The 113,816-nt window shown below is 57.8% G+C and carries 101 protein-coding genes, 1 tRNA gene, 1 other RNA gene and 1 riboswitch (2 of these 104 running past the window's edge); of the genes, 66 read left to right on the top strand and 37 right to left on the bottom strand.

Features of this window, described 5'->3' with window-relative positions:
* Positions 1-520, bottom strand: partial view of a response regulator gene (locus MARLIPOL_RS04780; protein ID WP_036190739.1) — the 5' portion only. Its footprint begins 158 nt before the window's first position; the window shows 520 of its 678 coding nt (coding positions 1-520); the start codon lies at positions 518-520; its stop codon lies off the left edge, out of view.
* 340 nt (positions 521-860) lie between these two features.
* Between MARLIPOL_RS04780 and MARLIPOL_RS04775 the strand changes: the two genes are divergently transcribed.
* From MARLIPOL_RS04775 to MARLIPOL_RS04765, 3 genes are read left to right on the top strand one after another with little or no spacing between them, the layout of a single operon-like run.
* Positions 861-1,814: an ABC transporter substrate-binding protein gene (locus MARLIPOL_RS04775; RefSeq protein WP_012136958.1), complete on the top strand. Its 954-nt coding sequence runs from the start codon at positions 861-863 to the stop codon at positions 1,812-1,814.
* Positions 1,811-2,602: an ABC transporter permease gene (locus MARLIPOL_RS04770; RefSeq protein ID WP_051123085.1), complete on the top strand. Its 792-nt coding sequence runs from the start codon at positions 1,811-1,813 to the stop codon at positions 2,600-2,602. The genes MARLIPOL_RS04775 and MARLIPOL_RS04770 overlap by 4 nt, the downstream gene beginning before the upstream one ends.
* Positions 2,595-3,266: an ATP-binding cassette domain-containing protein gene (locus tag MARLIPOL_RS04765; RefSeq protein WP_012136956.1), complete on the top strand. Its 672-nt coding sequence runs from the start codon at positions 2,595-2,597 to the stop codon at positions 3,264-3,266. Before MARLIPOL_RS04770 ends, MARLIPOL_RS04765 begins: the two co-directional genes overlap by 8 nt.
* Positions 3,267-3,502: 236 nt before the next feature.
* On the opposite strand, the gene MARLIPOL_RS04760 is transcribed toward MARLIPOL_RS04765, so the two are convergent.
* The 4 genes from MARLIPOL_RS04760 to MARLIPOL_RS04745 are packed head-to-tail and all read right to left on the bottom strand — an operon-like array spanning position 3,503 to position 7,236.
* Positions 3,503-4,309, bottom strand: coding sequence for an ABC transporter permease (locus MARLIPOL_RS04760; protein ID WP_012136955.1), 807 nt, complete (start codon positions 4,307-4,309; stop codon positions 3,503-3,505).
* Positions 4,306-5,034 (bottom strand): ABC transporter ATP-binding protein, encoded by a 729-nt coding sequence (locus MARLIPOL_RS04755; protein ID WP_012136954.1) that lies wholly within the window; start codon positions 5,032-5,034, stop codon positions 4,306-4,308. Before MARLIPOL_RS04755 ends, MARLIPOL_RS04760 begins: the two co-directional genes overlap by 4 nt.
* Positions 5,035-5,041: 7 nt before the next feature.
* Positions 5,042-6,016 (bottom strand): YVTN family beta-propeller repeat protein, encoded by a 975-nt coding sequence (locus MARLIPOL_RS04750; RefSeq protein ID WP_012136953.1) that lies wholly within the window; start codon positions 6,014-6,016, stop codon positions 5,042-5,044.
* Between the two features lie 44 nt (positions 6,017-6,060).
* Positions 6,061-7,236 (bottom strand): ABC transporter substrate-binding protein, encoded by a 1,176-nt coding sequence (locus MARLIPOL_RS04745; RefSeq protein WP_012136952.1) that lies wholly within the window; start codon positions 7,234-7,236, stop codon positions 6,061-6,063.
* Between the two features lie 262 nt (positions 7,237-7,498).
* Between MARLIPOL_RS04745 and pedF the strand changes: the two genes are divergently transcribed.
* The 3 genes from pedF (at position 7,499) to MARLIPOL_RS04730 (ending at position 10,943) form a co-directional block, all read left to right on the top strand.
* Complete coding sequence (gene pedF / locus MARLIPOL_RS04740; RefSeq protein ID WP_012136951.1) at positions 7,499-7,927, top strand: cytochrome c-550 PedF; 429 nt, start codon at positions 7,499-7,501, stop codon at positions 7,925-7,927.
* A gap of 75 nt (positions 7,928-8,002) precedes the next feature.
* A complete protein-coding gene (locus tag MARLIPOL_RS04735) occupies positions 8,003-8,959 on the top strand; it encodes a substrate-binding periplasmic protein (protein ID WP_012136950.1) in 957 nt (318 codons plus the stop codon).
* Positions 8,960-9,167: 208 nt separating this feature from the next.
* Positions 9,168-10,943 carry a PQQ-dependent methanol/ethanol family dehydrogenase gene (locus MARLIPOL_RS04730; RefSeq protein WP_012136949.1) on the top strand — a complete coding sequence of 592 codons (1,776 nt, stop codon included), beginning with the start codon at positions 9,168-9,170 and terminating at the stop codon, positions 10,941-10,943.
* A 64-nt stretch (positions 10,944-11,007) separates the two neighbouring features.
* Here MARLIPOL_RS04730 and MARLIPOL_RS04725 read toward each other — a convergent pair whose 3' ends face one another.
* The 6 genes from MARLIPOL_RS04725 to MARLIPOL_RS04700 form a co-directional block, all read right to left on the bottom strand.
* Entirely contained in the window at positions 11,008-11,793 is a 786-nt protein-coding gene (locus MARLIPOL_RS04725) for an ABC transporter ATP-binding protein (protein ID WP_012136948.1), read from the bottom strand.
* Positions 11,793-12,608: an ABC transporter permease gene (locus MARLIPOL_RS04720; RefSeq protein WP_012136947.1), complete on the bottom strand. Its 816-nt coding sequence runs from the start codon at positions 12,606-12,608 to the stop codon at positions 11,793-11,795. The genes MARLIPOL_RS04725 and MARLIPOL_RS04720 overlap by 1 nt, the downstream gene beginning before the upstream one ends.
* Positions 12,609-12,660: 52 nt before the next feature.
* Positions 12,661-13,728, bottom strand: coding sequence for a putative urea ABC transporter substrate-binding protein (locus tag MARLIPOL_RS04715; RefSeq protein WP_012136946.1), 1,068 nt, complete (start codon positions 13,726-13,728; stop codon positions 12,661-12,663).
* 67 nt (positions 13,729-13,795) lie between these two features.
* Positions 13,796-17,431 carry an urea carboxylase gene (gene uca / locus MARLIPOL_RS04710; protein WP_012136945.1) on the bottom strand — a complete coding sequence of 1,212 codons (3,636 nt, stop codon included), beginning with the start codon at positions 17,429-17,431 and terminating at the stop codon, positions 13,796-13,798.
* Positions 17,422-18,060: an urea amidolyase associated protein UAAP2 gene (locus tag MARLIPOL_RS04705; RefSeq protein WP_012136944.1), complete on the bottom strand. Its 639-nt coding sequence runs from the start codon at positions 18,058-18,060 to the stop codon at positions 17,422-17,424. The genes uca and MARLIPOL_RS04705 overlap by 10 nt, the downstream gene beginning before the upstream one ends.
* Before the next feature lie 12 nt (positions 18,061-18,072).
* A complete protein-coding gene (locus MARLIPOL_RS04700) occupies positions 18,073-18,807 on the bottom strand; it encodes an urea amidolyase associated protein UAAP1 (protein WP_012136943.1) in 735 nt (244 codons plus the stop codon).
* 57 nt (positions 18,808-18,864) lie between these two features.
* Positions 18,865-18,989, bottom strand: a riboswitch (guanidine-I (ykkC/yxkD leader).
* 376 nt (positions 18,990-19,365) lie between these two features.
* Between MARLIPOL_RS04700 and exaC the strand changes: the two genes are divergently transcribed.
* Positions 19,366-20,886 (top strand): acetaldehyde dehydrogenase ExaC, encoded by a 1,521-nt coding sequence (exaC, locus tag MARLIPOL_RS04695; protein ID WP_012136942.1) that lies wholly within the window; start codon positions 19,366-19,368, stop codon positions 20,884-20,886.
* 205 nt (positions 20,887-21,091) lie between these two features.
* On the opposite strand, the gene MARLIPOL_RS04690 is transcribed toward exaC, so the two are convergent.
* Together MARLIPOL_RS04690 and MARLIPOL_RS04685 are read right to left on the bottom strand one after the other, a co-directional pair.
* Positions 21,092-23,494 carry a VTT domain-containing protein gene (locus MARLIPOL_RS04690; protein WP_012136941.1) on the bottom strand — a complete coding sequence of 801 codons (2,403 nt, stop codon included), beginning with the start codon at positions 23,492-23,494 and terminating at the stop codon, positions 21,092-21,094.
* Between the two features lies 1 nt (position 23,495).
* Complete coding sequence (locus MARLIPOL_RS04685) at positions 23,496-24,242, bottom strand: glycosyltransferase family 2 protein (protein WP_012136940.1); 747 nt, start codon at positions 24,240-24,242, stop codon at positions 23,496-23,498.
* 350 nt (positions 24,243-24,592) lie between these two features.
* On the opposite strand from MARLIPOL_RS04685, the gene pqqA reads away from it, so the two are divergent.
* The 6 genes from pqqA to MARLIPOL_RS04655 are packed head-to-tail and all read left to right on the top strand — an operon-like array spanning position 24,593 to position 29,697.
* Positions 24,593-24,664: a pyrroloquinoline quinone precursor peptide PqqA gene (gene pqqA / locus MARLIPOL_RS04680; RefSeq protein WP_007153157.1), complete on the top strand. Its 72-nt coding sequence runs from the start codon at positions 24,593-24,595 to the stop codon at positions 24,662-24,664.
* Positions 24,665-24,719: 55 nt separating this feature from the next.
* Positions 24,720-25,649 (top strand): pyrroloquinoline quinone biosynthesis protein PqqB, encoded by a 930-nt coding sequence (gene pqqB / locus MARLIPOL_RS04675; RefSeq protein ID WP_012136939.1) that lies wholly within the window; start codon positions 24,720-24,722, stop codon positions 25,647-25,649.
* A complete protein-coding gene (pqqC, locus tag MARLIPOL_RS04670) occupies positions 25,646-26,404 on the top strand; it encodes a pyrroloquinoline-quinone synthase PqqC (protein ID WP_012136938.1) in 759 nt (252 codons plus the stop codon). The genes pqqB and pqqC overlap by 4 nt, the downstream gene beginning before the upstream one ends.
* Positions 26,405-26,412: 8 nt before the next feature.
* Positions 26,413-26,676 (top strand): pyrroloquinoline quinone biosynthesis peptide chaperone PqqD, encoded by a 264-nt coding sequence (pqqD, locus tag MARLIPOL_RS04665; RefSeq protein WP_036190732.1) that lies wholly within the window; start codon positions 26,413-26,415, stop codon positions 26,674-26,676.
* The gene (pqqE, locus tag MARLIPOL_RS04660) at positions 26,673-27,830 is read left to right on the top strand and encodes a pyrroloquinoline quinone biosynthesis protein PqqE (protein ID WP_012136936.1); all 1,158 of its coding nucleotides are present in this window, start codon (positions 26,673-26,675) and stop codon (positions 27,828-27,830) included. Before pqqD ends, pqqE begins: the two co-directional genes overlap by 4 nt.
* The gene (locus MARLIPOL_RS04655) at positions 27,796-29,697 is read left to right on the top strand and encodes an alpha/beta hydrolase family protein (RefSeq protein ID WP_012136935.1); all 1,902 of its coding nucleotides are present in this window, start codon (positions 27,796-27,798) and stop codon (positions 29,695-29,697) included. Before pqqE ends, MARLIPOL_RS04655 begins: the two co-directional genes overlap by 35 nt.
* On the opposite strand, the gene MARLIPOL_RS04650 is transcribed toward MARLIPOL_RS04655, so the two are convergent.
* Positions 29,676-30,590, bottom strand: coding sequence for an AraC family transcriptional regulator (locus MARLIPOL_RS04650; protein WP_012136934.1), 915 nt, complete (start codon positions 30,588-30,590; stop codon positions 29,676-29,678). The two genes, MARLIPOL_RS04655 and MARLIPOL_RS04650, sit on opposite strands and share 22 nt — an antisense overlap.
* A gap of 166 nt (positions 30,591-30,756) precedes the next feature.
* On the opposite strand from MARLIPOL_RS04650, the gene MARLIPOL_RS04645 reads away from it, so the two are divergent.
* The 6 genes from MARLIPOL_RS04645 (at position 30,757) to MARLIPOL_RS04620 (ending at position 36,998) form a co-directional block, all read left to right on the top strand.
* On the top strand, positions 30,757-31,641 hold the full coding sequence (locus tag MARLIPOL_RS04645) for a YncE family protein (RefSeq protein ID WP_012136933.1): 885 nt from the start codon (positions 30,757-30,759) through the stop codon (positions 31,639-31,641).
* Between the two features lie 187 nt (positions 31,642-31,828).
* Entirely contained in the window at positions 31,829-32,992 is a 1,164-nt protein-coding gene (ercA, locus tag MARLIPOL_RS04640; RefSeq protein WP_012136932.1) for an alcohol dehydrogenase-like regulatory protein ErcA, read from the top strand.
* Positions 32,976-34,733, top strand: coding sequence for a PAS domain-containing hybrid sensor histidine kinase/response regulator (locus tag MARLIPOL_RS04635; RefSeq protein WP_012136931.1), 1,758 nt, complete (start codon positions 32,976-32,978; stop codon positions 34,731-34,733). The genes ercA and MARLIPOL_RS04635 overlap by 17 nt, the downstream gene beginning before the upstream one ends.
* Positions 34,734-34,804: 71 nt before the next feature.
* The gene (locus MARLIPOL_RS18965; RefSeq protein WP_012136930.1) at positions 34,805-35,089 is read left to right on the top strand and encodes a hypothetical protein; all 285 of its coding nucleotides are present in this window, start codon (positions 34,805-34,807) and stop codon (positions 35,087-35,089) included.
* A gap of 32 nt (positions 35,090-35,121) precedes the next feature.
* Complete coding sequence (locus MARLIPOL_RS04625) at positions 35,122-36,498, top strand: class II fumarate hydratase (RefSeq protein WP_012136929.1); 1,377 nt, start codon at positions 35,122-35,124, stop codon at positions 36,496-36,498.
* 17 nt (positions 36,499-36,515) lie between these two features.
* Entirely contained in the window at positions 36,516-36,998 is a 483-nt protein-coding gene (locus tag MARLIPOL_RS04620) for a CDP-archaeol synthase (RefSeq protein ID WP_012136928.1), read from the top strand.
* A gap of 3 nt (positions 36,999-37,001) precedes the next feature.
* Here MARLIPOL_RS04620 and MARLIPOL_RS04615 read toward each other — a convergent pair whose 3' ends face one another.
* A complete protein-coding gene (locus tag MARLIPOL_RS04615; protein WP_012136927.1) occupies positions 37,002-37,976 on the bottom strand; it encodes a metallophosphoesterase in 975 nt (324 codons plus the stop codon).
* Between the two features lie 115 nt (positions 37,977-38,091).
* Here MARLIPOL_RS04615 and msrA point away from each other — a divergent pair, with 115 nt between their 5' ends.
* The 3 genes from msrA to MARLIPOL_RS04600 are packed head-to-tail and all read left to right on the top strand — an operon-like array spanning position 38,092 to position 39,943.
* Entirely contained in the window at positions 38,092-38,736 is a 645-nt protein-coding gene (msrA, locus tag MARLIPOL_RS04610) for a peptide-methionine (S)-S-oxide reductase MsrA (RefSeq protein ID WP_012136926.1), read from the top strand.
* A 10-nt stretch (positions 38,737-38,746) separates the two neighbouring features.
* Positions 38,747-39,169, top strand: a complete 423-nt coding sequence (gene msrB, locus MARLIPOL_RS04605; RefSeq protein ID WP_012136925.1) for a peptide-methionine (R)-S-oxide reductase MsrB — start codon at positions 38,747-38,749, stop codon at positions 39,167-39,169.
* A 9-nt stretch (positions 39,170-39,178) separates the two neighbouring features.
* A complete protein-coding gene (locus MARLIPOL_RS04600; protein WP_012136924.1) occupies positions 39,179-39,943 on the top strand; it encodes a lysophospholipid acyltransferase family protein in 765 nt (254 codons plus the stop codon).
* A gap of 24 nt (positions 39,944-39,967) precedes the next feature.
* Here the strand turns inward: MARLIPOL_RS04600 and MARLIPOL_RS04595 are convergent, their stop codons facing one another.
* Together MARLIPOL_RS04595 and nhaD are read right to left on the bottom strand one after the other, a co-directional pair.
* Complete coding sequence (locus MARLIPOL_RS04595; RefSeq protein ID WP_012136923.1) at positions 39,968-40,939, bottom strand: calcium/sodium antiporter; 972 nt, start codon at positions 40,937-40,939, stop codon at positions 39,968-39,970.
* Between the two features lie 9 nt (positions 40,940-40,948).
* Complete coding sequence (gene nhaD / locus MARLIPOL_RS04590; RefSeq protein WP_012136922.1) at positions 40,949-42,199, bottom strand: sodium:proton antiporter NhaD; 1,251 nt, start codon at positions 42,197-42,199, stop codon at positions 40,949-40,951.
* Between the two features lie 297 nt (positions 42,200-42,496).
* On the opposite strand from nhaD, the gene mqo reads away from it, so the two are divergent.
* The 5 genes from mqo to MARLIPOL_RS04565 all read left to right on the top strand — a co-directional run bounded on the left by mqo (position 42,497) and on the right by MARLIPOL_RS04565 (position 50,094).
* Positions 42,497-43,978: a malate dehydrogenase (quinone) gene (mqo, locus tag MARLIPOL_RS04585; protein ID WP_012136921.1), complete on the top strand. Its 1,482-nt coding sequence runs from the start codon at positions 42,497-42,499 to the stop codon at positions 43,976-43,978.
* 156 nt (positions 43,979-44,134) lie between these two features.
* The gene (locus MARLIPOL_RS04580; protein ID WP_012136920.1) at positions 44,135-45,367 is read left to right on the top strand and encodes an ATP-grasp domain-containing protein; all 1,233 of its coding nucleotides are present in this window, start codon (positions 44,135-44,137) and stop codon (positions 45,365-45,367) included.
* A 53-nt stretch (positions 45,368-45,420) separates the two neighbouring features.
* Positions 45,421-47,448, top strand: coding sequence for a hypothetical protein (locus MARLIPOL_RS04575; protein WP_012136919.1), 2,028 nt, complete (start codon positions 45,421-45,423; stop codon positions 47,446-47,448).
* Between the two features lie 38 nt (positions 47,449-47,486).
* A complete protein-coding gene (locus tag MARLIPOL_RS04570) occupies positions 47,487-49,157 on the top strand; it encodes an acetolactate synthase large subunit (RefSeq protein ID WP_012136918.1) in 1,671 nt (556 codons plus the stop codon).
* 46 nt (positions 49,158-49,203) lie between these two features.
* Complete coding sequence (locus MARLIPOL_RS04565; protein ID WP_012136917.1) at positions 49,204-50,094, top strand: hypothetical protein; 891 nt, start codon at positions 49,204-49,206, stop codon at positions 50,092-50,094.
* A gap of 29 nt (positions 50,095-50,123) precedes the next feature.
* On the opposite strand, the gene MARLIPOL_RS04560 is transcribed toward MARLIPOL_RS04565, so the two are convergent.
* Positions 50,124-50,822, bottom strand: a complete 699-nt coding sequence (locus tag MARLIPOL_RS04560; RefSeq protein ID WP_012136916.1) for an outer membrane beta-barrel domain-containing protein — start codon at positions 50,820-50,822, stop codon at positions 50,124-50,126.
* Complete coding sequence (locus MARLIPOL_RS04555; RefSeq protein ID WP_012136915.1) at positions 50,792-51,523, bottom strand: SH3 domain-containing protein; 732 nt, start codon at positions 51,521-51,523, stop codon at positions 50,792-50,794. Before MARLIPOL_RS04555 ends, MARLIPOL_RS04560 begins: the two co-directional genes overlap by 31 nt.
* A 441-nt stretch (positions 51,524-51,964) precedes the next feature.
* On the opposite strand from MARLIPOL_RS04555, the gene MARLIPOL_RS04550 reads away from it, so the two are divergent.
* The 11 genes from MARLIPOL_RS04550 to MARLIPOL_RS04500 are packed head-to-tail and all read left to right on the top strand — an operon-like array spanning position 51,965 to position 64,791.
* On the top strand, positions 51,965-52,621 hold the full coding sequence (locus tag MARLIPOL_RS04550; protein ID WP_012136914.1) for a hypothetical protein: 657 nt from the start codon (positions 51,965-51,967) through the stop codon (positions 52,619-52,621).
* 4 nt (positions 52,622-52,625) lie between these two features.
* Entirely contained in the window at positions 52,626-54,416 is a 1,791-nt protein-coding gene (locus tag MARLIPOL_RS04545; protein ID WP_145768731.1) for a tetratricopeptide repeat protein, read from the top strand.
* Positions 54,406-57,252 (top strand): tetratricopeptide repeat protein, encoded by a 2,847-nt coding sequence (locus tag MARLIPOL_RS04540; protein ID WP_012136912.1) that lies wholly within the window; start codon positions 54,406-54,408, stop codon positions 57,250-57,252. Before MARLIPOL_RS04545 ends, MARLIPOL_RS04540 begins: the two co-directional genes overlap by 11 nt.
* On the top strand, positions 57,233-58,081 hold the full coding sequence (locus MARLIPOL_RS04535; protein WP_012136911.1) for a tetratricopeptide repeat protein: 849 nt from the start codon (positions 57,233-57,235) through the stop codon (positions 58,079-58,081). Before MARLIPOL_RS04540 ends, MARLIPOL_RS04535 begins: the two co-directional genes overlap by 20 nt.
* 9 nt (positions 58,082-58,090) lie before the next feature.
* Complete coding sequence (locus tag MARLIPOL_RS04530) at positions 58,091-58,405, top strand: hypothetical protein (protein ID WP_012136910.1); 315 nt, start codon at positions 58,091-58,093, stop codon at positions 58,403-58,405.
* A 55-nt stretch (positions 58,406-58,460) separates the two neighbouring features.
* Positions 58,461-59,126, top strand: coding sequence for a MotA/TolQ/ExbB proton channel family protein (locus tag MARLIPOL_RS04525; RefSeq protein WP_012136909.1), 666 nt, complete (start codon positions 58,461-58,463; stop codon positions 59,124-59,126).
* Positions 59,127-59,145: 19 nt separating this feature from the next.
* A complete protein-coding gene (locus MARLIPOL_RS04520; protein ID WP_012136908.1) occupies positions 59,146-59,673 on the top strand; it encodes an ExbD/TolR family protein in 528 nt (175 codons plus the stop codon).
* Positions 59,670-60,176, top strand: coding sequence for an ExbD/TolR family protein (locus MARLIPOL_RS04515; RefSeq protein ID WP_012136907.1), 507 nt, complete (start codon positions 59,670-59,672; stop codon positions 60,174-60,176). The genes MARLIPOL_RS04520 and MARLIPOL_RS04515 overlap by 4 nt, the downstream gene beginning before the upstream one ends.
* A gap of 14 nt (positions 60,177-60,190) precedes the next feature.
* The gene (locus MARLIPOL_RS04510) at positions 60,191-61,144 is read left to right on the top strand and encodes an AgmX/PglI C-terminal domain-containing protein (RefSeq protein ID WP_012136906.1); all 954 of its coding nucleotides are present in this window, start codon (positions 60,191-60,193) and stop codon (positions 61,142-61,144) included.
* Between the two features lie 35 nt (positions 61,145-61,179).
* Complete coding sequence (locus MARLIPOL_RS04505) at positions 61,180-64,098, top strand: hypothetical protein (RefSeq protein WP_012136905.1); 2,919 nt, start codon at positions 61,180-61,182, stop codon at positions 64,096-64,098.
* 15 nt (positions 64,099-64,113) lie between these two features.
* Positions 64,114-64,791, top strand: coding sequence for a hypothetical protein (locus tag MARLIPOL_RS04500; RefSeq protein ID WP_012136904.1), 678 nt, complete (start codon positions 64,114-64,116; stop codon positions 64,789-64,791).
* A gap of 81 nt (positions 64,792-64,872) precedes the next feature.
* On the opposite strand, the gene MARLIPOL_RS04495 is transcribed toward MARLIPOL_RS04500, so the two are convergent.
* Genes MARLIPOL_RS04495 through MARLIPOL_RS04485 form a run of 3 tightly spaced genes read right to left on the bottom strand, consistent with a single transcriptional unit; the run spans position 64,873 to position 68,790 of the window.
* Positions 64,873-65,535, bottom strand: coding sequence for a carbonic anhydrase (locus MARLIPOL_RS04495; protein ID WP_012136903.1), 663 nt, complete (start codon positions 65,533-65,535; stop codon positions 64,873-64,875).
* 14 nt (positions 65,536-65,549) lie between these two features.
* Positions 65,550-67,355: a sodium-extruding oxaloacetate decarboxylase subunit alpha gene (gene oadA / locus MARLIPOL_RS04490; protein ID WP_012136902.1), complete on the bottom strand. Its 1,806-nt coding sequence runs from the start codon at positions 67,353-67,355 to the stop codon at positions 65,550-65,552.
* Positions 67,356-67,374: 19 nt separating this feature from the next.
* Positions 67,375-68,790, bottom strand: a complete 1,416-nt coding sequence (locus MARLIPOL_RS04485) for an acetyl-CoA carboxylase biotin carboxylase subunit (protein ID WP_012136901.1) — start codon at positions 68,788-68,790, stop codon at positions 67,375-67,377.
* 133 nt (positions 68,791-68,923) lie between these two features.
* Here MARLIPOL_RS04485 and MARLIPOL_RS04480 point away from each other — a divergent pair, with 133 nt between their 5' ends.
* Entirely contained in the window at positions 68,924-69,883 is a 960-nt protein-coding gene (locus tag MARLIPOL_RS04480) for a LysR family transcriptional regulator (RefSeq protein ID WP_012136900.1), read from the top strand.
* Between the two features lie 38 nt (positions 69,884-69,921).
* Here the strand turns inward: MARLIPOL_RS04480 and MARLIPOL_RS04475 are convergent, their stop codons facing one another.
* Positions 69,922-70,518: an exopolysaccharide biosynthesis protein gene (locus MARLIPOL_RS04475; RefSeq protein ID WP_012136899.1), complete on the bottom strand. Its 597-nt coding sequence runs from the start codon at positions 70,516-70,518 to the stop codon at positions 69,922-69,924.
* Positions 70,519-70,668: 150 nt separating this feature from the next.
* On the opposite strand from MARLIPOL_RS04475, the gene MARLIPOL_RS04470 reads away from it, so the two are divergent.
* Positions 70,669-71,346 carry an SOS response-associated peptidase gene (locus tag MARLIPOL_RS04470; RefSeq protein WP_012136898.1) on the top strand — a complete coding sequence of 226 codons (678 nt, stop codon included), beginning with the start codon at positions 70,669-70,671 and terminating at the stop codon, positions 71,344-71,346.
* A gap of 86 nt (positions 71,347-71,432) precedes the next feature.
* Here the strand turns inward: MARLIPOL_RS04470 and ssrA are convergent.
* The 3 genes from ssrA to smpB form a co-directional block, all read right to left on the bottom strand.
* Positions 71,433-71,797: a transfer-messenger RNA gene (ssrA, locus tag MARLIPOL_RS18250) on the bottom strand.
* An 88-nt stretch (positions 71,798-71,885) separates the two neighbouring features.
* Positions 71,886-73,307, bottom strand: coding sequence for a wax ester/triacylglycerol synthase family O-acyltransferase (locus tag MARLIPOL_RS04465; RefSeq protein WP_012136897.1), 1,422 nt, complete (start codon positions 73,305-73,307; stop codon positions 71,886-71,888).
* A 151-nt stretch (positions 73,308-73,458) separates the two neighbouring features.
* A complete protein-coding gene (gene smpB / locus MARLIPOL_RS04460; RefSeq protein ID WP_012136896.1) occupies positions 73,459-73,938 on the bottom strand; it encodes an SsrA-binding protein SmpB in 480 nt (159 codons plus the stop codon).
* 180 nt (positions 73,939-74,118) lie between these two features.
* Between smpB and MARLIPOL_RS04455 the strand changes: the two genes are divergently transcribed.
* Genes MARLIPOL_RS04455 through MARLIPOL_RS04445 form a run of 3 tightly spaced genes read left to right on the top strand, consistent with a single transcriptional unit; the run spans position 74,119 to position 76,487 of the window.
* Positions 74,119-75,738 (top strand): sodium-dependent transporter, encoded by a 1,620-nt coding sequence (locus tag MARLIPOL_RS04455; RefSeq protein WP_012136895.1) that lies wholly within the window; start codon positions 74,119-74,121, stop codon positions 75,736-75,738.
* A 24-nt stretch (positions 75,739-75,762) separates the two neighbouring features.
* On the top strand, positions 75,763-76,209 hold the full coding sequence (locus MARLIPOL_RS04450; RefSeq protein WP_012136894.1) for a type II toxin-antitoxin system RatA family toxin: 447 nt from the start codon (positions 75,763-75,765) through the stop codon (positions 76,207-76,209).
* A complete protein-coding gene (locus MARLIPOL_RS04445) occupies positions 76,206-76,487 on the top strand; it encodes an RnfH family protein (RefSeq protein WP_012136893.1) in 282 nt (93 codons plus the stop codon). Before MARLIPOL_RS04450 ends, MARLIPOL_RS04445 begins: the two co-directional genes overlap by 4 nt.
* A gap of 8 nt (positions 76,488-76,495) precedes the next feature.
* Here the strand turns inward: MARLIPOL_RS04445 and MARLIPOL_RS04440 are convergent, their stop codons facing one another.
* Positions 76,496-76,822 (bottom strand): outer membrane protein assembly factor BamE, encoded by a 327-nt coding sequence (locus MARLIPOL_RS04440; protein ID WP_012136892.1) that lies wholly within the window; start codon positions 76,820-76,822, stop codon positions 76,496-76,498.
* Between the two features lie 122 nt (positions 76,823-76,944).
* On the opposite strand from MARLIPOL_RS04440, the gene fur reads away from it, so the two are divergent.
* The gene (fur, locus tag MARLIPOL_RS04435) at positions 76,945-77,355 is read left to right on the top strand and encodes a ferric iron uptake transcriptional regulator (protein ID WP_012136891.1); all 411 of its coding nucleotides are present in this window, start codon (positions 76,945-76,947) and stop codon (positions 77,353-77,355) included.
* 97 nt (positions 77,356-77,452) lie between these two features.
* Here fur and recN read toward each other — a convergent pair whose 3' ends face one another.
* Entirely contained in the window at positions 77,453-79,129 is a 1,677-nt protein-coding gene (gene recN / locus MARLIPOL_RS04430) for a DNA repair protein RecN (protein ID WP_036190711.1), read from the bottom strand.
* A gap of 243 nt (positions 79,130-79,372) precedes the next feature.
* Between recN and grpE the strand changes: the two genes are divergently transcribed.
* The 7 genes from grpE (at position 79,373) to greA (ending at position 89,197) form a co-directional block, all read left to right on the top strand.
* On the top strand, positions 79,373-79,966 hold the full coding sequence (gene grpE / locus MARLIPOL_RS04425; protein WP_012136889.1) for a nucleotide exchange factor GrpE: 594 nt from the start codon (positions 79,373-79,375) through the stop codon (positions 79,964-79,966).
* Between the two features lie 146 nt (positions 79,967-80,112).
* A complete protein-coding gene (gene dnaK / locus MARLIPOL_RS04420) occupies positions 80,113-82,038 on the top strand; it encodes a molecular chaperone DnaK (RefSeq protein ID WP_012136888.1) in 1,926 nt (641 codons plus the stop codon).
* Between the two features lie 79 nt (positions 82,039-82,117).
* Positions 82,118-83,245, top strand: coding sequence for a molecular chaperone DnaJ (dnaJ, locus tag MARLIPOL_RS04415; RefSeq protein WP_012136887.1), 1,128 nt, complete (start codon positions 82,118-82,120; stop codon positions 83,243-83,245).
* A gap of 11 nt (positions 83,246-83,256) precedes the next feature.
* Positions 83,257-84,057 (top strand): 4-hydroxy-tetrahydrodipicolinate reductase, encoded by an 801-nt coding sequence (gene dapB / locus MARLIPOL_RS04410; protein ID WP_012136886.1) that lies wholly within the window; start codon positions 83,257-83,259, stop codon positions 84,055-84,057.
* A 219-nt stretch (positions 84,058-84,276) separates the two neighbouring features.
* Complete coding sequence (carA, locus tag MARLIPOL_RS04405; RefSeq protein WP_012136885.1) at positions 84,277-85,401, top strand: glutamine-hydrolyzing carbamoyl-phosphate synthase small subunit; 1,125 nt, start codon at positions 84,277-84,279, stop codon at positions 85,399-85,401.
* A 96-nt stretch (positions 85,402-85,497) separates the two neighbouring features.
* Positions 85,498-88,713 carry a carbamoyl-phosphate synthase large subunit gene (gene carB / locus MARLIPOL_RS04400; RefSeq protein WP_012136884.1) on the top strand — a complete coding sequence of 1,072 codons (3,216 nt, stop codon included), beginning with the start codon at positions 85,498-85,500 and terminating at the stop codon, positions 88,711-88,713.
* Positions 88,714-88,717: 4 nt separating this feature from the next.
* Positions 88,718-89,197, top strand: a complete 480-nt coding sequence (greA, locus tag MARLIPOL_RS04395; RefSeq protein ID WP_082446039.1) for a transcription elongation factor GreA — start codon at positions 88,718-88,720, stop codon at positions 89,195-89,197.
* Between the two features lie 67 nt (positions 89,198-89,264).
* Here the strand turns inward: greA and yhbY are convergent, their stop codons facing one another.
* The gene (gene yhbY / locus MARLIPOL_RS04390; RefSeq protein WP_012136882.1) at positions 89,265-89,576 is read right to left on the bottom strand and encodes a ribosome assembly RNA-binding protein YhbY; all 312 of its coding nucleotides are present in this window, start codon (positions 89,574-89,576) and stop codon (positions 89,265-89,267) included.
* A 168-nt stretch (positions 89,577-89,744) separates the two neighbouring features.
* On the opposite strand from yhbY, the gene rlmE reads away from it, so the two are divergent.
* The 14 genes from rlmE (at position 89,745) to pnp (ending at position 105,203) form a co-directional block, all read left to right on the top strand.
* Positions 89,745-90,365 carry a 23S rRNA (uridine(2552)-2'-O)-methyltransferase RlmE gene (rlmE, locus tag MARLIPOL_RS04385; protein ID WP_012136881.1) on the top strand — a complete coding sequence of 207 codons (621 nt, stop codon included), beginning with the start codon at positions 89,745-89,747 and terminating at the stop codon, positions 90,363-90,365.
* A gap of 149 nt (positions 90,366-90,514) precedes the next feature.
* On the top strand, positions 90,515-92,458 hold the full coding sequence (gene ftsH / locus MARLIPOL_RS04380) for an ATP-dependent zinc metalloprotease FtsH (RefSeq protein WP_222102447.1): 1,944 nt from the start codon (positions 90,515-90,517) through the stop codon (positions 92,456-92,458).
* 91 nt (positions 92,459-92,549) lie between these two features.
* Complete coding sequence (gene folP / locus MARLIPOL_RS04375) at positions 92,550-93,383, top strand: dihydropteroate synthase (protein WP_012136879.1); 834 nt, start codon at positions 92,550-92,552, stop codon at positions 93,381-93,383.
* A complete protein-coding gene (glmM, locus tag MARLIPOL_RS04370) occupies positions 93,380-94,723 on the top strand; it encodes a phosphoglucosamine mutase (RefSeq protein ID WP_012136878.1) in 1,344 nt (447 codons plus the stop codon). Before folP ends, glmM begins: the two co-directional genes overlap by 4 nt.
* A 74-nt stretch (positions 94,724-94,797) precedes the next feature.
* On the top strand, positions 94,798-95,562 hold the full coding sequence (gene tpiA, locus MARLIPOL_RS04365; protein WP_082446037.1) for a triose-phosphate isomerase: 765 nt from the start codon (positions 94,798-94,800) through the stop codon (positions 95,560-95,562).
* Positions 95,563-95,604: 42 nt separating this feature from the next.
* Positions 95,605-95,979, top strand: coding sequence for a preprotein translocase subunit SecG (gene secG / locus MARLIPOL_RS04360; protein WP_012136876.1), 375 nt, complete (start codon positions 95,605-95,607; stop codon positions 95,977-95,979).
* A gap of 7 nt (positions 95,980-95,986) precedes the next feature.
* Positions 95,987-96,071, top strand: a tRNA-Leu gene (locus MARLIPOL_RS04355).
* Between the two features lie 361 nt (positions 96,072-96,432).
* Positions 96,433-96,894: a ribosome maturation factor RimP gene (rimP, locus tag MARLIPOL_RS04350; RefSeq protein WP_012136875.1), complete on the top strand. Its 462-nt coding sequence runs from the start codon at positions 96,433-96,435 to the stop codon at positions 96,892-96,894.
* A 42-nt stretch (positions 96,895-96,936) separates the two neighbouring features.
* Positions 96,937-98,430: a transcription termination factor NusA gene (gene nusA / locus MARLIPOL_RS04345; protein ID WP_012136874.1), complete on the top strand. Its 1,494-nt coding sequence runs from the start codon at positions 96,937-96,939 to the stop codon at positions 98,428-98,430.
* Positions 98,431-98,448: 18 nt separating this feature from the next.
* Positions 98,449-101,013, top strand: coding sequence for a translation initiation factor IF-2 (infB, locus tag MARLIPOL_RS04340; RefSeq protein WP_012136873.1), 2,565 nt, complete (start codon positions 98,449-98,451; stop codon positions 101,011-101,013).
* A complete protein-coding gene (gene rbfA / locus MARLIPOL_RS04335) occupies positions 101,013-101,435 on the top strand; it encodes a 30S ribosome-binding factor RbfA (RefSeq protein WP_012136872.1) in 423 nt (140 codons plus the stop codon). The genes infB and rbfA overlap by 1 nt, the downstream gene beginning before the upstream one ends.
* The gene (gene truB / locus MARLIPOL_RS04330) at positions 101,432-102,352 is read left to right on the top strand and encodes a tRNA pseudouridine(55) synthase TruB (protein ID WP_012136871.1); all 921 of its coding nucleotides are present in this window, start codon (positions 101,432-101,434) and stop codon (positions 102,350-102,352) included. Before rbfA ends, truB begins: the two co-directional genes overlap by 4 nt.
* 91 nt (positions 102,353-102,443) lie before the next feature.
* Positions 102,444-102,713 carry a 30S ribosomal protein S15 gene (gene rpsO / locus MARLIPOL_RS04325; protein ID WP_012136870.1) on the top strand — a complete coding sequence of 90 codons (270 nt, stop codon included), beginning with the start codon at positions 102,444-102,446 and terminating at the stop codon, positions 102,711-102,713.
* Positions 102,714-103,088: 375 nt separating this feature from the next.
* Positions 103,089-105,203, top strand: coding sequence for a polyribonucleotide nucleotidyltransferase (gene pnp / locus MARLIPOL_RS04320; RefSeq protein ID WP_186008471.1), 2,115 nt, complete (start codon positions 103,089-103,091; stop codon positions 105,201-105,203).
* Positions 105,204-105,398: 195 nt separating this feature from the next.
* Here the strand turns inward: pnp and MARLIPOL_RS04315 are convergent, their stop codons facing one another.
* The 3 genes from MARLIPOL_RS04315 to MARLIPOL_RS04305 form a co-directional block, all read right to left on the bottom strand.
* Positions 105,399-106,268, bottom strand: a complete 870-nt coding sequence (locus MARLIPOL_RS04315) for an alpha/beta hydrolase (protein WP_012136868.1) — start codon at positions 106,266-106,268, stop codon at positions 105,399-105,401.
* Complete coding sequence (locus tag MARLIPOL_RS04310; RefSeq protein WP_012136867.1) at positions 106,238-108,106, bottom strand: Lnb N-terminal periplasmic domain-containing protein; 1,869 nt, start codon at positions 108,104-108,106, stop codon at positions 106,238-106,240. Before MARLIPOL_RS04310 ends, MARLIPOL_RS04315 begins: the two co-directional genes overlap by 31 nt.
* 87 nt (positions 108,107-108,193) lie before the next feature.
* On the bottom strand, positions 108,194-108,658 hold the full coding sequence (locus tag MARLIPOL_RS04305; RefSeq protein ID WP_012136866.1) for a DUF3015 domain-containing protein: 465 nt from the start codon (positions 108,656-108,658) through the stop codon (positions 108,194-108,196).
* A gap of 320 nt (positions 108,659-108,978) precedes the next feature.
* On the opposite strand from MARLIPOL_RS04305, the gene MARLIPOL_RS04300 reads away from it, so the two are divergent.
* On the top strand, positions 108,979-109,413 hold the full coding sequence (locus MARLIPOL_RS04300) for a hypothetical protein (RefSeq protein ID WP_012136865.1): 435 nt from the start codon (positions 108,979-108,981) through the stop codon (positions 109,411-109,413).
* Between the two features lie 95 nt (positions 109,414-109,508).
* Here MARLIPOL_RS04300 and MARLIPOL_RS04295 read toward each other — a convergent pair whose 3' ends face one another.
* The 5 genes from MARLIPOL_RS04295 to MARLIPOL_RS04275 form a co-directional block, all read right to left on the bottom strand.
* Positions 109,509-110,210, bottom strand: a complete 702-nt coding sequence (locus MARLIPOL_RS04295; RefSeq protein WP_012136864.1) for an ABC transporter ATP-binding protein — start codon at positions 110,208-110,210, stop codon at positions 109,509-109,511.
* A 9-nt stretch (positions 110,211-110,219) separates the two neighbouring features.
* Positions 110,220-110,975 carry a high-affinity branched-chain amino acid ABC transporter ATP-binding protein LivG gene (gene livG, locus MARLIPOL_RS04290; RefSeq protein ID WP_012136863.1) on the bottom strand — a complete coding sequence of 252 codons (756 nt, stop codon included), beginning with the start codon at positions 110,973-110,975 and terminating at the stop codon, positions 110,220-110,222.
* Between the two features lie 6 nt (positions 110,976-110,981).
* Entirely contained in the window at positions 110,982-112,253 is a 1,272-nt protein-coding gene (locus tag MARLIPOL_RS04285; RefSeq protein ID WP_012136862.1) for a high-affinity branched-chain amino acid ABC transporter permease LivM, read from the bottom strand.
* Entirely contained in the window at positions 112,253-113,176 is a 924-nt protein-coding gene (gene livH / locus MARLIPOL_RS04280; protein WP_012136861.1) for a high-affinity branched-chain amino acid ABC transporter permease LivH, read from the bottom strand. The genes MARLIPOL_RS04285 and livH overlap by 1 nt, the downstream gene beginning before the upstream one ends.
* A gap of 162 nt (positions 113,177-113,338) precedes the next feature.
* On the bottom strand, positions 113,339-113,816 hold the 3' end of the coding sequence (locus MARLIPOL_RS04275) for a branched-chain amino acid ABC transporter substrate-binding protein (RefSeq protein WP_012136860.1). Its footprint extends 635 nt past the window's final position; 478 of the gene's 1,113 nt are visible here — the last part of the coding sequence; its start codon lies off the right edge, out of view; its stop codon occupies positions 113,339-113,341.

Raw genomic sequence — 113,816 nt, 5'->3', positions numbered from 1 at the left:
CTTTGGACATGCGCTCGAGCACCAGTAGCTGGCGCCGCGTCAGCGAGTTCAGCAGCTCCGGTGATATCGGATTGTCTTCATGGCGACTGCGGCGGCTGCTGCTTTCCTTAGCGGTACGGATAATGTCCGACGGCAGGTAGACGTTGCCGTTGAGTATCTGCTGGATGGCTTCGGTCATCTGGGCCCGAGGGGATGACTTGGTAATAAAACCGACGGCGCCATAGGTGATGGCCTGCAGCACGACCTGCTTGTCTTCTTCCGCCGAGACAATCACCACCGGGATGGTAGGCGCTTCGTTGCGCAGGGTGATCAGACCGTTCAGCCCGTGCATGCCGGGCATGTTCAGATCCAGCAGGATCAGGTCCAGATCATCGTTCTCGCGGGTAATTTCCAGGGCACTGTCGAGATCATCGGTTTCAATGATCTCGCTACCTTCGAATCCGGACGCGATCACGCTGCTGATGGCCTCACGGAATAACGGGTGGTCGTCGGCGATCAGTATTTTGTAAGCCGGCTCCATGGGTGGTTCCACCTGTTTGTTTTCATTAGGTTGGGTTGCTTCTGACTCATGATAGCGCTTTTCGGAAGAAAGTGCGGCATCGAGCTCGTTAAGCATGGCGGCCTCCTGTGCAGAGAAGCTCCGAAATCGGAGCAGATCCTCTGTTTATTATTGTGATGATTTCATTACACGCCATCTGAGTCTCAGGTTGAATGCGACCATCGCACCAAAAAACAGGCACCAAAGTACTATTCTTGCCCGGCTTTCCGCTTCGTATCGTGGAGAGATGAGCCCGCAGCCTTTAATAGAACGACATTTCAGATCATCCGGAACCCATTGGTGCGCCCGTCGGCTGGCCGTGATGATGCTGATGCTTCTGGTGGCCTTACCGGCACTGGCGCCCGATGCCCGTGCTGCTGAATCGGGCGACCTGCCAGTGCTGTCGATCAGCGTATTGCAGTTTGGCACCGCGCACTGGGAGCTCGACCACCTTCTTCATCAGGGGCTGGACCGGAAGCAAGGCTACCGGCTGGAGTTGACACCGGTGGCCAATCTGCCGGCTTCCCGCCTTGCCGTCACCAGCGGTTCGGTGAATGGCGCCGTAGCGGACCTGCTATGGGCACAAGCCCGATACCAGTCGGGCACCCCTTACCTGTACCTGCCGTTTTCCAGCCAGATTGGTGATATCGTGGTGGCCGACAGTTCCGCCATCCAGTCCGTGGCGGATCTCGCCGGCAAGCGAATTGGCGTCGCCGGTGGACCGGATAGCAAGGGCTGGATACTGCTGCAGAAAGTCGCCGCCCAGCAGGGACTGAACCTGTCAGATTCCGCAGATGTTCAGTTCGCGGCACCACCATTGCTCAACCAGGCCCTCAAGCGGGGGCAGCTGGATGTGATTGTCACCTACTGGCATTTTGCTGCTCGTCTCAAGGGGGAGGGCGGTTGGCGCTCGGCGTTCCGCATGGCCGACCTGCTGGCCGCCCTGAATCTGGATACCAACCTTCCTGTTCTGGGCTATGTCTTTCCGGCAAGTTGGGCGCGGGAGCATCGATCTCTGCTCCGGCGCTTTGCCGGCTCACTGCGTGAGGCGAAAGCTGAACTGGCAGATGATGCCGGCTACTGGGAGCGACTCCGGCCACTGATGGGTAATCCGGGAGAAGGTATTTTCGGGGCGCTTCGCGATGGATTTGTTGCCGGTACACCGGCACCGCAAACTGATCAGCGAACAGCCGACCTGCAGCGTTTACTGGTGCTCACCGGAGCGGCTGCAGATAACCTGATGCCAGCCTCACTCTTCTATCGGAGTGAACCATGACTAACCCCGGAAGTCTTGCTGCAAAAGGGCGACCCCCCTTCTGGTGTTATTGGGTGGTGCTTCCGGCCTTCGTGCTCATCTGGGCGCTGATCGCCTGGTTGGTTCAGTCACCGCTGTTGCCAACACCGCTTCAGGTGCTGGATACACTGATACGAGAGTCTGCGTCCGGAGAACTCTGGCATCACCTGGGCGCTACCTTCGGCCGTGTGGCGGTGGCCTTTGTCCTGGCCATGTCCCTGGGAACCGTCATTGGTGTCGGCATGGGCCGATCCGCCACCACCAACGCCCTGTTCGATCCGCTGCTGGTGCTGCTGCTTAACCTGCCCGCACTGGTCACCATCATCCTGATGTACGTCTGGTTCGGTCTGGTGGAGGTGGCGGCCGTCATGGCCGTTGTCATCAACAAAGTACCCAATGTTGCCGTTACGGTCCGCGAAGGTGCTCGTAGCCTCGATTACCGGCTGGAGGAAATGGCCACCGTTTACGAATTCACCCGCTGGCAGCGATTTCGCGAGGTCTGGGTGCCACAACTGTTTCCTTACCTGATGGCCGCCACCCGCGGCGGCCTGGCGTTGATCTGGAAAATCGTCCTGGTGGTGGAACTGCTGGGCCGCTCCAGCGGCGTTGGCTTCCAGCTCCACCTGGCCTTCCAGGTCTTCGACGTTGCCACCATCCTGGCCTACAGCCTGGCGTTCATTGCCGTGGTCCAACTGATTGAACTGACCATCCTGCAGCCCCTGGAACGCCGCTCCAGCCGCTGGCGTCAGCCGGAGGCCGCGAATGCTTGAACTGCGGATTGCCGGCCGCGACTTCGGCCAGCCTGTGCTGGGAGAGATATTCGCCACCGTGGAGAAGGGCGACCGCATCTGCCTGCTTGGGCCCTCCGGCATTGGCAAAACAACTCTGCTGAACGCCATCGCTGGTCTGGACAAAACAATTCCGCAAGAAGCCGTCATCGGCCGTGACAAACTTCGGGTCGGCTATCTGTTTCAGGAACATCGTCTGTTACCCTGGCGAACCTTGAGCGCCAATCTCCAGCTGGCGGGCGCAACTCCGCAGGAAGCAGAAAACCACCTCGCCAGTGTGGGTCTGAAAGGATATGGCCACTATCTGCCGGATCAGCTTTCCCTTGGTATGGCTCGAAGAGCGGCGCTTGCCCGTTGTCTTGCGGTGAAGCCCGACCTGTTGTTACTGGATGAACCCTTTGCATCACTCGATCCGGTGATGGCCGGTGAGCTGAAAACACTGATTGCCGGCATTCTGGATGCCAATCCGAGCATGGCGATGATTTGTGTGACCCATGATGGTGGTGACGCCGAGATACTGGCAAATCGACTGTGGTATCTGGATGGCAAGCCGGCGCGGCTGCAGTGGGATGATGTGGTTGGTGAGGCAGGTTTGATTGATGGGTTGTTGGGGAGGCTACGAAGGCTTGAGCTGGCGGACTCCTAGTCCTCGTTTATGGGAGTTTGCCTGTTTGTCGGATTACGGCTTCGCCTAATCCGACCTACGGCTAATCCGACCTATGGCGAGTGGTGTTTGGCTTCTAGCGCGAGGTATGGGTGGGCTGTGGGGAATAGGTTTCCAAAACTGTGCGGAGCCATGGATGGCGGAGCCCAAGCGTCACATGGATGTGCCGCAAGGAGCGTGTTTTGGAAACCTATTCCCCACAGCCCACTATCACCCAATCAGGCAGGCTTGGAAGTGCCAAGAATCTTCGTCCGCTGAGGTCTGAACCCGGCAGTGGCGAGCAGAGACAGAACGACCGTCACGCCCGCGGTGATGCCAAAGGCCATAGGATTCCATTCCAGGTACAGCGAAAACCGGATCGCCTCTACCGCATGAGTGAAGGGGTTGAATTGACAGATCCAGTACAGCCAGGGACTGGCCTCATTCATACGCCACAGGGGGTAAAGCGCCGAGGACATGAAGAACATCGGAAAGATGACAAAGTTCATCACCCCGGCAAAGTTCTCCAGCTGTTTGATCCAGGTGGCAATCAGCAGGCCGAGAGCGCCGAGCATCAGGCTGGCCAGGATCAGGGCGGGAAGTACCGCCAGGTAGCCCCACAATGGCGGCTCCACATCCACCAGCAACGCCAGCAGCAGGAACACGTACACCTGCCCCACCGACACCACCCCCATGGCCAGCAACTTCGTCACCAGAAGAAACGGCCGAGGCAACGGACTCATCAACAACACCCGCATACTCCCCAGTTCCCGGTCGTACACCATGGACAGTGCACCCTGCATGCTGTTGAACAGGATGATCATGCCGCACAGCCCGGGGGCGATGTAAGTCTCATAGGTAATGTAGGTCTGGTAGGGCGGAATAATGGAAATTCCCAGCACCGCCCGGAAACCGGCGGCAAACACCACCAGCCACAGTAGGGGCCGCACAAGGGCACTGGCAAAGCGGGTGCGCTGCTGCCAGAACCGCAGCCACTCCCGTGTCTGAATACCAACGAAACAATGCCAGTAATGCGCAGCTTTCATGGATATCCGGCTCCGGTCAGGGTGTGGAAGGTTTCCGCCAGGTCGCGGGTGCCCTCAGCCTCACAAATGGCCTGGCCGGAACCGTCGGCCAGTAGTTGCCCCTGGTGCAGGATCAGCACCCGGTCCTCCTGGCGGACCTCCTCGATCAGGTGCGTGGCCCACAGCACCGTCAGGCCCGCCTCGTCACACAGGGTGCGGACGTGATCATTCAGAGCCCTGCGGCTGGCAACATCCAGCCCCACGGTAGGTTCGTCAAGCAGTAGAAGCGAAGGCTCATGGAGCAGGGCGCGGGCAATTTCCACCCGCCGGCGGTGGCCACCGTTGAGCTTCCGCACCGGGTCGTTGGCCCGCTCCAACAACTCGAAACGCGCCAGTTCCCGGTCACCCCGCGTGCGGGCTTCCTTGCGGGAAAGGCCATGGAGCGCTGCGTGGTAGAGCAGGTTCTGGCGTACGGTCAGGTCCAGATCCAGGGCGTTCTGCTGGAACACCACGCCAATCTGTCGCATGGCCTCGGACGGTTGTTTTTTCAACGATTGACTGGCGAGCAGGAGCTCGCCCTGCTGCAGCGCCAGCAGCCGGGTTAACAAGCCGAACAATGTCGATTTGCCAGCACCGTTGGGGCCCAACAGAGCATGAAAACGGCCAGAGGTCAGCGCAAAGCTGACCTCTTTGAGCACTGGCTTGTCGCCGTAGCGAAAGCTGATGTTTCTGGCTTCAATGGTCATGCTGGTGTTATGAAGAGGGATCAATGACCACGCCCCAGGGGTAGCGGCCTACCTTGATGGATTTGATCACCTTCAGGTCCTCCACGTCGATGACCGACACATCGCCGGACACACCGTTAGTGGTATAGAGGTGTTTTTCGTCCTTGTCGAGATCCAGCTGCCAGACCCGACTGCCCACGAGCAGGTAGTCGAGCACCTCGTAGGTCTGGGCATCCACCACAGCTACATGGTTGGAGGGGCCGAGGGCCACGAAGGCGAATTTGCCGTCGGAGGTCAGCTCGATGCCTACTGGCTGCACGCGATCCTGGTTGACGCCCGGGACCTTGAAGGACATCTCGTGGATCTGCTCCAGATTGTCGACATCGATGATGTGCACGGTGCCGCCGATTTCCGCAGAGGCCCAGGCGATCTTGCTGTCCTTGCTGAACTCCACATGGCGCGGGCGCTGACCGATGACGATGTTCTTTTCAATCTCAAACGTGTCGGTGTTGATCCAGTGCAGCATGCTGGTGGTTTCGGAGGTGTTGACCGCCCATTTGCCATCGGGGCTGACGGCCATGCCTTCCGGCTCGATGCCGACATCAATCTGCGCCAGTACCTCCTTGGTGCCCACGTCCACTACCGTGACGATGGCGTCGTCCTCGTTAGAGATGTACAGGTGCTTGTTGTTCGGGTGCAGGGCGAACTGCTCGGGGTCCTCGCCGGAGGGCAGGGTGTCGACGATCTTGCGGGTAGCAAGATCCAGCACCTGTACGGTGTCGTCGTCACTGGCGCAGATGTACAGCTTGGTATGGTCCATGGAAAGCAGGATGCCCCGGGGCCGTTGGCCTACACTAATGGTTTCGACAACTTCCCGGGACTCGGTATTGATAATCGAGAGGGTATTGTCTTTTTCGTTGGATACATACGCCAGACTGGCCAGCGCCGGTGTCGACAGGACGATCATCGCAGCCAGAGCGGTTTGCTTGAACATGGACTTCATTGTGTAACTCCTTCTTGTTGGGGAGGGGGCGGCCCTGGAAGCGGTCAGTTATTAATTCGACACTCACTCTCAGGCTTGTCGAAGCCGAGGGTGTCCATTTCGGTATTGGGATGCAGAAAGCCTTCAAAGGGCGCACGGGCCACCAGACCTCGTGGGTGAACCAGCGGGATGGGCTGCCGGAGCTGGCCGTTCCAGTCGCGATAAGTTTGCTTGCGGCCCTTGAACGCTGCCAACTGGAACTTGTCGCTGAACAGGTAGCTGCGGATCTCGTTGGGGGCCGCATTGCCGAGTGCCGTCACAGCGGTGCCAATTGAACGAATCGCGGCCCAGGCCGCATAGTCCTCACTGTTCATGTCGCGGTCGGCGAGGTCGCGAAAGCGATTCTGCAACTGCGCCGCGCCCCAGCTTTCCACCACCCGGTGCCAGGTCACCGGCGACATGCCCTGGGTGCCGACGACGGGACGTGGCAACCAGGTGTTGAATGGTACGTACTCACCGAAATCGCCCCGCACATCGGCCACCACCACGGCATCGTAATCACTGGCCTGGGTAAACAGTGGCAATTCCTTCGAGGCGGTGCGCCGCAGGTCGGCTTCAAAAGTCCACGGTTTGTCCTCGACAATCTCCAGGCCGAAGCGTTTGGCGGAGCGACGGAAGGCATCGGCCCAGCCTTTGTCGGCCTCAGTGGGACCGGTAATCAGAAACACCTCATTCCAGCGCCGCTGGTTCAGCCACTGACCGAGAGCATCGGTTAGCATGGCGTAGCTGGGCATGGTGTGTAGCAGGTTGGAGTGGCACTGTCCGGTACGCAGGGTGGCGTCCTTGGTACCGGCGTTGAAAACCAGGGTGTTGTCACCGGCCTTATCCATGATGATTTTCAGGGTCTGTGCGGGAGCGTTCACGACGAACAGCTCCATACCGTTCTGGTGCATAGCCTCGAAAGCGGCAACAGCAGCTTCTTCGGAATCCGCAACTTTGCTCTGCAGCGAATAGGTCTGCCCCAGAAACTTGCCGGTGGTGCTGTTATCGGCAATGGCGAGTTCGGCGCCCCGCAGTCCGGCGTCTTCCGGCTCCGGAATCACATTTGACAGCACCGGCCCCTGGTCCGGAACCCATTGAACGTGGCCAATTCTCACCTTGAGTGGCTCCGCAAGGACGCTGGTAGACAGCAGGGCGAAGGCGATCAGGCTGATAAAGCCCTTGGCGCTGCAACGTGGCATGAATGCTCTCCATTCTTATTGTCTTCACCCGAGCATAAAGAAGCGCTATACCAGCTGAAATATTCAGAAAGTAGCAATCTGACGGTACTAAAGGATGAGATTTTCACCGCAACACCTGACACCTACTACCAAGGAACTAAGCCAAATCCCCCAAAGTGGCATTCGGATTCGATGTCGGGATTCCTAGACTGGTAGTCAGCAAGTTGGCACCTGATAACACCAATAGCCAACGCACGGGGAATCAAAACAAGAGGTAGCAACAATGGCAACTTCCTTTTCACTCAATGCACTTCTGGCGGCCACTCTGATGGGGGTTGCTGGTCTGGTGATGGCCCACGGAAACGTAACACCTCAGGAGGTGGATACTGGTAATTTGCCCGAACTGGGGGATGAGGTGCGGACGGAAAACCCCTTCCGCGAGGGTAATGAGCATGGTGACTACAATGCCCAAGCGGTAGAAGTGGGGGAGAGCGCCTACGCCGGTAACTGTGCCGGATGCCATGGCATCCGTGCCATGTCCGGGGGGTTGACTCCGGACCTTCGGGAATTAACCGAATGGGATGACGAGTACTACGTCAACCGCGTGCTTAACGGCACTGATCGTGGCATGCCTTCCTGGAAGAAAACTCTGGACCAGAACGCCATATGGGCCATACGGACCTATGTGGAGTCACTGCCCAAGCCGGAATAATGGTCGCGCCCATTCCGTATTGAAGCCTGTTTCCGGGCCGGCCTTGTGCCGGCCTGACGTCGTTGGGGGAAAACAATGAAAATACTGTCTCGTATTCTCGCATTGTTGCTGCTTTGCCAGCTGGGGTTTGCCCAGGAAGTCGATGACGGTGACCCGTTACTGAACCGGCCGGCGGACCGGACCTACGACATTATTCTAGAGTCCGGTTACCTCAAGGTCGGGGTCTATGAAAACTTCCCGCCCTATTCATACCAGGTGGACGGTGAACCCCGGGGCATCGACGTTGAGATTGGAAAGCGGATTGCCGAGGAAATGGGGGTGGAGTTCAGGGTGCACTGGATTGTCCCCGATGAAAACCTGGGCGATGACTTGCGGAACAATGTCTGGAAGGGGCACTACCTGGCCAAGCGTCGTTTGGCCGACGTGATGATGCGCGTTCCTTACGACAAGAAGTACGCCTACATGCAGGACTCCACGGGGGAATACATCAATGAGCAGGTGGTGTTGTTCGGGCCTTACCAGCAGGAAACCTGGCAGATTGCATTCAATCCGGAAAAGCTGGATGCCGTCGATACCGTGGCGGTGTTCCAGTATCACCCCATTGGCGTGGAAATCGATACCTTGCCGGATTTTTACCTGAGCTCGGGGCTGCAGGGACGATTACGAAGTCAGGTCCGCCATTACACCAACGTGCGAGAGGCGTTTGCGGCGATGCGTAACGGGGAAGTGAGTGCGGTTATGGGGATGCGTGCGGAGATCGATCATGAGATGAGTCGGCCGGAGAACGGGGATTTCCAGCCCGCCAGCAATGGCTTCCCTGCCATTGGCAAACAGGTCTGGGATGTGGGCATGGCCATCAAACATACCCACCGGCAGTTGGGCTATGCCCTGGAAGCGATCATCGGTGATCTGGTCAAGTCCGGTGATCTGCAGTCCCTGTTTGCCCAACTGGATCTTCGCTACAGCGTGCCACAGTACTATCGGGAGTTCCTGAGTGAGGAAGCATTGGCAAAGGCCGCAGGCGAACTTTGAGCTCCACATTGTAGTGAGAAGCCCGCGACATCCTCGCGGGCTTTTTTTTGGGAAGTAGTAGTACGAAGTGATGAGAAAACCTGTTCCGGGGGGTAATTGTCGGTTTTTCCCGCAAAGCGAAGAATCACTTCAGAGGCGGGAAAAGTTCCCGGTTCGTCCTGAAACGGAAACCAGAGAACCGAAAACAAGAGAATTGGAGAGCGCAACCATGAGAACGAACAAGTTCGGGATTCGCATTGCTACCAGTGCCCTGGCGCTGGCGGTGTCGTACGGCGCCCATGCAGTAACCGACAAAGACATCATGAATGACCATAAGACCCCTGAGGATGTCGTCAGTTACGGCATGGGAACCCAGGGGCAGCGTTACAGCATCCTGGAAGACCTTAACACCAGCAACGTTCAGCATCTGCAGCCAGCCTGGGCGTTCTCTTTCGGCAGCGAGAAAATGCGCGGTCAGGAGTCCCAGCCGCTGATCAAGGACGGGGTGATGTATGTCACGGCGTCCTATTCCCGTGTTTACGCTATCGATGCGCGCACCGGCGAGGAAATCTGGCAATACGACGCCCGCCTGCCGGATGGCATCATGCCCTGCTGTGACGTGGTGAACCGGGGTGTCGCCCTGTATGACGACAAGGTGATCTTCGGTACTCTCGACGCCAAGCTGGTTGCCCTGAACAAGGACACCGGCAAGCCGATGTGGATCAAGAAGGTGGCCGATTATCAGGCAGGCTACGCGATTACTGCGGCACCGATTGTGGTCAAGGGCAAGGTAATCACAGGGGTGTCTGGCGGCGAATTCGGTATCGTTGGCAAGGTCGAAGCCTATGACGCCAATACCGGTGACGTAGTGTGGACCCGTCCCACGGTGGAAGGCCACATGGGCTACGTCTACAAGGACGGCAAGAAAGTCGAAAACGGCATTTCCGGTGGCAAAGCCGGCGTGACCTGGCCCGGCGACATGTGGAAAAACGGCGGTGCGGCGACCTGGCTGGGTGGCACCTACGATCCGGACACCGACTCGTTGTTCTTCGGTACCGGTAACCCTGCGCCGTGGAACTCGCACCTGCGCCCGGGAGATAACCTGTTTTCTTCCTCGCGTCTGGCTATCGACCCGGACGACGGTAGCATCAAGTGGCACTTCCAGACCACACCGCACGATGGCTGGGATTACGATGGCGTTAACGAGCTGATCTCCTTCGATCTGAACGAGAATGGCAAGACGATCAAGGCCGCCGCCACCGCCGACCGTAACGGCTTCTTCTACGTCCTGAACCGGGAAAATGGTGATTTTATCCGTGGCTTCCCGTTCGTCGACAAGATCACCTGGGCCGAGGGTCTGGATCCCAAGACCGGTCGCCCCATCTACACCAAGGGCGGACGTCCGGGTGATCCTGCGGCAATGGAGGGAAGCAAGGGTGAAGTGGTTGTAGCCCAGCCGGCCTTCCTGGGCGGCAAGAACTGGATGCCCATGGCCTACAGTCAGGATACCGAGTTGTTCTATGTGCCATCCAATGAATGGTCCATGGATATCTGGAATGAGCCGGTTTCCTACAAGAAAGGCGCAGCCTTCCTGGGCGCGGGCTTTACCATCAAACCAGCTAACGACGACTACATCGGTGTGCTGCGTGCGATGGACCCGAAAACTGGCAAGGAAGTCTGGCGTTATGAAAACACCGCGCCGCTGTGGGGTGGTGTGATGACCACTGCAGGCAACCTGGTATTTACCGGAACGCCTGAGGGCTACCTGAAGGCTTTTGATGCCAAGACTGGCGAAGAGCTCTACCGCTTCAATACCGGTTCCGGTGTGGTCGGTACGCCGGTGACCTGGACCATGGACGGTGAGCAGTACGTCTCCGTCGCGTCTGGCTGGGGTGGTGCGGTGCCACTCTGGGGCGGTGAAGTGGCCAAGGTGGTCAAGGACTTCAACCAGGGTGGTACGGTCTGGACCTTCAAGTTGCCGAAGGATCGTGTAGCAAGTAAGTAATCCGCAAAAGAGCCGGTGTTCTTCCGGCTTGAAAGGGGCTGCTTCCGGGCAGCCCCTTTTGCGTTCAGGCCGCCTGATGCCTTGCCGTCTGGTTGACTGAGTTGTTTATATCGTCAAATAGATTCTCATTGGTCTGAGTGATCGGAAGGTCATAGGTAATCGTGGCGCCGAATGCCTGAGGATCGTGGGGATCGTTACGAACTTTGTCGAAAACCAGCAAGCGGGTGCCCAGGTAAAAACCTTCTTTCAGGTCATGGGTGACCATGAAGATGGTGGTGCCTGTTTCTTGCCACAGTTTTAGCAACAGGTCGTGCATGTCGCTGCGAATACCGGGGTCCAATGCGCCAAAGGGTTCGTCCAGCAGTAGCACCCGCGGGCGCATGATCAGGGACTGGGCAATGGCCAGCCTTTGCTGCATGCCGCCGGACAGTTCGTGGGGCCATTTGTCGGCTGAGTGGCCAAGTCCTACAGATTCGAGCATGGCGTCCACTTTATCCAGCGCCTCACGTCGCGCAGCTCCGAACAGTTTGCCGAGCCAGGGTTTCTGCTCCAGCTCCAGGCCCATCAGCACATTCTGGCGCACCGTCAGGTGTGGGAATACCGAGTAGCGCTGGAACACGATGCCCCGGTTTCGGTCTGGCTCTTCCGGAAAGGCTTCGCCTTCCAGCAACAATTCGCCCCGGCTGGCAGATTCCTGACCCAACAGCATTTTCAGGAAGGTGGATTTCCCGCAGCCGGAAGCACCCACCAGAGTACAGAACTCTCCCTGTTTCACGTTCAGGTTCAGGTTTTCGAGCACCACCTGATCACCATACTCTTTCCAGAGATTTCGGACGGTAATAAAACTCATCAGTGACCTCCTGCGTTGTACCAAGGGAACAGCCTGCGATTGGTAAAGCGCAGACATTGGTCGATGACAATGGCGAGAATAGTGATCCAGATGACGTAGGGCAGAATTACATCCATGGCAAGATACCGCCGTACCAGAAAGATCCGGTAACCCAGACCTTCGGTGGACGCGATGGCTTCCGCGGCAATCAGGAACAACCAGGCGGGGCCAAGGCTCAGGCGCACGGCATCAATCAGGCGTGGCAACACCTGGGGCAGAGCCATGCGGGTAATCACTTGCCAGGAATTGGCGCCAAGGGTCTGAATCTTGATCAGTTGTTCGCCCGGAAGCTCCCGGACCCGCTGTGCCACATCCCGCATCATAATCGGCGCGGTGCCAATGACAATCAGCATGACCTTTGAGAGCTCACCCAGTCCGAACACGATAAACAGTATGGGCAGTATCGCCAGGGGCGGAACCATGGAAAGTGCCGAGACCAGCGGTGCCAGATTGGACCTGATCAGCGGCAGAACCCCATTGAGTATGCCCACCACTAAAGCCAGCAGAGCGGCAATGCCAATGCCCAGGCCGAGACGTTCCAGGCTGGCGGTAGTGTCCTGCCACATCAGATAATCACCGCTGCGGCGATCCTCCTGGAATGCCATGCGATCCACTGCCGCGGTCATCTGTTCCAGGCCGGGCAGGAGTTTGTCGTTGGGGTTGTCCGCCAAGCGCTCCTGGGAGGCCAGGCTGTATATCAGCATGATCAACAGGAAGGGAAGCAGGCCAAGCAGGGTGGCTGAGACTCGCCCGGGATGACGGTTGATCATTCGCATACGTTGTCTCCTCTGGTCACAAAATACGGCAAAGTCATCGCGGGCAACGGCCTCAGATCTCCCCGTCCGCCGCCATTTGCATGTAGTCGTCGTTAAACCGAAGCTTCACATTACCCTCGTCTCCCATGACTGAGCCGTTCGGGAACTCGATGCCGACGAAGTCGGGGCTCATGGCACTCTGGCCGAGCAGACCCTTGTCGAAGGAGAACTGACGGACACTGTCCATCGCCTCGTGCGCTTCCTCACTGTTGATGAAGTCCACCGAGCTTTGAGGTTCCCAAAACATCTTCATGCCGGCCAGTTGTGCTTCATACCCTGCCTGATCAGTACCGGACAGCTCGCCCAGGAAGGTACGGGCCTCCTGGCCCTCTTCGCTGTCGGACGCCAGAATGCTCATGGTTTCATACCACGCGCCTACAAGCGCCTTGCCCAGCGCCGGATTGTCGGCCAGCGTTTCGGTGTTCACCAGCGCCAGATCCTTGATGTGGCCCGGAATCTGGCTGGAATCGAACAGTTTTGTGGCACCCGGATAGGTTTCGATCTCCGAAAGCAGCGGATTCCAGGTGGCAACATGGCGCACATCATCGGTCTGGAAAGCAGACACCAGATCGGCATCGGAAATGTTGACCACGCTGATATCCCGCTCTTCCAGCCCAACGGTATTGAGGGCGCGGACCAGCAGGTAGTGGGAAACGGACAACTCAACCAGGTGGACGGTCTCACCTTCCAGTTCGGCAATGGACTTCGCATCTTTGGACACCAGACCATCATTGGCGTTGGAGTAATCCCCGACGATCAGTGCGGTAGTATCGACGCCAGAGGCAGCCGGAATCGACAGGCCGTCCATGCTGGTGGCAACCACACCATCAAACTGGCCGGCGGTGTACTGGTTGATGGACTCGATGTAGTCGTTGACCTGCACAATATCCACCTCGATATCGTACTTGTCCGCCCACTTCTTAATGATTCCGTAGTCTTCGGCATACTGCCAGGGCACCCAGCCGGCGTAGATGGTCCAGGCGATGCTGAAGGATTTCTTTTCCTCGGCAAAAGCCCCGATGGACAGGGAGGCGGTCAGCAGGCCGGCCGCCAGGCGCTTGCTCAGGTCAGATGTTTTCATGGTCTCTCTCCTCGGGCAGTGCCCGCGTTGGTCGATCTGGTTTTATTGGTATCAGGATTGTTGGCATTCATTGGCTGAACTCTTCCACGATTACCACCGGCGTTCCCGGCGAGACCGCCTGTCCCGCCTCCCGGCGCACGTTCACCACGCGTCCGGCAACCGGGCTGAGAAGCTCGATTTCCATCTTCATGGACTCTATTACCGCCACCGGGCGCTGGGCCTCGATGGTGTCGCCGGGCTTGACCAGGCACTCCCACAGGTTGCCGGCCACATGGCTTTCCACCGCGTGCTGGCCCGCCGGCAGGTTGGCGATGTCGTCCTCGCCGGTATCTTCAATGGGCGCCTCGGAACTGAAATTGATCTGGCCGGATTCGATCCAGCGCTGCAGTTCTTCATCGAAGGCCTGTTTGCGCTTGTCGGTGAAGGTCTGGATCTCGTCGTTGTTGTCGGCGAGGAACTGTTCGTAGTCCTTCAGGTTGAAGCGGGTGTCCTCGACGCGGATCGGGTAGTCGCCATTGGGGAAGTCCCGGCGAATCTGTTGCAGTTCCTCCGCGCTGACTTCGTAGAAGCGCACCTGGTCGAAGAACCTCAGCAGCCAGGGCTTGCCGGGCTCGAAGACGTCGGTGGTGCGGTAGCGGTTCCACATCTGCAGGGTGCGGCCGACAAACTGGTAGCCGCCGGGGCCTTCCATGCCGTAGATGCACAGATAGGCGCCGCCGATGCCCACGGAGTTTTCCGCCGTCCAGGTGCGGGCCGGGTTGTATTTGGTGGTCACCAGCCGGTGGCGCGGGTCCAGCGGCGTGGCCACCGGCGCGCCCAGGTAAACGTCGCCCAGTCCCATCACCAGGTAGCTCGCCTCAAAGAGCGTCTTTTTCACCTGGTCGATGCTGTCCAGCCCATTGATGCGGCGGATAAACTCCAGGTTGCTGGGGCACCAGGGGGCGTCCTTGCGTACTGACTGCATGTATTTGGCGATGGCGGTTTGGCAGGCTTCGTCATCCCAGGACAGGGGCAGGTGCACGATACGGGCGGGCACATCCCAGTCCGGCTGCTTTTCCAGTTCCTTTTCGGCGCTGATCAGCAGGTCCAGCAGGGTGCGCTGGTTCAGTTTGCGGCTGTCGTAGTGCACCTGCAGGGAGCGGATGCCGGGTGTCAGTTCCAGGATGGCGTTGTGGTTCAGCTCCCGCAGCCACAGCATTAGCGCGTGGGCGCGGAAGCGCAGGCGAATGTCCAGCTCCATGGGGCCGTATTCCACCAGCACGTAATTGTCACCGGCAGCCCGGTACACCACGCCGGTTTCATGGTCGCTGGTGCCCAGCGAATCCAGGATCGGTGTTTCCGGCTTGATGGGCGTGATGTGAGTGGTGGCCGCCGTCAACGTGGCCACGGAATCGTCCAGGGCTTCACGCAGGGCGACAGCCTGATCCTGGCTCACCGGTACAAACTGAACCTTGTCGCCGGCCTTGAGCTGGCCCAGTTTCCAGAGGTCGGCGCTGATCACCGTGACCGGGCAGACGAAACCGCCCAGGCTGGGACCATCGGGCCCAAGGATGACTGGCATGTCCCCGGTGAAGTCCACGGTACCCACGGCGTAGGCGTTGTCGTGGATGTTGGAGGGGTGCATGCCGGCTTCGCCGCCGTCGCTGCGGGCCCATTCCGGTTTGGGGCCAATCAGGCGCACGCCAGTGCGGCTGGAGTTGTAGTGAATCTCCCATTCGCTGGCGAAGAAGGTGTCTATGTCCTGGCCGGTGAAATAGTCTGGCGCACCATGGGGACCGTAGGTCACATAGAGTTTCCAGGTCTTGCCGATGGTCGGTTTCAGTTCGTTGGGGAGTGTGTTGGCAGCCACGGGTTCGGCGCCGCTCAAGGCCAGTACATCCCCGGCCCTCAGGGCGCGGCCGCAGTGTCCGCCAAACTGGCCAAGGGTGAACGTGCTGCAGGAAGTGAGGTATTCCGGGCACTCCAGGCCGCCCCGGAACAGCACGTAGGCCCGTGCGCCGTCGCCGGTGGTGGCGCCCAGTTTCAGGGTGGCGCCTGCTGGCACGTCAATCACTTGCCAGAAATCCACCGGCTCGTCGTTCAGCGATGCCTCCAGAGTAGCCCCGGTGAGGGCAATCTGTGTGGCGCGATTGAAGCTGAGCACCGGCCCCTTGAGGGTGATCTCCAGCCCCGGGGTTTCCTCCGGGTTGCCCAGCAGGCGATTCCCCAGGCGGAAGGAATAGCTGTCGAACGGGCCGGAGGGCGGCACGCCGATTTCCCAGTAGCCGATGCGGCCCGGGTAGTCCTGAATCGTGGTCAGGGTGCCGCCGCTGAGTACGTCCACCGTGGCTGGCTGATAGTCAAATTCGTTGAGGGTGCGGGTAAACAGGCGGCCTTCCACGAAACGCGGATCTTCCAGCACCTGGCGAACGTACCTGAGGTTGGTTTCGATGCCGTAGAGCTGGCTGTCATCCAGAGCCTGCATCAATCGTCGGCGTGCCGCTTTCCGGTCCGGCTCATGGACGATCACCTTGGCCAGCATCGGGTCGAACAGGGGTGAGACTTCCGTGCCCGGCTGGATCCAGGTGTCGATGCGCAGACCGTCGTCATCCGGCCAGGCCACGTTGGTCAGCAACCCCGCGCCGGGCTGGAAATCCTTGTTGGGGTCCTCGGCGTAGATCCGCGCCTGTATGGCGTGGCCGGAGGCGATGAGGTTATGGCTCAGTTCCTTCAGGTCCGGCAGGGCACCGGCCCCCAGTTCCACCATCCAGCGCACCAGATCCACACCGTAAACCTGCTCGGTTACGCCGTGCTCCACCTGTAAGCGGGTATTCACTTCCAGGAAATAGAACTCGGTGGTATCCGGGTCGTAGATGAATTCCACGGTGCCGGCACTGCGGTAGGTAATGCTTTCACCCAGCAGGCGGGCGGTGGCGTGCATGCGGTTACGGATGTCGTCGGTCAGGCCAGGTGCGGGTGCTTCCTCGATCACCTTCTGGTTGCGGCGTTGGGCGGAACAGTCACGTTCGCCCAGAGCCAGTACCTGGCCCCTGCCATCGCCAAACAGTTGCACCTCAATGTGGCGGGCGTGTTCCACGAATTTTTCCAGGAACACACCGCTGTTGCTGAAGTTGTTCTGGCTCAGGCGCTGTACGGATTCAAAGCTTTTACTCAGATCCTCGGCGCTGTAGCAGCGGGACATACCAATGCCGCCTCCGCCGGCGGTACTTTTCAGCATCACCGGGTAGCCGATGCTCCCGGCCGCCTCCAGGGCTTCATCCAGGCCGGTCAGTAATCCCGTACCGGGCAGCATTGGTACGCCGGCGTTTTTTGCCAGGGCCCGGGCGGTATGCTTGAGGCCGAACTGTTCCATCTGTTCCGGGGTAGGGCCAAGGAACACCACGCCCTCGGCATCACAGCGCCGGGCAAAATCGGCGTTCTCGCTCAGGAACCCATAACCCGGGTGAATGGCGCCGGCCCCGCTTTTGCGGATCACCTCGAACAGCTTATCCTGGTCCAGATAGGTGGCTGCGGCCGGGCCTTCGCCCAGGGACCAGGCTTCGTCTGCCTGGCGCACGTGCAGGGAATCCGCATCCGCTTCGTTGTAGACCGCCACCGAGGTGAGGCCCATGTCCCGCAGGGTGCGGATCACCCGGCAGGCAATGGCGCCCCGGTTGGCAATCAGGACTTTGTTGAATGTGTTGAAGGTGCTGCTCAGCTCCATACCAGCACCTCAATCGGTGTCGGGTTCCACCCGTTGCAGGGGTTGTTCAGCTGCGGGCAGTTGGAAATCATCACCAGCACGTCCATTGCCGCCTTCAACTCCACGTATTTGCCAGCGTCGGATATGCCGTCCTCAAAGCTCAGGCCGCCATCGGCGGTAACCGGCACGTTCATGAAGAAGTTGATGTTATGGGTGATGTCCCGTTTGGTCATGCCCAACTCCTCGTGCTCGGCAACCGCCACCAGCCAGCTGTCGCGGCAGGCGTGCATGCACTTCTTCTCAAGGGCGTAGCGGGTGGTGTTGCTCTCCGCCGCGCAGGCGCCGCCGAGGGTGTCGTGGCGGCCGCAGGTGTCGGCGGTGATCTCCAGCATCACGTTGTTTTCCGAGGACATCAGCTTCGAGCCGGCGGTCAGGTACACGTTGCCCTGCTCACGGATGGTGTCCACGGCGCTGTAGCGCTCGGTCGGATTATGGGCGTTGTAGAACAGGGTGTCGGCGGCCTGGTTGCCTTCCAGGTCCAGGATGCGAACGGTCTCGCCGGCCTTCACCACTTTCAGGAAATACTCGCCCGCCGGTACGGTTTCACGGAAGGCGGCGTTTTCGGGGTCTAATGCGCTTTGCTTGATCATGTCCGGCCTCCGTTACTGGAACAGGTGGTAAAGGGCGTTGTTGGCGAAGGCGCGGGTGGCCTCCGGCGACGAGATCCTGCAGGGATCGGCATCGGTCACCGGTGCCGCCCTGAAGAGCTGGTAGCGCACGGGGTGGCTGGGATACTCGCTGGCCGGATTCATCGGGTGGGGGCAGGTGTGCAGCACCACGATGGTGTCCATCTCGAAACGCAGGTCCACGGTGGCGCTGGCATGGGAGTGGTTGGCGGCAAAGGTCATGTTGCCCTCGTCGTCGGTCTTTACCTTGCTGAACCAGTTCAGGTTGGCGGTCAGGTCTTTCTTGCCCAGGCCATACTTGGCCAGTTCATTGAGGAAGCTGGTGAAGCCGTTGCGGTGGTAATGGTTGTGGGCCTGCTGGTAGGTCTTCCTGCCCCAGCGTTGCTCCACCAGATCGGCGTTGCAGGTGCCGCTGACGGTATCGTGCCAGCCCAGGTCGTCTCGAATAATGGAGGCAAATACTCGCCCCATATCGGAAAGCAGAACATGGCCTTTGGTCAGCAGGAAGGTGTGCTGGTTTTTCAGGGTGTCCGGCATGTTGTACCGCTCGAGCGGGTTCTCGGGGTTGTACATCAACATGCCGACGTTGGCACCGCCGGTTTCATCAATCAGGCGCAGCACGTGGCCACGGCGCATGATAAAAGACCAGTGGGATCCGCCGGGAATCAGATCGTCGTAGAGGGGGGCTGCGCTATTGAGCGAGTCGAGCATTGCCTTTTCCTTCTGGTACGGGGTTCAAAAAAACGAGAGACGTCAGTCACTGAACGATCCTCCCGGGCTTTTGTCCCGCCGTGTAACCTTGGAAAAGGTCGTCAACTCTCGGACCAGTCGCCTGTGTTGCCTCGCATTTGCATCACTGCGAGCAACAGGCCGGAACCCTAGTTGAACTATTTGTCAGATTGTCGCGCTTTGATGGTGGTTTCAGTAACCGACTCTTCGCTGCGTACCAGAAGCAGAGCATAGTCTGTGCCAATTAGTTAACTGATTGTTCCTTGGGTGTTTTTCTGTTTTCACCCGAAAAATGCTGCTCCGAGATAGGGCGCTTGCACTATTTTTTGGCGAGGGCTGCGGTAGAGGAAGTGCAAACTTTAATAATTCGGCCGATGGGCGCCAGCGCACGGTGCCGTGGACTTCCTGTCACCTACTACCAAGGGATGAGTTTTTCCCCTCCATCGAATCATTCACCTAACCGGTTTGGAGGTCTACATTGAACAGGTAAACGCGAAAGGCCGCGTTGCCAAGCGACAAACACAACAAGAGGTCGACACCATGATCTACGCACAACCAGGAAAGGAAGGCTCCGTCGTCTCCTTCAAACCCCGTTACGAGAACTTCATCGGCGGCGAGTGGGTCGCCCCGGTGAAAGGTCAGTATTTCGAGAACATCACGCCGGTGACTGGTGACGTCATCTGTGAAATTCCCCGCTCCACCGCGGAAGACATCGAACTGGCACTGGACGCCGCCCACAAGGCTGCACCTGCCTGGGGCAAGACCTCTGCTCAGGAACGTTCCAACATCCTGCTGAAAATTGCGGATCGAATTGAAGCCAACCTGGAACGGCTCGCGGTTGCCGAAACCTGGGATAATGGTAAAGCCGTTCGTGAAACCCTGAATGCCGATATTCCGCTGGCAGCGGATCATTTCCGTTATTTTGCCGGCTGCATCCGTGCCCAGGAAGGTCATATGGGCGAGATCGACCAGAATACCGTGGCGTACCATTTCCATGAGCCGCTGGGTGTTGTGGGTCAGATCATTCCCTGGAACTTCCCGCTGCTGATGGCGGCCTGGAAACTGGGCCCGTGTCTGGCCGCCGGTAACTGCACCGTGCTCAAGCCTGCGGAGCAGACGCCAGCCAGCATTCTGGTGCTGATGGAAATCATTGGTGACCTGCTGCCGCCGGGCGTGCTGAACGTTGTCAACGGCTACGGCATCGAGGCCGGTCAGGCCCTGGCCACCAGCAAGCGCATCGCCAAAATTGCCTTCACTGGCTCCACCCCGGTTGGCTCGCACATCCTCAAGTGTGCCGCTGAAAACATCATTCCGTCGACGGTCGAGCTGGGTGGCAAGTCGCCGAACATCTATTTCTCCGATGTGATGAAGGCCGAGCCCGAGTTTGTCGACAAATGCGTCGAGGGTCTGGTGTTGGCGTTCTTCAACCAGGGCGAAGTCTGCACCTGTCCGTCCCGTGCTCTGGTGCAGGAAGACATGTACGACGAGTTCATGGCCAAGGTCGTTGAGCGTACCAAGGCCATCAAGCGTGGCAACCCGCTGGATACCGATGTTCAGGTGGGCGCGCAGGCGAGTAAGGAACAGTTCGATAAGATCATGTCCTACCTCGCCATCGGTAAGGAAGAAGGGGCTGAGGTTCTGACCGGCGGTGATCGCGAAGATCTCGGTGTTGAGTTCAACAATGGCTTCTACATCCAGCCGACCCTGTTCAAGGGCGACAACAAGATGCGCGTGTTCCAGGAAGAAATCTTCGGGCCGGTGGTGGGTGTAACCACCTTCAAGACCGAGGAAGAAGCCCTGGCGATCGCCAATGACACCGAGTTTGGGCTGGGTGCCGGCGTCTGGACCCGCGACACCAACCGTGCGTACCGCATGGGCCGCGCCATCCAGGCTGGTCGGGTATGGATGAACTGCTACCACGCTTACCCGGCACACGCTGCCTTCGGTGGCTACAAGAAGTCCGGTGTTGGTCGTGAAACCCACAAGATGGCGTTGGATCATTACCAGCAAACCAAGAACATGCTGGTGAGCTATGACACCAACCCGCTGGGATTCTTCTGATCGGAAAGCGACGGGCGGGCCCTCCCACACGGGCCCGCGCATGGGCCAGCACAATGGACGTGCGTTTTCATACCCCGGCGACTGCCCGGGGGGCTCTCGGGAGAGAGCCGGGTTTTTCTTTGTCACTCTCTTTAGGCCCCTGTAGGGGCCTTTTTTTATGAGTAGTGACGCCGGCAAGCCTGCGGGTCTTCAGCGCTAGGCGTTTTTACTCCAGCCAGCGCCCTGGGTTGGGAGTGAGATAGCGTTGCGAGGTCTGTGGTGGATCGCACGCCCTGGCCTGCTGTTCCGGACCCATCAGTAGCCACCGTTCGCGGTGGGCGACGCCGAGATTGATGGCGGTAGCAGGGTTAAAACAACGGAATTCCAGGTCTTTCGCCGCCAGTACATAGCGATGCCCGGCCTCGTTCATCCATTGCCAGGCGTTGCGTTCCTGCTCCTGGATGCTGGTGAAATAACTAAAGTGGACAACGTCCAGCTTCGAGAACAGGATCAGCTGTTCACTGAAGTCAATGATACCGATCGTGGCATCGGAAGGCAGTCTGGTTTCAGCTGCGGAGAGTATGTTTCTGGGTGTCCGCAATGGCTCCATCAAGGTATAGCCCCAGGTGGAGTAGAGTAGCCAGGTCACCATAAGGGCAGTAAAGAATCGCATAATTGCAGCTCGTCGCCACAGGCCAGCCAACAGAAACAACCAGGTCAGACCAAGGGTGAGCATGAAGCTGCCTGCCGTGTGCAGATCTGTGGGGTTCCGGCTATAGTCGGCAATCTTGTCAACCAGGGGTGGGTGATCTTGCCAGGCCAGGACGCCGAGCACGATCAGGGCCAGTGACAGCGCTCCCTGAAGTCCCGTGAGAAATAGTCCAAGCCAGCGTGCCTGCGCTTTTCCGGCGGTGATCGCCGCAACGGCGATGGCGAAGATTGGCAGCGCCGGTAGTATGTAGACTCCACGTTTGCCGGGGCTGAAGCTGAAGAAGCCCACGACCACCAGCACCCAAACCAGCAGCACGACAATCACTGGTTGGTGCTTCAGAGCATCCCTCAATGGCCGCAGGCAAGCCAGCAGTAACAGTGGCAAGGGGAACCAAAGCACGGGGATCACGGTGGTCAGGAAGTAATGCCAGGGCTTCAGGTGTCCCCAGGAATTGGCGTAGCGCTCCCCGGTTTGCCTGAACAGGATGTTGTCCCGATACGCCAGGGCTTCAGTGGTATTGATCGCATCCACATACAGCACCATAGGGATCAGCCAGAGTCCTGCCACTGCCAGCATTACCAAGGGGCCGAAAACGGCACGGTAGTGCATGCGTTCAGCGAACAGTGTCCGGTCGCGCCAGTGCAGGATCAGCAGCGGAATCATCATCATCAACGCTGGAAGAAATCCGACTCCCTTGGTGATGATGCCCAGCCCCATGAATCCCCACGCAGTGAAATACCAACCCCAGGCCGGGCCGCAGAAAAAGTGGCGCAGCAGACCATAGCAGGCCAGAGTAATCCAGCAGACAACCATGCCATCTATCTGGGCCGATTTGGCCTGCATCAGGAACTGGGGTGCGAGCAGTAAGAGCAACACAGCCACCGCCGCGATATGCCGGTTCCACAGGCGTATAGCAAGGTCGTAGACAGCGATCACAGTGATCATGCCACACAGGGCGTTAGGGAGCAGAAAGGCGAGCTTAAGGTTGCCCGTGAGCCAGTAAAAGAATGCAATGGACCACATGAACACCGGGGGCTTGTCCGGGTAAAACTCGCCGCCGCGCATGGGAATGAGCCACTGTCCTGAATCCACCATTTCGCGGGCAACCTCGGCGAACCTCGGTTCATCAGCGGGCCAGGGCGAACGTAGCCCCATACCACTGAAAATCATCACGCCGGTAAAGGCCAGCAACAATAGGAGCAGCCGATCGCGAGACAGCGCCAGAAGTTGCTCGTACATATCTTGAGAAAGACTTCGGGAGAACATGGGGTAGGTCAGGGAATGGTTGCGTTGTTGGTGGTATAGATAACCACCCATCAGCGACGCGAGTATGAACAGGGCCAGGCTAATGCCGAACCGATAGTGGTCGGCGTTCCCTATGCCGGCGCCGGCGAGTGCGAAAACCAGCATTTGTGGCAGGTAGCCCAGGCTACTGCCGGCGATAAAGGGTAAAAAGCGGATGCTGGCGCAACCAGCGATCAGGTTGGTCAGCAGGTTGCTGCCCACCGGTAGTAAACGCACCATCAGGATCTTGCTCGCGGTCTGGTGCTCGAACAGACTGTCAAACTGAGCCATCCGACGGCCAAAGCGCCGGATCAGGCTATGCCGGAACACTAGCCGGGCTGTCCCGAAGCACATCGTGGCACCTATCAAAGTCGCTACAGTGGATAATATCGTGCCGTAGATAGAGTCCAGTGCGAATCCCAGCACGAACGCCAGCATTTGCCGTGGTCCGCCCACGGCGGTAAATACACTACCGGCGGCGGTCACCGCCAACCATCCGGCGAGACCATGGGATGACAGGTAGACAGCTACCCGGTTTTCGTCCGACAGGAATGCCAGCCAGCCCTGCTCGACTGCTAGCAGACTTAGGCTTCCGATGATGGCGAACAGAAGCCAGCGATACCATCGCATCATGTTAGCCTGGCTCCGTTTCCGGGAGTTCCGCGATCTGTGCAACCCGTGTGCGGTGCAACAGCCACATCACCCCGGCCAAGTCGAGCAGACCCGCCCAGCCACGGTTCCAGGCGTTGTACTTGGAGTTACCTTGCAGGCGATTTCGGTGATTGACTTCCACCACATCGATCTCGCCACCGATGCCGCGCACCAACGCCGGAATAAAACGATGGCCGTGATTGAACCAGGGCAGCTTCAGGAATGTTGTTTTGGGAAACAATTTCAGGCCACAGCCGGTATCCGGTACGCCATCGTGCAGCAAGGCAGCACGAACACGGTTGGCGACTCTGGACTGGAACCGCTTCCAGGCAGTGTCTTTGCGGTTGCGGCGGTAGCCGGCAATACAAAAGTCCTGACCCTGATGAGCCGATGCCCGGTCCAGTAGAAGGGGAATGTCCGAAGGATCGTTCTGTCCATCGCCGTCCATGGTGATGATGAGATCGCCACGAGCCTGACGAATCCCCGTCTGCAGAGCCATGCTTTGCCCCACGCTGGTGGCGTGACGAACTACCTGAATCGGGCAGCCCAGATCGTGGGCGGTGGACGCGGCGGTTCTTAGTGTGCAGCCGCTACTGCCGTCATCCACTATCACCACTTCGAAGTGGTCGTAGTTGCTCAGCACATAATAGATTTCGGCGATCAAGCGACTGATATTTTCCTGCTCGTCCTTGGCTGGAATAACGACGGACAAAAAATGGTTTGATTCCATGTCATCGGACCTGTTTTGCTAGGAAACCCTCGGATCGAACCCCTGGTTCGTCGGGAGACTGGCCGGGAAGGCGTCACATCAGTTGCAAAAGTATCCGCTAAAATCCTTAAGTGAACCTTAATCAGCCTCTGGATTTCAGTTGGTAATTCCAGTTTGGTGCAGAGGTGGCTTTGGCGGGAAGGTGCGTTGATTGCTGCAGCATTAGCCTTGAACTTAGGGAGGTCTGAAAACAGTGCCAAAGTACCATATGGCTCTTTTGCCACCACCGCTAGGATGAGACATGAGTTATCGGCACAGCCGCTGATTCACCCCTGAATGCGCTAACAATCATGACAATAGAGGTAAGCATTATGTGGACCAAACCAGCCTACGAAGATCTGCGCATCGGTTTCGAAGTCACCATGTACTTCGCCAACCGCTGAAAGCTGAAACGGCCAGCCTTTTGCCGCTGGCCGTTTTGCTTCCGGAGTCTTACTCATGCACATCCACGTACTTGGTTCTGCAGCGGGGGGTGGTTTTCCCCAGTGGAACTGTAATTGCTCCAACTGTGACGGCTTCCGCAAAGGCACACTGAATGCCCGGGCGCGAACCCAGTCCTCCATTGCTGTCAGCGAAGATGGCGAACACTGGATCCTGTTTAACGCCTCACCGGATATTCGTGCCCAGCTGGCCTCTTTCGCGGCCATGCAGCCCGCCAGGGCTTTACGGGACACCGGCATCAGCGCTGTGCTTTTGATTGATAGCCAGGTAGATCACACCACCGGCCTGCTGACCCTGCGCGAGGGTCTGCCGCTGGATGTCTGGTGCACGGAGCAGGTCCATGAAGACCTGAGTGGCGGTTTTCCGCTGTTCCGGATGCTGGAACACTGGAACGGGGGGCTGAACTGGCGGGAAATACCCGCCACTGACAACGAGTCTTTCACGATTCCCCGCGCGCCGTCCCTGAGGCTCACTGCGATTCCGCTGCTGAGTAACGCACCGCCTTATTCACCGCGTCGGGACAATCCGCACCCGGGCGATAATATCGGCGTCTTTGTGGAAGACACCCGCACCGGGCAGACGGTGCTTTATGCGCCCGGGCTGGGGGAGCCGGACGCACGAATCCTGGCCTGGATGCGCAAGGCCGATGTACTGATGGTGGATGGCACCGTCTGGCATGATGACGAAATGATCCGCCAGGAGGTCGGCACCAAAACTGGTCAGGCCATGGGCCATCTGGCCCAGAGCGGCCCCGGAGGCATGATGGAAGTGCTCGGCACCATGCCGGCGAAGCGCAAGATTCTGATTCATATCAATAACACCAACCCGATCCTGAACGAGGACTCCCCGGAACGTGCGGAACTGACGCGCCATGGGATTGAGGTGTCCTGGGATGGAATGCATATTGACCTGTCGGGGCAGCCATGAACGCCAAAGCCAACTCCGCCATGAACCGTACGGACTTTGAACAGGCTCTGCGGGACAAGGGACAGTATTACCACATCCACCACCCGTACCATAAAGCCATGTACGGCGGGCAATGCACGCCAGAACAGATTCGTGGCTGGGTGGCCAACCGGTATTACTACCAGATCAATATCCCCCAGAAAGACGCTGCAATCATGGCCAATTGCCCGGACGCCAGCGTGCGCCGGATGTGGTTGCAACGGATACTGGACCACGATGGTCACGAAGGTGATGCCGGTGGCATCGAAGCCTGGTTGTGCCTGGCGGAAGCGGTGGGGTTGAGTCGGGAAGAAGTCATCGACCAGCGTCATGTGCTGCCCGGAGTGCGCTTTGCCGTGGATGCCTACCTGAACTTTGCCCGCCGGGCGACCTGGCAGGAAGCGGCCTGCTCCTCCCTGACCGAACTGTTCGCCCCGGAGATCCACCAGTCCCGGCTGGACAGCTGGCCGCAACATTACCCGTGGATCGAAGAGAGCGGCTACCACTATTTCCGCAAACGGCTTTCGGAAGCCCGGCGGGATGTGGAGCACGGCCTGACGATCACCCTGGACAGTTTCACCACGGCTGCCTCACAGGCCCGTGCCCTGGAAATCCTCCAATTCAAGCTGGATATCTTATGGTCTATGTTGGATGCCCTGACTATGGCTTACCTGCACCGGACGCCACCGTACCACACCGTAACCGATCAACCGGTCTGGCACCGGGGGCTGTGGTGACCGACAGCATGGCAAGGGTGCCCCGCCTGCGCCCGGGCTTCCGCTTCCAGTGGGAGCCGGTGCAGGACTGTTATGTACTGTTATACCCGGAAGGCATGGTGAAGCTGAATGGTAGCGCCGGTGCTATCCTGAACGAAGTGGATGGCCAGCGCAGTGTGGCCGATATTGTCGCCACCCTCGAACAGCAGTTTCCGGATGCCGGTGCCCTGGAAGGGGATGTGAACGACTTTCTCCGGGATGCCTGCCAGCAACATTGGATCGAGATGTCATGACCAGTTCCGAGGCAGCCAAAACGGTCAGTAACCCGCATCAGGCGGGGCCACCACTCTGGTTGCTGGCGGAGTTGACCTATCGGTGTCCGCTGCAGTGTCCCTACTGTTCCAATCCCCTGGATTTCGCCAGCACCGAGCAGGAACTGACCACGGACGAATGGGTGAGCGTGTTGCGCCAGGGTCGTGCCATGGGGGCCGCGCAACTGGGGTTTTCCGGCGGGGAGCCCCTGGTTCGTCAGGATCTGCCGGATCTGATCGCTGAAGCGCGCCATCTTGGCTATTACAGCAACCTGATTACGTCTGGCCTGGGGCTCAGCGAAGCGAAGGTGAACGCTTTCCGGGATGCCGGCCTGGATCATATCCAGGTCAGCTTCCAGGCGTCTGACCCGGAGCTCAACAATGCGGTGGCGGGTTCCCGTAAGGCCTTCGACCAGAAGCTGGCCATGGCCCGCGCGGTGAAGGAAGCCGGCTACCCGATGGTGCTTAATTTCGTGATCCACCGTCACAACATCCATCAGATGAATGACATCATGGCGCTGTGCGAGCGCCTGGGCGCCGATTACGTCGAGCTGGCCACCTGTCAGTATTACGGCTGGGCGTTCAAGAATCGCGAGGGGCTGATGCCGTCCCGGGCGCAACTGGAAAAGGCGGAAGCTGAAGTTCAGGCCTATCGACAACAGTTGGCCGTCAGTGGCTCGGCGATGAAGCTCATCTTCGTCACCCCGGACTACTACGAGGAACGCCCCAAGGCCTGTATGAATGGCTGGGGCAGCCTGTTCCTGACTGTGGCCCCGGACGGTACGGCCTTGCCGTGTCACAGCGCAAAATTGCTGCCCATTGATTTCCCGAGTGTGCGGGAGATGGAGCTCAAGACCATCTGGTATGACAGCCCCGGTTTCAATCATTACCGGGGCGATAGCTGGATGCCCGAGCCCTGTCGGTCCTGTGATGAAAAAGGCAAAGACTTCGGCGGCTGTCGCTGTCAGGCGTACCTGTTGACCGGCAACGCCGTCAACGCCGATCCGGTGTGCAGTAAATCCTCGCACCATGACCGAATCCTGGCGGCGAGGAGAGCCGCCGACCACGCCACGGCGGGCATTGACGAGCTGACCTATCGCAATGCGGATAACTCCAGACTGTTCTTCAGGGGCTGATGTTTCCTGCGCCCCTACCTGCGATTCAGACCCCGGCAGGCAGCCTGTCCTGCTGAGCGCCGAGGACGCCTGTGCCTCCTACATCCAGCGCGGGGCACTGTCGGTTTCGCGGGCCGGCGTGTTCTGGCTTCAAACTGAACCGGCCCTTGGCATAACGGCGCTGTGGCACCTGACAGACCAGGGCCCGGCACGGCTGGGGCCACAAGGTTTGAGTATTCGCAGTCGGGTCAATGGGTATGGCGGGGGAGCGCTGGCCGCGTCGGATCTCGGTGTGTTTGTGGTGAGCGAGGATCAACAGATTCACTTCATTGATCGGATGGATGGCCACTGCCAGCAACTGACCGAAGAGCGGGGAGTTGCCTATGGTGGGCTGGTGGCAGATCCGACGCGACACAGAGTGCTCGCGGTAAGGGAGAGGGACGGTCAGCAGCAGTTGGTGGCTGTGGGCCCGGAACAGGGCATCCAGATCCTGCATTGTGGCCAGGATTTTTATGGAGCACCGGCACTTTCCGATGACGGATGCCATATTGCCTGGGTCAGTTGGCAGTTGCCGGATATGCCCTGGCTCCGGTCCGAGCTCTGGACAGCGGTGGTGACGGAGAGTGGTTGGCTCCGCGGCTGCGAAACCTGGCCGACGCCATCGGAAGCGTCGGTACAGCAACCGGTGTTTGCCGGCGACACCCTGCGGATACTGTCAGATCACGGCGGCTGGTGGCAGCCGTGGCGCCTGGACCCGGACGGCATTAACGGTGACTGGGTAACGTGCGATGTGCCGCACCTGGATCATGCCAATGCGCCCTGGCAACTGGGGGAGTCTCACCATGTATCCCTGGTGGGTGGTGGCTGGGCCAGGGTTCGCTATTGCAACGGGACCGGTGAACTCTGGCTGCTCGACCAGGACGGTCGTCAGGGCCGGAGGCTGGCCCCCACATTCAGTGATTTTCGTGATCTGTGTTCAGTAGGGGCGGAGTTGTATTGTATTGCCCGATCCTCCAGGCGGCTGGATGCGGTGCTGGCAATCAACCCCGGCACCGATCAGGTGCGAGTTGTCGCGGGTGGCGAAGAGGCCATGAAGGGGAACTCACCGGCCTTGCCGCAGAACTTTGTGGTGCCGGCTGGAAGCGCCTCCGAGCCGGGTATTCAGGGCTTTTTCTACAGCCCCACCTCAGCGGAGCCGGAGAATCCGCCGCCCCTGATCCTGGTAGCCCACGGTGGCCCGACCTCGGCAGCCTATCCGGTCTTCAACCCTCACATACAGTTCTGGTGCCAGCGCGGATTTGCCGTGGCTGAAGTTAACTATCGTGGCAGCTCCGGTTTTGGCAGACAGTTCCGGTTAGCGCTCGCGGGTCGCTGGGGCGAAGCCGATGTCGAGGACATGGAGCGGGCGGCCGATTATCTGGCCGAGTGCGGCCTCGTTGACGGCCGTCGCCTGTTTATACAGGGCCGAAGTTCCGGAGGGTACACGGTATTGATGACATTGATCGCCAGTCGCCGCTTTGCCGCCGGCGCAAGCATGTATGGTGTGACCGATCCGTTACGCCTGCGGGCGGCAACCCATCGATTTGAGTCCGGATACCTGGATTGGCTGCTGGGCTCTCCACACCAACATCCGGAGCGCTGGCACGCACGGACGCCGCTGCACCAGGCCGGCCGCATCCGGACACCGATGATTTTCTTCCAGGGTGGTCAGGACCAGGTGGTGGTTCCCGAGCAGACCAGGGCCATGATTGCCATGATGCAAGCCGCCGGCTTATCGCCGGAGCTGCACTGGTTTGACGACGAGGGCCATGGTTTCCGGCAGCGGACCAGCCAGATTACCCTTCTGGAACGGCTGCTGGACTTTTATCAGCGAGCGTCTTTCTCGTAGGCCCTTTTGTTGCGGTAAGCCGAGGGCGAACTTTTGAACTCCTTGCGGAACATTCTGGAAAAATGGCTGCCGTCGACAAAACCCAGTTCCATGGCGATATCGGTGAGCGATTCATGGCCGCACAGCAGCCTCTGCCGCGCTGATTTCAGTCGCCTCTTATTTATCCAGCGCTTTGGGGACATGCCTAGTGAACTATTGCATTCACGTTTGAAGGTACTGACACTCAGGCCGAACTTTTCCGCAAATTGTTCCACACTCCATGGCTGCATGTAGTGGGATTCAAGAAACTGCCGAAGTCGGGCATTACGGCCCCCGGCCGATGTGAATTTCATGTGGCTCAGCAACTGGTGACAACAGCTTGTATCGAGCAGATAGAACAGGATTTCCCGAACCTTTTCTTCCAGGAACAGGCTGTTCACCCTCTCCGGATAATCGAAGAATGCCCGCAAAGAGAGCATGGAAGTATCCAAAAACGGGGTTTTCTCGAAACTGACCCATGGCTTCAGCATTGAGGGTTCCGGTCTTGGTTCTCGCTCGGGGATGGGCAGCCGGATCGCCTGATCACTGAAAAAACTGCCCAGGAATTCATCTTCAATCAGCACCATCAAGGACTCGAATCCGTTCGGACACTGATGGTCCGCCACCTCCGTCATGATGTAAGAGCCTTTTGGGATGAAGGCCCCCTGGTGGTCCGAGAGAATCGCTTCCTCATCGGAAACCTTGAGGCGTTTGCCCCCTTTGTTGACAAACAACAGTAAGGACTTGTTGAGGACGACCTCATTCACCACCTCCTGTTTTCGATGCTGATAGCGGATGATCTCTAGGTGTTCTGTCCTGAAGTGTGCAAACGGAGTGGCGTTTTCAAAGAGGTGGTCGGGAACCGTGATAGTCATGGTCGCAGATGTCCTTTCAAGAATGTGACGAGCTTCCGGATGCTCGGCCAGACAATCAGGTCACCGGTAAAACAGAGCTGTAAGCACAAATGAGTGACCCGAATGTAAAAGCTTTACGGCAAAACGGATCTTACTATACGCGCCGACTGAATACGGAGAAAAACCTATGGACTTTTTGAACATGTTCAAGCAAAGGATGGCTTGGGTCCTGTTAGCGGCTGCAATGCCTGCAGCGGGACAAGCGGAAACAGTGGACGGCTTCAGTTCGCCGGAGTCCGTTTTGGCCATGGGCGACCAGTACCTGGTTGCCAACGTCGGTAAGAAGCTTGATCCCACGGGTAAGGATGGCGATGGCTATATAAGCCTTGTTGGCCCTGGAGCGGAGCGCAAAAGGGACATGTTCGACGGCAATGTCCGACTGGATGCGCCAAAGGGCATGGGCATATACCAAAGGGTCCTCTATGTGGCTGATATTGATCGCCTGGTTGGTATCGACCTGGAGACGGGAATCCAGGTCCAGGAACTGTCCTTTGCTTCTAAGGGAGTTGGCTTCCTCAATGATGTGGCGATCAGCGAAGCCGGAACCCTGTATGTCAGCGCTACCGATACCGGTGCGATCTTCCAGGTCAACCTCAATTCGGGTGAGTTGGTTGGGCAACCTCTGCCGATTGCCCCCCTTCCCGGGCCCAATGGCCTGTATGTCGATGAATCGCGTCAGCGGCTGATCGTCGCCAGCTTCGGGACAGATGAGCTTCCAGGGGAGCTCGGTGTGCTGTCGTTGGAAACTGGCGAGTATCGAGGCATCGCCGGCGTTAACGGGCTGTTTGATGGTGTTGGTCTGGTGGATGAGAACACCGCCCTGGTGTCGGATTGGGGCAAGTTTGAGCCCGGTGCGGGCGAGCTGAAAACGGTGGATCTTCGCTCGGGAAAGGTAACCGTCGCTCATCGGGAGGCCAGTGGTCCCGCCGATTTTGCCCTGTTGGATGATGGCAGGTACGTCTTGCCCAACATGCTGGATGGCACTTTCACAATTGGGAGTCTCGAGCCCTGAAGTCGCTGGATCGACCGTTTGGGCATACAATAAAAGGACTGCAGCTATGAGAAATGAACCACCGGGCCACGAACTCTGAATCTGGTCATGCCACCAGGTCCATATGTTGTGGTGACGGATAGTTGATGATGTGAACTTGCGGTAAACTCTCGTAATACAGATAACAATAAAATTATCGAGAGCGGTCATGAACCACGATATATCGGCCCTACGGAAATTTGTTTCGCCCGAAATTGTCTTTGGCGCGGGCGCGCGCAAGTCCGTGGCCAATTTCGCCAGTAACTTCGGGGCAAAACACGTACTGCTGGTTTCCGATCCCGGCGTGGCGGCTGCTGGCTGGGTGAATGAGATTGTGACGCTGCTGACGGATGCCGGCATTCGCACCACGATATTTACCGGAGTGTCACCCAATCCCAAGGTGGATGAGGTGATGGCGGGCGCCGAGTTGTACAAGTCCAGCGAGTGCGATGTCATTGTCGCCATTGGTGGGGGAAGCCCCATGGATTGCGCCAAGGGTATTGGTATTGTGGCCACGCACGGCCGCAGCATTCTGGAGTTCGAGGGGGTGGATACCATTACTCATCCTTCACCTCCGCTGATATTGATACCAACCACCGCGGGTACATCGGCGGATGTCTCGCAATTTGCGATCATTTCCGATCCCCAGCGGCGTTTCAAGTTTTCCATCATCAGCAAGGCGGTGGTCCCCGATGTCTCCCTGATTGATCCGGAAGTCACGGAAACTATGGATGCCTATCTGACGGCCTGCACGGGTGTGGATGCCATGGTTCATGCGATCGAGGCGTTCGTTTCCACCGGCAGTGGGCCGTTGACCGATAGCCATGCCCTGGAAGCGATTCGGCTCATTAACCGAAACCTTGAACCGTTAGTAGAGAACACCGCTAACCCATACCTGCGTGAACAGATCATGCTGGCCTCTATGCAGGCCGGGCTGGCTTTCTCCAACGCCATCCTTGGCGCGGTTCACGCCATGTCCCACAGCCTTGGTGGCTATCTGGATCTGCCACACGGTTTGTGTAATGCGTTGTTGCTGGAACATGTTGTGGCCTATAACTACGTCTCGGCGGAGGACCGTTTCCGCCGGGTGGCGGAGGCGATGGACATCGATACCCGCGGTATGGGCAAGCCTGAAATCAAGAAGCGGTTGATGAACCGTATTGTCGAGCTCAAACGCAAGGTCGGGCTGGAGGCGCGGCTCGCCGAGTTGGGGGTTACCGTGTCCGATATTCCGTACCTGTCCGGGTTCGCCCTGCAGGACCCCTGCATACTCACGAATCCCCGCAAGTCCAGTTTGCGGGATGTCCAGGTCGTTTATGAAGAAGCCCTCTGAGGAAAAGGACAGCGGCTATGGAGTGGGCGACCTGTTGGGGCTGGGAAGCCAGTCGGTCCGCAAGAACTATTACCCCGCACTGCAGCAACGCATAGAGGAACTGGAGAAGGAGCGTAACCGCTATAAGTGGCTGTTTGAGAACGCACTTCATGGCATCTTTCAGGCCAACATGCGTGGTGGTTTTCTGGCCTGCAACCCGGCGATGGCCCGTATCTGCGGATACGCCAGCCCTGAAGACCTGAAACAACGGGTGATTCGACTGCGAGAGCAGTTGTTCTGCAGTTCCAATGAGTTTGACAAGATTCGCCAGGAGCTCCTGGACGAGGGCAGTCTGCGCGTTCGGGAGACCCGTTTGCGGCGGGTGGACAACACCCCGGTGCATGTTGCGATCTCCATATTGCGACGCCCGGACCTGGGCCCGGAAGTGGTGGAAGCGTTCGTGGCGGATATCACCGAACGGGTTCAGGCCCGGCAAAAGCTGGAACAGCTCAATGCTGATCTGGAACGACGGGTGGAAGAGCGCACCGAAGCCTTGCAGAACGCCAACTTCGGGCTGCGCTACCAGATCGAGGAGCGGGAAAAGGTTGAGCGCGAACTGGTGGTCGCCATGGAGGCGGCGCGGGAAGCCAACCGCAGCAAGGACAAATACCTGGCTGCCGCCAGCCACGACCTGATGCAGCCGCTGAATGCCGCCAGGCTGATGATTTCTGCCCTTCAGGACAGCCAGTTGCCGGACCAGGAGCAGCGCATGGTGCACCAGGTTCACCGCGCCCTTGAGGGGGCGGAAGACCTGTTGGCGGATCTGCTGGATATCTCCAAGCTGGATCAGCAGGCGATGAGGCCGGATCTGGCCTTTACTGACGTGGCGGCGCTTGCGACCGGGCTGGGAGAGGAATTTGAAGCGGTGGCGGCTAATGCCGGTTTGCAGTTCCGGATTCATACGGCGCCCGCAATGGTCAAAACCGATCAGCGTATGATGACCCGCATTATCCGCAATCTGTTAAGCAATGCCTTTCGCTACACCCGTCAAGGGGGCGTTCTGCTGGCTTTGCGCGCGCGCGGTGACTGCCTGCGCATCGAAGTCTGGGACACCGGGGTGGGCATCGAAGAGGGTAAGCTCCGTGACATCTTCAGGGAATTCCACCAATTGCTGCCCCAGGGCACCGGCGGGCGTCAGGGCGTGGGTTTGGGACTGGCCATTGTGGAACGCATGGTCAGGATTCTGGGGTACGATATTGACGTCGCCTCCCGACCGGGCAGGGGATCCCGGTTCGTATTGACTGTTCCCCTGGAGAAAAGCATGTCTGGCCAGGCAGAGGCCGGGGAAACGCATCCGCTCGAATCCTTTGCCGAAGGCTTCAACGGTGCCCGGGTACTGGTCATTGATAATGAACAGGCCGTTCTGGATTGCATGCAGGTATTGCTGGAACGCTGGGGGTGCTCGGTCATGGCCGCTCGCAGTGACATTGAGGCCTTGCAATTGCTGGCAACGGCGGAGCAGCTCCCATCAGTGATACTGGCGGATTATCATCTGGATAATAACCTGACGGGCTGTGAAGCCATCTATAGCGTCCGCCGTAAACTGGATCGTGATATTCCCGCCGCAATTATTACTGCCGACAGCAGTGACAATATCCGCAGTCTGGTGCGTGCCCAATACCTGCCGATCCTCAACAAACCCGTCAAACCCAATCGGCTGCGGGCATTGTTGACGAGTCTGCTGGGGCCATCTTCGGAATAACGAACTAACCCGTCATGGCCCGAGGGTCTACACTGATTCCTGAGATCCCATGAATTTCAGGAGAGTGCATCATGGCAATAACCGATAACGCCCTGACCAATCACGAAGTGACCATCTGCCTGGCAGGCGGTGCTGTCCTCGGCCCGTTCAATGCCACGTGGTCCCAGGACAATGGTGGAGATGTCCGTGAGCTCGTGAAGGAATACGATGCCTTTTTGCAGGGTGAGAAGCAGCACCGATTCAAGTTTCATCTCCACGATACCTACACCAATACCGTCCAGACATTAGTTGTTAACTTTGAACAGGTTACGGGAATTTGTGACCATGTGAGGCTGAAATCCCACCACGGGGGGTGACGATTCCCTGATACCGATAAGGAGAGGGTGTCATGAGTGAATTCAGAACGGAAAAAGACAGTCTCGGAGAGGTGCGTGTGCCAGCGGACGCTCTCTGGGGCGCGCAGACACAACGCGCCGTTGACAACTTCCCGGTCAGTGGTCAGCCCATGCCGTCGGCGTTCATTGCCGCTGTTGCCCGGGTCAAGCAGGCAGCGGCGGAGGCCAATGCCAGTCTTGGCTTCCTGGATAATGAAAAGCGGGATGCGATCATCGATGCATGCGAACACGTGGTGAATGGCGATTTTGCAGACCAGTTTCCGGTGGACCGCTATCAGACCGGTTCTGGCACCAGCACAAATATGAATGTCAACGAAGTGATTGCTGCGTTGGCGGCGCGTGCCGGTGTCCAGGTAAACGCCAACGATCACGTCAATATGAGCCAGAGTTCCAATGACGTGATACCGACCGCCATCCACGTCAGTGCCGTTACGGTGGTTCAGACCCAACTGTTGCCCGCGTTGTCTCACCTCTGCGGTGTCATCTACGAGCGCGAAGCGCTGTTCTCGGAACAGGTTAAAACCGGGCGGACCCACCTGATGGATGCCATGCCGGTGACTGTGGGGCAGGAACTTCGCACCTGGCGGGAGCAACTGCAGGCGACGGAAAAGCGTGTGGAAGCGGCGGCTGACGATCTGATGGCATTGCCGCAGGGCGGGACTGCGGTAGGCACCGGGATAAACGCACCGGATGAATTTCCCGCACAATTCGTCAAGTTCCTGGCGACCGACACCGGTTACCATTTTCGTTCCCTGGAGCACAAATTTGTCGGGCAAAGTGCGATCGATTCGCCGGTGGCGCTGTCTGCCCAACTCCGGGGCGTGGCAATCGTACTGACCAAGATCGCCAATGATCTGCGGTGGATGAACAGTGGGCCTATTCATGGGCTGGCAGAAATCAGTTTGCCTGCGCTGCAACCCGGCAGCAGCATTATGCCGGGGAAAGTGAATCCGGTGATTCCGGAATCGGTGGCCATGGTCAGTGCCCAGGTCATGGGGATGGATACAACGATTGCGCTGGCGGGTCAGTCCGGTAATTTCCAGCTCAATGTGATGCTACCGCTGGTGGGGGCCAATCTGTTGGATATGGTTTCATTGCTGAGTAACGCTTCCACCATGCTGGCAGAAAAAGCAATCAAGGGTCTCACGGTCAACGTGGATAACCTGAACGCCGGTGTGGGACGAAATCCGGTGCTGGTCACTGCGCTGAATCCGGAAATTGGCTACGCCCTGGCGGCGGACATCGCCAAGGAGGCCTATCGTACCGGTCGCCCGGTGATTGATGTGGCAGAGGAACGAAGTGGGCTGGACAGAGCCCGGCTGGAAACGTTGATGGATCCGCTCAAACTGACCCGTGGCGGGGTTTCCTGAACCGGAGGCTGATTGACTTGATCCTGGCACTGGAGTTGTTTGTGATGTTGGTGCTGGCTAACGGAGCCCCGGTGGTTGCCAGGAGATTGTTCGGCCATCATTGGTCGGCACCGGTGGACGGTGGCCGACTCTGGCGCGATGGTCGCCCACTGCTGGGCGAGAGTAAAACATGGCGTGGTGTGGTGGCTGGCACACTGAGTTGTGGCCTGTTTGCCATGGCAGTGGGTTTGGGACTGTTCTTTGGTTCCCTGTTCGGTTTTATGGGGTTGCTCGGCGATATGCTCAGCAGCTTCATCAAGCGTCGCCGTGGATTGGCGGCCAGCGCCAGGGCTTTATGGCTGGATCAGGTTCCGGAAGCGCTATTGCCCATGATTCTGGCATTTTTCTGGTTGCCCGTGGGGCTCTGGCAGGCTTTGGCGGTTGTGGTGCTGTTTACCCTGTCCAATATAGTGTTCTCACCCCTGCTTTACCGTTTGGGTATCCGGCACCAGCCGCACTGACCATTATTTGGGGCCCCGGGTCAGGGTGTGGATCGTCACTTCCGGTGGGCAGTTCAGGCGCACATTGATCACCGAGGTGCCTGATCCCGGCGAGGTGTAACCCTGCATGCCATTCATTCGCCAGTGCCCACGGCCGAGAGCCCTAGGGCAATCAGAATCCAGGGTGACGGGGAAGCCGCCGGGCAGGCAGATCTGACCACCGTGGGTATGGCCACACAGAAATATGTCGTATCCGGCGTGTGCGGCTTCCCGATAGATCTCCGGTGTATGGCTAAGCAAAATGCTGATGCCCGCAAGGGGAATGTTATCCCCTGCCCGATGCAGATTGTGAACCTTGTAGAAATGGGCATCATCCACCCCGGCGAGGTAGAGGATTTCTCCATTGCGATGAATCTCTGAATGTTCGTTCATCAGCAGCCGGTAGCCCATGTCTTCCAGTCCGGGAACCATCCTTATACTGTCGTGATTGCCAAGCACCGCGTAGGCATCGCCGCGAATCGCATCCCGGAGTTTTGCCATGCCATCGAGCGCTTCGTCCACGGGCCCCCAGGTCAGGCGTCGGTAATCACCGGTGAGCACGCACAGATCGTATTCCAGGGGGGTAATCTGGTCGATGACCGACTGAAGGTTGGCCTCGTCCATATCGACATGCAGGTCCGTCAGATGGAGAATGCGGAAACCTTCAAAGGATGCCGGCAGATCAGGTACATGAAACGAGTTGTTGGTGGTGGTCAGGTGTCGACTGTTGTTTTGCCCGCGCCGAAGCAGGCCGGACATTTGCAGACAGAAACGGATAAACCCAGGCGCTAATGCCCAGTTTTCAAGGTGGAATGTCTTGTGGTTCGGTCCGAATACCTTGGCTTCGGCTTCCCGTTCGATCCCCAGCCTCTGGCGGGCGTGGACCGGGCCAAGCCGGAGGCTTAAGCGGTACTCCAGTAGTTCATCCTGACTTTCTGGTGTATGGGCCCTGGCGGTCATGTTAGATCCTGCATTGCACGTATTGGCAAACCCTAACTCCATTATGGTTGGCTTGGGGAGGGTTGCAACCGCAGTGATACAATGTTCATGTTTCACCAAACAAGCGGAGGCGGTTATGACAACATCATGCAATATTCCGGGGCTGGAAGTGCCGCGCAGCCGGTTCCCTGATCCGGAGCAGGATCTCGATGACAGTGCCGGCGCTGCCCATGTGGTCCTGGCTGGCGGGTGTTTCTGGTGCGTTGAAGCGGTTTTCCTGGCGATCAACGGTGTAACATTCGTGGAGTCCGGTTATGCTGGCGGTAGTGCCGACACCGCGAATTACGAAGCCGTGTGCGGTGGCCAGACTGGCCATGCCGAAGTGGTGGATGTTCACTATGATCCATCCAAAGTCAGCTTTGGTCAGCTATTGAAAGTCTTCTTTTCCGTGGCCCACGACCCCACCCAGTTAAATCGTCAGGGGCATGATCGGGGCACCCAATACCGGTCCGCGGTGTTCTATGAAACGCTGGAGCAGAAGCGTGTGGTTGAAGCCTACATCCGTCAACTGGACGCTGCCGGGGTCTATCCGGAGCCCGTCGTTACCCGGCTGGAGCCGCTGGAGGCTTTCTATCCGGCCGAGGCATACCACCAGAACTTCGCTGCCCAGAACCCCTATCAACCCTACGTCATGGCGGTCGCCGCACCGAAGGTGGAAAAGCTGGAGAAGACCTATAGCGATTATCTGAAACCCGATTACCGCAACGACGACACAGCCTGAGGAGATTGTCATGAGTGTTTCTGCTTCCGGATACGAGCTGACCCCCCTGACCCCGTCGCAGGTTGAGGAAATGTCAGCAGACCTGTCGGCGGAAGAGCGCCGGGTGCTGCTTGACCACGGTACCGAACATCCCTTCTGCGGGACGTTGCTGGATAACAAGAAAGAGGGGGTCTACCACTGCCGGTTGTGTGACCTGCCATTGTTCAGTTCCAATTCCAAGTTTGATTCAGGAACCGGCTGGCCAAGCTTCTTCCAGCCTTATGACAAGGAGCATATCCGCTACATTGAGGACACCAGCCTGGGTATGACTCGCACCGAGATCCGGTGCCCCCGGTGCGACAGTCATCTGGGCCATGTATTTCCCGACGGACCGCCTCCCACCGGCCAGCGGTATTGCCTGAACTCTATTGCCATGGTGTTTCGGGATCAGTAAGGAACCTGCGTGATCAGACTGGATATGAGCCCGCTGACGGAGTCGGCGACCTTGCTGAGGCGGGCAGGGGTTGTTCTGGGATCGGTGGGGCTGACGGCGTTGTACTCCTTGCTGGTGCTGTTGCGGGCCCTGTTTGGCCAGCTGAATCGACCGATTGTCGACAAGTATTGCCGGGAGTGGTCGGCGGCTTTGTTGCGGTTGGTGCGGGTGAGTCTCACGGTACGGGGCGCGGTGCCTGATTTTGGCGATGGCCGGCGCTACATCATCATGTGCACCCATGCCAGCCATTACGACATCCCGGTGACCTTTGTCTCCATGCCCGGATCGGTGCGGATGCTGGCCAAGAAGGAGCTGTTCAGCATTCCGTTGCTTGGGCAGGCGATGAAGGCGGCGGAGTTTCCCTCTATTGACCGGGCCCACCGGCAGCGTGCCGTAAAGGACCTTGAAAAGGCCAGGGCGATGATGGAAAGCGGCATCGTGCTCTGGGCCGCGCCAGAAGGCACGCGCTCACCTGACGGCCACTTGCTGTCATTCAAAAAGGGCTGTTTCCACCTGGCGCTGGACACTCAGGCGGTGATCGTGCCGGTGGCCATTCGCGGCATTCACAAGGTCTTGCCGGCCAGGACATGGCGTATCAATCTGGGGCAGCCCGTGGATGTCCGGGTGGGTGCCCCGATCGATATGTCGGGTAAAGGCAAGGAAGATCTCGTGGCAGTGATGGCTGAGGTGCGCGGGCGCCTGGAAAACCTGCTGGGAGATGGTGAAGCCGCGTGATCTCCGCGGCACCACCTTTCCTGATCAGCTGATGATAGTCGACGCCAGATAGCCGGTGTAACTCACGTAAACCAGTAACAGCAGTGCGCCGTCGAAACGGCTGATCAGCTTGCGTTTTCCGGTCAGCCCTACCGTCATAAGCAGCAGTCCCAAAGTGAGCGCGGCCATAAGTGTCCAGTCACGGTAAAGGACTTCCGGATCAACGGTCAGGGGGTTTATGGTTGCCGCCAGGCCGACCACTGCGAGGGTGTTGAAAATTCCGGAACCCACAATGTTGCCGAGAATCAGGTCGTGCTCGTTTTTCTTGACTGCGGCCAATGCAGACGCCAGTTCCGGCAGAGAGGTGCCGATGGCGACGATGGTCAGGCCGATAATCAGATCGCTGACGCCCAGAGCCTGGGCGATGGTCACCGCGCCCCAGACCAGCATCCTCGAGCTGACAATCAACAACACCAGACCAACCACCAGCCATATCAGAGCGACTTTCAATGGCATTGGATGGGCGATCAGTTCCGCGTCGGTATCACCGACCAGGGTGTCTTCCTTGCCCCTGATCCCCTGGTAAATGGACCAGCCCATGACAGCGGCGAATACACCCAGCAATACCCAGCCGTCCAACCGGGTCAACTGTCCGTCCAGCAGTTGTACGCCGGCAATGGCGGTCAGCACCAGCAGTAGTGGCAGTTCCTTGCGGATCACCTGGGAGTGGACCGCGATGGGGGCGATCACCGCCGTCAGGCCTACGATCAGGGCAATGTTGGTGATATTGGAGCCGTAGCCATTACCCAATGCCAGGCCGGGGTTGCCATCGGCGGCGGCCATGGCGGAAACGGCCAGTTCCGGCGCCGAGGTGCCGAAACCAATGATCACCATACCGATCAGCAACGATGGCATGCCCAAGTGTTTGGCGGTAGCGGCGGCGCCTTCGACAAACCGGTCGGCACTCCAGACCAATAGAATAAGACCGGCAATAATGGCTCCAATTGCCAACAACATAATTAAACCTCAGTGAATGAAACGACCCAGCATGAATACCCCCGCATAGCCAAGGGTGTAAGCCAGCAAAAGGTGGCCAAGATACCGCATATAGGTAGCAAAGGTCAGCCCGGAAATCTTGCTCATAGCTACGATGCCGGCGGCCGAACCGATGACCAGCAGCGAGCCGCCAACACCGACAGCGTAGGTCAGCCCCATCCATTCCCCGGGACTCATCTCAATGCCGGACTTCAGCAAGGCAGCGGTTAGCGGCACGTTGTCGATGATGGCGGAGAAAATACCCATCAGGTAGTTGGCCGCGACCGGGGGCAGGATATCGTAGATTGCCACCAGTGACTGCAGGGCGTGGATTTCCTTGAGCATACCCACCAGCAGCAGAATTCCAAGGAAGAACAGTAAGGTTTCAAACTCGATCACGCGGATGTATTCCAGGATCGGGTCCAGGTCACTGTCCGTACTCATAAAGCGGGAAACCAGAAACATAATGGACAGACCAAACAGGAAAGTCAGTACGGGCGGAATGCTGAACAGAGCATTGCCTGAGATAGTGGCAATGATGGTTAACAGGAACAGGACACTGATCACCGCATCCACTGGGCGTACCTGATGGCTGGCGGCGTTGAGAGTAACCGTGCCGGTGAGCCCGCGGGACAGGAAAACCGCCAGGATTAACACCGTGATGGACGCGGGAATGGCGAGGGTCAGCAGGGTCAGGATTTCGACCTTGTCCGCCAGGAAAATCATCAGTGTGGTGACGTCCCCGGTGATCAGTGAGACGCCACCGGAGTTGACGGCAAAGACCACCAGGGTGATGAACTGTATGCGTTTTTTCAGCTCAAGGTCGAGCGAGAGAATCAGCGAACATGAGACTAAAGTGGCGGTGATATTGTCCGCCAAAGACGAGAAGATAAAACAGAAAAGGCCAGTCAGAAACAGCAGCTTCCGTTCGCTTACCTGTTTCGGCATGATCAGGTACACCACATTTTCGATCATACCCTTCTTGTTCAGGTACGCGACAAACGTCATGGCCGATACCAGAAATAGCCATAGCCCGGCAATTTCTGCAATGCTTTCGGCGAGTCCGGCGGAGATGGCAGACGTTTCCGTAGCGTCCTTACTGAAGACAAACAGCAGCATCCAGCTCAGCGTGCCGAAAAAAAGTGTAACCTTGGCCTTGTTGACGTGAATGACTTCTTCAAAAATAACGCCCAGCAAGGCCAGGATAGCCAGTAATACAAGAACAGGCTCGAGACTGAGCATAGGGCATCCTGAAAGCGGTTGGTTTTAGACAAGCGGCTGGATTTTAGACCTTTGACATGCTGGGGGCTACCGTTCGTAAGTAAAGACAACTGTCGGATTGCCATCTTTACAGGGGTGTAAAACGTACCCATTGACTATCGCAATTTATTCTTGGGGCAAAAACCGGGATAATTGCGCCACATATTCGGACAGGAAGCCGTTGCCGGGCCCTAGACTCCTTGCTCTGCAGGCTTCCCAAAGACCTCTTTGCTGATCGTGGAGAGGTGACAGGCTCAAAATCAAGCAGGGTGAAGACTAATGGCCGTAAGACAGGCGGATGTAGTGCTGGTCGGCGGGGGCGTCATGAGCGCTACCCTCGGCATGATGCTCAGGCAGCTGGACCCATCACTGGACATCGTCATGGTGGAGCGTCTCGATCACGTTGCCCATGAAAGCACCGATGGGTGGAACAATGCAGGCACCGGCCACGCCGGGTACTGCGAACTGAATTACACTCCCGAAACCGAGGATGGCGATGTGGCCATCGAACGGGCGCTTCAGATCAACTCCTCCTTTGAAGTGTCGCTGCAGTTCTGGTCCTATCTGGTTGAGCAGGGCATGTTGCCGGAACCGACATCGTTCATTAACCGCACACCTCACCAGAGCTTTGTCTGGGGTGAAAAGGACGTGGCGTTCCTCAAGCGCCGCTACGAAAAACTCAGCGCTCATCACCTGTTCCGGGAAATGGAGTACACCGAATCCCCGGACGACCTGGCCGAGTGGATGCCGCTGGTGGTCAAGCACCGTGATCCCAAGCAGCCGGTGGCGGCCACGCGGATCACTCATGGATCGGACGTCGATTTCGGCTCGCTCACCCGGAGTATGGTCAAGCACCTCGAAAGTACACCCAATTTTGAACTGATGCTCAGCAGCCCGGTTCACTATCTGGCGAAGCGGGACAATGGTCGCTGGAAAGTGCGGGTGAAAGACCAGAAAACCGGTGAGGTCAAGAAACTGGAAGCCGGTTTCGTGTTCCTGGGAGCTGGCGGTGGCGCCCTGCCGATGCTGCAGAAGTCCAATATCGACGAGGCACGCGGTTATGGTGGTTTCCCGGTCAGTGGCCAGTGGTTGGTCTGTCAGGAGCCAGAGGTCGTCAAGCAGCACCACTCCAAGGTCTACGGCAAGGCGCCCATCGGTGCGCCGCCGATGTCAGTGCCACACCTGGATACCCGCATCATCAACGGCGAGCCGGCATTGCTGTTCGGCCCGTTTGCCGGGTTCACCACCCGATTCCTGAAGCAGGGGTCGGTGTTCGATCTGTTCGGATCGGTGAAGCCCACCAACCTGCGTCCGATGCTTTCCGTCAGCAGGACCAACATGGATCTGACCCGGTACCTGATTGGCGAGGTGTTCCAGTCCCACGCCGAGCGTGTGGCGGCGCTGCGCAATTTTTTCCCGAATGCCAGGGAGGAAAACTGGAAACTGCAGAGCGCCGGTCAACGGGTACAGATCATCAAGCAGACCCCCGACGGTGGCGGTAAGCTTGAGTTCGGCACGGAAATTGTGGCAGCCAAAGACGGCTCGCTGGCGGCCCTACTGGGGGCATCTCCCGGTGCCTCCACCGCAGCCCATGCGATGATCGACGTCATTGAGCGCTGTTTTGCTGACAGGATCAGGACGGCCGAGTGGCAGGACCGCATGAAAGAGATGGTGCCTTCCTATGGCCAATCGCTGGTCGATGATGAGTCCCTGCTCCGGCAAGTACGGGACAGAACGCTGACAACGCTGCAATTGGGCTGATATACCCAATTAATCTAAAAACAGCGAGAGCACTACGAATACTGGCCCAGTTACCAGCGTTTGTGGTGCTTTTTGCGTTTTATCGGGGAGAGAACATTTGCCATTTGTGTTGAAACCTCTAGCTTAGTAGGTACATCCCCTGAAAGGAGTACCACTGTGAGTGAACAAAAGTTCAATCCGGAAAAAGGATACATCGCTCTGCTGGGGTGGAGTCTCAACGCCATAGAGGCAGCAGACAAATTTGACCGCCGGTATGTCGTGGTTGCCCCCGACTGGGCCGAAGCCTACTGCACGGAGCACGATATTCCTTACGTGCCCTGGAACTTCGAGCGCCTGAACGATCGTTCTTTCGAAATTGCACAGACTCTCAAGGAAATGGGAGTGAATGTGGCCATTCCGCTGTTTGAGGAAACCGTGGAATGGGCCGGTGCCATCAATTCGGTGCTGCTGGATAGCCCTCGCCTGTTTGGGCAGGCCATGTTGTTGCGTGACAAGGCGTTGATGAAACGACGTGCCCAGCTCGGCGGCATCCGTGTCGGTATTTTCGAGGAGGCCCATGATAAAGAGGATGTCGTCCGATTCCTCAAGCGGGTCAACCAGACACTGTTGAAACTTGATGGTGACCCCAACGACCCGATCCACCTGAAAGCCTTCGACAAGGCTGGCTGCCTTGGGCATCGGGTGATTCGTACCCCGGATGAAGTGGATACCATTCCGGACGAGGAATTCCCGGTGTTGATGGAGTCCCACCTGGACGGCTGGGAGTTTGCCGTGGAAGCCTGGATTCACAAGGGCAAGGTCGCATTCCTCAATATTTCGGAATACGTGACCCTGGGCTATTCGGTGTTTGTGCCGGCCACACCGGACCTGGAAAAGTATCGCCCGCAGATTACCGCGGAGATCGAGAAGTTGATCAAGACCTTCGACATCGAGTTCGGGTTTATACACCCCGAGTACTTTGTCACCAGCGACAGTACCATGTATTTTGGTGAGGTGGCCTACCGCCCACCGGGCTTCAAGGTCTTTGAGTTACTGGAGAGGGCTTACGGATTTAATGCCTATCAGGGCCTGATTCTGACGTTTGATCCGAAGACCACGGAGGAAGAGGTGAAGGCCTTTTTCCCGAAAGAAGTGGTGGACGCCAAGGGCTATGCTGGCTGTTTCGGCGTGTATCCCCGTCGTCGGGTAGTCAGCAAGCTGGAAATGCCCGAGGAAACCGAAAATCACGAGTATTTCGAGTCCCACGAGCTGACGCCGCCGATGGAGGAAACCGTCACCAAGCGGACCGCGTTTGGCACCCATTGGGGGTTGATCTACTTCTTCGGTGATGATCCCTACGTGATGCGGGATCTACTTAAACACCAGGAAGAACTGGATTTCTATGTATAATTCCGTCAGGAATTACCAACGGTGGGCCTGGTCCAGGCCCTGAGGAAGACAGTTTGAGCGACTCCGACCCTGGCAACGCTGTGCCGGCCGTCAATTTTGAAAAGCTGGTGCAGCGGCTGGATGATGCGATTGAGGCGCTGGAAGACAGTCGCCCCTTTGCCAAGCCCGCAAAGCTACCCCGGCTGTTTGATATCGTACGCCGGGTGCTGTTGCAGCCAGAAGGCTGCGCAGCCGTGGCTGCGCGCGCGGAAAGGCTGGAGAATGCCGGTGTCTTCCTGGGCACCGACTGGGCTGAGCCTTCCATTTTATTGCCGTACCTGACCACCAGCTCCCTGCAAAGCCCCCATGCCGATACCGTTGTCATTGAAGCGCTCAGTGAATTGCGGTTACTGGCGGTGGCAACCGGGGATTACTGGCATCCGTCGGTGTCCGCCGAACAAGCCCATCATTACCTGACCCAGGTGTTGGCACTGAATCTGAGCTTACTGTTCGGCGAGGGTGGCGAGGCTGAGCGCGAGCAGGGCAAACTGGCTCTGATCAGTCGTGGCGTCATAGAACACGTGGCCCGGGAGATTGGCTACGAGCATGTAATTGACCGGCTGATCGAGGAAATCTGGCGAATTCTTCAACAGCGGCCGATTCAGGTTACCAGTGTCCGCAGGATGATTACCCAGATCGCCTTATGCCGGACTGATCCGGCAATCGATCTTGGTGGTGCAGGGCAGGGCGCGGAACGCCTGATCTCCAGCCTTTATGGTCCGACCCAGGCCTGTCGCGAAGACCCGGGCATCCCGGTATACGAAGAACGTTTGCAGTCCATGGATACTGTGGCGTTGCAGAGTGAGGCGACCGGCTTTGCCCGCTCCATGCACGACACCGGACTGGTGTCTCCCTACCATGCGGCGTTTGTGCGTTATATCCTGGAAAAACAGGACGCCTTGCTGACCGAGGCACTGGGTTTGTCCAGTACCGGTCGGGATTGCCTGCTGTGTTACCGGGAGCTGGTACACGAGCTACTCAAAGAAGGTGTGTTTCCGGAAACTGCCCAGGGGTTGTATGGCCTGGCGTTAATGCTGGAGCGGGGCATCCTTTACCAGCCTCCGGTTGCGCCGGCGCTGTGGCGCCAGGTGCTGCTATCGATATGCCCTCAGGCTCGTGAGCGCATCCAGCTGGCTTACGGTTACACGCCGCAACCCAGAGCCTGGCTGATCCAGGGGGTGATGAACATGCTGGGTCAGCCCCTGGGAGTTGGTCAGGGTCATAACCCCACCTGCCAGTCGGCCCGGGCCTTGTCCATGTGGGCGTATAACGATCCCGACTACCTGCTGCAAATGGTGGCCTGGGCGGCCCGTGATAATGAAATTATCATGCATTTCGAGGGCCAGCCTGTGTCCTCCGCTCGAAGCGGGGGTGGAGTTGCCTCGGAGATCACCCTGGATCTGGATCCAGTATCCCTGGTGGTGGTGCCGCACCTGGATCGCATCTATGCGGAAATGGGACGCCTGTGTGTCGGACGGCCTGGCGATCCTCACCAGTGGGTTAATCCGGAATTCCATGGCTGGTCGGCGGGCCGCGGTTTCGCCATCAATGTGGATGTGGAGACCGGTAAGCTACTGGATCTTGAGGGTTTTCTTCGTCATTTCTACGCCAGCTACCACCCCTACTACAACGGTAACCAGCCATTGATCCATCCGCAGCCGGCCGGTATTGCCATCACTGACAGCGCCGCGCGATTTATCGGTTGGCACGCCATTACCATCCTGCGAGTGGCCCTGGATCCGGAAGACGTGATGCGGGTGTACTTCTTCAATCCCAATAATGACAGCGGCCAGAATTGGGGCGATGGCGTGGTGGTGAGCACGGCCCGCAAGGGCGAGCGGTTTGGCGAAGCCTCCCTGCCGCTTGAGCAGTTTGCGTCCAGATTGTACATCTTTCACTTTGACCCCCTGGAACGTGGTGATTCCGCAGACATTCCCCTGGACGAACTACAACGGGTGATTGAACGAGTTCACGTCAGCTGGGGGCGTGACCGGGTCCCGGCGGATATTTCCCTGCAGGCGGAGCCTCCACAGTCCGGATAGCGGGGGGCCCTGTAAGAACCAGCGAATCAGGAGACGGTATGACTGGACCGGCCAGTAGTAACGCAAATGGTGCCGAAATCTTCGTGCGTGCGCTGGAAAGTGAGGGTGTGCAGTACATCTTCGCGGTTCCTGGTGAAGAGAACCTGGAATTGCTGGAAGCGCTCCGGAAATCGGGTATTCAGTTGATTCTCAATCGCCACGAGCAGGCCGCCGGATTTATGGCGGCAACCTACGGCAGGCTTACCGGGCGCGTTGGGGTGTGCCTGTCGACCCTCGGTCCGGGGGCGACCAATCTGGTCACCGCGGCTGCTTACGCCCAATTGGGTGCCATGCCGATGATGATGATCTCCGGGCAAAAACCGATCAAATCCTCCAAGCAGGGCCTGTTCCAGATCCTTGATGTGGTGGATCTGATGCGCCCGCTGACCAAGTACACGCGGCAGATAAGCAACGCCAACACCATTCCCGCCAAAATTCGTGAAGCCTTTCGGCTGGCCTCTGAAGAACGCCCTGGTGCGGTTCATCTGGAACTGCCCGAGGACATTGCTTCCGAGATCACAGAACCGGACATTCACATTTTTCAGCCCAGCGATGCGCGCAGGCCGACGGCCAGCACCAAAAGCCTGGAAATAGCCTGTGAGATGATTCACCGTGCAAAGCACCCACTGATCATGATCGGTGCGGGTGCGAATCGTAAACGGGTTTCCCAGGCGCTGGTTCATCTGGTCAACAGCAGCAACATTCCGTTCTTTACCACTCAGATGGGTAAGGGCGTGGTGGATGAACGGCATCCCAGATACCTGGGCAACGCCGCGCTCTCCTCAGGGGACTTCGTGCATTGCGCCATTGACCACGCCGATCTGGTGATCAATGTGGGCCACGATGTGGTGGAAAAACCGCCGTTCTTTATGAAACCCGGTGGCAAGCAGGTTATTCACGTCAATTTCAGCGGTGCAGATGTTGATCCGGTGTACTTCCCTCAGCACGAAGTAGTCGGAGATATTGCGAACAGTGTGGAGTACCTCGCTGCACACTGTCCCCCCTGTGACAGCCATGACTTCAGTCGCTTTATGGAAGTAAAGGCAGCCGTGGACGAACATGTGCGCGCAGGCGAGTCTGACTCCCGCTTTCCGATCATCCCCCAGCGCATTGTCCACGACGTTCGTCAGGTCATGCCTGAGGACGGCATCATTGCCCTCGATAATGGCATGTACAAGCTGTGGTTCGCGCGCAATTATCCAGCCTACGACAATAACACGGTCCTGCTGGACAATGCCCTGGCTTCCATGGGAGCGGGCCTGCCCAGCGCCATGATGGCTGCCATGCTCTATCCCCGTCTGAAAGTGATGGCGGTGTGCGGAGATGGCGGTTTCCTGATGAACAGCCAGGAGCTGGAAACCGCCGTGCGACTGGAGCTGAACCTGGTGGTGCTGATTATCAATGACAGCGCCTACGGCATGATCAAGTGGAAACAGTCACAGGAGGGCTTTCCGGATTTTGGTCTGGACTACGACAATCCGGATTTTGTGAAGTACGCGGAAGCTTATGGTGCCACCGGACATCGGGTGACCCGTACGGAAGACCTCAGACCAATCCTGGCGTCTGCCCAGTCCGCCGGTGGTGTTCATCTGGTGGATGTGCCGGTGGATTATAGTGAGAACAAGCGAGTGTTTGATGAGGAGCTGGCGGAGCTGACCTGCAACCTGTAACCGGTGTATGATCGGCAACTCGATCAGTCTTCAGAGGAACGGTTGAATGGTTCGCTCCGTATTGAGAATGTTTGTCTGGGTGTCTCTGGTGATCCTGGTGTCCGCTTGCACCAAACCCAATACCCCGCAGGAAGTGGCCGCCGCCTTCTGGCAGGCAATGGCTGAAAACGACGCCAGCGACGTGGTTGAATTGTCCACTCTGGACAATGATAGCGCCTTCGACAGTTATGAGCGTGACTGGGCCGATGTGGTGCCCTCTTATGGACGCGTGGTGATCGATGGCACCGAAGCCTCAATCGTTACCCGGTTACCAGCGGAGAGTGCCGGTGGCAATGAACGTCGCGAAGTCATGACCTACCTGGTTGAACAGCAAGGGCAATGGCTGGTGGATTACGAACGTACCGGCGAAGCCATCATGAATCCATCCCCGTTCAGCGGCCTGATGGGTCAACTTAGCGAGATCAGTGACCGCATCGCCGCGAATTTCTCGTCTTCCTCGAGTGACATGGAGCAGCGCCTGAATGACATGGCCCGCGAACTTGAAGCCTACTCCAACGACGTAGCCCGCCGCGCAGACGAGGCCATCAAAGAGTACGGCCAGGTACTTCAGGATTATATGGAGGAGCTGGAAGAATCTGTTAACCGGGCACTGGAAGAAAATCAACAGGCACCGGAAGGCGACCGCAAAAACCTGGAGCAGGCCGCGAAGGATCTGGAAAGCGGCAGTGAACAGCTCGCCGAACCCTCACTGGAAGCTCTCGCCAGTGCGACTCGCACTCTGACCGAAACTGGCCAGCGGCTGGCGGAAGTGGGCAGTGACTCCTTCGAGCGCAACCGTGATGAGTGGGCAGCAACGCTGCAGGAGATTCGGGAGCGCTCTGAAGAGTTCTTCCAGGACCTGCGGGACAGTATGAGGGCTGAAAACGAGTCAGAGTAAGCGCCGCCCCGGCCAGGGCGGCAGCCGGATCAGAAGAACAGGGTAACCCCGGATGACAGTTCGATGTTATGAGTCAGCTGTGACTCCCGGATCAGGTCACTCTTGAACATATGGTCCCGGAAATCCACATGTACGGTCAGCCAGTCCAGCAGTACCACGCGGAACCCTGTGCCGAAGGTAGTGGTGAAATTGTTTTCACCGCCGAACTCGGTGTTGCCAACACCCCCCACCAGATAAAAAGCCGAGTTGAAGGCCAGGGTGTCGCTGAAAAAGATCTCACCCGGGAAAATATTGTAGCCCAGCAGGAAATCGTAGTAGATGAAGTCGCGATCCGAGCTGCTCAGCAGGCGGACATTGCTGCCACTAAGCTCTTCAAAGGACGTAAGGCCGGCTTCCGCCATCCCATAGTTGAACTGAATGAAGAAATCCTCGGTGGCGTGGAAGGCAGCGCTGACTCCGATCAATGGCTCGGTGCTGAAATTGTCGATGGACAGCAGCCCGGCAAAGCCGCCAACCTCAAAAAATTCGGCATCGATGTCTGCCTCCTTGATGGTTCGAGGCTGGACTTCCGGGGCAATGACCTGGACTGGCGCCGGCTTGTCATCGGCCGCGGATTCCGCAGCCAGTGCCTGCAACGGCAGGGCACCGATACCCGTGAGCATCAGCGCGGTCAACCCGTTGCGAGCGCTCTTCTGGCTCAAAAGAAAGTGTTCAATCCGATTTTCCATTCGCTTAAACCTGTGGTGTCTGAATTGGATGAAACCGAGTAGACGCGGTACTCGGCCCGGACCAGGAAATTACGGCCAATGTAGTAGCTGGCACCCCCGCCGAAGTTAACAGCGTCCGCATCACCGATCTCGCTCAACAGGATTTTCTGGCGGGCATCGAAGGAAAATCGGGATACGCCTGCCAGAGCGTAGGGTGTGATGTCCCATTGCTGGAACGGTTCGATGATGACATTGGCACTGTAGTAGTCGCTGGTGACGGACTGGTTGTAGATTTTGCCTGCCTCCACTTCCACTCCGGCCCAGCTCAGGGGGCGGTAGCCCAGGGTCAGGCTGAAGCTGGTGGAGTCCTCGAACTGTCCGGCGGTAAAACCGACCCTCCAGCTGGACTCCAGATACTCACCATGGCCCACTTCCGGCAGGTCTGCGGGAATGCCCGTCGGCGCCAGCGTACGGCCAAGCTGGGCGGCCTTGGTCCAGCCTTCCTCTCCAGCCGGGGTTCGCACCTTGTACCAGTTGGTTTTGCGTTTGAGGATTTCGACTGGCTCGCCTTTCTCGATGACGTGGAATACCGGATATCCGCGTCCCGGAGCCGTGTGCATCTCAACGAATGGATCGACAACGTACAGAACCACGCCATCGCTGTCCTGATCCGCCGCACCCGCCCAGGCAGAACAGAGCAGGCTGACAATGGCAAATGCCACATTAGACAATGACCTGTCTCTGGGAACTTTCTGCCTGCAATGCCGCTCGCCGGTACATCCTTTCATGGTTCTCTGTAGCCGCCCTGATTCATTGTTAAAAAATGTAAAAGTATGTAAACATATGTTTTTGTTGAATAAAAAATTCACTTTCCGGCGGACTTTGCACCGTCGATGTGAGCAGGGCAACTCTGTCTGTCGGGAAACATGAGGGGAATCACAGAAATGAAAAATGAGCGAAAAGGCGTAGGTGAATCGCAGAGAGCATGTGCTAGGTTATTTTACGTTATTTGACGAATGACACTTTCAGGACAATAAATCTGACCATCGGGAACCAAGGGCCAGTAAAAGAGCTCCCCGGGCAAGCGTCAGAAACCTCAAAAGCCAGTGCCCCGTTTTTCAGTCGTAGCCAGCGAATCGAATCAGAGTTGGCGGAGGAGCACCATGGCTAAGATTACTGTTCAAGGGTTTGCCAGTTGGGTCAGGCCGGTACGGCGTCGTGCGGTTATGGCGATGCTGTTGGCGGTGCTGTGCCCCATGACAGGTCAGGCGCTGGCGGCGGATGGCACCAGCAAGAGCGTTCCCGCTGCGGCGCTCGACCAGATCATCGAAACTCCGATGTCGATCCGCAAAAGCCGCCAGCAGGCGCAGCAGGCGGTCAATGAATTGTCACGGGATATCCAGGGGTTAAAGCAATCAGTGGTAGCGCTGAACAAGAACCTTCGGGTACTTGAAGAGGACCTGTTATTTCCTGCCAATACTCAACTCAGTGTTTTTCTGTCTCTGGACGTCGGCGAGTTTTTTCGTCTTGAGGGCGTCAAACTCAAAGTCGACAGTGAAACCGTCACCAGCTACCTCTACAGCGACCAGGAACGGGAAGCACTGGCCAAAGGCGGCATGCACCGCCTGCACCTGGGCAATATCAGCCCCGGCGAGCATACCGTGTCCGCATTTTTCGTTGGCGCCGGCCCCAATGGCCGCGAGTACAAGCGGGGTACTACCCACGCCATCACCAAGGGCAGTGGTCCCAAGTATGTCGAGTTGAGTATCGAAGATTCGGAAGCCCGGCAGCAGCCCGAATTCAGCATCCGGGAATGGTGAGTCTATGATGCGGACGTGGGTGAGGAAAAACGCGCAAGGAACCCGCCGGTTGTTATCGCTCTCCGTTGCCGCAGTCGTGGCGGTGGGTGGTGCTGGTCAAAGCCTGGCAACCGAGCGGGTCCAGGATCTGAAGTACGGCGCCATACTCTACGAGTTCTACCAGCAGGACTATTTCGGTGCGCTGGTTGAGTACGCCTACGCGGAAGAGAAGGGCGGTATCCACGGACATGGCACCTATCCGGAACTGCTGAAAGGTGGTGTCAGCCTGTCCTACGGGCTGGATGTCCAGGCCGAGGATATCTTCACCCGGGTGGCCGAGGGTAACGTCTCGGAACAGGCCCGTAACCGGGCGTGGTTTTACCTGGGCAAAATGCAATACCAGCGTGGGGATACCGAGCGCGCCGCACGCAATCTGTCGAATGTGCGGGGCCGGTTGCCGGAGTCACTGGACGCTGAATACCGCTACCTGGCCGCTTTGGTGAACGTCAAACTCGGTTACTTCGAAGCCAGCGACAGCATCACCGCCAGCATTGATACCGATAGCCCGTACGCTCCCTATTTTTTCTTCAACCTGGGCATTGCCTATGGCAATCAGCAGCAGCCCGGTCTCGCATACGAGGCACTGGAGCGTGTGGTGGCATATGGCGGCGACAGTGAGGAGCTGTCCCGATTGGCAGACCGCGCACGCATGGCGTTGTCTTTCCTCCACGCCCGCGAAGGGGAGTACGAACAATCTCGCCAGCAGTTCTCCCATGTCCGTACCCACGGAGCCTACTCCAATCGCGGTCTTCTGGGGGCCAGCTGGCAGTCCGTCAATGACGGCGCCTTCCGGGATGCGCTGGGGCCTCTGGAGGTGTTGGCCAATCGTTCCATAGCCTTGCCGGAGGTGCAGGAAGCATTGCTGCTCAAGCCCCACGTCTATGAGCAGATGGGGCTCGACGGCCGCGCTGCCCAAGGGTTCATTGACGCCGACAACCAGTTCGGCACGGCGCTGACCTGGCTGGACCAGGCACGCAGTTCCCTGGCGGAAGCAGACATCATGGAGCTGTTTGTTCGCAACCTCGACAAAGTGTTGGGGGAGAGTGACTGGTTTGGACGGGCACCGTCGGTTTCGGCCAATTACCTGTCGCCGTTCCTGGTGGAGCTGATGTCCGATCACAGTTTCCAGTCCGTGCTCAAGGACCTGCGCGATCTCTACGCCATTCGCAACAACCTGGAGTCGTGGAAAAACCGCAAAAACGACTTCGACGTCATTCTGGCTGCCCGCAGTCAATCCCTGGCGAGCGAACATCGAACACGGCAACTGAGTGATCTGGCCGCAACGGCCGGGCAGATCAAGACAGATCACGACGCCCTGACCAACCGCGTGGCTGGCCTGGCCCCGGAGCAACGGCAGCAAGTGCAATGGCTGCTGGACAGTCTGGCCTTCGAAGTGAAGAACAGCCAGACCATGCTGGATGGTCTGCGCAGTGGTGGCTCAAGTAGCAGCGGTGCCCACTACGAAGCCAAAGTCCGGCGCATGATGGCTGCGGTTGACGATAACGTGGCACAGACCGAAGCGCTGATTGCCAAGCTTGAAGACGTCATGCTCACCCTGGTGTCGACCGAACTCGATATCCATGAGCAACGGCTGAAGCACTATCAGGTAGAGGCCCAGTTGGCGAAAGTCCGTATTCTTGATCGCTCTCTCCTGGAGTTGGACGGCACTGAGACAAACGAGGCGACCGTCAACAACGCCAGTGTGGAACGACAGGACGAACGCGCGGAAAGTGGGGAGAGTAACGATGCGATCTAGCGCCGTAATGCTGGCATTGTTGCTGAGTGGCTGTGGCACCTTCGATAGCGGCCAAACCATCGGCCGGTTGCAGGACCAGGGCCCGGCACTGAACGACATCCCCCTGCCAAGTGTGCGCCATGCCGACGTGCGGGAGGAATACCGCCGGCTGCTGGAGGTGGTGGAAGAGCGCAAACTCAAGGAACAGATTGAGCGTCGGATTGCCAGCGTGTACATGCTGGAAGGGGACTACCACCAGCTTCTGGGCGTGTTGCCTGGTGACGATGGTTACTTCCCCGAAGCGATCAGCGCCTACCATCAGCTTCTGGAGAAATACCCCGGCGCTGACGAAAACGCGGAAGCCATGTATCAGTTGGCCAAGGCCTATGACCTGGACGGCCGTGACCGTGAAGCCCAGAAAATCCTGGATCGTTTCATCGAGGACCATCCCGACTCCGGCCGGTTGTCGGAAGTGTATTTCCGCAAGGGCGATATCCATTTCCGGCACGAGCAATACGAAGAGGCGGAGAGAGCCTACCAGTCTGTGGTCGCCATCGGCGGGGAGTCCGAGTTCCTCAACAATTCCTATTACCTGCTCGGCTGGGCGCGCTACAAATTGAGCGATTACGACCGCAGCCTGATGTCCTTCTCCCGGGTACTCGACCGTTTGATGCCAGAAGATGGCAAGGTTGAAAAACTCGACAATGTGGACCGCTCCCTGGTGGATGACACCCTGCGGATCATGAGTGTGGGGCTCGCCCATGCCGGTGGCGCGGGCAAGATCGACGCCATGTTCGCGGGGCGCCCCGAGGCTGCCAAATACACCTGGATCCTGTATTCCAGCCTGGGCGAGCATTACCTGGAAAAAGAGCGTTACGAAGACTCCGCGTCGTCATTCCGGGCGTTCGTAGAAAGCAATCCGGACTCCGACCGTGCGCCGGAAATGCACTCGGAAATGATCCGGGCTTATGTGGATGGTGAATTCTCCCAGCAGGTATTGCCGGAGAAAGAGCGCTATGTGCGCAACTACGGCATTCGCTCTGAGTTCTGGCAAACCAAGCCGGCGGACATCAAGGCCAAGGTTATACCGAACCTGAAAACCTATATCGATGAGCTGGCCCGCCATTACCACGCCACCGGCCAACGCCTGAAGCGGGAGTTGGCAGAAGACAGCGTCAAGGCATCAAAAGCCGTGGCCATGGCCGGCGAGCAACGCACCAGCTTCCTCAAGGCGGCGGATTTCTACAGCGAATACGAGCAGACCTTCCCGAAAGATCCGCGTGTTCCGGAAATGGTGTACATGCGTGCCGAAGCCGCCTTTGACGGCGAAGACTACCCGGGGGCCATCGTTGACTACGAGCGCAGTGCCTACGAGTTCCGCCACCCCGAGTACGGTCCGGATGCCGGTTATGCCGCCATTGTGGCCTATCAGAAACAGGTGGAGCAGGTTATTGCCAGTGCCGGGAAGCAGAGCGACGAGCTGACCCAATGGCGTAGCAAGGCGGTGGAGAGCCAGTTGCGCTTTGTTCAGGAATACCGTGCGGACGAGCGGTCCGGTGCCGTTCTTGCCAAAGCTTCGGAGGAACTGTTCGAGCTGGGACGCTACGAGAAGGCGCTGGAAGTCGCTACCAGTGTAGTCAGCGGGGCGGGTACCGTGGATCGCGACCTCAACCGCACCGCCTATGGCGTGATCGCACACAGCCAATATGAGCTGGGCGACTATGCTGCAGCGGAGCAAGGTTACCGCAAGCAACTGGATTACATTCCGGCCGACAGCGAAGAGTCCGGCAAGGTAACCGAGCGTATGGCCATCACCATCTACAAGCAGGGTGAACAGGCCCTGGCCGTCGAGGATATGGTCGGTGCCATTGACCAGTTCCTGCGCATCAAGGCCGTTGCCCCCAATACCGACGCACGAGTGGCCGCCCAGTTCGACGCTGCCACCTACCTGATGAAGCTGGAAAGCTGGGAGCGGGCGTTAACGGAAATGCACGAGCTGCGCCGCCTGTTCCCTAACCACAAGCTGGCCGCGACGCTGCCACAGAAAATCGCCTACGCCTACGAACAGGACGAGCAGTGGGCCAGTGCCGCCAGGGAATACGAGGCAATCTACAACAGCAATGCCAGTGCCGCAGAACGGCGTGATGCGCTGTTCCTGGCCGCCGAACTCTACGAGCAGGCCGGTGAGGAGCAGCAGGCCCTGGCGTACTTCAAAAAGTGGGCCTTCGATTACGAAGAGCCGTTCGACACCCGCATGGAAGCCCGCTACCACGTAGCCTATCTGTACAAGCGCCACAACGACCTCAATCGCCATCTTTACTGGCTGCGCCGGGTGATCGATGGTCACAACAAGGCTCCTGGCTCCTGGCAGAGCGACCGTTCTGAATGGCTGGCGGCGTGGGCCAACAACGAATACGGCGATTACTGGCGCATTGAATTTGACCGGGTGAAGCTGCGCGCGCCACTCAACAAAAACATTCCGCGCAAGAACGAAAAGTTGAAGAACGCCCTCGACCGTTACCAGCAAGCGGCGGAATACGGTGTGCTCGAACAGACCACCCGCGCCAGTTACAACATTGCCAACCTCTATGGCCAGTTTGCCCGGGAGCTGATGGATGCTCCCCGACCGGCGGGGCTGAGCGATCTGGAAAGAATGCAGTACGAACTGGTGCTGGAAGAACAGGCGATACCGTTTGAGGAGCTCGCCATCGAGCTTCATCAGGCGAATATCGAGCGCTCATGGAACGGCATCTTCAACCGCTGGGTGCAAAAGAGCTTTGAAGACATGGCCAGGCTCAATCCGGCGCGATTCGACAAACAAGAAGTACAGGTGGCTTATGGCGAAGGTATCCGTTAATTCCGTACGTACCGCTGGCATACTGGGGATAATTCTCGTGTCTGGCTGTGCCGCGCTGATCCCACAGCCCCAGGGCAACAACGAGGCTACTGAGAGGGAAGTGTCCCAGCCGGTGGAGGCAGATCATCGACCGGCCAGGCTGTCCCCTGCCCAGGCCCCGCTCCCGCGACAGGCGTACACGCCGGAAGGCGACAGGATTGCGTACATCGCTGAGCCGAATCCCTATACCACCGACGATTCGGAAGTTCCCCAGGCGGCGAGGCTTGCCTTCCGATCTGCCAGCAAACTGATGGCCGATGAACAGTATCGTGAAGCCCGCAAGGCATTCAAAGCGATGACAGTGAATTATCCGACGCTGTCGGGGCCCTGGGTGAAGCTGGGGGAGATCGCTGACAAACGGGACAACCCGCAGCGGGCTGAGGCGGCCTACCGCAAAGCCATCGAGGTGAATCGGAGCAACGTCAACGCCTATATGGCACTGGCCTTGTTCCAGCGTCGCCAGGGTGACTTTGACGGCGCCAGACAAACCTATGTTGATGCCCTGGAGCTGTGGAAGGATTTTCCAGGGGCCCATCTGAACCTGGCCATCCTCTATGACCTTTACCTGAACCAACCGGAACTGGCCCAGCCTCACTACGAGGCCTACGACTTCCTCACCAATGGTAACGACCCCAAAGTCGGCAACTGGCTGGTCGAGGTGCGCCGTCGCACCGGTATTGAAACCAGTTTCATCGACAACCCGCCACCACCGTCGGAGTTACCTGCGGAATCGTCGGATCCGGTAGCTGCCGACAAGGGCCCTGAAAACGGTCAGACAGACAAAGGCTAGGAGTTCACCATGTTGAAAAACATCGCGCGACCCGGCTCGCCGCTGGTCGCTGTCACAGTCCTTTTGACCCTGACATTCGCCAAGGCGGTGATCGCACAGGAAGACATTGACCTGGAAAGCACCTTTGTCGGTGACAAGGAGCAGCCCTCGGTGAGTTATTTCATTCCCTGGAAGCCGCCTGAGGGACCGGAAAAGTTGTACCGCTCCATCACCTCCGTCTCAGGCAGGGTGTTTGAGGTGGTCGACCGGGATATTCACTCAAGAACCATGCAGTTTTACGACGAACTTTCTCTGGAAGAACCGCTGGGCTCTTCTCATGAGTGAGCCAACAAGCAGAAACACACAAACCAATCAAATAGCTAGCTGTGGGGTGTAGACCATGAACCTTTATTCAACAATCGTTTCTTTTTTCCAGGATGGCGGTGCGTTTATGCTTCCGATCGCCTTGATACTGATGGTCGGGCTGGCGATTGCAGTGGAACGCTGGTTCTTCCTCAAGCGCGCCTATCATGCCAACCGGGCAGCCTACTCGGAATTGCTTCCGCTGGTGGATAAAAAGCAGTTTGATCAGGCCGAGACAGCGGCTCAAGGCAACGGTTCCGCCATTGGCCGTCTGCTGTCCGTGGCACTGGACACCAAGCGTTCGTCTCCTCGTCGTGACGATATCCACGCTGCCATGCAGGAAGGTGTAATGGAGAGCATCCCCCGGCTGTCCAAGCGCACCAATTACCTGTCCACCCTGGCGAACATCGCTACCCTGCTGGGCCTGCTCGGTACCATCATCGGCCTGATTGCCGCCTTTACTGCGGTGGCCAATGCCGATCCTGCCGACAAGGCCACCCTGCTGTCCCAGTCCATCTCGGTGGCGATGAACACCACGGCGTTCGGCCTGATGGCCGCCATTCCACTGCTGCTGATCCACTCGCTGCTGCAGAACAAGACACTGGAGATTGTTGAAAGCATCGAGATGGCCGGCGTGAAGTTCCTCAACTCCATCGTCCGCAGCAACCGTGCATCCGTGGCAACACGCGAGTCAGACGCCTGAACAACAGTGGTGTGAAACTATGTTTTCCAAGCGAAGAGAGCTCGAAGAAGCCGACATCGATATCACTGCGTTCATGAATTTGATGATCGTGCTGGTGCCGGTGCTGCTGATGAGCATGGTGTTCAATCACATTGCCATCCTGGAACTGAATCTGCCGGACCTGACCGGTGCGCAGACCGCCAGTGCAGAGAAAAACCGCCAGCTGGAAGTGGTGCTGCGGGAGTCCGCTATTGAGGTCTACTACCCCAGCGGTCGCCTGGTGAAGACCATCGACAACATCGAGGGTGAGGAACCTGAAGACACTCGTCACGACTTCAAGACCCTCTCCACCGTGCTGCAGGAAATCAAGCGCAAGCTGGCGGCCAGCAACGTCGACAAGCGCGACGCACTGCTGTTGTCCGAAGCCGGCGTCAGCTACCAGTCACTGGTGTCCACCATGGACGCCCTGCGTTCGGCGAAGACCGTGGTAGTGGCCGACGAGGTGGACGTTGAGTTGTTCCCGGAAATTTCCCTGGGCGACGCGCCGAAGAAGGGAGGGAAGTCATGATCGACCAGAAACTGACGTCATTCAGCCTTCAGGGCCAGCACAAGCAGTTCATGAAACCGGCCAAGCTGAACCTGGTGTCGCTGATGGACATTTTCACCATCCTGGTTTTCTTCCTGCTGCTGAATTCGGGCAGTAACGAAATCCTCAAGGTGAACAAAGACCTCACCCTGCCGGATTCCACTGCCCAGGTGGAGCCCAGTGAAACCACCACGGTATTGATCACCGACGAAGACATCCTGGTGGATGGTCGGCCAGTCGCCACCATGGAAGATGTGGTGAACGGAAACGGGCTGATTGCCGGCCTGCAGCAGGAACTGGGTTTCCTGGCTTCCAAGCGCACAGAGTTGACGGAAGAAGAAAAAGTCCTCGGTCGTTCGGTGACCATCCTGGGCGACCAGGAAGTGCCGTACGAGATTCTCAAGCGCGTCATGTTGACCTGCGCCAAGGCCAATTACCGGGATCTCTCCCTCGCCGTTTCACGAGTGGCCGGAGGCGGCGCCTAGTCCGGGAGCATTAAATGACAACATTAACAACGACACCCTACGATTTTGCCCTTCCCTGGGACGCCAGTGCGGAAGAAGACAGCCGGTTCAAGCGCATCCTCAAGCGCCTGGGCTTGTTGTTTCTGCTGTTCGCTCTGGTGTTTCCCTGGCTGCCTTTGCCGGAAATTGAGCGGGAAGAGAAGGAGCGTATTCCACCGGCCCTGGCGAAAGTACTGGTCGAACAGCGCAAGGTTGCGCCGCCGCCTCCACCACCGGAACCGGTGAAGGAGGAAGTCAGCGAACAACCCAAGCCGAAGAAAGAGACAGCGCCGAAACCGGCCCCCAGGAAAGAAGTGCAGGCGGCCCGGAAAAAGGTCTCCACCATGGGCGTTGCGGCCTTCTCCGATGAGTTGTCCTCGCTTCGCAGCTCCGTCGATGTGGCGAAGTTGCAGGCCCGGAACACCAACGTGGCGACAGGTGCAGCTGCCAGGGCGGCCCGTTCGATCCTGGGTGCAACGTCGGCGACCAAAACCAGTGGTGGTGTGAACAGCTCGGAGATGAACAGCACCGGAACCGGTACCCAGCTTGCCAGCCACTCCTCCACAGCGGTGGAAAGTCCCATCGGGGGCGGTACTGGCGGCACCGGCGTTGGCGGCGGCTCGGGCAGCGGCGGCGGTTCCCATCGTTCCACGGTGGACGGTGGTCGGGACATGGAATCCATCCGGCGGGTTTTCGAACAGCACAAGGGGGCGATCTATGCCCTGTATAACCGTGCACTGCGAAGCAACCCGAACGTGAAGGGCAAGTTTGTATTCCACATTGTGATCCAGCCCAACGGCAGTATCTCCAGCATCAAGCTGGTGGACAGCCAACTCGGCGACAAGACGCTGGAGACCAAGTTGCTGGCGCGGATACAGATGATTTCCTTCGGTCCGGAGGACGTAGCCGCTACGCCTGTTAACTACAAGTTTGATTTCATGCCCGGTTGACCAGCACGGCGGTCCGGGTAATAGAGAGGTATGTGATGAATACATTGCGCAAGCGAGTTATCGGCCTGGGATTGGTTGGTATTGCGTTCCTGGGGCTCGGTGGATGCTTTGAAGGCGAGCTAAGCGACAATGAGCAGAGCATGATGTCTGACCAGCCTTTTGCCTATGTGGTGCGGGACTACCCGGACATGGGCGAAGCCTCTTCCATTGATGCCAGACCGCCGCTGGACCCCCGTGACCCATACGCCTTTAATCCGGGTGCCCGATTGATGGTTCGTGATCGTATCGCCCTGAGTTCGGCGGAGAAGGATATCCTGACCGGCTACTTCGGTAGCCGCCATTACGACGTCAAGGACGTGGACGTGTCCCCTGACGGTGAACGCATGGTGTTCGCCGCCCATGGTCCGGCCAACAACACGGCCCACAATACCTGGAATATCTACGAATATACCTTCGCCAGTGGCCGGGTGCGCCGCATCTTCGCGGATGACGATATGGCCAATGCCGGTCAGGATACCAATCCGGCATACACCAACGAAGGGCGCATCGTGTTTTCCTCTTCGCGGCAGCACGGCCGGGGGGACTGGCGCCTGCTGGACCTGCGCGAGTACCTGGCAGATTTCAATGAACCGGCCTCGTTGCTGCATCTGGTCAGCCGTGATGGTTCCAACCTTGCCCAGATCACCTTTGGTGAGTTCCATGACATCGAGCCGAACACCATGAATGACGGCCATGTCGTGTTCATCCGTTTCGGTCGGCTGTACGAGACCCTTCAGGACTGTACGCTGGAGAACATCGACGACCCCAACTTCAATACCCACCCCCACGGCGGCGGATACGGTCAGGGTAATGGCAACGGTTTCCCGCCGGGACTGGAAGAGCCAAAGGAATGGACCGAAGAGGACAAATGTGGCGCCTCGGTGGCCGGTGAGGTGGAGAGCGAGCGGGTATTCGTGGAAGACGTGCTCAGCATGTACCGCATCACCCCCAGCGGTGGCAACGTGCACCGCTATTTTGGCAGCCTCAGCGAGGAGTTTTCCGACGCCTCCTTCATTCACTACATGGACCCGATCCCGCTGGATGACGGCAACCTGATCACCATCATGCGCCACATCTACAACCCCAACTACGGTGGCGATGTGGTCAAGATCAACAGCAAGAACTTCTTTGCGGTGGATCAGCCGATTGACGAGAGTGTCATTGGCGAGGCCGAAGAATCCATGACCCCCGGCCTTGTCAACTTTTACCCCAAGCAGGTATCGCCGTCTGGTTGGTACAGTGCCGTCGCTCCTTATGGCGATGGCAGTGGCCGACTGCTGGCCAGTTGGGCCCAGTGCCTTGTGAAGGATGAAAACATCAGCGCCGTCTGCGAAGGGGCGTCCACGGTGGAGAATCTGGGCGAACCGCAATACGGCATCTGGATGGTGGACCCTTCTGACAACACCCGATTACCAGTGGTGCGTGGCCACAAGCGGGCACTCTATACCGACATCGTGATTGCCAGCCGGAATGATCTGGCGCAGCCCTACACCGGCAACCGGAATGACCTGAATCTGGAGGACAATACGGCGGTGTTCCACATACGCAGTGTGTATGACCGGGACGGCACCGACATGGCGGCCCTCTGGGATGGGGGTATCGAGACTCGCCGCGATCTCTCCCTGACCCGGCCCGATGACCGCTCCGAACGCTTTATCCGTGTACTGGGAAAACGCAGCATTCCGCCGGAACTGGAACAGGCGATACTCACCGATGAAATCCTCAACCCCAGCGATGGCTCGCGGCCGCCGCTGGGACTGACTCCAATTCTGGGTTCCGGGGGGCGTGGTCTGTACGACGTGCTGTCTTACGCTATGGTTGAACCCGATGGCTCGGCCATGGTGAAAGTGCCGGCGGAGACCAGCTTCACCTTCGAAGTGGTGAACAAGTACGGTAAACGCGTCGACCTGATTGCCGCTGACCAGTACAACTACAATTACCTGACCCAGCACCCCAATTCGTTGCTGCTGGAGGATGGGGAGATACTCAAGTGTTACGGCTGCCATGATCCCGAGCTCGACATCCCCCACGCCCGCACCGATGTGGAGTTGGCATCCGCCAACCCGGGTGCGCCCGGTGATGCCATGCCATTCCCCAACGCCAACCCGACAATTATCGCGCAGAACTGGAAGGACACTATGGCTGAAGCCCTGGCGGATTCGCTGGGCTACCTGCCCACGACCTGGGCAGACAACCTGAGTTACGAGGATTTCTGGAACAATCCGCCCGATGACTCGCTGGCGTTTGACGTTCCGTACGCGGGCCTGACGACGCTGGTCCCGACTGACGATCCGTCCTGTCTCACCAACTGGACCCCGGAGTGCAAGGCCACCATCAACTATCAGGAGCACATCCAGCCGATCTGGAATGCATGCCGGGTGAACCCCAACGACAACAATGCCATCACTTCCTGTCAGAACTGCCACCGTGCGGCCGAGTCCAAGTCCTGCCCGGAAGGTGGTGGCGGCGGTGGCCCGGGTACCGGACTGATGCTTGGAGACGGCCATGCGTCCTGGGATGGGCGGCAGCTGGAATCTTACGTCGAGTTATTCAAACCGGACTACTACCTGAAACAGGAAAATGGCGAGTGGGTGGAAATCGCCGATCCGGATGTCGACGGCGCATGCCCCAACGGCGTAGAAGGGGATTTGAGTGTCGAGCACGAGCCGGGAACCTGCTTCAGCCGGCGCCTGATGAGTGCCCGCGGTGCTATCGCCAGTGCCCGCTTCTTCAGTCTCTTTGACAATGACACGGACGATGACGAGTACGAGGTGGAAGTGGAGGGCACCGACGCTATCCGGCAGAGTCATCAGGGCATGCTGAGCAGGGCTGAGCTGCGTCTGATTGCCGAGTGGCTCGACAGTGGCGCACACCTGTTCAACGATCCCGCGGAATTCAAATTCCCGGAAGAATAATAAAGGAAATCAACCGTGACAGTGGCTAGCAACCAGACAGAAACCATCAACCTTGACCACTGGGTCCTGCCGGATCTTGAGCTTGAACGACCGGGATGGGGTGTTCCGCAGCGGGATTCCTGGAAAGCAGACAGCCGGTTCCGCCAGGTCAATGCGCGTCGTAAAACCGGAACCGTATTCACGCGTTTTAACCGGCACTTCCTGGCCATCAAGGCTTACCACAAGCAACGGCCGCTGCCCGAGGCGGTGATCGACCTTGCCTTTGTGGAGCAGTCACCGAGGGAGGTCCGGGATTATAAACCGCGGTTCTGGCTGGCTGCCGCCAGTCTGATGACCATCCCGCTGGCACTGTTCTCATTGCTACCAACAGATCCTTTGTGGCTGGTCCCGCCGATTGCCACCGCACTGATGCTGATGGTCATCGCTTTACAGCTGCGTGAGCACTATTTTGAGTTCCTTGCGCTCAATAGTGATGTGGTCGTGTTCCGGCTGGACGCAGGGCTGCCGGATAAGGTGCGAGCGGATGCTTTTATCGAGGAACTGGCGACCAGTATTGCCAGTGCCCAGCGAGTCTTGCCTGCGGGCCGGCAGCGAATCCCCGTCGCCGTAGCAGAAATGCGTCGGTTATCGGAGGATGGGGTAATCAGCAGGGAGGAATATGAAGCGATCAAGCGGAACTGGTTTCGGATTTGATGGTCGTGAAATTCAGGGCCGGGTATAAAAAAGCCCCTGACTTCAGGGGCTTTTCTGTAGCACGTCATTGTACGGTTGGTCTTACTTCCTGACACGATTGATAATGTCGGCATAGAAGTCATCGAACTTCTTGAACTCCAGGCTGTCCTGGCCGCAACAGCGGATTTCTCCGGATTTGATGTCGTACACCCAGCCGTGAATCTGTACTTTGTGGGTCGCCAGCTTGGCGGCCACCGCTGGATGCGTGCGCAGGTGCTGGACCTGCTGCAGAACGTTCTCCTCGATCGCCTCGTTCAGATACTGGCTGTCGAGGCAGGCATCGGTGGCAATGTTGTGGCGTTCCCGGACAATTTCCATGGCTGAGCGGCAATGCCCCAGCCATTCCTTGACGTGGGGCAGGCCCTTCAGTGCGCCGACATCCAATGCGCCCTTGATCGCGCCGCAGTCGGTATGGCCACAGACGATGATGTGACGGACCTTGAGCACCGCCACTGCGTACTCGATGGAGGCGGTCATGCCTCCGGTCTCATTGCTGTGAGGTGGGATAATATTGCCGGCGTTGCGGCAGATGAACAGATCTCCCGGATTGGACCCCGTCAGCAAGTTAGGGTCTATGCGTGAATCCGAGCAGGTAAAAAACAGTACCTCCGGGCTCTGGCCGTCTGCCAGGGCACCGAACAGGTCCTTGCGCTCGGGATAGACGTTTTCCCGAAAATCCAGCACACCGCGAACGATATGTTCCATATTGATTCCCTCTGTCAGCCAATCTCGATCAGAATTTCCCCAGGAGTGACGCGGTCACCCTTGGTCACATGAATTGCCTGTACCGTGCCATCGACGCTGGAGTTGACCTCGCTTTCCATTTTCATGGCTTCAGTAACCAGTACCGCCTGACCCGCGGTGACTTTATCACCTTCTTTCACCAGCACATCCACGACATTGCCGGGCATGGTGGTGGTGACATGGCCCGGCTCTGTTGCCCGTTTACGGCCGCTACCACCCTCGGCGACGTATTCGTTCAGGGATTCGAATACCACCTCCTCGGGCATACCGTCCAGGGACAGGTACAGCTTGCGCTTGCCGGCACCGGTAGCGCCTACCCCGGTAACCGCCACTTCGTATGTCTCGCCATGTACATCAATGCGGAACTCAGTCGCGACCGCCGTGCCCATGCGGTCCTTGCCTTTTTGTTCGGCAGGCAGCAATTCTTCCGGTTTCAGGGTGCCGTCCTGACGTTGTTGCAGGAACTCGCGCCCAAGGTCCGGGAACATGGCATAGGTAAGCACATCTTCTTCGCACTTCGCCAGACTACCAATGTCCTCTCGCAATTTATTCAGCTCGGGACTAAGCAGGTCAGCCGGGCGTCCGTCGTTGACGGATTCATTCCCGATCGCTTTCTTCTGGATGTCGGCATTCACCGTTGCTGGTGGCTGGCCGTAGCCGCCTTGCAGGTAACGTTTGACCTCGTTGGTGATGGTCTTGTAACGCTGGCCTGCCAGTACATTGTAGACTGCCTGGGTGCCGACAATCTGCGAAGTGGGTGTGACCAGTGGCGGGAACCCAAGGTCTTCCCGCACCCGTGGGATTTCATCGAACACGTCGCGAATGCGATCCAGCGCGTTCTGTTCTTTGAGCTGGTTGGCCAGGTTGGACATCATACCGCCCGGCACCTGGTTAATCTGTACCGAGACGTCCTCGCGGGTGAACTCGCTTTCGAACTGGTGGTATTTCTTGCGCACGTCCCGGAAGTAATCGGCGATCTCGCTCAACAGCACCAGGTCCAGGCCGGTGTCGTAGTCGGTGCCTTTCAGCGCTGCCACCTGTGACTCGGTCGCCGGATGGCTGGTGCCAGAGGCAAAGGACGAGATGGCGGTGTCGATGCGGTCGGCTCCGGCCTCAACGGCCTTGAGCTGGCACAGCGGGGCCAGGCCGGAGGTGGCGTGGCTGTGCACGACCAGTGGCAGATCCACTTCCGCCTTGATGGCCTTCACCAGATCGTAGGTCGCATAGGGTGTCAGCAGGCCGGCCATGTCCTTGATGGCAATGGAGTCCGCCCCCATGGCTTGCATGTCTTTCGCCTGCTGCACGAACAGGGCTGGTGTGTGAACCGGGCTGGTGGTGTAGCAGATGGTGCCCTGGGCGTGCTTGCCGGCTTTTTTCACCGCCTTCATGGCGGTTTCGATATTGCGCAGGTCATTCAGGGCGTCGAACACCCGGAACACGTCGATGCCGTTGTCCGCCGCTTTCTGCACAAACGCTTCCACCACATCGTCGGCATAATGGCGGTAGCCCAGCAGGTTCTGCCCCCGCAGCAGCATTTGCAGGCGGGTATTGGGCAGGGCCTCGCGCAGTTTCCGCAGACGTTGCCAGGGGTCTTCCTTGAGGAAGCGCACGCAGGCATCGAAGGTCGCGCCGCCCCAGACTTCCAGGGACCAGTAGCCCACCTGATCGAGTTTGTCGCAGATCGGCAGCATGTCTTCGGTGCGCATGCGGGTGGCGATCAGCGACTGGTGCGCGTCGCGCAGGATGACATCGGTGACTTCGATTTTCTTCGCGTTACTCATATCTCGTTCCTCCTGCGGATTACCAGCCGGCATGGGCGGCGATAGTGGCAGCAATGGTCAGCGCAATTTCAGCGGGGTCGCGCTTGGTTGAATAGTTCAGCAGTTCCGGGTGGCTGGGCACAAAACTGGTGTCAAACGTACCGTTCCGGAAGTCCGGATGGTCCAGGATCTGCTGATAATAGGTGGCTGTGGTCTTGATGCCGTGCAGGCGCATATCGTCCAGGGCGCGTTTGCCGCGGGCGATCACTTCGTCCCAGGTCAGCGCCCAGACCACCAGCTTCAGACACATGGAGTCGTAGTAGGGTGGAATCTCATAACCGGTGTAGATGGCCGTATCCACCCGCACGCCCGGCCCGCCCGGCGCGTAGTAGTGAGTAATGCGACCGAAGCTGGGCAGGAAGTCGTTTTTCGGGTCCTCGGCGTTGATCCGGAACTGCAGGGCATAGCCACGGTACTGGATATCTTCCTGGCGATAGCTCAGCGGATGGCCGGCAGCAATTCGCAGCTGTTCGCGGACAATGTCGACGCCGGTGATGGCTTCGGTGATGGTGTGCTCCACCTGCACCCGGGTGTTCATTTCCATAAAGTAGACTTCGTTGCCGGACAGCAGGAATTCCACGGTGCCTGCGTTTTCATAGCCCACCGCCGTTGCCGCGCGAACGGCCAGGCTACCGATGTAGTCGCGAAGCTCCGGAGTCAACTGCGGGCTGGGGGCAATCTCAATCAACTTCTGGTTGCGGCGCTGGATCGAGCAATCCCGCTCGAACAGGTGTACGGCGTTCCCCTGGCTGTCGGCGAGCACCTGCACCTCAATGTGGCGAGGATTGACGATGCACTTTTCCATAAACACTTCGGCGGAGCCGAACGCCTTGGTGGCTTCGGAGATAACCCGGGGGTACTGCGCCTTTAACTCCTGCGGCGTGTCGCAGCGACGGATACCGCGGCCGCCGCCACCCGAGGTAGCCTTGACCATCACCGGATAGCCGATCTCATTGGCCAGTTGCAAAGCTTCCTCGAGGCTGTCCAGGTTGCCTTCCGATCCCGGAGTTATGGGAACGCCTGCGGCGCGCATGCTGTCCCGGGCCTGAGTCTTGTCCCCCATCTTGTGGATGACCCCGGATTTCGGGCCGATAAAAGTCACCCCTTTCTGCTCACACAGGCGGGCGAATTCCGCGTTCTCGGACAGGAAGCCATAACCCGGGTGGATGGCGTCACAGCCGGTTTCCACCGCCAGGTTGACGATGCGTGCCGGGTCCAGGTAGCCCGCCAGTGGGTCTTCGCCCAGGGAGTAGGCTTCGTCGGCCCGCTTGACGTGCAACCCATAGCGGTCGGGCTCGGTGTAGATGGCGACCGAGCGAATGCCCATCTCGGCACAGGCCCGCACGATGCGGACTGCGATCTCGCCCCGGTTGGCAATCAGAACTTTCTTCAACATGGGAGATTCCTCATTAAGTCGTCCCGAATGAAGGTCGAAGAAAGAGTAGCGAATAGGTATTAGCAGTAAAAATTGATATTATTTTGTTTATATATAAGTAATACCTTATGGAATGAGAGGGGCTCTAGTACTTATGCCGTTGAGTGTTCAAAAACTGGCCAGTCGCCTGACCTTCCGGCAGCTTCAGGTATTCAAGGCAGTATACGATCTGCACAGTTACAGCAAGGCGGGCGAACTGTTAGGCCTGACCCAGCCGGCGGTCAGCAGCCAGGTGCGCCACCTGGAGCAGGCTTTGGGCATGCCCCTGTTCGAGTATGTGGGGCGGCGACTGTATTGCACCGCTGCCGGGGAAGAAATGGCACGCTGCGTCAAAGCGATCTTTGGCGAACTGGTGCGGATCCAGACCAACCTCGCCGCCATGCAGGGCCAGGTCGCCGGGGAGCTCAAGCTGGTGGCGGTCAATACGGCCCAGTATGTGGTGCCGTACCTGTTAAGGGCCTTCCTGAACCTGAATCCCCAGGTCAGTGTATCGGTGACGGTGGTGAATCGGGCAACGGCCCTGCAGCGCTTGAACGACAATCGTGATGACCTGGCCATCATGGGTATGGTGCCCAGCGAGCGACCGCTGACGTCCCTTCCGTTTCTCGACAACGAACTGGTCCCGGTAGCCCCTTACGGGCATCCCTTGCTTGATCAGGGTGAGGTAAGTGCCCAGGAATTCCTCGACAGCGAACTCCTGGTGCGGGAGTCAGGCTCCGGCAGCCGCCTGGCCCTGGAGCTGCACTGCCAGCACCACCGCCTGCGAGTGAGTCCCAGCATGGAACTCGGTTCCAACGATGCGGTGAAGCATGCCGTCCTGGCCGGGCTGGGGGTCGCGGTATTGCCCAAACTGAGTATCCTGTCGGAACTGGCCCTCGGAAGCCTGCGCATCGTTGATCTGGCGGGCTTTCCCCTTCGCAGGAGTTGGTGTGTGGTCTATCCCCAGGCCAAGCACCCCACGCCGGCTATGCGGGCGTTTATTGATTATATTCAGCAGAATATCTCTCAGTTTGAGAGGCTCTTTGCGCGGAGGAGTCCTTCGGTTTCAGGCTAACCAGTAGCGGATGGATCGCGGCAAAATGTTCTGTGTGCCTACAGGATCAAACTGCTGGTAATAAACCAGAGAGTCAACCCGGTGATTGTCGTTGCGATTAACGCCACCAATCCGTCCCGGACGACAATTGCCAATCCGAAGGCCATTAACGCAGCGCCTCCGCCATTGGCGCTGAAAGGCACCAATTCCATAGCGGGCATGGCCAGTGCCACCGCTATGCAGATCAGTGCCATCACATAAAGCCCCGGGCCATTCACCAGGCATGTGAGTCGGGGTTTTGTTATACGATCCAGAAACCGCGCCGGCCTTTGCAGCCAGTCCACACCCTTTACCAGCTTCCCTCTGGGTACCTGCCGCCCGGAAATCCAGCCTGGCAGCCAGATTGAATGGCGACGGAATAACAGTTGTCCGAGTGTCAGTACGACCACCATGCCAAGCAGCGTCGGCACCCCGGGAATGTCCCCGATCAGTGGTGCAATCGTAATCAACCCCGCCAGCAACACCACCGGACCGAATGAGCGCTCGCCGACTGCCTCCAGAATGTTTGCCACCGGCACATGCTCCAAACCCTCGCTGGATGCCCGAATCTGATCAAGAAGCTGTTGCATGGTGGTGGGATCGTTGTCATCCCGCATAGTGAGATTGCCTGTGCGCATTACAGCTGATAATTGGAAACTGGTGAGCCCCGGGTTCTGATAAAAAAACCGAGTCTAACAGTACGCATACTAGACTAAGGCGTGAACACATTCGCACTCTGAGTAATGTCGGGGAGAGGGGAGGTCCTCATGTGTGGGCGTTACAACGTAATTGACGACCCAAAGATCCAATTTCTGCTGGATATCCTGGGCATCCACATCCGCGCTCAAACCCGGCTCAATATAGCGCCCGGAGCAAAAGGCCAGATAGTTTACGAAACCAGCCGGGGCAGAACCCAGGAAGATGCTATCTGGTCGCTTCTCATTGAGCGTAAGCCGGATGGCACCGGTTACCGGCCTTCACCGAAATACAGCACCTTCAACGCCCGATCGGGAAGCCTGGGAAGCAGCCCGTTATGGAAAAAACGATTCCACTCCCAACGCGCCATCATCCCGGCTAGCGGCTTCCATGAATGGACAGGAGAAAAGGGCAGAAAGCAGTGTTACAACATTCATCCACTGGACAGTGCCATAGCCTTTGCGGGCCTCTATGAACTCTGGGACTTTCAGGGCGAGATAGTACCGTCGTTCACCATCGTCACCTTGCCCCCACACCCCAGGTTCAGCCACATCCACCCCAAGAGCATTCCCCTGATGCTCACCCCTGAAGATTTCGATATGTGGCTGGATCCGTGCCTGACCAATACCGATCCTCTGCAGCACCTGCTAAAAACGCAGATTAGACAACCCTTGGTAATAGAGCCCGTCCGAACGCCGGCGGATCTGGAGCCAATCGGGCAGGGTGAAGAAATAGAAGCGGATGAATAGCGGTGGAGGCTTAGTGGGTTCTGTATGCCGCTCAATAATTGAGCCAAAAAAAAGCCCCTGAAATCAGGGGCTTTTCTCGGAGAGTTTGGTGGAGACGGCGGGAATTGAACCCGCGTCCGCCAGTACTCAGCCTTGAGGTCTACATGCTTAGCGTCTCTCTATTGATTTAAGTTCAAGCGACCCGAGAGCCAGGGTGCAGGAACCGAGTTCTTTAAATCTTAGCCTTTAGCCAGTGAACTCTGGTTAAAGGAGCATCCCGTAAGCGATGACGTCCTGAGATGTTGCTTCCGGGCTACGGGCGACCCGGTCAGGACGACTAGCAGCTTACGCTGCTAGTGCGTAGTTTTCGTCGTTTGCGACTATTGCGTTGCAGCTTTGGATTAACGAGATTGGCTGCCATCTCGACATGCACCCAAGGGTTTGCCACCAGCGTCGAAGCCATGTCGTCCCCTCACCGACAGTATATGTGGGCGGTTCCCGCAACTTCAAGGGCTTCCTTGTTAAGTTTTATGTATCCGGTCAGGGGACTTGTACCTACCTCAACTGGCGGTCTGGACCGTTGTTGGCTCATTGCGTTGTAAGGCGGCGTCTCTCAGTTCCGCGAAGCTGTCACGGAAATAACCCATCACCGCATTCGGGTCCGCTTTGATGGCCCTGTCGATGGTGATCCCAAACTGCACGGTGCCGGCGTAGCTGAAGATGCTCATGCCAATGCCGATATTGCCGCTCTGTGGCACCCAGAACATGGGCTGAACCAGTTTTGCGCCGGCCAGGTAGACCGCTTCTTTGGGGCCCGGCACGTTGGTCAGCACGGCAGAGGCCTTGTTGCTCAGCAGTGCCAGTGCCCGCCGCTCAAGGATGTCGGGGCCACGGCCAAACAGATCCAGCAGGCTGTAGGTCACCTGGGCCTGGTAGGAGCGTTTGAGGCGGTTCATGTTCTCCTGCACCTGGCGGAAACGCATCAACGGACAATTCACTTCGACCGGCAGGCATACCAATACCAGCCCGAACTGGTTGCCGAGCGTTTCGATGGGTTGATTAAGGGGGCGCAGGTTAAAGGGTACCGCGACGCGAATGCCACATTCGGGGATGTGCTCCCCGGTTTCCCGGAAATGGCGTTGGAGTGCTCCTGCCGCCGCACACAGCAGCACGTCGTTGGCGGTGCCTTTCAATGCCCGGGCGCAGAGTTTGACTTCCGCCAGGCTCAGGGGCTCGGCCCAGGCCACCTGTTTGCGGCCGCTGAGGGGCGAGCGCAATCCGGTTTTGGGTTCAAATCGCGCAGCGCCAAGCTTGATCACGTCCATGGCGATGTTGCCGGCTGTGGTCGCCATCTTGATCGGGTAATCCGGCTCCCTGCGCAGTGAGTCAAGGAACAACCGGCCTTGTTCGAGGGCGGTTTGGCCGCTGTCGAGCACGCGTTGGGTAAAGCGGTGAAGGCTGCCACCTGTCTCCGGTTGACTTGGCGGCGCGGTGCTGACGATGTGGCTGAGTTTGGTCTCCGGTGTCTTGTCGGTCAGGGACAACAACACCCGTACCAGCGAGATGCCATCGGCAATGCAGTGGTGAATGCGAATCAGCAGGGCGCAGCCGCCATCGTAGTTATCAATATAATGGATGTGCCAGAGGGGACGGCGAGTATCGAGCGCTGTGCTGCCCAAATCACTGGTCAGCGCCTGCAGTTCGGCTTTATCGCCTTCACCGGGCAGGGCGATGCGATGAATGTGGTTGTCGATGTCGAACAGCGGGTCATCCTGCCAGTATACTCGCTCGCCCTCATGGATGACGCGCTGGCGAAAGCGACGAAAGCACAGGAAGCGTTCGTTCAGGGTGCGTTTCAGGCGTTTGATGGAGATTGGCTGGTCAAAGATCAGGACCGCTGAAATCATCATCGGGTTTGTGGGACTGTCCATGCGCAGCCAGGACCGGTCCACGGCTGACATGGCGGTTTTGCTCAGGGACATGAGGCCCTCCGTTCTGTGTGCAATCCAGTTGCCGAACGGACATCATTGACACGGAGTCGTGGCGCATCGGCGATCAGACCAAAGAGTATAGGCCGATCAGGGGGAGGGCGAAAGTGGTTGCAGATGCGACATGGATTTGCCGCATCAAGAATCAGGCATTAGCGTCGCGGAGGATGCGCTGCTTCTGGCGGTTCCAGTCACGTTCTTTCTCGGTAGCCCGCTTGTCGAACAGCTTCTTGCCTTTCACCAGCGCAATTTCGCATTTGACCTTGTTCTGTTTCCAGTACAGGGCCAGGGGAATGCAGGTGTAGCCGCTCTGGTTGACCTTGCCGACGATTTTGGCGATTTCCTTGGCGTGCAGCAGTAGCTTACGGGTGCGCGTGGGATCCGCAATGACGTGAGTGGATGCGGTGATCAGCGGGGTAAAGTGTGAACCCAGCAGCCACGCCTCGCCATCCTTGAGCAGCACGTAGGCATCCGTCAGCTGCGCCTTGCCGGCACGCAGGGATTTCACTTCCCAGCCCAAAAGGGCAAGGCCAGCCTCGAAGCGCTCCTCGATATGGTATTCGTGTTTTGCCTTCTTGTTCAGCGCAATGGTATTGCTCTGAGGTCCGGGTTTCTTTTTGCTCATGAATCGGTAATCCGGGTTCGGATAAAAAAATTTACCGGGCATACTACGCACCGGAAAGCGCGCATTGTAGCCCAGGAGTGCCAGACCGGTCACGAAATCAGCGTGACAGACCCTATTGGTGGTCGTAGCGAGGGAGATTCATCCGCTACAATGGACGGTTCAGCTCTGTCGGAATATTGAATGCCTGCACCTTATCAAACACATATCGGGTCCTGGACCCGAAAGTCGACCTTTTTCTGGGCCGCCGTCGGTGCCACCGTGGGCCTTGCCAACCTGTGGCAGTTTCCCTATCTGGCGGGGCAGCACGGTGGTGGGTGGTTTATCCTGCTGTACCTGGCCTGCCTGTTGCTGGTCACGCTGCCTCTGATGGTGACGGAGTCCGCGATGGGCCGGCACGCCCGGCACGGCATTGTGCTGGCGATGGACGGTTATATTCGCAGTGCCCGCTGTTCCCGCTGGTGGATGTTTGCAGGCAGACTCAGCATTATTGCGGCTTTTCTGGTGCTGTCCTACACCGCGGTGTTCGGATCTATCGCACTGGCTTATGTGTTCTTCGGCGCTCTGGGTGTATTCAATAATGCCGGAGAGGCGGAGGCCACCGCCGTTTTGGCGGACCTGGTGTCGGATACTCGTGACTACCGGATGTTCATGGCATGGCACCTGTTCTTTATTGTGCTGGTGATCTGGGTGTCTATCCAGGGGGTGGTCAAGGGGCTGGAGCGCGTTTTCCGGTCACTGGTGCCGGCTTCGCTGTTGTTGCTGCTGGGGTTGTTTGCCCTGGCTGGGTGGCACGGTCGACTTGAGGGGGCAGTGGGTGCGATTCTGCAATTCCGGCCGGAGGATGTGGGCCTGGGCAGTCTCAAAGCCGCACTTTTTCACGCCTTTTTCACCCTGGGACTGGGGATGGGGGTGTGGTCCATCTTCGGTGCCTACACCCCGGTCGGGGTTAAACTGAAGCGCTCGGTGCTTGCGGTAGTGTTGATGGACACCCTGATCGCCATTCTGGCCGGTGTGCTGATTTTTGCCACCGCGACCACCGATGGCAGTTTTGATGGAGCGCATGGTTTCAGTCTGTTGTTCGTTTCGCTGCCAGTGGCCCTGGCGCCCTTGCCGGGCAGCCAGTTCATCATTGCAGCGGCGTTCCTGCTGGTTGTTTTGATTGTGTGGACAACCTCACTGGCCCTGTTGGAGCCGGTGGTTGGCTGGTTTCAGGAGTGGACCGGGTCGCCCCGGGGCTGGTCGGCCTTCATTATGGGGGCGCTGGTGTGTTTTGCCGGGCTGGGTACGTTGTTGTCATTTAATATCTGGGCCGATGCCCAGCTGGCGGGCGGGACGATATTCCGTTGGCTGGAGCTGGTCACCGGTGGGTTGCTGATACCCCTGGTGGCGATCCTGATTGCATTGTTCACCGGATGGCGTCTGACTCGCTCGATGTCTTTCAGTATTCTCGGTAATACACCCTGGCTGTTCGGTCGTATCTGGTTTTGGGTGATGCGACTGGTGCTGCCGGTTGTGGTGGCGGTGATCGGGATTTCCTACACACTGTTCTCGCTGGACAATTTATGTGGCGGCGGGGACCAGTCGAAGTGGTGTCGTCAGATTAACCCGGTGGTTGCAGCGCCCGCAGAGGTTCCGCCTGCCAACAGCACGCGAAGTGAAGGTGAGCAGGTGTCTGAGTCTGCGCCATCGGCCCCGGCTGAAGAGGGTGCGCGACCAGCGAGGCACGACGATGGACCGGGTAACGATCCAGCTCCCGAAAAAGGCCCAAAACGGGACGATATCCTTTATCATAGTGTCTGAATACAGCCGACCGCCGGATGAAGAATGCCCCATCAGATCGACAAGACAGCTCTGGTTATGCACTCCGCTGAGCGCATGTTCCATCTGGTTAATGACATTGCCCGATATCCCGAGTTTTTACCCTGGTGTGCGGGCGCGGAAATTCATGACCGGGACGAGGAGCAGATCACCGCGTCCCTGGATGTGGCCAAGGGCGGGATTCGTCACCGTCTGACCACTCGCAATCAATTGAATCACCCCGAGACCATTGAAATGAGCCTGGTGGACGGGCCGTTCCGTGATCTCACCGGTCGCTGGCACTTTCGTGCGCTGGATGACAATGCTTGCAAGGTTATCCTGACCCTGGAGTTTGAGTTCTCCGGGTCGCTGTCCCGCATGACCTTTGGTCCGGTGTTCAGTCAGGCTGCCAATACGATGGTGGATGCGTTTTGTCGGCGTGCGGACATGGTGTATGCAGGAGTTGTGGAATGATTCGAGTGGAAGTGGCCTATGCCCGTCCGGACAAGCAGGAAATCATCAGTCTCAAGGTGCCGGCAGGAACTACCGCCCTGGAAGCTGTCAAACAGTCCGGCATCATGGCGGTTTTTCCTGAAGTCGATCCCGATAATACTGACATGGGGATTTTTGGTAAGGCCATCAAGTCGCCCGCCGCGCATGAGCTGCGAGAAGGTGATCGGGTTGAGCTATACCGGCCGCTGAAGATTGATCCCAAGCAGGCGAGGCTCAACCGGGCGAAGAAGAAATCCTGACGCCGGCCTTAATAGGCCGGTGTTTCTTCAAGCAGCTGTGCTTCGAAGTGGCTGTACTGGTCGTTGTTGTAATAGACGATGACCCGTTGCTCTTCGATATCACCACCCCGGCGTTGGAAGGTGTAGATGTAATATTCCCGGGAGGGATCAACCGGGTTGACCATCAGGGGGTTGCCGAGGACAGAATGCACCTGGCTGCGGGACATGCCCTCGGTCAGTGATGTCAGCTCCTCGTCGGTCAGGATGTTGCCTTGCTGGACGTTGATCTTGTAAACGCCAGGAAAGACACAACCAGACAGGATGAGAGTGAGAATGAGAGCTGTGAGCTTTTGCATCGCCGGGGGAAATCCTCTATCTTGAAATCGCCTGCCAAAGGCAGGTGTGACACGGTCTAACCGTATAAATGCGGCTTCATCATACCGGAAGCCGTGGGGCACACCAACGAGTGAATAGTAACATGTCATCTGAAAACGCCGAATTACGAAAAGTCGGTCTGAAAGTTACTCTGCCGAGAGTAAAGATTTTCAACATTCTGGAAAACTCCGAGGAACACCACCTCAGTGCAGAGGATGTGTACAAGAAGCTTCTGGAGCAGGGGGATGACGTGGGTCTGGCGACCGTATACCGGGTTCTGACCCAGTTTGAGGCGGCTGGGCTGGTTCTGCGTCACAACTTTGAAGGCGGGCATGCGGTGTTCGAAATGGCCGGTGATGATCACCACGATCATATGGTTTGTACGCAAACCGGCGAGGTCTTTGAGTTCTGCGATCCCATTATCGAAGAGCGCCAGAAAAAAATTGCCGAAGAGCGGGGCTTTGAGATCATTGATCACAGCCTGATTCTCTACGTCAAGCCGATTGGCAAGTAACTTTCCTTCCGCAAACGCTATTGCAGAATAAAAAAAGGGGCGGGTATCAGCCCGCCCTAACAGCTCTCAGGATCGAGAGGGGAATGTGCTCTGTTGCTCAGTGGTGGGTTGCTTGCCCCTTGCTGAACATCTCCCGGGCATGGGCAATGGTGTGTTCGGTCATGTCGACGCCCCCGAGCATTCTTGCCACTTCGCTGATCCGTCCGTGATCGTCCAGTGTTTCAATTTTCGAGAAGGTCGCGTCCTGTTCGGTAAACTTGCTGACGAACAGGTGCTGATGGCATTGGGCAGCTACTTGCGGCAAATGGGTTACACACAGTACCTGGCCGTCGTTGCCGAGGGTTCTCAGTAACCGCCCGACCACTTCTGCTGTGCCGCCGCCGATACCGACATCCACTTCGTCAAAGACCAGAGTGGGCGTGGTTGAGGTTTGCGCGACTACCACCTGGATAGCCAGGCTGATGCGTGACAGTTCACCGCCGGAGGCGACTTTGGCCAGTGGTCTGGCCGGCTGACCCGGGTTGGCGCTGACCAGGAATTCCACTTCTTCAAAGCCGTGGGGCGCCGGCTCACCGCCGGTGCGATTCAGGTGGGTAACAAACTGCACTGATGGCATGCTGAGTTGCGCCAGTTCCTCGGCGATCCTCTGGTCAAGGTTGGCAGCCGCCAGCTGGCGGGCCTCCGACAACTGACCGGCCAATTCATCAAAGCACTGTCGCTGGGCTTCCAGCTGAGCTGCCAGTTGTTCAACGCTGCCTTCGCCGTCATCCAGGGATGCCAGTTCGGCGCCGAGGCGCTGGTGCAGCTCGGGCAGTTCTTCCGGGGTAATGCGGTGTTTACGTGCCATCTGATAAATTGCGCTGAGGCGTTCTTCGACTTCGGTCAATCGTGCCGGGTCGGCCTCGTAATCCTCTACAAACCGGCGCAGGTTGTCCCCGGCTTCGCTGATCTGGATTTGTGCCTCGTTCAGCATCTGGATGGTATCCGCCAGCGCAGGAACCTCAGTTGGTAGATGTTCCAGTTGCTGCAGCGCCTGACGGACCAGGTCTGCGGCGCTGTTGTCTTCCTCTGTGCAGAGCAGGGCGGCCTGCTGGCTGTTCTGCAGCACGGTGTCGGCGTGGCTCAATTGTGCCTGTACCTGTTCCAGGTTTTCCTGCTCGCCTTCTTCCAGCGCCATGCGGTCCAGTTCCTCCACCTGATAGCGGAGTAACTGAAGCCGAGCTTCGGCCTCGTCGGCGTTTTGCTGGCGTTCGGTCAGCTGCTGGCGGGTCTTGCTCCAGGTCTTCCAGGCATCGCGGGTGTCGGCAGCGAGGGATTCCACGCCCGCGTATTCGTCCAGCAGTTTACGGTGAGTTTCCTTGCGAAGCAGGGACTGATGCTGGTGCTGGCTGTGAATGTCCATCAGCAGGCTGCCCAGATCCTTGAGGTGTGCGAGCGGGCAGGGCTGGCCATTAATGTAGGCCCGTGAGCGGCCATCTTTGCTGATCACCCGGCGCAGGATGCAGTCATGCTCGTCATCCAGTTCGTGTTGCTCCAGCCAGGTCCGGGCCTCGGCGATGCGGGATACGTCGAAGGAGGCGGTGATGTCGGCCCGTTTCGCACCGTGGCGCACGGCGCCTGCATCGGCGCGTCCGCCCATCGCCAGCCCCAGGGCGTCCAGCACAATGGACTTGCCGGCGCCGGTTTCCCCGGTGAGGGCGGTCATGCCCTTGCTGAACTGGAGTTCGACCCTTTCTGCAATGGCATAGTTGGAAACGGTGAGCTGTGTGAGCATGCTGGTGACCTCCGCTCTGGAAAAAATACTGTGGTTACATACAGTGACTGTGAATATATACAGGGTTTTACCAGTTTGCAAATTCACCGGTATGAAATTGCGCATAAATGCACCCGATAAGGTTGAAACCGGAGCAACGGGCCCCATATCCGTTCGCAACCCTCTTTGATCTGGCCCTGAGTGGCTGGATGATTTGTATAACCGGCCGTGCTTGCGGTCGTGGATGACTGACCAGGAGTAGCCATGAGTGCTGACGAGAATCGTAACGAACAGGTTGAAGAAGAGCTGAAAACTGCTGAGGTCGAAGCGGCGGAAGACGCTGAAGGTGATTCAGCCGGCGAGCCCTCTGAAACCGAAGCCCTTCAGGCTCAGGTTCAGGAATATCAGGAGCAGGCGCTGAGAGCCCAGGCTGAAATGCAGAATGTTCGTCGTCGGGCCGAGCTGGATGTAGAGAAGGCGCACAAGTTCGCACTGGAAAAATTTGTGAAGGAGTTGCTTCCGGTCGCTGACAGCCTGGAGAAGGCGGTTGAAAGTACCGAAGGTCAGGAAGCTTCCGGTGACCTGGTTGCGTCTATTCGTGAGGGTGTGGAGATGACGCTCAACCTGTTCATGAATAGCCTCAAGAAATTCAATGTCGCGCAGCTGAATCCAGTCGGCGAGCCGTTCGACCCGCAACTGCACGAAGCCATGTCCATGGTGCCGGCACCGGATGCCGAGCCGAACAGTGTCGTGGCGGTGGTGCAAAAGGGGTACACCCTGAACGAGCGCCTGGTTCGGCCCGCGATGGTGGTGGTGGCCAAGGCCGAAGACGCACCAAAAATCGATGAGCAGGCTTGAAAAGTAAATTAAGGCGCCAATATAGGCAGTAAATAGACGGCGCCGGAATGAAATGAGTTACCGGGGCTGATGGCCCGAAACAGTTTTGTCAGGCATCGGATTGCCGATGTCGCAACCGGATCGAATAAACGAATTGGAGTGAATCAATGAGCAAGATTATTGGTATCGACCTGGGAACCACGAACTCCTGTGTTGCCATCATGGATGGCGATAAGGTCAAGGTTATCGAAAACGCCGAGGGTGATCGCACCACTCCGTCGATCATCGCGTACACCGAAGATGGTGAGACCCTGGTAGGTCAGTCAGCCAAACGTCAGGCGGTCACCAACCCGAATAACACCCTGTACGCCATCAAGCGTCTGATCGGCCGTCGTTTTGAAGACGACGTGGTCCAGAAAGATATCAAGATGGTGCCCTACAAGATCGCCAAGGCGGACAACGGTGACGCCTGGGTTGAGGTGAAGGGTGAGAAAATGGCGCCCCCGCAGGTTTCTGCGGAAGTCATCAAGAAGATGAAGAAAACTGCCGAGGACTATCTGGGCGAAAAAGTGACCGAAGCGGTCATTACCGTACCGGCCTACTTCAACGACAGCCAGCGTCAGGCGACCAAGGACGCCGGCAAGATCGCTGGTCTGGATGTGAAGCGGATCATCAACGAGCCGACCGCTGCGGCCCTGGCCTATGGTCTGGACAAGAAGAGCGGTGACCGCACTGTAGCTGTTTACGACCTGGGTGGTGGTACCTTCGATATCTCCATCATCGAGATTGCTGACGTGGACGGTGAGCACCAGTTCGAAGTGCTGGCCACCAACGGTGACACCTTCCTGGGTGGTGAAGACTTCGACATGAAGCTGATCGAATACCTTGCTGATCAGTTCAAGAAGGACAGCGGTATCGACCTGCGCGGCGACTCCCTGGCCATGCAGCGCCTCAAGGAAGCCGCCGAGAAGGCCAAGATCGAGCTGTCCAGCAGCCAGCAGACCGATGTGAACCTGCCGTACGTAACGGCGGATGCCAGCGGTCCGAAGCACATGAACGTGAAAGTAACCCGCGCCAAGCTCGAATCCCTGGTGGAAGAGTTGATCGAGCGCAGTCTCGCGCCTTGCCGCACCGCACTGGAAGATTCCGGTGTCAAGGTTGGCGAAATTGACGAGGTGATCCTTGTCGGTGGTCAGACCCGTATGCCGATGGTTCAGGAAAAGGTGAAGAACTTCTTCGGCAAGGAAGCTCGCAAGGACGTCAACCCGGACGAAGCTGTGGCCATGGGTGCTGCTATCCAGGCCGCCGTACTGTCCGGTGATGTGAAAGACGTTCTGCTGCTGGACGTTACGCCGCTGACCCTGGGTATCGAAACCATGGGTGGTGTCGCGACACCGCTGATCGACAAGAACACCACCATCCCGACCAAGAAGTCGCAAACGTTCTCGACCGCGGATGACAATCAGACTGCCGTGACCATTCACGTGGTTCAGGGCGAGCGTAAGCAGGCACAGCAGAACAAGTCTCTGGGTCGTTTCGACCTGGCTGACATTCCGCCGGCGCCGCGCGGTGTGCCGCAGGTTGAGGTCACCTTCGATATCGACGCCAACGGTATCCTGAACGTGTCCGCTAAAGACAAGGCGACCGGCAAGGAACAGTCCATCGTGATCAAGGCCTCTTCCGGCCTGAACGATGATGAAATCGAGAAGATGGTACGTGATGCCGAGGCCAATGCTGAGGAAGATCGCAAGTTCGAGGAGCTGGTTCAGGCCCGTAACCAGGGTGATGCAATGGTTCACGCCGTTCGCAAGACTCTGACAGATGCCGGTGACAAGGTCAGCGACAGTGAGAAGGAGTCCATCGAGGCGTCTATCAAGGAGCTGGAGGAAGCGCTGACTGGTTCCGACAAGGAGGACATTGAAGCCAAGACCCAGAAGCTGACCGAAGTGTCCTCTGAGCTGGCTCAGAAAATGTACGCAGATCAGGCTGATCAGTCGCAGCAGGCTGGCGGGGAAGAAAGTGCCCAGTCCCAGACTTCTGACGATGCAGTCGACGCTGAGTTCGAAGAAGTCAAAGACGACGACAAGCGGTAATTTCTGACGTACATCAGGCAGTTGGAAAACGCGGGGGAGTCCCCGCGTTTTCCGCGTTTTAAAAACAGGGTTTTAAAGCATGGCCAAGCGCGATTATTACGAAATTCTCGGGGTCTCCCGGGACGCGGACGAGAAGGAAATCAAACGGGCTTACCGCAAGCTCGCAATGAAGTATCACCCCGACCGTAACCCGGACGACACGGATTCCGAGAACAAGTTCAAAGAGGCCAGCGAAGCCTACGAGATACTGGCGGACCAGTCCAAGCGGGCCGCCTATGACCAGTTTGGTCACGCCGGCGTTGATGGTCAGGCGGGCGGTGGATTCGGAGGTGGCGGCGCCAGCTTCTCGGATATCTTTGGTGATGTATTTGGTGACATCTTCGGTGGTGGTGGCGGCCGCGGTCGCAGTACCCGTGGCTCCGACCTGCGTTACACCCTGGAGCTGGATCTGGAGGAAGCGGTAAAGGGTAAAACCGTCCAGATCAAGATTCCGGGCCACCGGGAATGCGATGTCTGCGAAGGTAGCGGGGCGGAAAAGGGGTCGCGCCCGGAAACCTGCGGTACCTGTAAGGGTATGGGGCAGGTTCGCATGCAGCAGGGGTTCTTCACGGTGCAGCAGGCCTGTCCGACCTGTCGTGGTTCCGGTCAGGTGATCAAGAACCCCTGTGGCGCTTGTCACGGTCAGGGTCGGGTGCAGGAAGAAAAGACCCTGTCCGTCAAGGTGCCACCTGGTGTGGATACGGGCGACCGCATCCGTCTCTCCGGTGAAGGAGAAATGGGTGTGGATGGTGGCCCGCCTGGTGATTTGTATGTGCAGGTCGCTGTTCGCGAGCATTCCATCTTCACTCGGGATGGCCGTAACCTGTATTGCGAAGTGCCCATCAGCATCGTGGATGCTACCCTTGGCGGTGAGCTGGAAGTGCCGACGCTGGATGGTCGTGTGAAGCTCAAGATTCCGCCGGAAACCCAGACCGGGAAGCTTTTCCGTCTGCGCAATAAAGGTGTCAGCCCCGTCCGTGGCGGCCCGGCAGGCGATTTGCTCTGTCGTGTGATCGTGGAAACCCCGGTCAACCTGACCAAGCGCCAGAAAGAGCTGCTGGAAGAGTTCCAGGAAACGCTGGACGGTACCAACGGCACTCATCATGCTCCGAAGAAGACCTCCTGGTTTGAAGGTGTGAAAAGTTTCTTTGACGAAATGAAATTCTGAGGACAGATGACATGAGGGTAGCAATCATCGGCGCCGCCGGGCGCATGGGTAAGGTCCTGATCGAAGCCGTTGACGGCACCGAAGGCCTGGAGCTCGGCGCTGCTGTTGTGGAGCCTGGCAGCTCGCTGATTGGTGCCGATGCCGGCGAACTGAGTGGCATTGGCAAAACCGGCGTGACTTTGGCTGGCAGTCTGGAAGATGTGAAGGACGATTTTGATGTGCTTGTCGACTTCACTTTCCCGGACCTGACCCTGGAAAACGCCGAGTTCTGTAAAACCAATGGCAAGATGATCATTATCGGCACCACCGGAATGACCGACGCCGAGAAAGAGCAGCTGGCTGTGGCTGCCGAATCCACTCCCGTGGTATTTGCGCCCAACATGAGTGTTGGTGTGAATGTCGTGCTCAACCTGCTGCGCACTGCTGCGGCGACCCTGGGCGACGACTACGATGTGGAGATCATCGAGGCTCATCACCGCCACAAAAAAGATGCGCCCTCGGGCACGGCGCTGCGCATGGGTGAGGTGGTCGCCGATGCCCTCGGCCGCGACCTGAAGGAGTGTGCCGTGTATGGCCGCGAAGGCTTTACCGGTGAACGCACCCGTAAGGAAATCGGTTTCGAAACCATCCGTGCCGGTGATGTGGTGGGTGACCACACGGTGCTGTTTGCCACCGAAGGTGAGCGCATCGAGGTAACCCACAAGGCGAGCAGTCGCATGACGTTTGCCAAGGGTGCCATGCGGGCGGCGCTGTGGCTGCAGGGCAGGCCGGCAGGCCTTTACGACATGCAGGACGTTTTGAGCCTTAAATAAGCTGTGCTTCTCGTGGACATAAAGCGCCATATTTTTTACAATAAGGCGGTTTAACTGCACCAAGCGTAGCTTTGATAATGCCAGGGAACCGAAAACGTTCCCGGGGAAACAAAAAAGCGGGACGGAGTTGAGACTCCCTCTCGCTTTTTTGCGACCTGAATTTGCGCTTGCGTTCCTGTTCGTGACGAACTTATACGCCACTCGATGAGGATACAAGCCTTGAGCACACCTGCAATCCTTGCACTCGCAGACGGAAGCCTGTTTTACGGCACCGCCATTGGCGCTGAGGGAGAAACCAGCGGCGAAGTGGTGTTCAACACCGCCATGACCGGTTACCAGGAAATCCTGACCGATCCGTCCTATTCCCGTCAGATTGTCACACTGACCTATCCGCACATCGGCAACACCGGTGTGAACGAAGAAGACGTAGAGTCGGATCGCGTCCAGGCCGCCGGCCTGATCATCCGCGATCTGCCGTTGATTGCCAGCAACTGGCGCAGCAGCGGCAGCCTGGAAGAGTACCTGCGAGCAAATAACATCGTTGGCATTGCAGATATTGATACCCGTCGCCTGACGCGGATCCTGCGTGACAAGGGCTCCCAGAACGGCGCCGTCATTGCGGGCGAAGGTGCGACTGCTGAGCGGGCGCTGGAGTTGGCCAATGCCTTCCCCGGCCTCAAGGGCATGGATCTGGCAAAGGAAGTCACCTCCGACAAAGCCTGGGCCTGGAGTCAGAGCGAATGGACCCTGGGAGAAGGGTACGGTGAGCGCACCGAATCCCGCTTCAAAGTGGTGGCATGGGATTACGGCGTCAAGCTGAACATCCTGCGCATGCTTGCGGCTCGCGGCTGCGACATCACCGTAGTGCCGGCTCAGACCCCGGCCTCCGAGGTGCTGGCAATGAATCCGGATGGTGTGTTCCTGTCCAACGGTCCGGGGGATCCGGAGCCTTGTGACTACGCCATCACCGCCATCCGCGAAGTGCTGGAAACCGAGATTCCGGTCTTCGGTATCTGCCTGGGTCACCAGTTGCTGGCCCTGGCCAGCGGCGCCCGGTCGATCAAGATGGGGCATGGTCACCACGGCGCCAACCATCCGGTCCAGAACCTGAAAGACGGCACGGTGATGATTACCAGCCAGAACCACGGCTTCGCGGTGGATGAGGCGAGCCTGCCGGATAACCTGGAGGCGACCCACAAGTCCCTGTTTGACGGATCTCTGCAGGGCATTCGCCGTACAGACAAGCCGGCTTTCAGTTTTCAGGGGCACCCGGAAGCCAGCCCCGGTCCCCACGATGTGGCACCGCTGTTTGACGAGTTTATCCGGTTGATGGAGGCCCGATAAGCTTCCGGGTTTGTACCGGTTAACGGTTCCAGAGTGAAACAGGCGCCGCAAATTGCGATGCAAGAATTTTTAAGTTGCTGACAGGTTTACCAAGAGATGCCAAAACGTACCGACATTAAAAGCATTCTGATCCTGGGCGCCGGCCCCATTGTGATCGGTCAGGCGTGCGAGTTTGACTACTCCGGAGCCCAGGCCTGCAAGGCCCTTCGCGAAGAGGGTTACCGGGTCATCCTGGTTAACTCCAACCCGGCAACCATTATGACAGACCCGGTGATGGCCGATGCCACCTACATTGAGCCGATTACCTGGAAGACTGTCGAGAAAATCATCGAGAAAGAAAAGCCGGATGCTCTGCTGCCCACCATGGGCGGTCAGACTGCGCTGAACTGCGCACTGGATCTGGAGAAGCACGGCGTTTTGACGAAGCACGGCGTGGAAATGATCGGTGCCAACGCCGACACCATCGACAAAGCCGAGGATCGCGACCGCTTCGACAAGGCCATGAAGAAGATCGGTCTGGAGTGCCCTCGTGCCACCATCGCCCACTCTATGGCGGAAGCCTGGGAAGTGGCCGATGATATCGGTTTCCCGTGCATTATCCGTCCGTCGTTCACCATGGGTGGTTCCGGCGGCGGTATCGCCTACAATCGCGACGAGTTCGAGGAAATCTGTACCCGTGGTCTGGACCTGTCCCCGACCAATGAGCTGTTGATCGACGAATCGCTGATCGGCTGGAAAGAATACGAGATGGAGGTTGTTCGCGACAAGAACGACAACTGCATCATCGTCTGCGCTATCGAGAACTTTGATGCCATGGGTGTGCATACCGGTGACTCGATCACCGTGGCGCCGGCCCAGACGCTGACCGACAAGGAATACCAGATCATGCGGAACGCCTCGCTGGCGGTTCTGCGTGAGATTGGTGTGGAAACCGGCGGTTCCAACGTGCAGTTCGGTATCAACCCGGATACCGGCCGCATGGTGGTGATCGAGATGAACCCGCGGGTTTCCCGTTCGTCCGCACTGGCGTCGAAGGCCACTGGCTTCCCGATCGCCAAGGTCGCGGCCAAGCTGGCCATCGGTTACACCCTGGACGAGTTGCGCAACGAAATCACCGGAGGTGTGACCCCCGCGTCCTTCGAGCCCAGCATCGACTATGTGGTTACCAAGATTCCCCGGTTTACCTTCGAGAAGTTTCCCCAGGCCGATGCACGCCTGACCACTCAGATGAAGTCCGTGGGCGAGGTCATGGCCATTGGTCGCACCTTCCAGGAGTCCCTGCAGAAAGCCATGCGCGGTCTGGAAGTGGGTTCTGATGGCTTTGAGGAGAAGGTGGATCTCGCGACGACGGATGGGCAGGAAACCCTGACCCAGGAGTTGAATGTGCCCGGGGCGGAGCGTCTCTGGTACATCGGCGATGCATTCCGCGCCGGCATGACGGTTGAAGAGGTATTCAATAATACCCACGTTGACCCCTGGTACCTGGTGCAGGTCGAGGATCTGATCCGTGAAGAGCAGGCGCTGAAGTCCGCCGGCAAGGCTGACATTGATCGCGATACCCTGTTCCGTCTCAAGCGCAAGGGCTTTTCTGACTCCCGCCTGGCGAAGTTGCTGGGTATCTCGGAAGTGAGCCTTCGTAAGCTGCGCCATGACCTGAATATCCGCCCGGTCTACAAGCGGGTTGATACCTGTGCTGCTGAGTTCGCCTCGGATACGGCCTATATGTACTCTACCTATGAGGAAGAGTGCGAAGCGGATGTCTCCGATCGTGATAAAATCGTGGTCATTGGCGGTGGTCCGAACCGGATTGGTCAAGGTATCGAGTTCGATTACTGTTGTGTTCACGCGGCCCTGGCCATGCGTGAAGACGGCTACGAAACCATCATGATCAACTGTAACCCGGAGACGGTCTCCACGGATTACGACACCTCTGATCGCCTGTACTTCGAGCCGATCACCCTGGAAGACGTGCTGGAAATCATTAACGTCGAGAAGCCCAAAGGGGTGATCGTCCAGTACGGTGGCCAAACGCCGCTCAAGCTGGCTCGCGGTCTGGAAGCGGCTGGTGTGCCGATCATTGGCACCAGTCCGGATGCCATCGACCGTGCCGAGGACCGTGAGCGCTTCCAGCAGATGATTGGTCGCCTTGGGCTGTTGCAGCCCGAGAACGCCACGGTGCGCAGCCACGAGGAGGGTGTCCTGGCGGCCCGTGAAATCGGCTATCCGCTGGTGGTGCGCCCGTCCTACGTGTTGGGTGGCAGGGCGATGGAAATCGTCTATGACGAGGAAGAGCTGGTTCGCTACATGCGTAACGCGGTTCTGGTTTCCAATGACAGCCCGGTCCTGCTGGATCACTTCCTGAATGCCGCCATTGAGGTGGATATTGATGCCATCTCCGACGGCAAGGAAGTGGTGATTGGCGGTATCATGCAGCACATTGAGCAGGCTGGCGTTCACTCTGGTGACTCCGCCTGTTCGTTGCCGCCCTACACGCTGCCCAAAGATGTGCAGGATGAAATGCGCGAGGCCGTTCGCAAGATGGCGATCGAACTGGATGTGGTGGGGCTGATGAATGTTCAGCTGGCCTGGCAGGACGATAAAATCTACGTTATTGAGGTAAACCCGCGGGCATCCCGTACCGTGCCGTTCGTCTCCAAGGCCATCGGTGTTTCGTTGGCGAAAGTGGCAGCACGGGTCATGGCCGGCAAGTCCCTGGCGGAGCTTGGCTTCACTCAGGAGATTGTGCCGAGCTATTACGCGGTAAAGGAATCTGTGTTCCCGTTCAACAAGTTCCCGGCGGTGGATCCGATCCTCGGACCGGAAATGAAGTCGACCGGTGAGGTGATGGGGATTGGTGACAGCTTTGATGAAGCGTTCGCCAAAGCCGCATTGGCCACCGGTGAGCGGTTGCCGGGCCAGGGCACTGCCTTCATGTCCGTACGTGATGTGGACAAGCCGGGGGCTGCCGACGTCGCGCGGGATCTGGTTGATGCCGGTTTCAAGCTGATTGCCACCACAGGTACCGCAAAAGCCCTGAAAGAGGCAGGTATCGAGGTTGAGCGGGTGAACAAGGTCCGTGAGGGGCGCCCGCACATTGTGGACGCCATCAAGAACGGCAAGGTTCAATTGATTATTAACACGACCGAAGGGCGCAAGGCCATCTCCGACTCGGCGCAGATCCGCCAGTCCGCCTTGCAGGCCAAGGTCACCTATACAACGACCCTGGCGGGTGGCGAAGCCTTCTGTCGGGCCATCAAGTTTGGCCCCGAGCGCACCGTTCGCCGTCTCCAGGATCTACACGCAGGAAAGTAAGATTATGTCTGCCAGAGTACCCATGACAAAAGCGGGCGAAGCCCGCCTCCGCGAGGAGCTTCAGAAGCTGAAATCGGAAGATCGCCCGCGGGTGATTGCTGCGATTGCCGATGCCCGTGAGCACGGCGATCTGAAAGAGAATGCGGAATACCACGCTGCCCGCGAACAGCAGAGCTTTATTGAGGGTCGCATTCAGGAAATCGAAGGCAAGCTGTCTTCGGCGCAAGTGATTGATATCAATACCATCGAGAACACCGGCAAGGTGATTTTCGGGGTTACAGCTCACTTGTTGAATGTCGACACGGATGAGCAGGTGGTTTACCAGATCTGTGGTGAGGATGAAGCCGACATCAAGGCCGGCAAGATTTCCATCTCCTCACCGATTGCGCGCGCGCTGATTGGTAAGAGCGAAGGCGATATTGTGGCCATCCGTGTGCCTTCCGGCACGGTGGAGTACGAGATTGAGGCGGTCGAGCATCTCTGAGGCTCCGTCCATTAAAAAAGCCGGCAGCGAGTGTTCGTTGCCGGCTTTTTTATTGGTCTCTGCCTGTTCAGCTTTTGTTGCGAAGCAGGTTGGACAGCTTGGGGTTGGGCTTCTTGGCGCGGCGCAGAATGACCGCGATCTTGCCAATCGTCTGGACCAGCTCGGCGCCGGCGGACTGGCACAGCTCGCTAATGGCTTCCTGGCGTACTTCGCGGTCCGGACTGGCGATCTTGACCTTGATCAGCTCGTGGTCGTTCAGGGCGCGCTCCAGCTCTTCCTGAAGTCCTTCGGACAGACCTTTGTCGCCAACGATGATGACGGGCTTCAGGTTGTGGGCAATGCCCCGGTACTCCCGGCGCTGTTCCGGTGAAAGACTCATGATGTAATCTCTTAATGGATGCAATTAACAAAACGTCAGCGGCACCATGGCCACCAAAACCGTATAATCGACGGATTGTAACAGATCGGAACGGCGGAGAAATGGCCATTACCACGTATCAAGACGTTTCGTTGCGCGTCTGTTCCTGTTTTATTGCGGAGGTTTGTTTTGGCCCGTTCAAAAACCAGTGATCGCTGGCTCAAGGAACATTTCGATGATGTCTGGGTCAAAAAATCCCAGGAAGATGGCTACCGTTCCCGCGCCAGCTACAAGCTGATTGAGCTGGACGACAAGGACCGGTTGTTTCGTCCCGGCCAGGTTGTTGTGGATCTGGGGGCGGCCCCGGGAGGCTGGTCCCAGGTGGCAATGGAGCGTGTCGGGGATAAGGGTGTCGTGGTGGCCAGTGACATTTTGCCAATGAATCCGATTGCCGGTGTGGACTTTGTTCAGGGCGACTTCACCGAGGATTCGGTGTTGGAAGAATTGTTGGGAATTCTGGGAGATCGAAAGGCAGACGTTGTAATTTCCGATATGGCGCCCAATATGAGTGGTATGGCTGCTGTTGATATTCCAAGGGCCATGGGCCTGGTGGAGTTGGCGCTTGATATGGCCCAGCAGGTGCTTCGCCCCGGAGGGGTGTTTGTGGCCAAGGTGTTTCAGGGTGAAGGTTTTGATTCGCTGTTGGCTGATATGCGGAAAAGCTTTAATACGGTTGTAAGTCGCAAGCCTGATTCCTCAAGGGCCAGATCCCGGGAGATCTATCAGGTCTGTAAGGGCTTCAAAGGCTGAATCGCGACGTCTGGCTGGTCCGGATATCCGATGAGCTCTGTGGCCGATACGGATGGGCCGATTGTGGTGGAGCGGCGTACAATTGGTGTAAGGTGTTCAAAAAGGTTTCCCTGAAGACGGTCAACCTTTCAATTCACAGGTGACGATCCTTGAACGATATGGCAAAAAATCTGGTTCTCTGGCTAATCATAGCCGCCGTACTGCTGATGGTGTTTCAGAACTTTACTCCCACCACCAGCGGCCAACAGGTCAATTATTCGCAGTTTGTCGAGATGGTGCAGGACGGACAGGTCCGTCAGGTCACCATTGATGGTCTGCAGATTCAGGGTACCCGTGGTGACGGCTCCCAGTTTCAGACTATCCGCCCTCAGGTGGCTGACAACAAGCTGATGGATGACCTGCTGGCAAATCGCGTTGAAGTCATCGGCAAGGAGCCTGAGCGCCAGAGCCTCTGGACTCAACTGCTGGTTGCTGCGTTCCCCATTCTGATCATCATTGCTCTGTTCGTGTTTTTTATGCGGCAGATGCAGGGCGGTGGTGGTGGCAAAGGCCCCATGTCGTTCGGCAAGAGCAAGGCTCGGCTGATGAGCGAGGACCAGATCAAGACCACCTTCGGTGACGTGGCTGGTGTTGATGAGGCCAAGGAAGACGTCAAGGAGCTGGTGGACTTCCTGCGGGATCCGAGCAAGTTCCAACGCCTGGGCGGCAGTATTCCCAAAGGCGTGCTGATGGTTGGCCAGCCGGGTACTGGTAAGACCCTGTTGGCAAAAGCCATCGCCGGTGAAGCCAAGGTGCCGTTCTTCTCTATTTCCGGTTCCGACTTCGTGGAAATGTTTGTGGGTGTGGGTGCGTCCCGTGTCCGTGACATGTTCGAGCAGGCCAAGAAGCAGAGCCCCTGCATTATCTTTATCGACGAGATCGACGCCGTCGGTCGTCATCGTGGTGCCGGCATGGGCGGTGGTCACGACGAGCGTGAGCAGACCCTGAACCAGTTGCTGGTTGAAATGGACGGTTTTGAGGGCAACGAAGGCGTAATCGTCATTGCCGCCACCAACCGTCCGGATGTGCTTGACCCTGCGCTGTTGCGTCCGGGCCGCTTTGACCGTCAGGTCGTAGTTGGTCTGCCGGATATTATCGGCCGTGAGCAGATCCTTAAGGTGCACATGAAGAAAGTGCCTCTGGCCGACGGCGTGGAGCCGGTCCTGATTGCCCGTGGTACGCCCGGTTTCTCCGGTGCCGATCTGGCTAACCTGGTAAACGAGGCAGCCCTGTTCGCTGCTCGCCGGAACCAGCGCCTGGTGTCCATGGAGGAATTTGAGCTCGCCAAGGACAAAATCATGATGGGCGCCGAGCGCAAGTCCATGGTGATGAGTGAAAAGGAAAAGCGGAATACGGCTTACCATGAGTCAGGCCATGCCATTGTCGGGCGCCTGATGCCGGAACACGACCCGGTCTACAAGGTGAGCATTATTCCTCGTGGACGCGCGCTGGGCGTGACCATGTTCCTGCCGGAAGAGGATAAGTACAGTCACAGCAAGCGTTTCCTGATCAGCTCTATTTGCAGCCTGTTCGGTGGTCGTATTGCGGAAGAGCTGACACTTGGTTTCGACGGCGTAACCACGGGCGCCTCTAACGACATTGAGCGTGCGACCAGTCTGGCTCGTAACATGGTCACCCGCTGGGGTCTGTCCGAGAAGCTGGGCCCCCTGCAGTACGATACTGACAGTGAGGAGCCGTTCCTCGGCCGTTCCGCAGGCCAGGCCCAGACGGTCTACTCGCCAGAAACGGCGCAACGCATTGATGAGGAAGTCCGCAACATCATTGATGAGTGCTATGAGAAGGCGAAGCAGCTGCTGGTTGATAACCGCGACAAGCTGGACCTGATGGCCGATGCGTTGATGAAGTATGAAACCATCGACCGGCATCAGATTGACGACATCATGGAAGGGCGCGTGCCTCGTCCGCCGAAAGGTTGGGGTGACAGCGGTCCGACCGGCGGTGTGTCGTCTGAGGAGCCCGAGTCGGCGCCTGCGTCGCACGGCTCGGATGACGGGAAGCAGCCCGGTGTCGGTCGCCCTGCCGGCGAACACTGATGGCGCTAACCTGAGAACGGTCTGTTTTATCTGACGGCGCCGCCCTTTTCGGGCGGCGTTTGTTTTTGTGTGCGGCTTGAAAGGATGGCCTATGGAAATGAACTTTGCCGGCCGGGTATTGGATATGTCCCGCTGCCACGTCATGGGTATTCTGAATGTTACGCCGGATTCCTTCTCCGATGGCGGGCGCTTCAATCGACCGGATGCAGCGCTCTCACGTGCTCGCCAGATGGTTGCTGATGGTGCCGCGTTTATCGACGTCGGTGGGGAGTCGACCAGACCCGGGGCCGCTCAAGTGTCGGTCGCGGAGGAGCTGGATCGGGTCTGTCCCGTGGTGGAGGCAATTGCCCGGGAGCTGGATACTGTTATCTCGGTGGATACCTCCGCTCCCGAGGTCATGGCTGAAGCCGTCAAGTTGGGCGCGGGCCTGATTAACGATGTGCGGGCACTGCAGCGTAAAGGCGCGCCGGAAACGGCTGCCACAGCAGGCGTTCCGGTTTGTATTATGCATATCCAGGGAGAGCCTGATTCCATGCAGGATAATCCCGAATACCGCAGCGTACGGCGGGAAGTCAGTTTGTTCCTGACGGAGCGTATGCGTGTGGCCGAGGCGGCAGGTGTAAAACCGGAAAGCATCATTCTCGATCCCGGTTTCGGGTTTGGGAAAACGCTTGAGCACAATCTACAGTTATTGGCTTCCCTGGAGCAGCTGCATATTCTCGGGCATCCATTGCTGGTGGGTGTGTCCCGTAAAAGCATGCTGGGCCATATTACCGGGCGTGAAGTCAATGAACGGTTGCCGGCGAGCCTTGCTGCCGCGACAATATCCGCCATGAAGGGTGCATCCATTATTCGCGCCCACGACGTCCGGGAAACCGTGGATGCCGTCAGCGTTGTGGCGGCCATGAAGGAGGCAGGTCGATGACCGAGAGAAAATATTTTGGCACGGATGGGATCCGTGGTTGTGTCGGGGAGTCTCCGATCACCCCCGAGTTTATGTTGTACCTCGGGTGGGCTGCCGGGCAAGCATTCAAGCGGGCAGGCCAGCGCAATAGCGTTTTGATCGGCAAGGATACCCGGCTTTCCGGGTATATGTTTGAATCAGCGCTTGAGGCCGGGTTGTCCGCTGCCGGCGTTGACGTCAAGTTACTGGGGCCGATGCCGACGCCTGCTATCGCTTATCTGACCCGGACGTTCAGGGCGTCTGCCGGGATCGTCATCAGTGCCTCTCATAACCCCCATCAGGATAACGGCATCAAGTTTTTCTCTGCCAACGGCACCAAGCTCGATGATGCTCTGGAAGCGGAGATTGAACGCTGGATGGACGAGCCCATCAAGGTCTGCGATGCCGCGGATCTGGGCAAGGCGTCCCGGGTGGATGATGCGCCCGGTCGCTACGTGGAATTCTGTAAGAGTACGGTGCCGAATGATTTCACTCTGGAAGGTCTGAGCGTCGTGCTCGATTGCGCCCATGGTGCCACCTATCATGTGGCTCCCAAGGTGTTTCGTGAGCTGGGCGCCACGGTGTCGGTGATTGGTGCTTCCCCGGATGGCCTGAATATCAACAAGGAGGTCGGGTCTACCCACCTGGAGGCCCTGAAGCGGGCGGTGCTGGAGAAGGGGGCGGACTTGGGGATCGCATTTGACGGTGACGGAGACCGGGTGTTGATGGTGGACCGGGATGGCTCTGAAGTGGACGGCGATGAGCTGCTGTATGTCATCGCCTCCCAGCGGCACGCGGCGGGAAGCCTTCATGGCGGGGTCGTTGGTACCCTGATGACCAACCTGGGTGTTGAGTTGGCATTGAAAGAGCTGGGTATCGAGTTTGAGCGAGCCAAGGTCGGGGATCGTTATGTCATGGAGCGCCTGATTCAACATGATTGGCTCTTGGGTGGTGAAGGCTCTGGCCACTTGGTGATAAGGGATTGCACGTCCACCGGTGATGGTATCGTGTCGGCGCTGCAGGTTCTGTTGGCCGTCGGTCGCTCTGGTAAAACGCTTGCCGAACTGCGTCAGGGTATGAGCAAGTTGCCGCAGAAGATGATCAACGTCCGGGTAGATCAGCGTTTTGATCCTCTGGGGCGTGAAGACATCGCGGTTGCTGTGCGTAAGGCCGAGGCTGATCTTGGTGACACAGGGCGCGTACTGTTGCGCGCATCCGGCACCGAGCCGTTGATCCGGGTTATGACGGAAGGGCAGAATGCCTCTGAAATCACTCGCATAGCGGAAGAGCTTGCAGTTGTTGTCGAGAGCTCTCGTGCCTGAGATTGTGTGTGGGAGAGTTGTCTGGTTGGGTGGACTGCTGTATAGTTCGCCCTCCCTTGAGCACGGGGGCTGTTATGCGCCGTAAGATCGTAGCCGGAAACTGGAAAATGAACGGGTCGACAGACCTGGTGGAAAAGCTGGTTGGCTATGTCCGGTCAGGGGTGTCATCCCTTGATAATGGTGTGGAGGCTGTTATTATTCCTCCCGCTCTGTATATCCGGGACGTTAAGTCTCTGGCGAGTGATCAGCTTTCGGTCGGTGTGCAGAACGTTGCGTGCTGGGAATCCGGGGCTTATACCGGTGAAGTGTCGGCTGGCATGGCAAAAGATTGCGGTTGCCGCTACGCACTGGTTGGTCATTCCGAGCGCAGGCAACTGTTTGCGGAGACCGATGCAGCCGTTGCAGAAAAGGTTGCGCAGTTGCTGTCTCAGGGGTTGGTTGCCATTGTGTGTGTTGGCGAAACCCTCGCGGAGCGTGAAGCCGGACAGGCGGAAGAGATAGTGTCCGCGCAGGTTCGTAAGGGGCTGGCGAGTGTGAGCGCGGGTGATTGGCAGAATGTCGTGGTTGCCTATGAGCCGGTGTGGGCTATAGGAACCGGAAAGACGGCCACTGCCGATGATGCGCAGGCGATGCATCAGTCAATTCGCGGTGTTTTGAGAAATCTGGGAGCGCCGGCGGATACGATTTCCCTGCTTTACGGCGGCAGTGTAAAAGCGGATAATGCAGCCGCTCTTTTTGCTCAGCCGGATATAGACGGTGGTTTGATCGGCGGGGCATCGTTGATTGGAAAAGATTTTGTGAGTATCTGCCAGGCTATGCCAGCAGGTTCTGAAAGTTAAAGGTTCGCGAAAGCCATTAGCAAGAGTCATTAGAGAGTCGTTATGGATTGGTTGGAAACACTGGTTGTCGTTGTGCACGTGGTTATCGCCGTGGCGCTGGTGGGTCTGGTGCTGATCCAGCAGGGAAAAGGTGCGGATGCTGGTGCGGCATTTGGTGGCGGTGCGTCACAGACCGTATTCGGTAGTCAGGGTAGCGGTAGCTTCCTGACACGTTTGACCACCCTGTTGGCGGTCGTGTTCTTTGTAACAAGTTTTTCGCTGGCAATCTTTGCCAAGGAGCGCGCTGAAGTTGCTGGTGAGGCCGGTATCCCGGTTGTCCAGGAGTCTTCAGAAGCATCTGCTCCGGTAAATGTTGAAGAAAGCGAAGCCGAGAGCGGGGAGTCTTCCAGTGAAGACGAACTCCCCGAGCTCGAGTAAAGGTGTTGCCCAGGTGGTGGAACTGGTAGACACGCTATCTTGAGGGGGTAGTGGCGAAAGCCGTGCCGGTTCGAGTCCGGCCCTGGGCACCATATAGAAGAAAAGCGGCTTGGATTTCCCAGGCCGTTTTTTTTGGTCAGTCCTTGACCAGTCTTGCCGGCATCTCTATACTCCGGCGGATATTGGAGCGGGCTTTGGACTAGGTCCGGCCGGCTCCTGGCAGGCCAGGTGTCTGTCAGCAGGGAACGGTTTGAATGGGTTTGTTTCCTGTGAGTTCTTGCAACAAAAGGCCCCACTCGTTCGGGGCTTTTTGATTAAGGGGCCTGGCGCATCAGGCCCTGGTGCATAAAAAGGGCTGATCAACAGCCCTTTTTTTGTTTCCGGGGTCCGGAAAATCCCGGGATTCGGGGAATTCAGGGGTTCTGGAAATCAAGAGATGGAGACAGTAAAACCTTGTCAGCCAAGCTAAAGCAACTGGAAGACCTTTTACGGCCAATCGTTGAAGGCCTGGGGTACGAGTTCTGGGGCGTTGAATTTCGCTCACAGGGACATCATTCCCTGTTGAGAATTTTTATTGACGATGCCGAAAACGGCATCGGCATAGATGACTGTGAGAAAGTCAGCCGGCAAGCCAGCGGTGTCATGGACGTGGAAGACCCTATCCAGACCGAATATACCCTGGAGGTATCGTCTCCGGGTATGGATCGTCCGCTGTTTCGTCTTGAGCAATATGAGGCATTTGCCGGACACCAGGTTCAGCTGAAGTTGCGAATGGCTTTTGAAGGACGTCGCAAGTTTCAGGGCCTGATCAAGGGCGTGGAAGGTGATGACGTCGTGATCGTAGTCGACGATCACGAGTATCTGTTGCCGTTCGACAGTATCGAGAAAGCCAACATCGTTCCGGTTTTTGAATAAGTCGGTGGACGCAAAGTTTATTTTTAAGGGCAGGGCAATCCAATGAGTAAAGAGATCTTGCTGGTGGTTGAATCCGTCTCGAACGAAAAAGGTGTCGAGAAGGATGTCATTTTTGAAGCAATCGAGCTGGCGCTCGCCACCGCTGCCAAAAAACGTTACGAAGATGAAGAGGCCGATATCCGGGTTTCCATCGATCGTCGCACCGGCGAATACGAAACCTTCCGTCGCTGGTTGGTTGTGGACAACGATGCCGTTCCGGCACTCGGTACCGAGCTGACCCTGCAGGAAGCGGAAGAGATCGATACCGCGCTGCGGCCGGGCGATATTCACGAAGAAAAAATTGAATCGGTCGCCTTTGGCCGGATTGGTGCCCAGGCGGCCAAGCAGATTATCTTCCAGAAGGTTCGCGAAGCTGAGCGCACCAAGATTGTCGACAGTTACCGTGACCGTGTCCACGAACTGGTGTCCGGTACCGTAAAGAAAGTGACCCGTGACAATGTCATTGTCGATCTGGGTTCGAATGCCGAAGCATTGCTGCCGCGTGAACACCTGATTCCGCGGGAAACATTCCGCATGGGCGATCGTGTTCGCTCGCTGCTGCTGGAAATTCGTACTGATCATCGCGGTCCCCAGCTGATTCTGAGCCGCACCGATCCGCAAATGCTGATCGAGCTGTTCCGCATTGAGGTTCCGGAGATCGCTGAAGAGCTGATCGAAATTCGCGGCGCTGCCCGTGATCCCGGTTCCCGGGCCAAGATTGCGGTGAAGACTAACGATCGCCGTATCGACCCGGTCGGGGCCTGTGTAGGTATGCGTGGTTCCCGTGTTCAGGCTGTTTCCAATGAGCTGGGTGGTGAGCGTGTGGATATCGTGCTGTGGGACGACAACCCTGCGCAGCTGGTGATCAACGCCATGGCACCGGCGGAAGTGGCGTCCATTGTAATGGACGAAGATCGTCACACCATGGAAGTGGCGGTCGCGGAAGATAATCTGGCCCAGGCCATAGGCCGTAACGGCCAGAATGTGCGCCTGGCCACCGAGCTGACCGGCTGGACTCTGAACGTGATGACGGAAGAGGAAGCGGGTGAGCGTCAGGAGCAGGAATACAATCGCCTGCTTGAGCATTTTACCAGCAATCTGGATGTGGATGAGGAGTTTGCCGGCGTATTGATCGAAGAAGGGTTTACGTCCATCGAGGAGGTGGCGTACGTCCCCATGGAAGAAATGCTGGCCATTGACGGATTTGATGAAGAGACCGTCACTGAGCTGCGTCGCCGTGCCAAGGATGTCCTGTTGAATCAGGCCCTGGCCAGTGAAGAGGCGCTTGAGGGCTCTGAGCCCGCGGAAGATCTTCTCGGTATGGATGGTATGGACCGTAGCCTGGCCTTCAAGTTGGCGGGTATGGGGATTCGTACCATGGAAGATCTCGCCGAGCAGTCAGTCGATGACCTGCTTGATATTGAAGGTATGGATGAAGAGCGTGCAGGACAGCTGATTATGACTGCACGCGCACCCTGGTTTGAAGACCAGGCCTAATTCGGGAGGAGGACCTGTATGGCTGAAGTAACGGTAAAACAACTGGCCGCAGACGTAGGCGCTCCCGTGGATCGTTTGCTGAAGCAGATCGTTGAGGCGGGGCTGAAAGCCCGCTCCGAGAACGACTCTGTCTCCAGCGATGAGAAGCAGCAGTTGCTGGCTTATCTGAGAAAGAATCACGGTGATAGTAACGCAGAGCCGAACAAGATCACTCTGAAGCGTAAAACCACCACCACTCTCAAAGCTGGCCGCGCCAAGACAGTGAATGTAGAAGTTCGCAAGCGCCGCACGTACATCAAGCGCGCCGAACTGGCACCGGAGTCGGAAGCACCCCAGCCGGAAGAAGCGGTAGCAGAAACTCCTGTAGCTCAGGAAGCTGCTCAGGAAGCACCGCAAGTAACGGCAGATCAGACCGCCCAGCCGGAGGCCGATAAGGCAACTACCGCGGAAGCGGCGCAGGCAGAATCGGCTCCGGCCGACGATAAGCCAGCGGCGAAGGCAGAGCCGAAGAAGGATGAGGAAGAAGTTTCCATTCCTGCACCTGAGGATATGCCGATTCCGCCGCCTGAAGAAGGCGAAGGCAAAGATCGCAAGCCGAAGAAGAAAAAGGAAAAGGTTCGTGAGCGCGGTGATGAGCCGGATGATGGCAAGCCCAAGAAGAAGTCAGCGGGTCACCGCGGACCTCGCAGTCGTCCGGTTGAAGAGCCTCTGATTATCAATGAGGACGAGGAAGACACCACGCTGCGCAAACCACTGCGTGCGAAAAAGAAACCCAAAGAGAAGCGTCACGGCTTTGAGAGGCCGACCAAACCAATGGTTAGAGAAGTACAGATTCCCGAGACCATTACTGTTGGCGACCTTGCCCAGCGTATGGCGGTCAAGGCGGCAGACGTAATCAAGACGCTGATGGGTATGGGCGTTATGGCAACCATCAATCAGGCACTGGACCAGGAAACTGCGATCCTGGTGACTGAGGAGCTGGGCCATACTCCGAAAGCCGTCAGTGAAGATGCGTTCGAGGAAGAGGTTCTCAGTGAGTTCTCCTTCGAAGGCAAGGAAAAGGCCAAGCGTGCGCCGGTCGTCAGTGTCATGGGGCACGTTGACCACGGTAAGACGTCACTGCTGGATTATATCCGCCGTACCAAGGTGGCTTCCGGCGAGTCTGGTGGTATTACCCAGCACATCGGTGCTTACCACGTGCAAACCGATCACGGCATGGTGTCCTTCCTGGATACCCCTGGCCACGCGGCTTTTACAGCCATGCGTGCCCGTGGTGCCCAGTGCACGGATATTGTGGTCCTGGTAGTGGCCGCTGACGACGGTGTTATGCCGCAGACCAAGGAAGCCGTGGATCACGCCCGTTCTGCAGGCGTTCCGATTGTGGTAGCCATCAACAAGATGGACAAGGAAGCAGCGGATCCTGACCGTATCAAGACCGAATTGGCCGGTATGGAAGTGATTCCGGAAGACTGGGGCGGCGACGTACAGTTTGTTCCGGTTTCCGCTCACACCGGTGAGGGCATAGATGACCTTCTGGAAGCCTTGATACTTCAGTCCGAGATCCTCGAGCTGGAAGCGTCTCCGGATGCGCCAGCCAAGGGTGTGGTTGTCGAGTCCAGCCTCGAGCGCGGTCGCGGTTCCGTGGCCACGGTTCTGGTCCAGAACGGTACCCTGCGTCAGGGTGACATGGTTGTAGCTGGTTCCTACTTCGGTAAGGTCCGTGCGATGACCGATGAAGCCGGCAAACAGACCAAAGAAGCCGGTCCGTCCATTCCGGTTGAGATCCTTGGCCTGAACGGCACCCCGGACGCCGGCGATGAGTTCTTCGCCGTAGCCGATGAGAAGAAGGCCAAAGAACTGGCCGAGTTCCGTCAGACCCGTGAGCGTGAACAACGTCTCCAGCGTCAGCAGGCGGCCAAGCTCGAGAACCTGTTTGAGAACATGGGCAAGGATGAGGTCAAAACCCTCAACGTTGTCCTCAAGACCGATGTCCGTGGTTCCCTGGAAGCCATTTCCAAGGCCCTGCAGGATCTTGGCAACGAGGAAGTACAGGTCAAGATCGTATCGTCCGGCGTTGGCGGTATTGCCGAGACCGACATCAGTCTGGCGATGGCAACCAATGCCGTAATCTTTGGCTTCAATGTCCGTGCGGATACGGCTGCCAAACGCCTGGTTGAGCAGGAAGGTCTGGATCTTCGCTACTACAGCATCATCTATAACCTGATTGATGATGTGAAAGCCGCCCTGACTGGTATGCTCGCACCTGAGTTCCGCGAAGATATCGTGGGTATTGCGGACGTACGTGACGTCTTCCGTTCACCGAAGTTTGGCCAGGTGGCCGGCTGTATGGTGACTGAGGGTACCGTATACCGTAACAAGCCGATCCGCGTCCTGCGTGACAACGTGGTGATCTTTGAAGGCGAGCTGGAATCCCTGCGTCGCTTCAAGGATGACGTACCGGAAGTCCGTAACGGCATGGAATGTGGTATCGGTGTTAAAGGCTACGATGTAAAAGTCGGTGACCAGATCGAAGTCTTCGATCGTGTCAGAGTCGAGCGTAAGCTCGAGTCCACGGGGGCCTGATGCCAAGAGAGTTCAGTCGTATTGATCGCATCGGCGATCAGATGCAGCGTGAGCTGGCCCAGCTGATCCAGCGGGAAGTAAAAGACCCGCGGGTCGGCATGGTAACGGTCAATGCCGTCAAGGTAAGTCGCGATCTTGGGTATGCTGATATCTACGTGTCCCTGCTGTCCACTGAAGAACTGACGGAAGAGTCTCCGGAGGTCAAGGAGTCTCTGTCAGTTCTCAACAAGGCGTCGGGATTCCTGCGGGGCCAGGTAGGTCGGGCCATGAAGCTGCGGGTTATGCCGCAGCTGAGGTTTCACTTCGACACGCTCCAGGGCTACAGCCGCAAAATGGATAATCTGATTCGGCAGGCGGTGGGCGACAAACCTGCAGTCTCTGATGACGATACGTCCTCGGATGATTCGGAGCGAGACGCTTGAGTCGCAGACGCAAAGGCCGTGACGTTAACGGTATCCTGGTGATCGACAAGCCTCTGGATGTCACATCCAACGGCATCCTGCAGCAGGTCAAGCGTCTGTTTGGTGCGGCCAAGGCCGGCCACACCGGCGCGCTCGATCCACTGGCGACGGGTGTTCTTCCTCTCTGCTTTGGTGAAGCCACCAAGTTCTCCCAGATGATGCTGGACAGTGACAAGTCCTACATCGCTACGGCGAAGCTGGGTGTGCGCACGGAAACTGGCGATAGCGAAGGCGCCGTGGTTGAGGAAAAGCCCGTGCCCGCAGAGTTGGATTCCGCGAGCCTGGAGCCAGTACTGGAATGGTTTCGTGGGGATATCCAGCAAGTGCCCTCCATGTACTCGGCCTTGAAGCACAAGGGCCGTCCGCTCTACGAATACGCCCGGGAAGGCATCGAAGTCGAGCGTCCTGCCCGCCCCGTCACTATCTACGAGCTAACACTGCTCGATGTACGTGATGATGAGATGGACATTGCGGTCAGTTGCACCAAGGGTACGTATATTCGCTCACTGGTTGAGGATATTGGTGAGGCGCTTGGATGTGGTGCCCATGTGACTGCCTTGCGCCGTACCATGGCTTCGGGTTTTACTCTGGCAGATGCCTATCCTGTTGATAAGCTTGAGGCTATGCGCGAGCGTGATGAGAGTCTGGATGGCCTGTTAGTGGCTCCTGATGCGGCCCTGTCGATGTTCCCGGAACAGGAATTGAGCGGCCAGTCACTGGTGTCGATAATTAACGGGCAACCAGTTAGAATACCGGGTCAGCCCCTTGATGGGTTCGTTCGCCTGTATGGCAACGAGCGGTTCATAGGGTTGGCGGAAGCATTCCCGGAAGGGGAGGCCACCAGACTGGTGCCTCGCCGACTGGTGAAGAGCAGCTGACGCGGTTATTAATCGCGGAGGCTGGTTAGCCGGGCTGTAGAGATGCGTGGTTCGGCCGAATTTAATAGCATCGCAAACCATGAGGTGAGTTATGGCACTGTCTGCCAATGAGAAAGCACAGATCGTTCAGGATTTTCAGCAAGGTGATGGCGATACCGGTTCCCCGGAAGTTCAGGTGGCTCTGCTGAGCGCCAACATCAACAAGCTGCAGGATCACTTCAAGACCAACAAGCAGGATCATCATTCCCGCCGTGGTCTGATCCGGATGGTAAACCAGCGTCGTAAGCTGCTGGACTACCTCAAGCGTAAGAACGCCGACCGTTACCTGGATCTCATCCAGCGTCTGGGTCTGCGTCGCTAATCCGGTCGTTATAGCGACCTGAAGGTCAATCGTCCGCGTTTGGGGCGCATTGACCATCAACTGGCGGGGTGCCTTGGGTGCCTCGCCAGTTGTGCTTTTCTCAGTTCAGCAATGCTGCAGTGAGTTTGTCGGTAGATCGGGGATTCCCTGTCGTAATGGAAAGCCGAAATTGATAGCAGGTTGTTGAAAAGCCCGGCTCTGAGTTCCCCCTGTGGAATGACTGTCGATGCCCGGGGTTTTACAACAGCCTGTTAGCTTTCAGGCGGGTTACCCTTCAGATTACCTCACGAACATCCTGTAGCTGTAGCGGCCAATCCGCAGGGGCGGTTAGGCTGAGTCAATTTGGATAAGATAATTTCAGGAGTTACCGTGGATCTGAATCCCGTAAAGAAAAGTTTTGAATTGGGTGGCAAGACCGTCACTCTGGAAACCGGCCGCATTGCCCGTCAGGCAACCGGTTCTGTCCTCGTCACCATTGACGATATTTCCGTTCTCGGCACCGTTGTTGGTGCCAAGGAAGCGAAGCCGGGCCAGCCGTTCTTTCCGCTGACCGTTAACTACTTCGAGAAGACCTACGCGGTTGGTAAAATTCCGGGTGGTTTCTTCAAGCGTGAAGGTCGTCCTTCCGAGAAAGAGACCCTGACTTCCCGTCTGATCGACCGTCCGATCCGTCCTCTGTTCCCGAACGGTTTCATGAACGAAGTCCAGGTCATCACCACCGTGATGTCCTCCAGCAAGAACCAGGATCCGGACATTGCCGCCATGCTGGCCGCTTCTGCCGCGCTGTCCATTTCCGGCATCCCGTTCGACGGCCCGATTGGTGCTTCCCGTGTGGGTTACACCAACGAAAAAGGCTACTTCCTGAATCCGACTTTTGAAGAGCTGCAAACTTCTTTGCTGGACATGGTCGTTGCCGGTACTGAAGACGCGGTGCTGATGGTGGAATCCGAAGCCAAGGGCCTGACCGAAGATCAGATGCTCGGTGCCGTGCTGTATGGCCATCAGGAAATGCAGACTGCCGTAGCCGCCATCAAGGAATTCGCTGCCGAGATTGGCAAGCCGCGTTGGGAGTGGCAGCCAGAGCCTGAGAACACCGAGCTGCTGAATGCCGTCAAGTCCGAGGCTTCCGCTGCCATCGAGGAAGCTTACAGCATCCGTGACAAGATGGAGCGTTACGCGCGTTTGGGTGAGATCAAGACTGCGTTGGTTGAGAAGCTGGCGGGTGAAGAGGAAGGACAGCCTTCCGAGAGTGAAGTCAAAAAGTATTTCGGCAAGGTGGAAAAGTCCATCGTCCGGAATCAGGTGATCGACGGCAAGCCGCGTATCGACGGTCGTGACACCAAGACTGTCCGCCCGATTGATATCGAAGTGGGTGTCCTGCCCAGCGTTCATGGTTCTGCGCTGTTCACCCGTGGTGAAACCCAGGCCATCGTGACGACCACTCTCGGTACCTCCCGTGATGTGCAGATCATCGATGCGCTGGAAGGTGAGCGTAAGGATCCGTTCCTGTTCCACTACAACTTCCCTCCATATTCCGTGGGTGAAGCCGGTCGTGTGGGTACGCCGGGTCGTCGTGAAGTGGGTCACGGGCGTCTGGCCAAGCGCGGTGTTCTGGCGGTTATGCCGACTCTGGATGAGTTCCCGTACGCCATCCGTGCGGTATCCGAAATCACCGAATCCAATGGTTCCAGCTCCATGGCATCTGTCTGTGGTTCCAGTCTGGCGCTGATGGATGCCGGTGTGCCAATCAAGGCTCCGGTGGCCGGTATTGCGATGGGTCTGGTCAAGGAAGGCGACAAGTTCGCGGTTCTGACCGACATTTTGGGTGATGAGGATCACCTGGGTGACATGGATTTCAAGGTTGCCGGTACCAAAGAGGGTATTACTGCCCTGCAGATGGATATCAAGATCAACGGCATCACCGACGAGATCATGGAAATCGCCCTGGAGCAGGCTCACGAAGCGCGTCTGCACATTCTGGGTGAGATGAACAAGGTCATCTCCGAGCCGCGCTCCGAGCTGTCTGCCCGTGCCCCGAGCATCACCGCAATCAAGATCAATCCTGACAAGATCCGTGACGTTATCGGTAAGGGTGGCTCCACCATTCGTGCCATCTGTGACGAGACCGGTGCCTCCATCGATCTGGATGACGACGGCAACGTGAAGATCTACGCGGATAACCAGGAAGCAGCCCAAGCGGCGGTTAACCGGGTTAAGGAAATCACTGCGGAGATCGAGGTTGGCGCTATCTACAAGGGCCGTGTTGAGCGCATTGTAGACTTCGGTGCTTTTGTTAACATCCTGCCGGGTAAGGACGGTCTGGTACACATTTCCCAGATCTCCGAGCGCCGTATCGAGAACGTGACTGACGAGCTGAGCGAAGGTCAGGAAGTTCTGGTCAAGGTGCTGGATGTGGACAACCGTGGTCGCGTTAAGCTGTCCATGAAGGAAATCAAGGAAGGCGACGAGCCGACCGATTTCTCTGCCTGATCATTTTCGGGCTTGATAAAAACCCGCCTTTCCTCTGGATTGGCGGGTTTTTTAATGCTTCATACTTGGGTGCATGCAGCGGTTGAGCCTCTCTTTTCAAAAGACGCTACGAGCACATCCATGTGCGCTTCTTTCGGGCCGTCCATGGCCCTCAAGCCTTTTGAAAAGAGAGGCCCAACCGCTGCCCATACCTTGTCAATGCCTGCTCATAAACCCTAGTACAGATTCTTTATAAGCGGGGATCACGAACGTCGCCGCATGGGGCGTATCGGTCGGCAGAAACTGTTTGGGCTCATTCGCCGCCTCATACAACGCCTCCCCTTGATGAAATGGGATAATCCCGTCACGCTGGCTGTGAATCACCATCACCGGCACCGGACTGATGCGTCCGATATGGTCCACGCCTTCATACTCGTCGGTAATGGTCCAGCTAAGCGGAATCTGGAACGGCCAGGTCAGCCAGAAGCTGCCGAGTTTCTCCCTGGCAATGCCGCGGAAGCCGGAAAAGGTGCCATCAATGATGACGCCGGAGAGCGGCGGTTGTTCCTGCCGTTGTACCCATTCGCTGGCGAGCGCGATGCCGAGGGCGCCGCCCAGGCTTTGGCCCAGAAGGTAGACCGGGCGATTGTCTGTTTGCGGTTGTTCCACCAGCCAGCGCAGGCCAGTTTCGCTGTCGTGCAGGGTGCCTTCTATGTCGGGAGCGCCGGTTGAGCGGCCGTAGCCGCGGTAGTCGATGAGGAAGACGTTGTAGCCTTTCTCCGGCAGCCAGGCGACGTTCATCAGGTGGCTGCTGATGTTCTGGGCGTTGCCATGAAGGAAGTACACCGTGCCTTTTGCGGCGCTCTCAGGGGCGGCTGCGGGCAGCCACCAGCCATGGAGTGTTTCACCGTCGGCGGTGTCCAGGAATACGTCGTCGTATTCCAGGTTGAGCCGGTCTGGCGTGATGTAGGTGACCTTGTCCGGGTAGAAGAACACGCTGCTGCAACCGGATTGCAGCAGTAGAAGCAGGGTCAGGCCGGTGCCGGCGAAGGCCCTCAGAAGTAGGCGTGCAGTCCCAATTGCCATGTGGAGCGATACCTGTCGTAGTGGTCTTCGCGGCTGAACTCGCCGAACAGGCTGAAGTCCCGTCCGAGATGCCAGCCGGCCTTGGTATAGAGTTGATCCTGACGGTGTTGGCTACCGACAATCCAGGCTTTGGTTTTGACACCCGCCATCAGGCTGAAGCGATTGTTCTGATGCAGCAACCCAAGGTCAGCCCCGGGGGCCGCGTCATAGCCTTTGTGGAGGTCGTCATCGATTTCTAGGTCGGCGGTGGCCAGGGCAAAGGCCTGGATATTCGCTCCGAGGATCCAGCTGCCACCGGCGCCGCCTTCCAGGTAGGGTGTGAATACCCGGTGGTTTTCGGTGTCCGTGCGGCGCCCGCCGAAGCCGACTTGCCAGGATAATGGCGAGAAGAACTGATTGCGGGGCGACAGCGAGCGGATTTCCACGCCAACAAGCTGTTCCAGCTGCAGTTCGTCGTTATCGGTGTAGTAACGGGCATCCAGTCTCAGGAACTGTAACTGTGCGCCACCCCGATACCCGGCGGGTGGGTCGAGTACGTCGTGGTAGGCCGGGCGCAGGGTCAGCTGGCTGAAGTTGCGGTCCCCCAGGCGACCACCGGCCAGGCTGAAGCGGAAGGTGTCGTGGCCCTGGTCGTCCCGTACTTTCGGCTCGGGAGGCTTTTCCGGGGCGGATACATCGCGTATCTGGCTGCGAGTGCTCAGCAGGTCGTGTGACAGCGGTGCCGCGTGCTCTCGTGGCCAGGCTTCGGCTTCGCTCTGGTAACGCACATAATCGTACGTTGCATCCAGCAGGTGGGCTCGCTCCCGGTCGGGCAGCTGTTTGACCTCCCCGGAATCCACAGCGACGTAGCCGTTGGCAATAGCTGCCGCCAGTATCTGGTGATCGGGGGGCAGGGTGTCCAGTGAGTAGGCCACGCTGGTTGCCGCCGAGGGCCGGTATATCACTTCTTCTACCAGGTTCTTGTCCACCACCCAGCGCACGGTATCCGAGGGGATGGCGTGGGTGCTGACTTCATTGAGCAGGTCGGTTCCCGGCCGTGCAACGTCGATCAGCGCCAGTAGACGATAAGCGCAGTTTTCGTCGAAGAAGTAATAGTCGAAGTTGATGTCCTTCAGTTCCCAGGCGTGGGCAAGCATGACGTCAACTTCGTCCTGGGTCAGGTTGAGCTGGTATTCCCACAGGTCCCGGTGTTCGATATCGGAATACAGGCGGACCATCTCGTAATAGGGTTTGATGGACGTAATTCCGGGGTAGCCACCAAAAATGCCCTTGTAGGCGAACAGGATTTCACTGTCGTGGGCTTCGGCATCCGCTGCGTAGGAGATGGTGTCGGCCAGCAGAAGATCGGCTTCTTCGTCGTCCTGGGGCGGGTCCAGCCGGATAAAGGTATGACCAAACATGGAAGACGGACTGTTCAGGTAGGACGCGGCAAACACCAGGGTGACGGTTTCGGTGTTCAGGGTGTTCTTCCAGTCATCGTATCCGGGACAGTTGATCTCATTGCGCGGCAGGTTCAGATGCTGCCTCAGCCAGCTGTCCCTGGCAGGGAAGCGGCATCGGGCGTGTTCATCGCCTTCGCCGGGTTCGGTGATGGCTTCGAGAGTGGCCTGTAATTCGACCCGGGGGGAGTGTTTGCCGTTTTCGCTGAGGAAGAAGGCATCATCGTCTGCCTGACTGGTATAGCCGTCAGAATACTGGTTAGGCTGATAGTGGATCAGCGTCAGCCAGTCGGGATGTTCGTGAAGCTTTCCTGGGTCTTCTGTTAGAGGTGTGGCGAAAGTGTGGGTGCCTGTTGCCAGCCAGATCAAGGCCAGCCCGTACTGGAACGTAGTGCGCATGAATTGTCAGTAAAGTCCGGGTTGGTCGGATGTCGTGTAACGGGAGTGCGCCGTCCCTGGCGCAGTGGGTCCCTTGATGTGCAAAGATCAGGCAGCCACGTACTTGCTGAGCGCCTCATCCTTTTCCAGCAACGCTACGATGGCGTCAACCGCTTCACCGGATGTGGTTTCAGAGGTCGGAAAAATGGTTGCAAAGTTATCCTGAAGGATCTGGCGGAATGAGTCGCGGTCTGCTTCATCCACACCCAGAAGAACAGCCATGGTATCGAGGTTCTCACCAGAACCCCGGGACATGTCACGGGCTACCTTGTCGATGTTGCTGTCCATGTACATGGCCATGGATTGCACCGATTGGTTGGTCTGACAGCCCAGGGTACCTGTGGTCATGCCAAAGGTCTGGTTACCGAAAGTACCGTTGGTGGTAGCGGCCAGAACGTGGGGGGCAATGCCGGACTGGCCCTTCCAGATCATGGCGCCGACGCCGCAACCAGGCTGAGCAAAAGCCATGGAAGATGCGCCCAGAAGAATTGCACCTGCAATCAGTTTTTTCATTATCCACTCCTTGTTGTGGTCTAGCTTTTGTCGCTTGCCGTGGCTGGCCACTTGGTGGCGTGCCCACGGTAACGGCCCTGACAGATTTCCCATGGAGACAGGTTGACCGTTCCGATGAGTATAGTCCAATTCCATGGAAAACAAGTTTAAAGCGATGTGAGTTATTGATTTGTCCCGGAAAGAGAAAAAATATGATCACGTGTTCATATTCCATAAAGAGATTAAAAAAATAAAAAATGATCAATCTTGTTATATGTGGGTTCTTTGGGTATAGTGCGCGCGGCCATGAAGGCTTACACACAACACATGGAGATCATTCTGTGAATAAAGCACTTATCGCATCCAGCCTGCTGCTGGCCGTCGCAATGACCGGCTGCTCATCCCTGAACGTCAGCTCCAGCCCGGTTCCTCTCAACGGTTCCGTGGCGACCGATATCAAGGCCGATATTGAAGTTGGCGAGAAAATTACCGGCCAGTCTTCCGCCACCAAGGTTCTGTTCTTCACCATGAGTGATGACAACGAGTTTGCGGATGGAATGGAATACGGTAACGGTGGCGGCAGCGCCTTCGGTCTGGGTGGTCTGGACCCGGTATCGGCTGTTAAATCAGCGGCTGCCTACAATGCCATTTCGGCATCCGGGGCTGATGTAATCGTGGCTCCCCGCTACACCGTCAAGAAGAACGACTATGTGGTGTATGGCACCATTGACGTCACTGTTGAAGGTTACAAGGGCACCATCAAGAGCGTGAAATAAGCAGGAGTGCGAAATCAGCACTGCCGTGAGCGCTTGATACAGAAAAGCCGGAGTGTGTTGTCACATTCCGGCTTTTCTGGTTTCAGGGGTGGTGATTAACCACCAAGATAGGCGTTCTGCACATCCGGATTGGCCAACAGGTTCTTACCTGTGTCGTGCAGCCGGATTTTGCCGGTTTCCAGGACATAGCCTCGATCAGCCAGATTCAGAGCCTGGTGGGCATTCTGCTCGACCAGGAACACGGTGATACCTTCCTCTCTGAGGTGACCAATGATCTCGAAGATCTGCTTGATGACCAGTGGTGCCAGCCCCAGGGAGGGCTCGTCCAGAATGATCATATGGGGTTTGCTCATCAGCGCCCGGCCAATGGCCAGCATCTGTTGCTCCCCGCCGGACATGGTGCCTGCGCGCTGGTGTTCGCGCTCCTTCAGCCGTGGGAACAGCTCATAGACGTGATCCTGGCTCTTGCGGATTTCGGCCTTTGTGTTGAAAAAGCCCCCCATATGGAGGTTCTCTTCCACTGTCAGACCGGAGAAGACACGCCGACCTTCGGGCACAATCGAGATCCCCGAGCGCATGATGGTGGCCGTAGGTTCGCGGGTGATATCCCGCCCCTCCAGGATGATCCGTCCAGAAGTGGCCTGGGGGTTGCCGCAAACGGTCATCAACAGGGTTGTCTTGCCGGCGCCATTGGCGCCAATCAGTGAAACAATCTCACCCTTCTTTACTTCGACGGACACACCGTGCAGTGCTTCGATCTTGCCGTAGTGGGTGTGGACATCTTCTAGTACTAGCATGGACATACCTCAGGCCTCACCCAGATAGGCTTTAATGACAGCATCGTTATTGCGGATCTCGTCCGGCGTTCCGCTGGCCAGGGGGCGGCCCTGGTTGATGACATTGATGCGGTCGGAAATATCCATCACCAGACTCATGTCGTGTTCAATGAGTACAACAGACACGTTGTAGTCTTCCTTGAGGCTGACGATCAACTGATTCAGGTCCCGGGTTTCTGCCGGGTTCAGGCCGGCCGCAGGTTCGTCCAGCATTAACAGCTTGGGTTCGGTGACCATGCAACGGGCAATTTCCAATCGCCGCTGCTGACCATAGGCCAGGTTGCCGGCGTCCCGGTTGGCGAGGTCCAGCAAACCAACCCGGTCGAGCCAATAACTGGCACGATCCAGGGATTTCTGTTCCCGCTCACGGTAGCCTGGCGTTTTCAGCAAGCCAGAGATCAGGTTGGTATTCAGGTGGCGGTGCTGGGCGACCAGCAGATTCTCTACCACAGTCATGCGATTGAACAGGCGAACGTGCTGGAACGTGCGCACCATTCCAAGGCGGGAAATCCGGAAATCCGGTTTGCCCTGAACCTCATGTCCCTCGAACAGGATTTTGCCGCCGGTAGGTTTGTAGAAACCGCTCATACAGTTGAATACGGTGGTTTTCCCCGCGCCGTTGGGGCCGATAATGGATACGATTTCGTGTTCCTGAACATCCAGGGAAACCTGATCGACCGCCAGGAGCCCGCCAAAGCGCATGGACAGATTCTGTACTTCAAGCATCGTCCGTTACTCCTGTTTTTCCAGTTCGATATGGATGCGGCGCATGGGCATCAGGCCCTGTGGGCGCCAGACCATCATCAGTACCATGGCGGCACCGAAGATCAGCATCCGGTATTCGGAAAACTCCCGGGCCAGCTCCGGCAGAATGGTGACCGCGATGGCGGCGAGAATCACACCGAGCTGCGAGCCCATGCCCCCGAGTACCACGATCGCCAGGACAATGGCGGATTCCAGGAAGACGAACGATTCCGGACTGATAAAGCCCTGCTTGGACGCAAACACAGTGCCGGCGAAACCGGCAAAGAATGCGCCGATGGTGAACGCTGACAGCTTCACCGCCGTGCGGCTCAGCCCCAGCGAGCGGGCAGCGATTTCGTCTTCCCGCAGGGCTTCCCAGGCGCGACCGACTGGCATGCGCATCAGGCGCCGGATTACCAGTGCTGTGATGACAGCGAGAACCAGGGCGATGAGATACAGGAAGATGATTTTGTGTTCGCTGCTGTAGGCAATCCCGAAGGTTTCGTGGAAGGATGTGTTACCTTCTTCCTTGACGCGCCGACCGAACTCCATGCCAAACAGGGTGGGGTCTGGAATGCCGCCGATGCCGTTGGGGCCGCCTGTGAGGCTGGTCATGTTGTTCAGCAGGATGCGGATAATCTCGCCGAATCCGAGCGTCACAATCGCCAGGTAGTCACCTCGAAGCCTGAGCACGGGAAAGCCCAGTACCAGCCCAAACGTGGCAGCCAGCAGGGCGCCTATGGGAAGTGCAAACCAGAAAGAAACCCCGTAATACTGGGACAACAGGGCGAAGGTGTAGGCCCCCACAGCATAGAAGGCCACGTAGCCCAGATCCAGCAGCCCGGCGAGTCCGACGACCACGTTGAGGCCCAGGGCCAGCATGATGTAGATCAGCACCAGAGTGGCCAGATCGACCGACCCCCGGGAAACAAAGAACGGCCAGAACAACGCCCCAATGATGATCAGGGTCAGGATAGTGGATTCCAGCTTCAACCGTTTGCTCTGCTCCATGGGCTGGCGGTTGGCCAGCGAGTTCAGTGCCGGGGCTTGGCCAAGCAACGCCATGATGTTGTCGCGGAACAGCTGGAATAGAAAGACAACCACCGCAGCCACCAGCACCGAAATAACAGTTTGGGTAGTGGCGCCTTCCAGAACGATCTCCGTTCCCGAGGCGACCAGATTAAGGCCAAGAATCGGATACGCCACAATCAGCGTGACAATGGCGCAGAACAGCGCGTGTTTCAGGTTATTTGCAGCCATCAGATCTTTTCCACCTCCGGTTTGCCGAGTAGGCCGGTAGGCTTGAAGAGAAGAATGAGTATCAGCAGTCCGAACGACACCACGTCCTTGTATTCACCGCTGAGATACCCGGAGGTCATACTCTCGGCGACGCCAAGAATCAGGCCGCCCAGCATCGCGCCCGGGATGCTGCCGATGCCACCAAGCACTGCTGCGGTAAAGGCCTTCAACCCGGCGATAAACCCGAACAGTGGGTCGATGGAACCGTAGTACATGCCCAGCAGCAGGCCGGCGACCGCCGCCAGCGCGGCGCCGATCACAAAGGTGGCCGAGATGATGCGGTTGGTATCAATGCCCAACAGACTGGCCATACCCAGGTCCTGGGAAACGGCGCGGCAGGCACGGCCAATTCGTGACCGGGATATAAACAGAGACAGTAAGGACATGCAGATCAGCGTGGTGATGAAGATCGTAATCTGCATGTAGGAAATGGAGGTCTGGAATGAATCTGCGCTACCGAAGCGGAATCCACCTTCAATCAGTGCGGGAAAGCCAATGTTGCGGGATCCCTGGGCCAAGTGGACGTAGTTCTGAAGGAAAATGGACATGCCAATGGCGGAAATCAGTGGAATCAGCCGGTGGCGTCCACGGACCGGTCGATAGGCGACCCGTTCCACGGCCCAACCCATGGAGCTGGAGACAATCATGGCGCACACAAGGGCTACGATGAGTATCAGTGGAAGCCAGGCGATACCAAGAGCCGCAAGGCCGGTTATTGCAATCAGTGCGGTGTAGGCACCGATCATGTAAATCTCACCATGGGCGAAGTTGATCATGCCAATGATGCCGTAAACCATCGTGTAGCCGATGGCGATCAGGGCATAGGTGCTCCCGATCGTCAGCCCGTTAATAAGCTGTTGCAGGAAATAAAGGAGATCTTGCATTGTTATGGGACTCCGAAAGCCTGCCTCCTCCACTGACCACACCTCACGCTCCGGTGTGCCGGCGCGGGTGCGGGAAGGATCAACAGGAGCCTAGAAAAACACCTTCTCCCGGATCGCGGTGAGAAGGTGTTCTCATTGTTACCGTTTTTTAACGATTTCGGCTCAGTTTACCGGAGTTTTGCTGCCATCTGAATGCCATTCGTACACAACGAACTCAAATGACTTCATGTCACCCTTCTCGTCATACTCAACAGTGCCGATTGGGGTATCGAAAGAGCCGCTGCGCAGGGCTGCTGCGACCTCGAAGGGATCTGTTGAATCCGCCTGCTCAATCCCCTCGGCAATGAGTTGGACGGCTGTGTAGGATGTCAGCACGAACGGGCCGGAGGGATCTTCCCCTTTTGCTTCGAAGGCCTGGACCAGACTCTTGTTCTCTTCTTTTTCATCGAAGCTCGGCGGCAGGGTCACCAGCAGACCTTCTGAGGCGTCACCGGCAATGGTGTTGATGTCTTTGTTGCCGACCCCTTCCGGGCCCATGAACACCGTATCAAGGTCAGCCTGTTCTGCCTGGCGCAGGATCAGTCCAAGCTCCGGGTGATATCCGCCATAATAGACATAGTCGACATCCGCTTGCTTGAGC

The sequence above is a fragment of the Marinobacter lipolyticus SM19 genome (genome assembly GCF_000397065.2).
GTDB classification, from domain to species: domain Bacteria; phylum Pseudomonadota; class Gammaproteobacteria; order Pseudomonadales; family Oleiphilaceae; genus Marinobacter; species Marinobacter lipolyticus.
Note: the sequence above shows the minus strand (reverse complement) of the source record. Positions and strands in the feature narration are given on the sequence as shown.

What these genes read in the sequence shown, in the direction of transcription:
- MARLIPOL_RS04690 (WP_012136941.1), bottom strand. Translation starts at nt 23,494, where the DNA reads ATGATGCGATGGTATCGCTGGCTTCTGTTCGCCATCATCGGAAGCCTA.
- mqo (WP_012136921.1), top strand. Translation starts at nt 42,497, where the DNA reads ATGGCCGTAAGACAGGCGGATGTAGTGCTGGTCGGCGGGGGCGTCATG.
- MARLIPOL_RS04310 (WP_012136867.1), bottom strand. Translation starts at nt 108,106, where the DNA reads ATGCGCACTACGTTCCAGTACGGGCTGGCCTTGATCTGGCTGGCAACA.
- pedF (WP_012136951.1), top strand. Translation starts at nt 7,499, where the DNA reads ATGGCAACTTCCTTTTCACTCAATGCACTTCTGGCGGCCACTCTGATG.
- msrA (WP_012136926.1), top strand. Translation starts at nt 38,092, where the DNA reads ATGACAACATCATGCAATATTCCGGGGCTGGAAGTGCCGCGCAGCCGG.
- MARLIPOL_RS04755 (WP_012136954.1), bottom strand. Translation starts at nt 5,034, where the DNA reads ATGACCATTGAAGCCAGAAACATCAGCTTTCGCTACGGCGACAAGCCA.
- MARLIPOL_RS04480 (WP_012136900.1), top strand. Translation starts at nt 68,924, where the DNA reads ATGCCGTTGAGTGTTCAAAAACTGGCCAGTCGCCTGACCTTCCGGCAG.
- MARLIPOL_RS04730 (WP_012136949.1), top strand. Translation starts at nt 9,168, where the DNA reads ATGAGAACGAACAAGTTCGGGATTCGCATTGCTACCAGTGCCCTGGCG.
- exaC (WP_012136942.1), top strand. Translation starts at nt 19,366, where the DNA reads ATGATCTACGCACAACCAGGAAAGGAAGGCTCCGTCGTCTCCTTCAAA.
- MARLIPOL_RS04285 (WP_012136862.1), bottom strand. Translation starts at nt 112,253, where the DNA reads ATGGCTGCAAATAACCTGAAACACGCGCTGTTCTGCGCCATTGTCACG.
- MARLIPOL_RS04760 (WP_012136955.1), bottom strand. Translation starts at nt 4,309, where the DNA reads ATGAAAGCTGCGCATTACTGGCATTGTTTCGTTGGTATTCAGACACGG.
- MARLIPOL_RS04315 (WP_012136868.1), bottom strand. Translation starts at nt 106,268, where the DNA reads ATGGCAATTGGGACTGCACGCCTACTTCTGAGGGCCTTCGCCGGCACC.
- MARLIPOL_RS04540 (WP_012136912.1), top strand. Translation starts at nt 54,406, where the DNA reads ATGCGATCTAGCGCCGTAATGCTGGCATTGTTGCTGAGTGGCTGTGGC.
- MARLIPOL_RS04305 (WP_012136866.1), bottom strand. Translation starts at nt 108,658, where the DNA reads ATGAAAAAACTGATTGCAGGTGCAATTCTTCTGGGCGCATCTTCCATG.
- MARLIPOL_RS04645 (WP_012136933.1), top strand. Translation starts at nt 30,757, where the DNA reads ATGGACTTTTTGAACATGTTCAAGCAAAGGATGGCTTGGGTCCTGTTA.
- uca (WP_012136945.1), bottom strand. Translation starts at nt 17,431, where the DNA reads ATGGAGCTGAGCAGCACCTTCAACACATTCAACAAAGTCCTGATTGCC.
- grpE (WP_012136889.1), top strand. Translation starts at nt 79,373, where the DNA reads ATGAGTGCTGACGAGAATCGTAACGAACAGGTTGAAGAAGAGCTGAAA.
- yhbY (WP_012136882.1), bottom strand. Translation starts at nt 89,576, where the DNA reads ATGAGTCTTTCACCGGAACAGCGCCGGGAGTACCGGGGCATTGCCCAC.
- MARLIPOL_RS04720 (WP_012136947.1), bottom strand. Translation starts at nt 12,608, where the DNA reads ATGCGAATGATCAACCGTCATCCCGGGCGAGTCTCAGCCACCCTGCTT.
- MARLIPOL_RS04550 (WP_012136914.1), top strand. Translation starts at nt 51,965, where the DNA reads ATGGCTAAGATTACTGTTCAAGGGTTTGCCAGTTGGGTCAGGCCGGTA.
- carB (WP_012136884.1), top strand. Translation starts at nt 85,498, where the DNA reads ATGCCAAAACGTACCGACATTAAAAGCATTCTGATCCTGGGCGCCGGC.
- MARLIPOL_RS04560 (WP_012136916.1), bottom strand. Translation starts at nt 50,822, where the DNA reads ATGGAAAATCGGATTGAACACTTTCTTTTGAGCCAGAAGAGCGCTCGC.
- MARLIPOL_RS04485 (WP_012136901.1), bottom strand. Translation starts at nt 68,790, where the DNA reads ATGTTGAAGAAAGTTCTGATTGCCAACCGGGGCGAGATCGCAGTCCGC.
- MARLIPOL_RS04770 (WP_051123085.1), top strand. Translation starts at nt 1,811, where the DNA reads ATGACTAACCCCGGAAGTCTTGCTGCAAAAGGGCGACCCCCCTTCTGG.
- MARLIPOL_RS04570 (WP_012136918.1), top strand. Translation starts at nt 47,487, where the DNA reads ATGACTGGACCGGCCAGTAGTAACGCAAATGGTGCCGAAATCTTCGTG.
- MARLIPOL_RS04495 (WP_012136903.1), bottom strand. Translation starts at nt 65,535, where the DNA reads ATGGAACATATCGTTCGCGGTGTGCTGGATTTTCGGGAAAACGTCTAT.
- MARLIPOL_RS04615 (WP_012136927.1), bottom strand. Translation starts at nt 37,976, where the DNA reads ATGACCGCCAGGGCCCATACACCAGAAAGTCAGGATGAACTACTGGAG.
- MARLIPOL_RS04750 (WP_012136953.1), bottom strand. Translation starts at nt 6,016, where the DNA reads ATGAAGTCCATGTTCAAGCAAACCGCTCTGGCTGCGATGATCGTCCTG.
- ercA (WP_012136932.1), top strand. Translation starts at nt 31,829, where the DNA reads ATGAACCACGATATATCGGCCCTACGGAAATTTGTTTCGCCCGAAATT.
- MARLIPOL_RS04520 (WP_012136908.1), top strand. Translation starts at nt 59,146, where the DNA reads ATGTTTTCCAAGCGAAGAGAGCTCGAAGAAGCCGACATCGATATCACT.
- nusA (WP_012136874.1), top strand. Translation starts at nt 96,937, where the DNA reads ATGAGTAAAGAGATCTTGCTGGTGGTTGAATCCGTCTCGAACGAAAAA.
- MARLIPOL_RS04715 (WP_012136946.1), bottom strand. Translation starts at nt 13,728, where the DNA reads ATGAAAACATCTGACCTGAGCAAGCGCCTGGCGGCCGGCCTGCTGACC.
- MARLIPOL_RS04650 (WP_012136934.1), bottom strand. Translation starts at nt 30,590, where the DNA reads ATGACTATCACGGTTCCCGACCACCTCTTTGAAAACGCCACTCCGTTT.
- MARLIPOL_RS04510 (WP_012136906.1), top strand. Translation starts at nt 60,191, where the DNA reads ATGACAACATTAACAACGACACCCTACGATTTTGCCCTTCCCTGGGAC.
- MARLIPOL_RS04595 (WP_012136923.1), bottom strand. Translation starts at nt 40,939, where the DNA reads ATGTTGTTGGCAATTGGAGCCATTATTGCCGGTCTTATTCTATTGGTC.
- folP (WP_012136879.1), top strand. Translation starts at nt 92,550, where the DNA reads ATGGAAATGAACTTTGCCGGCCGGGTATTGGATATGTCCCGCTGCCAC.
- pqqB (WP_012136939.1), top strand. Translation starts at nt 24,720, where the DNA reads ATGCACATCCACGTACTTGGTTCTGCAGCGGGGGGTGGTTTTCCCCAG.
- dnaK (WP_012136888.1), top strand. Translation starts at nt 80,113, where the DNA reads ATGAGCAAGATTATTGGTATCGACCTGGGAACCACGAACTCCTGTGTT.
- MARLIPOL_RS04525 (WP_012136909.1), top strand. Translation starts at nt 58,461, where the DNA reads ATGAACCTTTATTCAACAATCGTTTCTTTTTTCCAGGATGGCGGTGCG.
- rbfA (WP_012136872.1), top strand. Translation starts at nt 101,013, where the DNA reads ATGCCAAGAGAGTTCAGTCGTATTGATCGCATCGGCGATCAGATGCAG.
- MARLIPOL_RS04685 (WP_012136940.1), bottom strand. Translation starts at nt 24,242, where the DNA reads ATGGAATCAAACCATTTTTTGTCCGTCGTTATTCCAGCCAAGGACGAG.
- MARLIPOL_RS04700 (WP_012136943.1), bottom strand. Translation starts at nt 18,807, where the DNA reads ATGCTCGACTCGCTCAATAGCGCAGCCCCCCTCTACGACGATCTGATT.
- livH (WP_012136861.1), bottom strand. Translation starts at nt 113,176, where the DNA reads ATGCAAGATCTCCTTTATTTCCTGCAACAGCTTATTAACGGGCTGACG.
- oadA (WP_012136902.1), bottom strand. Translation starts at nt 67,355, where the DNA reads ATGAGTAACGCGAAGAAAATCGAAGTCACCGATGTCATCCTGCGCGAC.
- MARLIPOL_RS04725 (WP_012136948.1), bottom strand. Translation starts at nt 11,793, where the DNA reads ATGAGTTTTATTACCGTCCGAAATCTCTGGAAAGAGTATGGTGATCAG.
- MARLIPOL_RS04545 (WP_145768731.1), top strand. Translation starts at nt 52,626, where the DNA reads ATGATGCGGACGTGGGTGAGGAAAAACGCGCAAGGAACCCGCCGGTTG.
- pqqC (WP_012136938.1), top strand. Translation starts at nt 25,646, where the DNA reads ATGAACGCCAAAGCCAACTCCGCCATGAACCGTACGGACTTTGAACAG.
- MARLIPOL_RS04295 (WP_012136864.1), bottom strand. Translation starts at nt 110,210, where the DNA reads ATGCTAGTACTAGAAGATGTCCACACCCACTACGGCAAGATCGAAGCA.
- infB (WP_012136873.1), top strand. Translation starts at nt 98,449, where the DNA reads ATGGCTGAAGTAACGGTAAAACAACTGGCCGCAGACGTAGGCGCTCCC.
- MARLIPOL_RS04705 (WP_012136944.1), bottom strand. Translation starts at nt 18,060, where the DNA reads ATGATCAAGCAAAGCGCATTAGACCCCGAAAACGCCGCCTTCCGTGAA.
- dapB (WP_012136886.1), top strand. Translation starts at nt 83,257, where the DNA reads ATGAGGGTAGCAATCATCGGCGCCGCCGGGCGCATGGGTAAGGTCCTG.
- recN (WP_036190711.1), bottom strand. Translation starts at nt 79,129, where the DNA reads ATGCTCACACAGCTCACCGTTTCCAACTATGCCATTGCAGAAAGGGTC.
- MARLIPOL_RS04440 (WP_012136892.1), bottom strand. Translation starts at nt 76,822, where the DNA reads ATGCAAAAGCTCACAGCTCTCATTCTCACTCTCATCCTGTCTGGTTGT.
- MARLIPOL_RS04745 (WP_012136952.1), bottom strand. Translation starts at nt 7,236, where the DNA reads ATGCCACGTTGCAGCGCCAAGGGCTTTATCAGCCTGATCGCCTTCGCC.
- MARLIPOL_RS18965 (WP_012136930.1), top strand. Translation starts at nt 34,805, where the DNA reads ATGGCAATAACCGATAACGCCCTGACCAATCACGAAGTGACCATCTGC.
- MARLIPOL_RS04765 (WP_012136956.1), top strand. Translation starts at nt 2,595, where the DNA reads ATGCTTGAACTGCGGATTGCCGGCCGCGACTTCGGCCAGCCTGTGCTG.
- nhaD (WP_012136922.1), bottom strand. Translation starts at nt 42,199, where the DNA reads ATGCTCAGTCTCGAGCCTGTTCTTGTATTACTGGCTATCCTGGCCTTG.
- MARLIPOL_RS04470 (WP_012136898.1), top strand. Translation starts at nt 70,669, where the DNA reads ATGTGTGGGCGTTACAACGTAATTGACGACCCAAAGATCCAATTTCTG.
- greA (WP_082446039.1), top strand. Translation starts at nt 88,718, where the DNA reads ATGTCTGCCAGAGTACCCATGACAAAAGCGGGCGAAGCCCGCCTCCGC.
- MARLIPOL_RS04535 (WP_012136911.1), top strand. Translation starts at nt 57,233, where the DNA reads ATGGCGAAGGTATCCGTTAATTCCGTACGTACCGCTGGCATACTGGGG.
- MARLIPOL_RS04775 (WP_012136958.1), top strand. Translation starts at nt 861, where the DNA reads ATGATGCTGATGCTTCTGGTGGCCTTACCGGCACTGGCGCCCGATGCC.
- MARLIPOL_RS04455 (WP_012136895.1), top strand. Translation starts at nt 74,119, where the DNA reads ATGCCTGCACCTTATCAAACACATATCGGGTCCTGGACCCGAAAGTCG.
- pqqE (WP_012136936.1), top strand. Translation starts at nt 26,673, where the DNA reads ATGACCAGTTCCGAGGCAGCCAAAACGGTCAGTAACCCGCATCAGGCG.
- smpB (WP_012136896.1), bottom strand. Translation starts at nt 73,938, where the DNA reads ATGAGCAAAAAGAAACCCGGACCTCAGAGCAATACCATTGCGCTGAAC.
- MARLIPOL_RS04465 (WP_012136897.1), bottom strand. Translation starts at nt 73,307, where the DNA reads ATGTCCCTGAGCAAAACCGCCATGTCAGCCGTGGACCGGTCCTGGCTG.
- rpsO (WP_012136870.1), top strand. Translation starts at nt 102,444, where the DNA reads ATGGCACTGTCTGCCAATGAGAAAGCACAGATCGTTCAGGATTTTCAG.
- MARLIPOL_RS04635 (WP_012136931.1), top strand. Translation starts at nt 32,976, where the DNA reads ATGAAGAAGCCCTCTGAGGAAAAGGACAGCGGCTATGGAGTGGGCGAC.
- MARLIPOL_RS04515 (WP_012136907.1), top strand. Translation starts at nt 59,670, where the DNA reads ATGATCGACCAGAAACTGACGTCATTCAGCCTTCAGGGCCAGCACAAG.
- MARLIPOL_RS04530 (WP_012136910.1), top strand. Translation starts at nt 58,091, where the DNA reads ATGTTGAAAAACATCGCGCGACCCGGCTCGCCGCTGGTCGCTGTCACA.
- glmM (WP_012136878.1), top strand. Translation starts at nt 93,380, where the DNA reads ATGACCGAGAGAAAATATTTTGGCACGGATGGGATCCGTGGTTGTGTC.
- MARLIPOL_RS04565 (WP_012136917.1), top strand. Translation starts at nt 49,204, where the DNA reads ATGGTTCGCTCCGTATTGAGAATGTTTGTCTGGGTGTCTCTGGTGATC.
- fur (WP_012136891.1), top strand. Translation starts at nt 76,945, where the DNA reads ATGTCATCTGAAAACGCCGAATTACGAAAAGTCGGTCTGAAAGTTACT.
- dnaJ (WP_012136887.1), top strand. Translation starts at nt 82,118, where the DNA reads ATGGCCAAGCGCGATTATTACGAAATTCTCGGGGTCTCCCGGGACGCG.
- MARLIPOL_RS04475 (WP_012136899.1), bottom strand. Translation starts at nt 70,518, where the DNA reads ATGCGGGATGACAACGATCCCACCACCATGCAACAGCTTCTTGATCAG.
- msrB (WP_012136925.1), top strand. Translation starts at nt 38,747, where the DNA reads ATGAGTGTTTCTGCTTCCGGATACGAGCTGACCCCCCTGACCCCGTCG.
- MARLIPOL_RS04505 (WP_012136905.1), top strand. Translation starts at nt 61,180, where the DNA reads ATGAATACATTGCGCAAGCGAGTTATCGGCCTGGGATTGGTTGGTATT.
- secG (WP_012136876.1), top strand. Translation starts at nt 95,605, where the DNA reads ATGGATTGGTTGGAAACACTGGTTGTCGTTGTGCACGTGGTTATCGCC.
- MARLIPOL_RS04625 (WP_012136929.1), top strand. Translation starts at nt 35,122, where the DNA reads ATGAGTGAATTCAGAACGGAAAAAGACAGTCTCGGAGAGGTGCGTGTG.
- MARLIPOL_RS04655 (WP_012136935.1), top strand. Translation starts at nt 27,796, where the DNA reads ATGCGGATAACTCCAGACTGTTCTTCAGGGGCTGATGTTTCCTGCGCC.
- livG (WP_012136863.1), bottom strand. Translation starts at nt 110,975, where the DNA reads ATGCTTGAAGTACAGAATCTGTCCATGCGCTTTGGCGGGCTCCTGGCG.
- MARLIPOL_RS04735 (WP_012136950.1), top strand. Translation starts at nt 8,003, where the DNA reads ATGAAAATACTGTCTCGTATTCTCGCATTGTTGCTGCTTTGCCAGCTG.
- tpiA (WP_082446037.1), top strand. Translation starts at nt 94,798, where the DNA reads ATGCGCCGTAAGATCGTAGCCGGAAACTGGAAAATGAACGGGTCGACA.
- pqqD (WP_036190732.1), top strand. Translation starts at nt 26,413, where the DNA reads ATGGCAAGGGTGCCCCGCCTGCGCCCGGGCTTCCGCTTCCAGTGGGAG.
- MARLIPOL_RS04445 (WP_012136893.1), top strand. Translation starts at nt 76,206, where the DNA reads ATGATTCGAGTGGAAGTGGCCTATGCCCGTCCGGACAAGCAGGAAATC.
- MARLIPOL_RS04450 (WP_012136894.1), top strand. Translation starts at nt 75,763, where the DNA reads ATGCCCCATCAGATCGACAAGACAGCTCTGGTTATGCACTCCGCTGAG.